Here is a 115343-nt window from a genome sequence, read left to right as displayed (position 1 = left end):
GTCTATGCACAGACCTCACCGCGGCTCGACGGCCCGAGAGAGGTCGCCGTGTCAGCGGGCGGCGGCCACCCGCTCGATGACGGGCCGCCAGGAGTCGAGCGGGTGGCCGGCCAGCCCGACGACCTTGCCCGCGTCGTCCGCGCGGCGCAGCGCGACGGCCGCGGCGAACTCGGGGTCGCGCTCGAAGGCGGCGATCTCGGCCGCGGTCATCGGGCCGCCCTGCGCGACCAAGGTGCGCTGACTGGACTTCGACAAGGCCGCGACGTGCAGCGAATCCGTCGCTGCCAGATACCGTTTCGCCACCACATGCAGCTCGACCAGCCGTGCGACGCGATCACCCAGCAGGCCGCGAACGGCCGCGGCGCCATGCTCCCCGTGACCCCCGTCGTCGCCGGCCACCAGCTTGTGCCCGATGTCGTGCACCAGCCCGGCGACCTGGAGCTCCTCATCGGCGGGAAAGTCGCGGCGCAGCAACTCGGCGCACTGCCGGTCGTGGTCGAGGATGTCGACCGGATCGCCGCTGCGATCGGGCATGTCCCAGGCGTCGTGGCAGTCGGCGAGCAGCGCCATGAGGTCGGCGACGGACACGATCGGGGCGACCGCGGACCGGGCGACGTCGTCGACCTCGGCGGCGGGGACGACCTCGGCAGCCGGGGCGGCGGGCGCGCGGTTCACGCCCGCACCCTATGATGTGCGGACCGCGCTCGCCACCGCGGCGGCCCGGCTGATCACCCGACACCGCGACGCGTGAGCTCACCTGACCCGCGACCCGTGAGCTCACCCGACACTCCGACACAGCCACTCGCCCGACCCCGCGACACTGCCGCCCACCCGACACTCCGACGGAACCGCTCACCCGACTCTCCGACGACAGCGGTCGCCGACACCGCGACACGGGCGTTCCCCACTTCGACGGGAGGCGGCGCAACTGCCCGGGGAAAACCCGTCCCGACCCCGGGGTTGATCTGGTTGACATATCCACAATAGGGATTCGGGTGCGGCTCCGGGCGAATCCGGAACGCATTGGACAATATTCAGCAAACCACCTGTGTGTGACCGGCGAGCGGGTCACCGTGCCTGTGCGCCGGATCCTCTGGAAGGAGCCTCCCATGCACGACCTGTCCGGCAAGACGATCCTGATCACCGGCGCGGCCCGCGGCATCGGCGCCGAGACCGCGCGGCAGGCGGTCGCGGCCGGGGCGAACGTGGTGATCGCGGACGTGCTCGACGACGACGGCAAGGCGCTCGCGGCCGAGCTCGGCGCACAGGCCGTCTACCAGCATCTCGACGTCACCTCCGAGCCCGATTGGGTGGCAGCGCTGGCCGCCGCCCGCGACGCCTTCGACGGGACCGTGAACGGCCTGGTCAACAATGCCGGGATCTCCACCGGCGAGCTGCTGGCGAACGAGTCGGTCGAGCATTTCCGCAAGGTCATCGACATCAATCTGGTCGGCGTCTTCCTCGGCATGCGGACCTGCATCCCGGCGCTGAAGGAGGCCGGCGGCGGGTCGATCGTCAATATCTCCTCCGCGGCCGGGCTCATGGGTCTCGCGCTCACCGGCAGCTACGGCGCGTCCAAGTGGGCGGTGCGCGGCATGTCCAAGGTGGCCGCCATCGAGAACGGCATCGACCGCATTCGGGTCAACTCGGTGCACCCCGGCATGACCTACACGCCGATGACCGCGCAGGTCGGCATCCAGCAGGGCGAGGGCGGCTACCCGAATACCCCGATGGGCCGGGTCGGCGAGGCCGACGAGATCGCGGCGGCCATCGTCTTCCTGCTCTCGGACGCGGCCTCCTACGTCACCGGCGCGGAACTGGCCGTGGACGGCGGCTGGACGACCGGGCCGACCGTGAAATACGTGATGGGCCAATAACTCCGGGGGTCAGCGCTTCTCGATCCGGCCGGCCGGCGGGCCGACGGCGCCGCGGGTCCGGAGGTACGCCTCCAGGGCGTCGAGATCGATGGGCCCGACCAGGGTTTCGGTGCTCTGCGTGAACACCGAGAAGCCGTCGCCGCCGGCGGCGAGGAAGCTGTTGGTCGATATCCGGTAGACCGCCACCGGATTCAACGGCTCCCCCGCCACCCGGACGCTGCCCTCGATCACCTTGTGCCCCTTGGGCGCGCCGTCGGAATACGAGTAGGTGATGCCCGCGACCGACAGCACGCCGGGCTTGCTCACATTGTCCCATTGCTGTTCCAGCAGATTCAGGATCTGCTGCCCGGTCAGCGTCACGGCCACCACCTGATTGCCGAACGGCTGCACCGTATACGCCTGCGCGTAGGTGATGTTCCCGCCAGACAGGCCCGCGCGGACGCCGCCGGGGTTCATGAACGCGGCCACCGCCCGCACCGAGGCCATGGCGTCGAGCATGGAGTCGGCGATGACATCACCGAGCGGTGAGTCCCCGGCGGGCGCGGGCTCGGCGGGCAGGGGCGCGGCGGCCGAGCCGATGACGCGTTCGGCGCGCGGCTTCGATTGCGCGGCGAAGAAATCCACCAGCTTCGCGGTGGCCGGGTCGGGGGCGATGTCGCGGGTGACGGCCCGGTTGACGGCCGAAGCCTGCACCGTGCCGTCGTGGAAGCGCAGCGTCACATCGGTGACGAGGCGGCCGAAGGAGGCGGCCTGGGTGACCACCTTGCCGTCGAGGGTGCAGTTGTAGGCCTGGTGGCTGTGCGCGGTGAGCATCACCGAGACGGCGGCATCGGTCTTGTGCGCCAACGTTTTCACGCCCGCCGAGATGCCGTCGCAGCCGTTGTAGTCCAGGGGTCGGCCCTGGGTCTGCTGGGTCCCGCCGTCGTGCAGCAGCGCCACCATGGTTTCCGCGCCCGCGGCCTTCATGGCGGGGACGTATTTGTTGATGGCGTCGGCCTCGTCGCCGAAGCGGTAGCCGCGGATGCCTTCCGGCATGACGATGTTCGCGGTGTCGGGGGTGACCACGCCGACCACACCGATCTTGTGCCCGCCCAGTTCCAGCATGGTCCACGGCTTCAGGCCCTGCGGCTGTTGCCCGTCGGCGTCGGTGACATTCGCGGCCAGGTACGCGAACTTCGCACCGGTGAACGGCTCGCCCGGGCCGCACCCTTCCGGCGCGCAGCCGCCCTGCTGCAGCCGGCGCAGTTCGACTACGCCGTGATCGAATTCGTGGTTCCCGACCGAGGAGGCCGCGACGCCGACCGAATCGAGGAACTCGATGGTGGGCTCGTCGTGGAACAGCGCCGAGACGAGCGGGCTCGCGCCCACGTCGTCCCCGGACGCGAGGACCGCGCTGTCCGGATAGGCCGCCTTCAACCGGGCCAGATGCGCGGCCAGGTACACCGCTCCCCCGGCCTGATACGCGCCCACCTTGCCATTGGACCCCTCCGGCGGCTGGAGGTTGCCGTGCAGGTCGTTGAGGCCGAACAGGTGCACCTCACCGGGCTTCGCCTGCGGCAGATCCGAGGTCGAGACCAGGGGCGCGGCGCTCGGAGTCGCGGGCGCGGCGTGCTCCGCTCCCCCGCACCCCGCCACCAGGGCCAGGCTCAGCACCGTCGCGCACACACCGAGAACACGCCGACCGCTCATAGTTGTCGACTGTGTCAGACGCCGTCGACGCACGCACGACGACGGGGTGAATTCCGCCGTCACCGCCGACGGCCGCCGCACCTGTGCGGGTGGGCGGCCGTCGGCGGGATCCGCTAGCTGCTGGACGCGCTCGCGAACGGCGTGGCGGCGGGAGCGGCCGGACGCCGGATCGGGTGCCGCCACAGGCCCTTTCGCTCCAGGATGGGCAGCACGCCCTCACCGAACCAGTACGCCTCCTCCAGGTGCGGGTAGCCCGAGAGCACGAAGTGGGAGATGCCCGCCTTCGAGTACTCGACGAGCCGTTCGGCCACTTCTTCGTGCGAGCCGACCAGGGCGGTGCCCGCGCCGCCGCGGACCAGGCCGACGCCCGCCCACAGGTTGGGGGCGATCTCGAGCCGGTCGGTGTTGCCGTTGTGCAGTTCCGACATGCGGCGCTGCCCCTCGGATTCGCTCTGCGCCAGGGCGGCCTGGACGCGTTCGATATCGGCGGGATCGATGCCCGCGAGCAGCTTGTCGGCGACCGCCCACGCCTCCTCGGAGGTGTCGCGGGTGATGACGTGGATGCGCAGCCCGTAGTCGAGCTTGCGGCCCGCGTCGACGGCCAGCCCGCGGATCCAATCCAGTTTGCGGCTCACCGCGAGGACCGGTTCGCCCCAGGTCAGGTAGGTGTCGGCGGAGCGGGCCGCCACCGGTCCGGCCGGGCCCGAGGACCCGCCGAAGAAGATCGGCGGCACCGGGTCCGGCCGATTGCTCAGCAGCGCGTTCTCGACGCGAATGTGCTCGCCGTGGAAGGTGACCGGTTCATGCGAATTCCACAGCGACCGCACCACATCCAGGAACTCGCCGGTTCGCGCGTAGCGGGACTCCTTGTCGGCGAAGTCGCCGTAGGCGGCCTGTTCGCGCGGCTCGCCGCCGGTCACCACATTGATGAACAGCCTTCCGGCCGAATGCCGTTGGAAGGTGCCCGCCATCTGCGCGGCCAGGGTCGGGCTCATCAGGCCGGGCCGCAGCGCGACCAGGAACTTCAGCGTCTCGGTGGTCTCGACCAGCATGGCGGTGGTCAGCCATGCGTCCTCGCACCAGGATCCGGTGGGGGTGAGCACGGCCTCGAATCCGTTGCTCTCGGCGGCGGCGGCGATCTGGTTCAGGTAGTGCAGCGAGGCGGGCCGGTCCCCGGACATGGGGGTGCCGTGCCCGCCGACCACCAGGCCCCGGGAGTCGCCGGAGGTGGGCAGGAACCAATGGAACGACAAGCTCATGCGGGGACTCCTAGGAGGTGAATCGGTCGTTGAAGCGGGTGTCGATGAAGTCGGCGATCCGGACCTTTCCGGGGATCAGCTTGGCGTCGGCGAAGCCGTCGGCCACTTGCTGTTCCGCGGCGATCGTCGCCTCGTCGAGCGGATGATCCTGGTAGTTGGCGCGATTCACGGCCAGCAGGGTGACGTCGTAGGGCACGCCGGTGATGCCCGAGGACCGCTTGGCCCACTCCTCGCGGTGCCCGGTGATCCACACGTGCGCCCGCCGCAGCCGCTCCAGCAGATCCCGCACGGCAGCGGCGTTCGCCTTGTTGTCCAACGTCTTCGAGCCGGTGACGTAGAAGCTGTCAGGCTTCACGTAGCCGGTGCCGTCGACGAGCACGCGCGCCCCGCCGACCTCGGCCTGCGCGGCGTAGGGATCCCACACCGTCCAGGCGTCGACGCGCCCGGTGGACAGGGCGGCGAGCGCGTCGGCGGGCTGCAGGTACTGCGGCTCGATATCACCGAAGGTGAGCCCGTTCTTGGTCAGCACCGACAGCAGGTGGTAGTGCGCGGAACTGCCCTTGGTGACCGCGATCTTCTTGCCGCGCAGGTCCTTCGGGTCCTTGATGGCCGAATCCTTGGGCACGATCACGGCGTTCCCGGCGACGCCGGAGTCGTAGGAGCCCACGATCTTGATCTGGGATTTGGCGGCCGCCGCGAACACCGGCGGCGCGTCACCCACGCCACCGAAGTCGACCGACCCGGAGTTGATGCCCTCCAGCAGCGGCGGACCGGCGGTGAAGGTGGACCATTCGATCTTGTAGGGCAGCTTCTCGATCTCCCCCGACACCTCCAGCTGCGCTTGCAGCGCCAGGCCCTTCTGGTCGCCGACGTGCAGGGTCACCTGGGACAGATCCACCGAACCGTCCGCGTTCACGCCCTTGGTGTCGTCATTGCCCGAGGAGCACGCCGCGCCCGCGAGGGTCGCGGCGACGGCCAGGGCGGCGAACAGGCGCTTGGTCTTCATTCGGTGGTTCCTTCCGGGGTGACGCCCAGCTCGGCGAGCAGAGCCGCCCGCAGAGCCTGGAATTCGGGATGGTCGCGCCGCCGGGGGCGCGGCAGGTCGATGGGCAGCTCGCGGCCGATGCGCCCGCCGTCGAGTACCAGGGCGCGGTCGGCCAGCAGCAGCGCCTCGTCCACGTCGTGGGTGACCAGCAGGACGCCGGGCCGATGCCGGGCCCACAGATCCAGCACCAGGCCGTGAATCGTGATGCGGGTCAGGGCGTCCAGGGCGCTGAAGGGTTCGTCGAGCAGCAGCAGATCCGGTTCCCGGACCAGGGCACGGGCCAGCGAGGCGCGCTGAGCCTCGCCGCCGGAGAGCGTCAGCGGCCAGGCCTCGCCGCGCTCGGCCAGTCCGACCTCGGCCAGCGCGGCCGCGGCCGCCGCTGTGGCGTCGGCGCGGCGCAGGCCCAGGATCACGTTGTCGCGCACCCGCTTCCACGGGACCAGCCGTGGTTCCTGGAAGGCGACCGCGACCTCGCCGGAGACGGTGAGCTCGCCCTCGGTCTCCCGATCGAGGCCCGCCAGCGCCCGCAGCAGGGTGGATTTGCCGGAGCCGCTGCGGCCCAGCAGGGCCACGAACTCGCCGGGGCGGATGTCGAGATCCAGGCCGTGCAGGACGCGGCGTTCGCCGAAGTCCTTGACCAGACCGCGAATTCGCACGACCGGGGTCTCGGCGGTCGCGGGAGCCTCCGCGCGGACGGTCTCCTCGAGTCCGGCCAGGGTCTCCGCGATGACCGAATCGGTCAGTGTGCCAGGAAGCCGCGTCGCCATGACAGCGCTCTCCTCTCGATCGAACGGACGAGTGCGTCGGTGAGCAGCCCGAGCACGCTGTAGACGAGCAGTCCGACCACGATCACGTCGGTGCGCAGGAATTCGCGGGCGTCGTTGATCATGAAGCCCAGGCCCGCATCGGCATTCACCTGTTCGGCCACGATCAGCGCCAGCCAGGCCACGCCCAGCGACTGCCGCAACCCCACCAGGGTCTGGGGCAGCGCGCCCGGCAGCACGATGTGCCGGACCAGTCCCGCGCGGCTGAGCCGCTGCACCTGCGCGAGCTCGGCCAGCTTGCCGTCCACGCTGCGGATGCCCGCGAAGGTGTTGAGGTACAGGGGAATCGCGACGCCGAAGGCGACCAGCACGATCTTGGGCAGCTCCCCGATGCCGAACCACAGGATGAACAGCGGGATCAGACCGTAGAACGGCAGCGTCCGCAGCATCTGCATCAGCGGGTCGACCAGGTACTCCCCCGCGCGGCTCAGCCCGGCCGCCAGCGCCAGTGCGATGCCGGCGGCCGCGCCGAAGGCGAAGCCCAGCGCGGCACGGCTCAGCGATACCGAGACGGCCTTGGTCAGGGTGCCGTCCTCGAGCAGGTCCACGGCCGTCTCGACGACCGTCACCGGGGAGGCGAGCAGTCGCTCGGGCAGCACCCCGGTCGCGCTGGCCAGCTGCCAGGCCACGACCACCAGCAGCGGCGCGACGAAGCGGGCCAGGACGGAAACGTTCGGCAGGCGGGGCCGGCCTACGACGGGCTTGGCCTGCACGGCAATGGAGGACACGAAGCACCCCTCGGGCGAACGGGACGGGGACCGTGGCGGCCGAGGGCCTTCGAGCGCCACCTGTCCGACTGTGCCGTTCCGAGCCCGGCCGGTCACCGGTTGGAATCCCCGTGATTCTGGGGTCCCGAGGGCCTGGGAGAGCTGTGTGTCAGATGCTGCGGATCAGGAGAGGGGTGGTGCCGGGTTCCCTCCGCAGCTGGGAACCCGGCACCAGGTCGGCACCGGTGTGGGCGGTGGCCGACGTCTAGTGGCCGTCGCGGACGATCTCCACGGCGCGGGCGAGAATGCCGAGGCCGTGGGTGATCTCGTCATCGCTGACGGTCAAGGGCGGGAGCAGCTTCACGACCTGCTCGGTGGCTCCGGAGGTCTCGACCAGCAGACCGAGTTCGAAGGCGACCTGGCAGACCTTCTCGGCCTGCGAGGCGTCCTCGAAGACCAGGCCGTGGACCAGACCGCGGCCGCGGGTGGTGATGCCGCCGAAGGATTCGGTGAGGGTGACCAGTTGGTCGTGGATGCGAGCGCCCTTGGCCAGGGTGGACTGATGCAGGAGGTCGTCGGACCAGTACTCGCGCAGCGCCACCTCGGCGGTCACGAAGGCGGCGTTGTTGCCGCGGAAGGTGCCGTTGTGTTCGCCGGGCGCCCACTGGTCCAGTTCGCGGCGCATGAGCACCAGCGCCATCGGCAGGCCGTAGCCGCTGATGGACTTCGACAGGCAGACGATGTCGGGGGTGATGCCGGCGATCTCGAAGGAGAAGAACGGGCCGGTGCGGCCGCAGCCCATCTGCACGTCGTCGACGATGAGCAGAATGCCGCGGGCCGAGCACAATTCGGACAGGGCGCGCAGCCATTCGGCGCGGGCCACATTGACCCCGCCCTCGCCCTGCACGGTCTCGACGATGACGGCGGCGGGCTTGTCGAGTCCCGACGAGGTGTCGTCGAGCGCGCGGCGCATCCACGAGAAGTCCTCGGGCTCATCCAGATAGCCGTCGAAGGGCATCGGGGTGGCGTGCGCCAGGGGGACGCCCGCGGCGGCGCGCTTGGCGGCGTTGCCGGTGACCGACAGCGCGCCCAGCGTCATGCCGTGGAAGGCGTTGGTGAAGTTCAGGACGGTGGTGCGACCGGTGACCTTGCGGGCCAGCTTGAGCGCGGCCTCCACGGCATTGGCTCCGGTCGGGCCGGGGAACTGGATCTTGTAATCGAGGCCGCGCGGGGTGAACACCAGATCGCGCATGGTCTCGAGCAGACGGCGCTTGGCGACGGTGGACATGTCCAGGGCATGGGTGATGCCGTCGGCCATGATGTAGTCGACCAGGGCCTTCTTGAAGACCGGATTGTTGTGACCGTAGTTGAGGGTGCCGGCACCGGCGAAGAAGTCCAGGAACTCCTTGCCGTTCTCGTCGGTCAGCCACGCGCCGCGCGCTGTGTCGAATACGGTCGGCCAGGAACGGCAGTAGCCACGCACATTGGATTCGAGCGCCTCGAAAACGGTCGTCTCTGCAATGGTCATCGTGTGGTTCCTAGCGTCGCAACTAAGTGAAACGCTGTTGTTTCTATCACATGGGCACCGAAGCGAAATCATTTTCTTTCGAATCGGGCTGCCATACCCGCTGCCTATGACCACGTGACGCACACCGCAACAGACCGGCACACAGCATAACTCGTTGCGGGACACCGGCCGCACCCGTAGGGTCACACCCTTGTGCGCAGCGACGTGGGGGTCTACTGGCAGCTGGTCAAAGCAGGGTTTCGCAGACAATCGCACTATCGGCTGGCGATGGCGGCGGGCCTACTCACCAATCTCGTGTTCGGCTTCGTCCGCGCGGCCGTACTGATGACGGCCGTCCAGGAGAACGACGGCTTCGGCGGCTACGACCGCGGCACCATCGGGGCCTACATCTGGCTCTCCCAGGGACTGCTGGGGGCCATCGCCTTCTGGATGCTGCCCGACATCGTGGAACGCATCCGCACCGGCGACGTCGCCATCGACTTCCTGCGACCCGTCGACATCCAGTTCGCGCACCTCGCGGAATACCTGGGACGCGCGGGGTTCTCACTGCTGCCGCGCGGGCTGCCCAGCATCCTGGCCGGGGCGCTCACCTTCGGACTCGCCTTCCCGGCCACACCCGGCCCGTACGCGCTGGGCGCGATCAGCCTGCTGCTGGCCATGATCCTGTCGTTCCTGTCCATGTTCGCGGTCAGCCTGGCCGGGTTCTGGCTCATCGAGACGCGCGGACTGCGGTCCCTGCACATGATCTGCGGGACCTTCCTGGCCGGCCTGTTCGCGCCGGTCCACCTGTTCCCGGACTGGCTGCGCACCGTGGCCTACTCCACCCCGTTCCCGTCCATGCTGCAATGGCCGGTCGATCTGCTGTCCGGCCGCACCACCGGGTGGGACGCGGTGGAAATCCTTGCCGTGCAATGCTTCTGGTTGGTGGTTCTGGTCGCGCTCGGGCAATCGCTGCTGCGGGCCGGACGCCGCAAGCTGGAGGTGCAGGGTGGGTGAGACGATCCCCTCACGTCTGGCGCCCTATCGCGCGGTCCTCGGATCCCGGCTGCGCGCGCAACGCGCGTACCCGCTGTCCTTCGCCACGGATGTGCTGAGCGCCTTCCTGATCGGGCTGATGGAATTCGCCGAGATGTGGGTGGTCTTCCACAATGTGCGGCAACTGGGCGGGCTCGATCTGAACGGGATGCTGCTGCTGTTCGGCATGAGCAATACCTGTTTCGCCGTCGCCGACATGGTGGTCGGGCACGCCGACACACTGCCCACCTACATCCGGATGGGCACCCTCGACGCGTACTACTTACGGCCGCAACCGCTGCTGCTCCAGCTCATGACCAGTGATGTGCAATTGCGACGTGTGGCACGCATCGCGGTGGCCGCCACCGTGCTCGCGTTCGGCCTGACGCGCAACGACATCGACTGGTCCGCGGCGCACCTGGTGCTGTTCGCGGTCACCGTGGCCTCCGGAATCGCCATCTTCGCAGGGCTTTTCGTGTGCGCGGCCGGAGTGCAGTTCTTTCTGATCGACGGTTCGGAGCTGACGAATTCGTTCACCTACGGCGGCTCCTACGCCTCGATGCAACCGACCTCGGTGTTCCCCACACCGATGAAGCTCGTGTTCGGATTTCTCATTCCGGTCGCCTTCACCTCCTATCTGCCCGCCATCGCACTGCTCGGACTGCCCGGGCCCGCGCCACTGCCGGGCTGGCTGGCGTGGGCGGCTCCGGTGGCGGCGGCGTGGGTGTGGGCGGTGGCGCTGTTCCTGTGGCGGCTCGGGACCCGGCACTATCAAGGAGGCGGCGGATGAGCGCGACTCTGACCGGCGAGCGGCCCATCATCGAGATCGAGGGCCTGACAAGGACTTTCACGGTCAGCAAGAAGGAGGGCCGCTGGCGACGGCGGCGCGAGGTGCTGACCGCGGTGGACGACATGAGCTTTCGCGTGGAGCCCGGCGCGGCGGTCGGCTATATCGGCGCGAACGGCGCGGGCAAGTCGACCACCATCAAGATGATCACCGGAATCCTGGTGCCCTCGTCCGGACGGCTGCGGACCTGCGGCCTGGACCCGGTGCGGCAGCGCCGCGAACTGGCCTCACGGATCGGGGTGGTGTTCGGGCAGCGCTCACAGTTGTGGTGGGATCTGCCGCTGCGCGAATCGTTCTCGATCCTGGCTGCCATCCACCGGCTCGAACCGGCCGCCGCGCGGGCCCGCACCGCCGAGCTCATCGCGCAACTGGAGATGGGCGGCACCCTCGACACCCCGGTGCGGCAGTTGTCGCTGGGGCAGCGCATGCGCGCGGAAGTCGCGGCGGCGCTACTGCATTCGCCGGACCTGGTCATTCTCGACGAGCCGACCATCGGCCTGGATGTGTTGTCCAAGCAGCGATTACGCGAATTCCTGCGGCACGAGCGCACCCAGCGCGGCACCACCCTGCTGCTCACCACCCACGACATGGGCGATATCGAGCGGCTGTGCGAGCGGGTGCTGGTGGTCGATCACGGGCGGCTGATCCACGACGGCACCCTGACCGGGCTCGGCGCGACCGTCGGCGCGCAACGCGTGCTCACCGTCGATCTCGCCGAGCCGACAGCGGACCTCGACGACCTGCCCGGGGCGAAACTGCTCGACAGCGCGGGCGCGGGCATGCGGCAGCGGCTGGCCTTCGATACCGAGACCACCACCGCCGCGCAGTTGCTCGGGGCCGTGTCGGCGCGCGCCGAGGTCCGCGACCTGTCCATCGAGGAACCCGATATCGAGGACGTGGTGCGGCGGCTCTACGAGGCCGCGGCGTCGGGCTCCCTCGCACCCTGATCGAGCCGGAACGGCGGATAGACGTCGGTCATGAGCGAGGCGTAGGCGCGCACCCGCAAGGACCAGCGGTTGATGCCCATCAGGAAGTCGTACAGGCCCTGCGGATAGACGCCGGTGAACAGCAGCGCGATCACGGCGACCAGCGCGAGCATCGCCATCGGCGCGAACGAGTTCCGGCCGCCGTACACCAGCGCCGCCACGATCAGATACTGCGGAATTGCGAGCAGCCACCATTTGATCAGGACCAGGCCGCGGCTGAACCGTTCGGGATAGTCGACCTCCAGGTCCGCCGGATATGCCGGGTCAGATTCCAAACTGAACGGTGGGTATTTATCGGTGCCCAGCTGAGAGAGGGCATAGAAACGCACACGCCAACTCCAGCGCAGCACGCCGACATTGAAATCGAACAGCGCTCTCGGATACTGCTCGGTAATGAGAATGGCGAAGAAGGCGACGATACTGACCGCGAGATAGGCGATGCTCAGAAAGAGCAGGACGATCAGGTGTGGAATAGCAAGTATCCACTTCACTATCCACAGCCAGCGGGAGACCGCGGGATCCAGATCCCCCCGTACACGAACCGGATAAACAGGACTTGGCTGCATGGCCATCACTCCTCTCGAGCGGCGGCGCACACCTGGCGACCGCCGCGCGAACAGCGGTGAGCCGTTGTTCACCCCATTGTTTCCCCGGCGACGCGAAGATCACATCTGCTTCTCACACATTGTGACCAGATTCGTAATAGCACGCGCGACGGCGAGTTCCGCACACCACATCGGCATCGTTCGAATTGCGGACAACGGTCGGGTGTGCGACGTTGCTGACTATTCTCTATGTGCTCGGCCCGGGTCGGCACGCCAGCTGATAATCGGGAGACGGAGTGAAGGTGGGTTCGGCGAAAATGTTGCCGCCGGGTAACGTGAAGCTCACGCCGCCACGGGAATTGATCCGGCCGCGCACCATCGCGGCGCGCCTGCGCCGCATCCTGATCTTCTCCGTCGCGCTGGTACTGGCCCTGCTGGCCGTCAGCATCACCCACCAGGTCAACAGTTTCCGCGACACCGGCGAGACCGCGCGGGCGGTGCGCCTGGCCCTGGACGTCCAGGACCTGGTGCACGAGATCCAGCGCGAACGCGGCCTCACCAACGGCATGCTGGGCGGCGACGCCGGGGCCCGGCCCGCCATCGGCAACCAGCGCCTGGCCACCGATACCGCACTGCAGCAACTGAATCAGACCCTCAGCGATCAGCCGCCGGGCGCCGATCAGGTCCGCTCGGGGCTGTCCCAGTTCTCCGGAGTCACCGCCAACCGCTCCGACGTCGACGCCGGACGCATCGACCGCGCCGCGTCGTTCACCTTCTACACCAATGCCATCGCCGCGCTGAACCAGGCGCGGCCCGGCCTCGACCACGCGCCCGACCCGCAACTGTGGCGCGGCCTGCAATCGCTGCACGACCTCGGCGACGTCAAGGAATTCACCGCCCAGGAACGCGGCTTCCTCGCGGGCGTCTTCGCCGCGGGCGAGTTCGGCCCCGGCGAGTACGTGAAGTTCCTCGACATCCGCGCCGCCAAGCAGGCCGCCATCACCGGATTCGAGCGCGACGCCACACCCGCGCAGCGGTCGAAGCTGTACGCCGCCATGCAGACCGACGAGTCCATCCGGGTGAATACCGCCGAGGCCATCGCCATCGCCTCCACCCGCGGACCCCTCACCGAACCGGTGAACCCCGCCGACTGGTGGCGCGAGATGAGCTCGGTCATCGACGGCGAACGCACCGTGCAGCGCAGCATCGGCGGCGAGATCACCGGCCGGGCCGGCGATCTGCGCCGCGACGCCGCCCTGGTGCTCGCGCTGTACCTGCTGGCCGCCGCGCTCGCCATCGCCGCCCAGGTATGGCTGGTGGTGGCCACCGTGCGCGCTATCGTGCGACCGCTCGCCGGCCTCGCCGAAGAAGCCGACGTGGTGGCCGGGCGGCGACTGCCGCAGCTCATCGAGGCCTGGCAGAACTCCGACGACGCCGACCCGGAACCGCCCGAACCGGTCCGCGCCGACGAGAGCGCCGGCGCCGAGATCGCGTCCGTGGCCACCGCGCTGGACCGGGTGCAGACCACCGCCTACGAACTCGCCTCCGCCCAGGCCCGGCTGCGCCGCAACTCCACCGAATCCATGGCCAACCTGGCCCGGCGCAATCAGAACCTGGTACGCCGCCAGCTCGCCCTGATCAGCGAGTTCGAGCGCGAGGAACTCGACCCCAACGCCCTGTCCAACCTCTTCGAACTCGACCACCTGGCCACCCGCATGCGCCGCAATGCCGAGAGCCTGCTGGTACTGGTCGGCGAATCCAGCCCGCGCCGCTGGTCCAAGCCCATCCCGCTGACCGACGTCATCCGGGCCGGACTGTCCGAGGTCGACGACTACCGGCGCGTGGTGCTGCGCCGGGTGGACGACACCGCCATCGTGGGCGCGCACGTCAGCGAGGTCGCGCACATGCTCGCCGAACTCATCGAGAACGGGCTGTCGTTCTCCCCGCCAGACCTCGAGGTGGAGATCTACGGTCGCCGCCTGGGCGCGCGGTACATGATCGCGGTCGTCGACCACGGCGTCGGCATGCCGCCCGACCAGCTCGCCACCGCCAATGCCCGGCTGCGCGGCGAGGCCGACTTCCTGGTCGCGCCCACCCGGTTCCTCGGGCACTACGTGGTGGGCCGGCTGGCGCGGCGGCTCGGCATCGAGGTCGAGCTCACGGTGTCGCCTACCAGCGGTGTGGTGGCCCGCATGCTGCTGCCGGCCGACCTGCTCGGCGACCCCGACGCCGACCGGCCCGCGGCGCCGCAGGACTCGAAACACGCGGCGGGAGCGCAGCTTCCGACCGTGGTGGACACCATGCCGGAGTCCAAGCCCGGCCGCCACAGCTCCACGCCCGCGGTGACACCGGCCGCCCCCGCCGAGACGCCGGTGGACGAGGCGGAGCCCCAGGCCCCCGCCGCCACCGACCCTGTCTACGACACGGCCGCCGCTTTCGCGGCCCTCACCGAGATCATCGGCGACATGGGCTCCGGGGCCCCGAGCGAACCCACCCGCGGCAACGGTTCACCGGTGCGCCCCAGCACGATCAAGCTCGTTCCGCTGCCCGACAAGGATCAGCAGGCCGCGGCGCCGACACCCACGGTCTCGCGGCCCACGCCGACGAGCTCGGCCGGCGATTCCACCGCGCTGCCGCCCGTTGCGGCACAGCCGATCTCGGCATCCGAATCGGCCTTCACGCCCAGCGTTCCGCAGGCAACCGGCGCCGCGGGCGCGACGGCCGCGAATCCTGGCACGGCGTCGGCAGCCGCCGGGAAGCCCGCCGAGGCGGCGGGCGGAGGCACCGCGGCCATCGCGTCCAAGATCACTGCCGTGGAGCAGGTTTCGCCGGGCTCACCGGCGACGGGGCCGGACGTTTCGGGAGCCGTCCCGGAGGTGCAACGTACGCGAAACGGTCTCGTCAAGCGCAACCGGAAGACTCGCGAGCGCACGGGCGTCACTCCGGGTGGCGCTCAACCGGCAGCCGGGCGGCCAACCCCGATGCCGGTCGCGGACCGTTCACCCGACGAGATACGCAGCATATTGGCCGGATTCCGATCCGGACATCAGCGCGGGCAGGGCGGCCAACCGCCCCGACCCGGATCGCGAGCATAGGAGGACACCGGGTGACCACCCATTACACCGATACCGATCCGCATACCTTCAACTGGCTGCTGGCGGATTTCGTGCGCACCACCGACGGCGTCCGCGACGCCGTGGCGGTGTCCTCCGACGGGCTACTCATGGCCATGTCCCAGGGCTTGGACCGCAATGGCGCCGACCGGCTGGCCGCCATCGTCTCCGGTCTCACCAGCCTGGGCCGAAGCGCCTCGCGCAGTTACGATTTCGACGGCCTACGGCTGGTCATGATCGAGATGGGGCGCGGGTTCCTGCTGGTGTCGGCCATGGCCAACGGCAGCTGCATCGGCGTCATCGCCGACCATAACGCCGATGTCGGCCTCGTCGGCTACCAGATGGCGGTGCTGGCCGACCGGGCCGGCGCGCTGCTCACCCCCGCGCTGATCAGTGAACTGCGAGAATCGTTGAGCCGATGAATGATTCGCATAGGCTGCCGGACGCGCGTATGATCGCACCGACCCGCCCCAGCGGCTGGTCCGGTGCGCCCGCGCCCGCGCCCGGCGCCCGCCCGTCCGGCTACATGGACCCCGACGAACCGGTGGTGCGACCTTTCATGATCACCTCCGGGCGCACCACCCCCGTCGTCGACGGACTGCGCATCGAGGCCCTGGTGCGCGCCACCCCGGCAGCGTTGTCCGCACCGCTGCGCTTCGAACTCGAACGGGTGGTCCGGCTGTGCCAGCGCCCGCACTCCATCGCCGAAATCGGTGCGGCCCTGCGGGTGCCGATCGGGGTGGCGCGGGTGCTGGTCAGTGATCTGGTGTCGGCCGGGCACGTGTCGGTGGGCCGCACCGAAGAACTCTCCACCGCTGCTCTGGAAAGGATCCGGGACCTTGTTCGGAACCTCTGAAATATCCGGTGATCCGCTGCCGCTGGCCTCCTCGGTGAAGGTCGTGACCAGCGGCGGATTCGGGGTCGGGAAGACCACCTTCATCGGGGCGATCTCCGAGATCGAACCGCTGTCCACCGAGGCCGCCATGACCGAAGTGTCGGTGGGACTGGATGATCCGGGCCTGGCCACGGGCAAGACCACCACCACGGTCGCGCTCGACTTCGGGCGCATCACCCTCGACGCCAGCCTGGTGCTCTACCTGTTCGGCACGCCCGGCCAGGAGCGCTTCGAATTCCTCTGGGACGATCTGCTCGACGGCGCGATCGGCGGCATCGTGCTGGTCGACACCGGCCGGGTCGAGGACTGCTACCCGGTGCTGGACTTCTTCGAGCAGCGCGGGACGCCGTTCGTGGTGGCGGTCAACCGATTCGAGTCCGGATCGCGCTTCGAGCTGAGCGAGGTCCGCGAGGCGCTGGACCTGTCCCCCGCCATTCACCTCATGGACTGCGACGCCCGCGATCGGGAGTCGGTGAAGCTGGTGCTGGTGGCGTTGCTGGAGCAGATCCTGCAGTCGCGCCGCGCCCCCGCGCTGGCCGGTTGATCCGAACTCGGGACCGGAACAAAAATCGCCCCGGGTGCGGACGCACCCGGGGCGATTGCCCGAAAACCCTTCGCGGAAATGCGAATTAACGGCCGAACGAACCCGTCCACAGCGTGTTCAGCAGACCACCCAGGGCGGCGCTGCCTGTGTCCAGAACGCCGTTCAGAGCAGCGGAACCAGTGTTGATGATAACCGGGATCATTTTTCAGCCTCTCTACTGTTGTCGCCGCCGTCCGGGATTTCCGGCCGGCGACGGGACCCACACTGCCGAGGGAGACTTAGGCGAACCTTGTCTGTCGCTGAGAGGTAGCTGAGACGACCTGTGTCGCCCATCACAGAGAGAGGACCGTCCAGTTTCTACTGTGGCGGTGTGGCTCCCGCCGAGTACAGGCTGATCTCGCCGTCTTCGCCGAGAAACGCGTTGACCAGCATCGTTCCGCTGGAGCGCAATTCGTCGGGCTCCGGCGCGGCGGTCGTGATGGCGACCTGCGGCAGCGCGGACCAGTTCACGACAAACCGATCGGGCGGTCCGTTGTCGTCGGACAGATGCGCGAGCCGGAACACCGATACCGTTCGGCGAACGATCAGGTTCCGGACAACTTCGGCAATTCGCTCCGGATCTTCCAGCGCGAACATGAAACCGAACCGCAGCTCCGGCGAAGAGGCATAGGCGGACATGAATATCGAGGCTAACCGACTTCGGCGCGTCGCACCCCCGGCGCGCCGCAGAGATAGCTATTCATAAGCTTCGGTAACCGAACCGGCCCCGGCAGACCTCACCCCGGCGGCGAAGCACCCTCGAAGCCGTCTCACCCACCGCTCGCGCAGGTGTCGATCGGCCTTCAACCGCAGCGACCATGTGACCGTCTTGTAATGCTGTATAACGATTTTCAGGCAGCTTCGCCGATCACGCGCGGGATGGTTGCGCCCCTCCGACTATCGCGCTTTCCTGAATATGTCCCGCATTATCGGACAGTCTTCTCATCGCATCGTCGCGGATTTCCCGGTTACTTCACCGTGTCGCTGGTGATGGGCTGTTGCGTTCCGGGTGCGGGGCTGCGCCGGAGCCGAGGGGAGCCCCTCCCCGAATCCCCCTCGGCCCTGGCGTATCCACACGCATGCGCCGGCCGAGGGTGGAACTATGGCAATCGACTACACCGAAGCGGGTTTCGGCGCCGAACTCCCCTCGCCGGACACGCTCCTGCGCGCCTTCCGAGAACCGGTTGACACCGCCCGCCGCGACCGCGACGTCCTGGAATCGGCCCACGAGCTGGTGCGATACCACGAACGGCGGCAACGGGCCCTCGACTCCGCCCACGCCGGCGACGCCACCCCCGACGATGTCGCCGCCAGCGCCCACCGCATCGACCGAATCGACACCCGCCGCGCCGAGCTGGTATCCCGCATCGACGACTGGGTCGCGGTGAACATCCCGCACCGCGCCGGGGCCTCCCTGCACACCGAGACCCTCGGCGCCGTCATCGACCGCATGGCAGCGAAATGGGTTGCCGCACAACAGGCCCTGGGCAACGGTGGGCCTCCGGCCCCGGCCAACGGCGTTCCGAAAGCAGCCGACGGACGAGCCCGGCGCCGCGCCAAGGCGCACCGGGTGAGCGAGGACCGGCCCCACCGCGGGGTGGACGCCGAGGCTCACCTGCAGTGGTACCGGCTGGCCGAGCTCGCCGACGGGTATCGGGATCTGATCACGGAGGTCGCCCAGCACCGGCGGCGACTCCCCACGTGGTAGGTCCGACTCTCAGGACTCTCCGGGGCTTCGCCCCCGAACCCCGCGAGATTGTGGGGTCAAGCCCCCAGACCCCGAGGTCAGCGCGGGTCGACGACCTCCGCGTCGATGACGTCCGACTGCGCCACCCGCTCGCTGTGGACCGGATTCGTCGCCGAATCCTCCTGCGCCCGTGGCGGTTCCGGGGTCTCGTCGAGATCGTCGTCGAGGTCGTCGGACAGATCCGCGGCGCGCTGCGCGGCGGCGTCCTTCTCGGCGGCGGCCGCGGCTTCGCGCATCTCGATGGCGTCGGTGATCCAGTCACCGATCTCCCGGGTCACCTCGGCGACCGTGCCGGTGATGATCGATGCGATATTGCCGACGTGCCGTGCTCCCGACGACGTCAATTCCTGGATCAGGTCCTTGTTGCTCTCGAATTTGGAAATCATCTATACGCCCACCTCACTCGCCTGCCCCCGGCGCATCACGATAACACCGGCCTGCCCTGAATTCTTGACCAGGAACGGCGGCAGCGCCAGCTTGAACAGCTTCGCCCACACCGAACCGATCTGCTTGGAGAAGCGGCCGGTGTTGTACGGCAGGCCGTGCTTTTCGCACAGCGCCCGCACCGCGGGCGCTATTTCCGGGTAGCGGTTGGCCGGGATGTCCGGGAACAGATGGTGCTCGATCTGGTGCGACAGATTGCCCGACATCACGTGGAACAGCTTGGAGCCCTTGATATTGGCCGAGCCCAGCATCTGGCGCACGTACCACTCGCCCTGGGTCTCCTCGGCGCACTCCTCCTTGGTGAACGTCTGTACGCCGGTCGGGAAGTGCCCGCAGAAGATGATCGAGAAGGTCCACAGGTTGCGCACGATATTGGCGGTGAAGTTGGCCGCCAGCGTGGACAGGAACAACGGGCCGGTCAGCGCCGGGAACACCAGGTAGTCCTTGAGGACCTGCCGCCCCGCCTTGCGGCCCTGGCCCCCGAGCAGGGCCTTCACGTCCGACCAGCTGCGCTTGCCGGTCAGGATGTTCTCGACCTCGAGGTCGTGCAGCATCACGCCCCACTCGAACAGCACCATGAGCGCGAACGCGTAAGCCGGGTTCCCCAGGTAGTAGGGGTTCCACTTCTGGCCCTCGTCGATCCGCAGGATGCCGTAACCGATGTCGCGGTCCATGTCGTGGATATTGGTGTAGGTGTGGTGCATGTAGTTGTGCGAGTGCCGCCACTGGTCGGCCGGGCACACCGTATCCCATTCGAAGACACGGGAATTCAGGGTCGGCTCACGCATCCAGTCCCACTGGCCGTGCATGACGTTGTGGCCGATCTCCATATTGTCGAGGATCTTCGACACGCTCAGCGCGGCCACGCCCGCCAGCCAGAACGGGGGCAGGAAGCCCAGGTAGAGCAGGCCGCGGCCGGCGATCTCGAAGCCGCGCTGGGCCTTGATCACCTTGTAGATGTAGTCGCGGTCGCGCTCGCCCAGGTCGGCGGTGACGCGGGCGCGCAGCGCGTCGAGTTCGCGGCCGATCTCCTCGACCTGTTCGACGCTGAGGACCAGCGGGCCCTCGGGGGTTTCGGTAAGAATCGCCATGATCTCTCCGTTCACAGAGCGAGGTCGACGTCCCCGACGGGGGCGTTGATGCAGATCTGGATGGGCTGATCCGGGTCGCTGTCGAGCTCCCCGGTGCGCACATTGCGGGTGCAGCCGCTGCGCTTGACGGCGGTGCAGGAGAAGCAGATGCCCATGCGGCACCCGTACTCCGGATTCAGGCCCGCGGCTTCGGCCTGTTCGAGCAGGGTTTCACCGGTGTTCTCGGCGACCACGCCGCTGCCGGAGAAGGTCACCTCGCCCTCGGCGTCGGAGGGGTCGACGACCGCGGTGGTGAGGGTGAACTCCTCGCTGTGCAGGCGAGGGCCGAGCTGTTCGGCCTCGTAGACGGTGCGCACGGCGTTCATCAGGCCCGGCGGGCCGCACAGGTAGGCCTGCGCGGTCGGGAACCAGGGCGCGACCGCCTCCAGCTCGTCATAGCCGAAATGGGCGTGACGCTGGGTCTCCGGGTAGCGGAACTCGACCCGCACATTGCCGTGCTGCATGGCGATCGCCTCCAACTCCTCGCGGTGCGGGACGAATTCCGGAGAACGGTTGTAATGCAGGAACAGGATCCGGCCGCGGTAGCTCTCGTTGGCGAGGGTGCGCAGCATGGACAGCACCGGGGTGATGCCGCTGCCGCCGCTGATCAGTACGACCGCCTCCGGGCGGGTGGCGGGCAGGTGGAACACGCCCGCGGCGGGCTCCAGATCCACCACCATGCCGGGGATCGCGTTGTCGTGCAGGTAGTTCGAGACCAACCCCTGTGGGTGGGCCTTGACGGTGAGTTCGATGTGCCGGTCCCGACGTCCGTCGGCATTGACCGGGGAATAGCAGCGGGTGTGGCGCACGCCGTCGATCACGACGCCGATCTGCACGTATTGCCCCGCCACGTGCCCGGTCCACTGCCGGGCGGGCTTGAGGGTGAGAGTGACCGAACCGACCGCGCTGCGCCGCACGTGGGTGATCTCCGCGCGCATCGAGCGCCGGGTCAGGGTCGGGCGCACCAGCTCGAGGTAGCGATCCAGCGGGTGCGGGGTGGTCATTGTCTTCTGCACCAGGTCGAGTAATCCGACCATGTGAGCCTCCTGTCGCGTCGCCGGGCTCAGCGACGCCTCTCCACGTTCGACGCGCTGTCCGAGCCGGCGCCGGAGTCCACGCTGACTTCGACGCCATTTCGGTGCACATCTGTACACTGAGATAGTGTGCCCGGTGAAGCCACTCCAGTTCAACCGGCAGTTCGTGTGACCCACGCGACATCTCTCGAATGGAACGAATGTGAACGCATGTATGCTCATCGAGATGAGCGAGCAGGCAGCTACCCGAGTCGAGCGCAAGGAACGCACCCGTGTGGCCCTGCTCGACGGCACCCTCGCCTTGGCCGCCGACCGCGGTTTCGCCGCGCTCTCCCTGCGTGAGATCGCCCGCTCCGCCGGCATCGTGCCCACCGCCTTCTACCGGCATTTCGCCTCCCTCGACGAACTCGGCACCACGCTGGTCGAGGAAGGCGTGCGGCAATTGCGGCTGGCGCTGCGGGAAATGCGGCGCACACCCAATCCGACGCTCTCGCAGACCGTGCGATTCGTTTTCGAACAGGTCGACGGCAAGCGAGATCTGTGGGGATTCCTGATTCGCGAACGACACGGCGGCTCGGCGCCCTTGCGCGGGGCCATCTCGGTCGAAATGCAGCTCATCGAACGGGAACTGGTCGTCGACCTGTCCCGGGTGCGGGCCCTCGACGACTGGTCACCCGACGATCTGGAGCTGGCGGCCGACCTCATCGTGTCCACCGTCGCCGACCGGATCGCCGACTACCTGATGGCCGAACCCCGCGAGAGCGCACGCACCGTCGACCGTGCCGTGCTCCAGGTGCGGCTCATCGCGCTCGGCATGGGCGCCTGGCGGCCCTGAGACCGGACCGTTACAGCGAATTCACTTGTCGTGCAGGTCATCCCCGCGTACGGGCAGCAACAACATCAGGCCGACGATCAACACCAGTAACAGGCCGACGATTCCCGCGCGCTCGGCGTCGAACGCCCACACGAAAAATCCGAAAAGGGTTGGGGCGAGGAAGGATACGGCGCGACCCGTGGTCGCGTAGAGACCGAACATCTGGCCCTCGCGCCCCGGCGGGGACACCCGGGCCAGGAATGAACGGGCCGAAGCCTGTGCGGGACCAACGAATACGGTCAGCAGCAGGCCGAAAATCCAGAACATCAGCGGACCCGACAACACCAGCAGGAACGCACCGCACACGATCATGCCCAGCAGCGAGGCGACGATCACCGCCTTCGGGCCGGTACGGTCGTCGAACCGGCCGCCGACCAGCGCGCCCAGCGCCGCAACCACATTCGCGGCGATGCCGAACAGCAGCACGTCGGCATCGGCGATGCCGTACACCTTCACCGCCAGGATCGCGCCGAAGGTGAACACACCCGCCAGGCCATCCCGGAAGACGGCACTCGCCAGCAGGAATCCCACCGTGCGGCGATCGGCGCGCCACAACTCCCGCACATCCCGGAACAACACCCGGTACGAGGTCAGGAACGCCCGGCCGCGCACCGCCGCACCGGGATCCGCGTCGGTGCGCGGCACCTCCGGGACGAACAGGAACAGCGGCACCGCGAAACCGGCGAACCACACCGCCGCCAGCACCGCGACCAAGCGGATGTTCAGTCCGTCCTCGATCGGGACGCCGAGCAGGCCGCGATTGTCGCCCTTGCCCGCGATGAATCCGACATAGCTGATCAGCAGCAGGATGATGCCGCCGAAATAGCCCATGGACCAGCCGAATCCGGACACCCGGCCGACATTCGCGGGCGTGGACACCTGCCGCAGCATGGCGAAATACGGGACATGCGACAGTTCGAACGACGCCGAGCCGACCGCCAGCAGCACCAGACCCACCCACAGGTAGTGGTAGTCGTCCTTCACGAAGAACATGGCCGCCATCAGCAGCACGGTCACCGAGGTCAGAATGCCCAGGGCCAGTTTGCGTCTCGCGGTGGCATCGAACCACTGGCCCGCCACCGGCGCGGTCAACGCCACCACCAGGCCCGCCGCCCCCAGCGCCCACCCCAGCCAAGCGCTCGCCGAAATACCGCCCGGCAGATCCTCACCCACCTTGTCGGTCAGGTACACCGAGAACACGAAGGTCAGGATGACCGCGTTGAACGACGCGCCCGCCCAATCCCAGAATCCCCACGCCAGTACGGTTCCCCGCCCGGTCGCCTGCCCGACGGTGACTTCTCCCGACGCCTCGGTCATCAGCGCAGACTAAGCGACCGAACGCGACTCGCGTGCGACATCCACGCCGGGTGGCGGGTCAGGCCAGGGTGCGGCCGTGCACCTGCTCGACGTGCTCGGCCCACGGGCGGCGACGCTCCTCGGCGGTCAAGGCGAGCAGGGCGTGCAGCTGATCCCAGGCCTGCGGCGTCGACGGCGTCCAGACCTGCATCCACGCGCCCGCGATCGACGGCAAGGACATACTGGTCATATACATCTCCAGCATGCCGACGGCCAGATTGCGGACCACGCGGGTCCGGCCGATCGGGAGCGCGACATCATTGCGGGCCCACAGTTCCGCGAAGTGCGAGCTGTCGGCCACCATGCCGTCGATGAACTCGGACCATTCCGGGTCACCCAGATTGCGGGCGTACGCCGCACGCAGGTAGCCGACCATGCGGGCCAGGTGGTCCGGTTCCGAGTTCGCCGGGTACGGGGTACAGCACTCGTCGGCCAGGAAGACCTTGCGCAGCACATTGCGATGGCCCGTCACGAACAGCGGATACATCGCCGCGTACGCCGCATTGTGCGCCAGCACATCGTATTTGGCGCTGAACAGCGTCGCGGGCAGCGGATGCAGGTGATCCAGGATGGTCTGCACCTCCTCGGGCACCGGCTCCTCGACCACCAGCGCCGGAGCCGTCGGCACATCCGCCAACCGGTACAGATGCGCGTGCTCCGCCCCGTCCAAGCACAACGCCCGGGCGATCGCATCCAGCACCTGCACACTGCAATTGATGTCGCGGCCCTGCTCGAGCCAGGTGTACCAGGTGATCCCCACCCCGGCCAGCTGCGCCACCTCCTCGCGGCGCAAACCGGGCGTCCGCCGCCGCGCACCCACCGGCAGGCCCACATCCTCCGGCCGGATCCGTGCCCGCCGCGACTTCAGGAACGTCGACAGCTCGCCGCGCCGGACCTTGCGCACCGACCGCGGATCACCGGCGCGGGCGACCGCTCCGGCGGTCCGCTCGACGAGGACGTTGTATCCCGCTGCTGACACCATTCCTCCATGGTGGCGGTTTTCGCTAGGGGTATCCAGGTGGTGCCAGTACCCGTATAAGCGGACTCCTGTCAGCGGGATCGGTCGCCGCGCACGCTGAATCCCATGTCTCAGAGCCTCACCCACACCCCACCCCCGGTATCCGTTCCGCCTTCCGCACCGGCTGCGAGCGGGGTTCGCCGTCCGCTCGCGGTGCTCACCGTCATCCTGCTCGGGCAGTTCATGGCGGTCCTGGACGCCTCCATCGTGAACGTCGCCATCCCCTCGATCCGAACCTCGCTGCACGCCACGGGTTCCGGGCTGCAACTGATCGTCTCCGGCTACGTCATCGCCTACGCGGTGCTGCTGGTCACCGGCGCACGACTCGGCGACCGGTTCGGGCAGCGCGGGATGTTCGTCGCGGGACTCACGCTGTTCACCCTCGCCTCCCTCACCTGCGGGCTGGCCTGGAATCCGGCCTCGCTCATCGCCTTCCGCTTCCTGCAGGGCATCGGGGCCGCGGCCATGGTGCCGCAGGTCATGAGCCTGATCCAGATCACCGCCACCGGGAACACCCGGGCGCGGGCGCTCTCGGTGTACGCCGCCGTCATCTCCGGCGGCATGGTCGCGGGCCAGATCCTCGGCGGCATCATCGTGAGCAGCGATATCGCCGGAACCGGCTGGCGCGGAGTGTTTCTCGTGAACGTCCCGATCGGGATCGCCCTGCTCGCGGTCGCGCCACGCGTCCTGCCCGCCGCCACCCCGCGCGCCGAACGCCGGCTCGACCTGCCCGGGCTGGCGGTCCTCACCGCCTCGGTCCTCGCGCTGTCCGTGCCGCTCGTGCTCGGCCACGAACAGCAGTGGCCCGCCTGGACCCGGATCGCGTTGGGCGCGTCCGCCTTCGGCTTCGCCGCCTTCGCCCTGGTGGAACGCTGGGTGCACCGCCGCGGCGGCGAACCCCTCTTCGCCGACCGCGTGGTCCGCGCCCCCGGCCTGCTCGTCGCCGCGGCCACCCTCTTCCTGATCATGTGCACCTTCGGCGGCTGGGTCTTCATCCTCACCATCCATCTCCAGTCGACCCTCGGCTACTCCCCCGTCCACGCCGGACTCCTGTTCGTCCCCAACGGCATCACCTTCGGACTGGTGAGCCTGAACTGGACCCGCGTCCCCGCCCGATTCCACCGCGCGATGATCCCCGGGGGCCTCCTGCTCGCCGCCACGACCACCATCGCCATGGGCCTGTCCCTGCGCGACGGCCACTCCGTCAACCCCCTCGACCTGACCGTCCTCGCCCTCATGGGCATCGGCTACGGCCTCGCCTTCAGCCCCCTCATGGCCCGCGCCACCAGCAAGATCCCCGTCACCCTGGCCGCCGACGCCAGCGGCATCCTCGTCACCTGCGTCCAACTCGGCGTGGTCATCGGCGTCGCCACCTTCGGCACCCTCTTCCTCACCCTGGCCACCGACCCCGTCGCCGCCGCCCGCGCCGTGGGCGTCACCGCCGTCGCGGAAGGAGTCACCCTCGCCGTCGCCGCCACCCTCGCAGTCAAAGCGGCCCGGTGAGGGCCCGGGCCCCGCACAACCAGGCAGATCTACTCAGGACGGCGCGTAGCCGGGCTCATCCCGGCTCGCCCGCCGATCAGCAGGATCGACGTATCGGCTGATTTCGCCTACCCGGAGGTCCTGGTCATGAAACGAGTGCTGCTCGCCACCAGCCAGTTCGCGGTCGTCCTCGCCGCACTGGCAGTGCGACTGTTCGCGCCCGGCTGGTGGGCTGACCATGCCCGACTTCACCGATCAATACGACGATCATCTGGTACCGCTGGCAGCCCTGACGATCGGAGACGGCAACGTATCCGGCAGTGCCGCAAACCTTTTCGAATCGATCTCCGGGTGGTCGGCCATCGCCTACACGGTCGCCGCGCTCGCGGTCATCATCCTCGCGGTGCTCGACTACCGGGGACGGCCGGCCGTCCACTGCAACCAGCGGATCGGGGCGGTGAACTGGCCGGACCCGTATCTGTCCCGCAATGCCGCGGCGGCGATCGCGGTCGCGGACTCGACGTCCAGGGTCGGATGACGTTCGATCTCGCCGCGCAGCGGTGTGCCCTGGCAGAACGCCACCGCACCGGTCTCCGCCGTCTGGCGGCTCGAACCGTCGAGGTACTCACCGGTGATGTGGTCGAACCCGGCCTCCTCGAGTTCGCCGCGGATACGGTCGAAGTCGAAGTAGCCGTGCGGGGTTCGGCGGAGGAACTCGAGCGGCTCGTCCGGCGCGGCGGCACACAGGGCATCGGTGACGACCCGGGTGACCGGACTCGTCTCGATCCGATCCCAGACGGTGAACGCGAACATCCCACCCGGGCGCAACACCCGCAGGGCCTCGGCGTAACCACGCACCTTGTCGGGCAGGAACATGACGCCGAACTGGCACACCACGACATCGAACGAGCAATCGGGAAACGGCAGATCCCCCGCATCCGCCACCCGCCATCGCACCCGCTCGGACGGCAATCGCGCCTCGGCCGCCGCCAACATGGGCTCGTTCAGATCGGTCGCCACGATGCGGTGAGTCCCCAACTGCGCCAGCGCCCTGGTCAGCACGCCGGTCCCCGCGGCGGTTTCGAGCACGTCGACCCCGTCGGCCGCGGCCACCGTCCGCGCAAGCAGCCGAGCCGGCTCCGCGAAGATCATCGGAACCAGCAGCGAGTCGTACACGTCGGGAATCGCCCCGGTGAATCCCGCGTCCCCGCTCCCGGCCGTGGTCACAGCACCGGCCTCGCATCGTCCGACATACCCGCCGATGCTACCGCCGTCGCCCGATCCACCGTGACGGCCACCACATCAATTCGGTGTCGCGGTCGGGCAGCCATCCGGAATTCTCAGTTCAGCCGACGGCGGACTTCGGCGGCGAACGCTGGAACTCCGGACTTCTCCAACACGTCCAGCAGGCCCTGGATGTGTTCGGGCGGCCGTTTGTGCTCGGCGACCTGATTTCCGAGGAGTCGAAGCACCTGCCCCGGAGCTGGATCGAGTGCGTCCAACAGGAATTCGTCGGGATGCAGCAACTCGGGGAAGCCCTCACCGATGGGCCGGACTGCGAAATCCTTCAGGTTGAACGTCAACAGCACATCCGCGTTTCCCTGCAAAGCCGCGGCGAGGACGTGACGGTCCTTGGGATGGTTCTCCATCCTGTCGACGAGGTCCGCGTAGCCCTCCACCATCGCGTCGGGAAAGCAGTTGCGCAAGATGCTGACCAGCCTGTCGGCCTGTAGGGCGACACAGGGGTCATTGCCGTTCCGGGCCGCGAGATTTCGATGGAGTTCGGCCAGAATGTCCGCGGACCAGAGCGGCTGGATGAGGTCGGCCTCCGCGAGGCGGAGAATGGTGTCGCGAAGGTGGGCGAGGTACAGGACGCAGGTATCGAGGAGTATCCGCCGCATCGATTCAGTTCCGTCTCAATGGATTCGGTGGAAGGTCGTCGTAGAGACCCATGTCCTCGGAGACCCTGGTCAGCTCCGAAAGACCGGCCGCACGTTCTGCTCGTCGGTACTCGCGGTACGCGAGCACGTCGGTGAGACGGACGCGTCGATGACGGCCTGGACGGGTGAAAGGGATCGCCCCGGAATCGAGCAACTTCACGAAGGTCGGCCTGCTCATCCCGAGCAGCTCCGCGGCCTCCTGAGTGGTGAGGGTCGTATGGAGGGGGGCGACGGTAACCGCCTTCCCCTCCGACAGCGCGCGCGCCACCAGCCGCAAAGCCTCGACGACCTCAGCGGGCAAGGCGACCACCTCACCGTCCGCGGACCGCAGGATCGCCGCTTCGACGGCGGTCGGCACCGAGTCCAGAAAACGGCGCAACTCGGCGATCTGGTCCGGGTGTTCCGGTAGCAGTGTGCGCCCGTCCAACGTCTCGGTCATTCGCCCTCCTCGGTTGACCCCATTGTGCACCGCTTTCGAATAATTCGAAAGGAGCTTGATCGGGATGGCGTCCCTGTGACCGCCGACACCGCCGCCACGTGTCACGATCCGGTTCTCGGGCGGTGTCTGTGAGATGTCCGGATCCTGCGGGGAGCGAGGAGCATTTGATGAAGGTTCTGATCGTGTGCGTGTCGGTGTCGCACGGAAATACGTGGCGGGTGGCCGACGCGATGGGGGCGGTGCTGGGGGCCCGGGTCGTGGAGCCCGAGGAGGTGACCGCTGCCGAGATCGGGGAGTACGACCTGGTGGGGTTCGGGTCGGGAGTCTTCTCGATGGCGTTTCATCCGCGGCTGCGGGAGTTTGTGCGGGGGCTGCCGGAGGGGCGGCGGGGGCGGGCGTTCGTGTTCGCCACCAGCGGGTTTCCGGTGGTGATGGGGCCTATGACGCGGCTGCTCGGTCGGAAGGGATTCGAGGTGGTGGATACGTTCTCGGTGCGGGGGTTCGATACTTTCGCGCCATTGAAGCTGGTCGGGGGGATCCACAAGGGGCGGCCCGGCGCAGCCGATCTGGCGGCTGCGCGGGCCTTTGCGGCGGGATTGGGCTGACGAGCCACCGTGGTGGTTGCCCAAGGCGATTCGGGCCGGTTACCCGTAACCCTTCTGGAACCAGGCCAGCAGGTCCGACTCGGTGGTGGGCGCGCCCTGGGGAGCTTCTCGGGACCAGGCGCAGAACACGCTCAATATATGCAAGCCGTCATGGACCGAGATCAGACAAGGGCTGTGGTCGTCGGGGTGCAGCGCGTCTCCAGGAGTTGGGACGCAGCTGAACCGGCCGATCGGTTGATTGTCCCGGATCCAGACATTGTCCGGTCCCGGCCGACCATCACAGGCGTGGCCCCCGAACATGCCGATATCTGATTGGTAGTCCGCATTCGCGGCGGCAGTGGTTGGATGACCCGCGAACGATGAGCTGGCGGGATAGTTCACCGGTGAACCGCAGCTGACCACCGCGGTCTGAAGTGGTCCCGCGTGTTCGTGCCGACAGTTCGCATGGGTGAAGTCGCTACCGAGACGCTTCAGCAGGTCGTCATCGGCTGAGGTGAACTGATCCGGGTCCTTGGCCTCGTCAGCCGGCAGAAACTGCCGGTACCCCTGCGCCGCCGCGTAATTACGCAGCTGCTCGGCGACAGGTGACGAAAAATCCTTCGGGTCGAAGAAGTACTGGACGAGTGCGAGGTCGGGTTCATCGGTCACGATCAGAACCGGTACAGCCGGGTAGCCCGTGGGATCCAAGGAGCAGGTCTTGCGGCCCACCGCCTTGCGGAGATTGTCGAAGACGGGACCGTCCAGTCCGGGTGGGTCGCCGGGGCAGCTGCCGGAGTGCAGATTTCGGGCCGTGGATTGATAGAAGCCGGTGAGTTTATCGAGGTTCGCGAAGCGATAGAAATGCGCGAATGCCGCGCCTGCGGCCTTGTTGAAATCGCAGCCGATATGCGCGACCTCGCCTGGAGCAGGGTCCCAGTGCACGCAGTTGCTGCGGCTATAGCCTTTCGCCGCAACCAGTTTCACCAGGTCTATGTCGGGACCACGGAGCGCGGAATTGTTGGCGGTGGCGTGCCCGGCTACGCTGTGCGGCGCGAGATACCAGCCGCCCGCCGCGATGACGCAGGCGATCGTCGCGGCGGAGGCCGCCACAGATATCGCCCACTTCCGTTCGCGGAGCTTGCCTTTGAGCCGGCCACCGAAGCGTTCGACGCCCCCGCGTTCCGGCCGGAGAGGCGATTCGGGTTCGCCGAATAGGGCGGCCGGTTCGGTCGCGCCTTCTTGCTCAGGGGCGGGAGGCGGTGGCGTCTGGTTCTCGGTCGGAGATTCCTGTTGCTGCGCAGCGTCATTGGTGCGCTCCGGCGCCGTTGCCGGGAGGGTCTCACCGTCCGGGTGGGAGTCCGATTTCGGGGCTGGTCCGGCGCCGCCGACCGCAGGCGCCATTGCCATGCCGGTGGGGTGGGTGTCGAGCCAGTCGGCGGCCGCGGCGGCGATGGCGCGGCTGTCGTCGTTCACGAGTTGGGTGACGGCGGCGCGGACGCGGGTGCGGACGATGGCGCCGCCGGTGCGGTAGAGCTGGTCCAGGTCTTCGAGGGCGTTGCGGCGGTCGCGGACGGCTGGGCTGTCGAGGGCGGACCGAATGTGTTGCGGGACCTGCCAATTGCGGTTGCGGGCCAGGACGGTGCGGCCTTCGACGTTGTCCTGTTTCTTGGGGCGCTGGCGGGGGCGTTCGGCGACGACGTGGTCGTGGACGTAGCTGTAGAGCTCGTCGACGGTGATGTCGCCGTCCTGGTCGAGGTCGGCGCCGCCGTCGCGGAGGCCGGCGACCAGGTGGCGGGTGAACACCGACTGGGAGGCCTGGCCGTGCGGAACGTCGCCCTCGAAGGCGTACTGGGTGGCGTCGGAGGCGGTGAGCACGGTGCGGCCGCGGCCGCTGAAGCTCTCCAGGGCGTGGACCTGGTCATCGGCCTTGGCGATGGCGCCGACCGGGAACGCTCCGCTGTAGCAGCAGTCCAGGATGAGGATCTGGTGGTTGGAGTGGCACCCGGTCATGGCGTAGTCGATCTGATCCGCGGCGACCGAGGTGAAAAGCGGGTTCAACGTACGGGTGTCGGTCATCGCGAGATAGAGCTTGCCTGCGTCGTCCTTGAGACCGTGGCCGCTGAAGTACAGCAGGGTCAGATCGTCGCGCCTGCGGTCGCTGAAGAAGTCACCGACCGCCGAACCGACCACGTGGTGCGGCTCGTTGATCAACGTGGTGACCTCGAACCCGCCGATGGCCGGATCGGCCAGCACCTCGGCGAGCGCTTCGGCGTCGTGGGCGGGTGCGGTCAGCTGCCGCAGTCCGGGATCGGAGAAGGTGTAGGTCGCCACTACCAGGGCGAATCGGCCGGCCATGACAACTCACCCCGCCACCGCGCCGTGTCGTCGCAGGAAGGCCTCGACCAGCTCGTGCTGCTCGGCGTCACTGGCGGCATCGATTTCGATGCTCTCGCCCTCGATGGTGACCGCCACCCGGCGGGAGCCCGGATCGCGCCTCAGCCAGTCGTGCACCGTCTCGATCAGGGTGGTGAACACCCCGCCGGAGGCGCTCAAGGCCAGCACGATCGCGCCGAGGGTGACCGGGTCGGCCACCTTCGAACCCGGTGCGGCCCCGGCGGTGTCGCGCGCCAGGACCGCCGATTCGACGCCGTCCATCGCGGCCAGCTCCGCCCGCAGCATGCGGGTCTGCCGGTCCATGTGCTCGTCGTCGATCCCCGCGGCGGACATCGATACTCGAACCGTCACGCCGCTGTGGTCGTTCTGTGTGGTAGCCATCGGAGCCTCTTTCCCGAATCGACACGATCGATTCTCATCGCTCGGATCCGAGGTCTCACGGGTACAGAACTACCCGAACCAGGCAAAACGGCCGATGCGGTGCACGCAGGCCCACCCGGGAGGGGAACTCCGCACCGTGGCGTGCGGGTAGTCGACTACCCGCACGCGGCTACCGCGGAGCAAAGGGGCGGGGCGGGGCTCAGCTGACGGTGAAGCTCAGGGTGCCCGCCGGTTTCTCACCCTTGGCGGCGTCGAAGGAGAGGGCGTACGGGCCGGTGCCCGGCGACGGGACCAGGAAGACGATGGAGTTGCCGGCCTTGTCGATCGTCTGGTTGCGGCTCAGCAGTTCGATGACGGCGCCGCGGAAGTCGGCCACCTCGGTGGACCCGGCCGGAGTCTTGGCGCTGAAGTCGGTATAGGAGATGTTGGTGCCGCCCGCGGCGATGCCCCCGCCGCCGATGAACTTGACGTGCAGCGCCAGCTCCATCTTCCCGGCCTCGTTCTTGCTGTAGCTGGGAGTCAGTGTGGCGCCGGTGATCTCGACCGTCGTCTGATCCTGGGTCAGCTTGCCGGTGATGTTCAGCGTGCGCGGGGCGACGCTCTCGACCTTGGCGTCGGTCTTCAGCGGGAACTTGGTCTGGTTCTCCGCGGCGCTGCCGTAGAGGATGGTGATGGTGTCGAGCAGGTGCTCGGGGGTGTCGTACGACTTCACCGACGCGGTGATATCGCCGGTGGCGGAACCCTTTCCGGGGACCTCGGGGCTGTTCCATCCGGCGCCGCCGTCGATAGCGCCGCCGATCTGGACGGCGGGCACGACGGCGAGTGTCTTGTTGGCGGTGGTGGTGTTCTTGTAGGTGATGTCGACGCGGATCTTCGCGCCGCCGAATCCGTCGGCGGTGACGGTGGCCTGGTCGATGGTGATCTCGAAGCCCTCGTACCAACCGGTCTTGCCGATGCTGCGCAGGAACGCCCGGGTGTCAACGCCGCCGGGCTTGGTGGCGCCCGGCTGCCCGGCGCCCTGCGGCGCGGCGCTGACCGAGGTCACCGGCATCGGAGTGCCCGTCTTGTCATTGCACGCGGTCATCAGAACCGCGGATGTCGCGATGAGGACTGCCGCCCCCACCGTGGCGAATGTCGAACGCATATCGGCTCCCCTGAGGTTCATCCCCGCCCGAGTATCTCCCCCGGGGCGAGTGCTTCGCTCAGAAATCAGCCCCGCTACCGGCCGCGTTAACCGACACGCCGACGCCGGAGCGCCACGCGCGAGCTCTATGCACTGAATTGCATAGTACGTCTCGTAGCAGTTACCCTGACGGCATGGCCCTCGAACACGCGCTCCTGGTATCGCTGACCGAACGCGCCAGTTCGGGCTACGACCTGGCCCAGCGGTTCGACAAATCCATCGGCTTCTTCTGGCACGCCACCCACCAGCAGATCTATCGCGTCCTCAAGCGCATGGACGAACAGGGCTGGGTGGACGCCGAAACCGTGCCGCAGGACGGCCGCCCGGACAAGAAGGTCTACACCGTCTCCGACGCCGGCCGCGCCGAGCTGGTCCGCTGGATCGCCGAAACCGCCGACCTCGAGCCCCTCCGCAGCGACCTCGGCGTCAAGCTGCGCGCCGCCTCCCTCGGGGACCCGGACGTGATCTTCGCCGAAGTGCAGCGCCACCGCGACCAGCACGCCCACCGCCTCGACCTGTACCGCGCCTTCGAGAAGAAGGACTACCCCGCGCCGGCTGACCTCACCGGCCCGAAACTGCACCAGTACCTCGTCCTGCGCGGCGGCATCCGCGTCGAGGAGGGGTTCATCGACTGGTGCGACGAAGTACTCGACGCCCTGAAACGCGACACAGCCCGATCGCAGGCGTCCGACCCGAAAGGCACTCGCCGATGAGCGCGTACCCGCACCTGTTCGAACCCCTGGACCTCGGCTTCACCACCCTGCGGAACCGGGTGGTCATGGGCTCCATGCACACCGGCCTCGAGGATCGCGCCTGGCACACCAACCGGCTGGCCGCCTACTTCGCCGAACGCGCGAAAGGCGGTGTGGGCCTGATCATCACCGGCGGCTACGCCCCCAACCGCACCGGCTGGCTGCTGCCCTTCGGCGCGAAGCTGACCAACAAGACCGAGGCCTACCGGCACCGCGCCATCACCAAGGCGGTGCACGCCGAGGGCGGCAAGATCGCGCTGCAGATCCTGCACGCGGGCCGCTACTCCTACATGCCGACCAGCGTCTCCGCCTCGGCCATCAAGGCCCCGATCAATCCGTTCAAGCCGCGCGCGCTGTCCGGCAAGGGCGTCGAGAGCACCATCGACGATTACGCGCGCACCGCCGCCCTGGCCAAGTTCGCGGGGTACGACGGCGTCGAGATCATGGGCGGTGAAGGCTATTTCATCAACCAGTTCCTCGCCGAACGCACCAACAAGCGCAAGGACAAGTGGGGTGGCTCGCCGGAGAACCGCCGCCGCATCGCCGGGGAGATCGTGCGCCGGGTCCGCAAGGCGGTAGGCCCGGACTTCATCATCGTGTTCCGGCTCTCCATGGCCGATTTCGTGGAGCAGGGCCAGACCTGGGACGAGATCGCCGCCGTCGCCAAGGATGTGGAGGCCGCCGGGGCCACCATCATCAACACCGACATCGGCTGGCACGAGGCCCGGGTGCCCACCATCGTCACCTCGGTGCCGCGCGCCGCGTTCGTGGAGTGGACCGCGAAGGTCAAGGACCTCGTGGACATTCCGGTGTGCGCGTCCAACCGCATCAATATGCCCGAGACCGCCGAGGAGATTCTCACCCGCGGCGACTCCGACCTGATCTCGCTGGCCCGTCCGCTGCTCGCCGACCCCGACTGGGCCCGCAAGGCGCAGGACGCGCGCACCGACGAGATCAACACCTGCATCGCCTGCAACCAGGCCTGCCTGGACCACGCCTTCCAGGCCAAAACCGTATCCTGCCTGCTGAATCCGCGCGCCGGACACGAGACCGAGCTGAAGCTGCTGCCCACCCGCCGCACCCGGAAGTTCGCCGTCGTCGGCGCGGGCCCGGCCGGGCTGTCGGCCGCGGTCAGCCTGGCCGAGCGCGGGCACCATGTGGACCTGTTCGAGGCCGACGACAAGGTCGGCGGCCAGTTCGACATCGCCCGCCGCATCCCGGGCAAGGAAGAGTTCAACGAGACCATCCGCTACTTCACCCGGCAGCTCGAACTCACCGGCGTGCGCGTGCATCTGGAGACCCGCGCCACCGCCGAGCAGCTCATCGCGGGCGGATACGACGAGGTCATCCTGGCCACCGGTGTGAAGCCGCGCATCCCCAATATCCCCGGCATCGACCACCCGAAGGTGCTCACCTACGCCGAACTGGTGCGCGACGGCAAGCCGGTCGGCAAGAAGGTGGCCGTGATCGGCGCGGGCGGCATCGGCTTCGACGTCAGTGAATTCCTCACCGTCGAAGGGCATCCCAGCCTCAAGCTCGACGAGTGGAAGGAGGAATGGGGTGTCTCCGACGACCCGACCGTTCCCGGCTTCGTCACCGCCCCCAAGCCCTCCCCCGCGGCCCGCGAAGTGGTACTGCTGCAGCGCAAGTCGTCCGCGTTCGGCAAGGATCTGGGCAAGACCTCCGGCTGGGTGCACCGGGCCGCGGTCAAGGCCAAGGGCGTCGAGCAGATCGGCGGCGTCAACTACGAGCGCATCGACGACCGCGGCCTGCACGTCAGCTTCGGCGAGAAGCGGCAGCGCCCGCAGATCATCGAATGCGACAACGTGATCCTGTGCGCCGGTCAGGAATCCGTGCGCGACCTGCACGAGCCGCTGCAGACCGCGGGCGTGAAGGTGCACCTCATCGGCGGCGCCGACCTGGCCGCCGAACTCGATGCCAAGCGCGCCATCAACCAGGGCACCCGCCTGGCGGCGAGCCTGTAATGCCGAACCTCACCCGCCTGGGCCTGCCCGGCGACGAGCAGTCCTGGGCGGCACTGGGTTTCACCGTCACCGACAGCCGCTTCCGCGTCGGGCAGGTCGAATGCGTTCTGGGCGAGGCCGCCTGGGGCTTCGACGAAACCCACGCCGACCCCGCCACCCTGGGCGTGCCCTACCTGGAATCGGCGGCGTCCGAGTCCGGTGCGGCGCATCCCAACGGCGTGACGATCGTCGACCACGTCGTCTACTGGGTTCCCGAATTGGACTCCGCCGTCACCGATCTGACCGCAGTCCTCGGGGTCCCACCGCGCCGCCGCTTCTTCCCCCGCGGCCCGGAGGGACCCGAGATGGCCTTCTACCGCGTCGGCGAACCCTTCATCGAAGCCGTCACCTCCGGCCTGCCACCCGCCCTGGTCGGCGTCGCCTTCATGACCGCCGACCTGGACGCCGCCGTCGCCGCCATCCGCGCGGCGGGCGGTCCGATCGGCGACCCCAAACCCGCCGTTCAAGGCGGCCGCATCGCGGGAGTGTGGCGCGGCCACGTGCAGTGGGGCGTGGCCTTCATGGAGCCGAAACCCCGGAATTGACCTATCCGCCAACCGATTCAGATGGTCGGCGGTGTCGTACCTTCCTGACATGATCACGAGGCATGTGCTTCAACGATCTTGGGGGAGAGAAATCTCTATGTCTCTGACTCGCAAGGCCGCCCTCGGCCTGGTGGCTTCTACGACCGCGGCGATGTTCGTCGGCGGTATGGGCACCGCGCACGCCGCGGGCGACCTCTACGGCTCGATGGCAGTCGGCATCGACGGTGACTACTACAGCATCGGCACCACCTGGAACTACGAGGATCAGGGCGGCGCGGACGCCGCCGCCCTGGAACAGTGCGGAGTCCCCAGCTGCTACGTGAAGATCCGCTGGGTCAACGGCTGCGCCGCTCTCGCCAACCGCGACGGCACCCTCTACACCGGCCTCGGCCGCACCAAGGCCATGGCCGAGGCCAATGCCATCGCCGCCAGCGGCCCTGACCCGAGCCCGCTGCTGGTGAGCCTGGGCAGCTCCGAGCCGAGCAGCGTGCACATCGCCGATTCGCAGTGCACCGGGAACGCGGGCTGACCAGGCACCGCCGACGCGAGCCGCTTCCCGCGCGTTCGCGCTGAGCCCGCGGCGCCGGGTATCCACCCCGTACGGATACCCGGCGCTCGCACCGGGCTGCCCGCCGGCCGACTCCATGGGTAGGCTGCCATGTCGTGAGCCTGCCTGCACCCACCGCCGACAATCGTGCCGTCGTGACCGGATCCTCCTCCGGGATCGGGGTCGCCCTCGCCGAAGAGCTTGCCTCGCGGGGCTACTCGCTGATCCTCGTCGCCCGGCGCGGCGATCTGCTGGCCGACCTGGCGCAGCGGCTGACCGAGCGGTACGGCATCACCGCCGAGGTGCGCGCGGTGGATCTGTCCGACCGGGACCAGCGGGCCCCGCTGGCCAAGGAGCTGGCCGCCCGCGATATCGCGATCCTGTGCAACAACGCCGGTGTCGCCACCTTCGGCGCGCTCGCCAAGCTGGATCTGGACTACGAGCGCGACATCATGGAACTGAACGCGGTGGCCGTGCACGACCTCACGCTGGCCGTGCTCCCGGGCATGTTGGAGCGCCGCGCGGGCGGCATCCTGATCACCGGTTCCGCCGCCGGCAATATGCCGATTCCGCACAACACCACCTACTCGGCGAGCAAGGCGTTCACCAACACCTTCTCCGAGTCGCTGCGCGGCGAGCTCAAGGGCTCCGGCGTCAATGTCACCCTGCTGGCCCCCGGCCCGGTCCGCACCGACAACCCGGACCAGGAGGAGATGGGCAGCAAGATCCCCGAGTTCATCTGGGTCACCGCCGCCCACACCGCCAAGATCACCATCGACGCGCTCGCCCGCAACAAGATGCGGGTGGTCCCGGGCCTGATCAGCAAGGGCATGAGCATCGCCGGACAGTTCGGCCCGCGGTCCATCACCTCGGTGGTGGCGGGCGCCGCCTACAAGAAGCTCGGCGGCTGATCAGCGAAACGTCAAGATCGGGCCGGCGCTCGTCAAGAGCCCGTGCCGGACCGGTCCGGACCCCTTGATCAGGCGTAGTCCTGGTGACGGCCCCGCAGAAGAGAAAGCGGGGAGCTCTCACCAGGAGACGCCTTGACGCTGCTCGAGATCTTCCCGTCGCTGCGGGACGGGGGCCTGATCCCCCGTCTCGACCCGGCCATCTGGCCGCGCGACACGCACTACGACGCCGACGGGCGCATCACCGTCGGCGGGGTGGCGCTGGCCGACATCGCCGACCAATACGGCACCCCCACCTACGTCCTCGACGAGACCGAGGTGCGGGACCGCTGCCGCGCCTACCGCACCCGATTCCCGGACGCGGAGATCATCTACGCGGGCAAGGCCCTGCTCACCCGCGCGGTCGCCGAGTGGATCACCGAGGAGGGCCTGTCCCTGGACGTGTGCTCGGCCGGGGAACTGGCGGTCGCGCTGTCCGGCTGGGCCGATCCGGAGCGAATCGTGCTGCACGGCAACGGGAAACCGTTCGCCGAACTGGAGACCGCGGTGGGCTGCGGGGTCGGGCGCGTCGTGGTCGACTCGCTCACCGAGATCACGCTGCTGTCGGCGCTGGCCGTGAAACCGCAACGGGTGCTGGTGCGCGTCACCCCCGATATCGACATCGACGGGCATCCAGCGGTCCGCACCGGGGTCACCGATCAGAAGTTCGGCTTCCCGATCGGCGGCACGGCGGTCAAGGAGGTGGTGGACCGCATTGTGCGGCAACCAAATCTGGAACTCACCGGCCTGCACTGCCACATCGGTTCACAGATCTACAACACCTTCCCCTACGGCGAGGCGGTGCGGCGGATGGTCGCCGAGATGGCCCGCATCCGCGACGAATTCGGCATCACCCTCACCGAATTGGATCTCGGCGGCGGGCACGCGGTCGCCTACCGCGGCGGGGACGCGGAACTGAATCTGGCCGAACTGGCCGACATCATCGAAGACGCGCTGGACGCGGCGTGCGCCCGGCACGGGTTCCCGCGCCCGCGCATCGCCCTGGAACCCGGTCGCGCCATCGTCGCGCGGGCGGGCGTCACGCTGTACCGGGTGCTGTCGATCAAGCACGTCGAGAACGGCCACACCTATGTGACCGTGGACGGCGGCATGAGCGACAACCCGCGCGTCGCCCTCTACGGCGCGCGCTACGACGCCGTGGTCGCCAACCGGCATCCCACCGGCCCCCAGATGACCGCCACCATCGCGGGCCGCCACTGCGAGGCGGGCGACATCCTGGCCCGCGACGTCCGGCTGCCCGTCGATCTGCGGCCTGGCGAGGTGCTGGCGGTGCCGTGCACCGGCGCGTACCACCACAGCCTGGCCTCGTCCTACAACGGCATCGGGCGGCCGCCGATCGTCGCGGTCCGCGACGGCCGGTCCCGGGAACTGGTCCGCCGCGAGACCATCGACGATCTGCTCAGCCGCGATATCGGGCACTGAGCCCGGGGCCGGCCTACCGCCGCCGGGTGCCGAAGATGCTGCGGCTGATCTCGCGCCCGGCCACGGTGGCCGCCGACCGCAGGAAGTTCTTGAACGCCGGATTGTTGACGATCTTCTCCGCCATCGAATCCTCCTCCGGCGCCGGCTTGGACGAGCGCGAGCTCTTGGCCGCCGCTTCCTGATCGGCCTGCTCGGCCGCGGCCTGGATCTTCGCGGTCAGGATCTCGTACGCCGATTCCGCGTCGATGGTCTGGCCGTACTTGCCGTACAGCGTGGACTGCTGTGCGCGGGAACGAATCGCGTCGTCGCCGATGGTGTCCATGAGCGAGCGCGGCGGCTGCATGCGCGCCCACGCGACCGGGGTCGGCGCGCCCTTCTCCGACAGCACCGTCACCACCGCCTCACCGATGCCCAGCGAGGTGAGCGCCTTCTCCAGGTCGTAGGTGGCGGTCTTCGGGTAGGTGCGCACCGTCTTCGTCAGCGCCGCCTGATCCTCGGGCGTGAAGGCGCGCAGCGCGTGCTGGATACGCGCACCCAGCTGGGAGAGCACCGCGTTGGGGATGTCGGTGGGCAGCTGGGTGCAGAAGAAGACGCCGACGCCCTTGGAGCGGATCAGCTTCACCGTCTGCTCAACCTGGTTCAGGAACGCCTTGGACGCGCCGTTGAACAGCAGATGCGCCTCGTCGAAGATGAACACCAGCTTGGGTTTGTCCATGTCGCCGACCTCGGGCAGGGTCTGGAACAGGTCGGCCAGCACCCACATCAGGAACGTCGAGAACATCTGCGGCCGCGCGGCCTGCGCGCCCAGCTCGAACAGGGTGATCACGCCCTGACCGCCCGCGCTGCGCATCAGGTCGGCCGGATTCAGTTCCGGCTCACCGAAGAAGGTGTCGCCGCCGTCGGCCTCCAGGTTCACCAGCGCGCGCAGGATCACGCCCGCGGTCTGCGCGGAGACCCCGCCGATGCCCTTGAGATCCTCCTTGCCCTCCGGGCTGGTGAGGTACTGGATGACCGAGCGCAGGTCCTTGAGGTCCAGCAGCGCCAGGCCCTGCCGGTCCGACCAGTGGAAGATCAGGCCGAGGGTCGACTCCTGAGTCTCGTTGAGCCCCAGCGCCTTACTGAGCAGGATCGGCCCGAACGAGGTGATCGTCGCCCGGATGGGGACCCCGATCCCGCCGGTGCCGAGGGAGACGAATTCACACGGGAACCCCTGCGGCTTCCAGTCCGCGTCGCCGGTCTCCTGGGCTCGCGTCAGCAGCTTCTCATTGGACTGTCCCGGCTGCGCCAGCCCGGACAGGTCGCCCTTGATGTCGGCCACCACGACCGGCACACCCGCCGCCGAGAGCTGCTCGGCGATGCCCTGCACGGTCTTGGTCTTACCAGTGCCGGTGGCCCCCGCGATGAGTCCGTGCCGGTTCATGGTCTTCATCGGGATCCGCACCCGCGCGTCGGGATGCACGGTGCCGCCGACGATCACGGTGCCCAGCTCCAGCGCCACCCCCTCCATGGCGTACCCGGTCGCGATCTCCTGGGCGGCGACCTCGTCCTTGCTCGCCGGATCGGCGTCGGCGGCAGCCACTTTCGCCTTGGCCGCGGTCTTGCCGTCTGTGTCCGCCGCAGGCGCAGCCGTAGCCGCGGCGGCAGCCTGCTCGGCGGCTTCCTGCGCGGCGGCAGCCTGCTCGGCGGCTTCCTGCGCGGCGGCCTCCTGTTCGGCGGCTTCGGCCGCGGCCGCCGCTTCGGCCGCGATCCGCGCCGCCTCCTCGGCGGCCTTCCGGGCCGCCGCTGCCTTCTCCTGCGGGGTGGTCATCGCGCTTCCTCCGTCTGCCGTGCCGACTGCTCAGAAACTGCCCGACCCACACGCCGTCCGCTCGCCGCGCGTGAGATTCGCCCGCAACGATACTGCTCGATCGCACGTCCGAGCGGCCTCGACGCGGGTTGCCGACGGTTAACCAATCGGGTTCGGCGCGGACGGTCCGACGCAAACGGGGTGGAGGTCGCACGAAGAGTTAGTGTTTGGCGGTGACCGACAAGTACGTGGTGTGGATGGACTGCGAGATGACCGGGCTGCGGCTCGACAGCGACAAGCTGATCGAGGTGGCCGCGCTCGTCACCGACAGTGACCTCAATATTCTCGGCGAGGGTGTGGACATCGTGATCCACGCCGACGACGCCGCGCTGGCCGCCATGCCGCCGGTGGTGACCGAGATGCACGCCAAGTCGGGGCTCACCGAGGAGGTGCGGCGGTCGGTCGTCACCCTCGAGGAGGCCGAGCAGCAGGTGCTCGACTACATCAAGCAGTACGTGCCGACGCCGCGGACGGTTCCGCTGGCGGGCAATTCGATCGCCACCGATCGCGGGTTCATCGCGCGCGACATGCCCGCGCTGGACGCGCACCTGCACTACCGCATGATCGATGTCAGCTCGATCAAGGAACTGGCCCGGCGCTGGTACCCGCGGATCTACTTCGGCCAGCCCGAGAAGGGCCTCGCGCACCGCGCGCTGGCCGACATCCAGGAGTCCATCCGTGAGCTCCAGTACTACCGCCGCACCGCGTTCGTTCCGGCCCCCGGCCCCTCCACGGCCGAGATCGCCGCTGTCGCCGCCGAATTGACGACCCCCGCGCAGCCGCCCGTAAACCCCTCCTGAACAGCCGATTAGGTACTCACAGCGGCGACACGTTAAGCTCTAGCGCGCCGGAAGTTACCGGCAATGGTGGCTGTAGTTCAGCTGGTAGAGCACCAGGTTGTGATCCTGGGTGTCGCGGGTTCGAGTCCCGTCAGCCACCCTCATCGGCCCAGGCCAGAGAATATTCTCTCGCCTGGGCCGAACTGCGTTGCGGGGCATGTGACGCCCCTTCGCCAGGTGCGAATCGCTTGCTTGCCAACCAAGTGAAATGCAGTTACTTTGCTTTATCTGTCAGTTGCTGTGGGCTGCATCATAATCGTGCCCCGTTCGGCATGGCTGTGGCTCGATGAGGATTTTGCACTTGACCAGTTCCTGGACAACCGGCCGGGCCGTACTCCTGCCCCGGCTGGCCGTCGCCGTGGGCGTCCTGGCCGCCGCGGCATCGGCGGGCACCGCCGAGGCCGAACCGGCCCCCGCCCCCGGCCGCCCGCTCGTGGTGCTCGGCGACTCCTACAGCGCGAACCCGTCCTGTGACGTGGTGCTGACCAAATGCGAGAACCCGGACAGCACCGGGCTGCGGGCCTGCCTGCACGGCCCCTCCTCGTGGCCCGTCCAGCTGAGCGCCCTGATGGGCGTCGAGGCCGCCGACGTCGTGAACAACTCGTGCTCGAGCGCGTCCATCGACACCGGCCCGGTCACCTCCACCGGTGAGCAGGTGCCCGGCCGCGGCGGCTACACCCTGGCGCAGCTGGCCCTCGACGCCGCGCAGAACGGCGCGTTCGGGCCGCGGACCCGGGTGGTGACCATCCAGCTCGGGTTCAACGACTCCTGGCCCAAGGACGCGACCCTCTCCGCGGATGTGAACAAGGTGTTCACCTGTGTGATCGACCTCGCGCACGGCTGTGACGACGCCGCGGTGGCCGAGGGCCGGTGGCCGGACTACACGGCCATCACCGGGACGGCCTACGCCGACCGCGTCCGCAAGGTCGTCGACTACGTGAAGTACTACGCCCCGAACGCGAAGATCGAACTGATCGGCTATCCCGAGATCGCGCCCGAGGGCGCGACCGAGTGGTGCGCGGACATCCTCGGCGTCGTGCACTGGGTCCAGCCGCGGGCCGGAGCCATGGTCGCGTACTGGAACCGGCTGCAGACCGCGCAGCGCGAGGCCGCCGGAATCCTGGGCGTCGACTTCATCGACCTGAAGCCCGCGACCGCCGGGCATGGCCTGTGCGCCGCCGACCCGTGGTTCAGCAACTTCCTCGATCCCCGGCAGAGCCCGTCCGCCTTGCCTTTCCACCCGTCGCCGCGCGGCGACACGGCCGTGGCCACCACCATCCACAGCCACATCGCGTCGCACTGACCCGGAGAAGCAATGACGCTCACCATCACCCCCGAATCCGAGGCGACGGCCGCGCCACCGCAGTTCGCGTGGCGCGGTGTCCTATTGGTCTCCGGCCTGATCACGCTGGTCTGGTCGATCTCGGCGTTCCGGTTCCAGCTGGCGGGCGACGAGCTGTACTACCTGGCGTGCGGTCGCCGCCTCGCGGTCAGTTACGTCGACAACGGCCCGCTGATCCCGTTGATCGCGCGGCTGGCCGACGTGGTCGCGCCCGGATCGGTGATCGCGCTGCGGATCCCCGGATTGCTGCTGCTGATCGCGGTTTCGGTGCTGACCGCCGCGGTCGCCTACGAATGCGGTGCGCGGGAACGGTTCCAGCTCCTTGCCGCCGCGGGTTACGCCGCCTCACCGTTCATCTTCGCTTACACCGTGCTCGACAGCGTCGCCATCGATGTGGCGTTCCAGGCGTTGATCATCTGGCTGCTGGTCCGGTGGGTGCGCACCCGCCGCGACCGCCTGCTCGTCGCCGCGGGCGTGGCGGCGGCGATCGACGTGCAGGACAAGTGGCTGGTACTGATGCTCGGCGCCTGTGTCGGTGTCGCCATGCTGGTGGCGGGTCCGCGTGAGATCCTGCGCCGCCCGGCCCTGTGGCTGGGCTTGCTGATCATGGCCGCGGCCATGACCCCGGCCCTGCTGTGGCAGGCCTCCCACGATTGGCCGCAGCTGGCCACCAATGCCGCCATCGCGCACGAGACCGCGCAGAGCGACGGCGGCCAGTGGGGCACGGTGATCGCGATCCTGGTGGTCACCGGCTTCCTCGGCGGCGGCCTGGGCGTGCTGGGCCTGTACGGCCTGGCCCGGGATCCGAAGCTGCGGCCGTACCGCTTCGTGCTCGTCGCGGTGCTGCTGATGGTGGTGCTGGTGGTCGCGAGCCACGGCCGGTCCTATTACGTCGCCGGGATCATTCCCGCGATCTTCGGTGCGGGCGCGATGGTCCTGTCGGGTTTGTTCGACACCGCGGGTCCGCGGCCGGCGGCCGTGCTGCGGCGCGTGTTCACCGGATTGACCGTTCTCACCGCCGTTTTGATGGCCGCCCTGGCCACGTTCCCCTACCCGAAGAGCTGGATCGACGTCCCCAACACCAGCAAGCTGGGCTTCCTGCAGCACTACGGCAACGACGACTGGGCGGACCTGGCCGACGCCGTGGAGCGGGTGGCGGCCGGTCTGCCGCCCGAGGAGCGGGCCGCGACCGCGGTGGTCGCGGAGGCCTACAACGAGGCCGGTGCGCTCGACCACTACGGCAAGTTCCAGTCGATTCCGCCGGCGTACAGCCCGAATCGCGGTTTCGCCGTGTGGGGTCCGCCGCCGGACTCCGCCACGACCATCCTGTGGGTCGGCTACAACGACAGCCCGGAACAGCGGGCGTTCCTCGCGAACTTCGGGCAGAAGACCCAAGCGCTGCAGATGATCGACGAGCTCGGCATCGCCGGCCAGAACCATCACGTGAACATCTGGATCCTGCGCGAGCCGCTGGTCCCACTGTCGGTGGCCTGGCCGAAGCTCACCTACATGATCGTCCCTCCGGCCTCGTGAGAACTCTGTCGGCCTGGTGAGAACACTGTCGGTCTCATGAGCAACACTGTCGGTCTAGCGCAACGTATCCGCTGGGGAGGATTTGCATGTTGAGTTTCACGACCAAGGGCGCGTCGCTGCGGCTGGCCGCCGTCGCCGCGGTGCTCGCCGCCGCGGGTTCGGTGGGCGTCGCCGGGGCCGACGAACCGGCCCCCGCGCAGGGTCGCACCCTTGTCGTACTCGGTGATTCGTTCGCCGCGAACCCGGCCTGCGACGGGGTCCTGGTCAAATGCGACGGCAACAACGATGCCGCGTCGCACGAATGCCTGCACCGCGACACCTCCTGGCCGGTCCAGCTGAGCGCGATGATGGGTGTCCCCGCAGCCGATTTCGAGAACGCGACCTGCACCAACGCCTCCATCGACAGCGGCCCGGTCACCTCGACCGGCAAGGAGATCCCCGGCCGTGACGGCTACACCCTGTCGCAGCTGGCGATCAAGGCGAGCAAGAACGGCGCGTTCGGCCCACGCACCCAGGTGGTCGCGATCCAGCTGGGCGCCAACGACTCCTGGCCGCGCGACTCCACCAATGTCGCCGATGCCCCCAGCCAGCTGCGCTGCGCACTGAACATGAGCCAGGGCTGCGACGCCGACGCCGTCGACAAGGAGCACTGGCCCGAGCTCGACACCATCACCGGCGCCGCCTACGCCGACCGCATCCGCAAGGTCGTCGAGTACGTGAAGTACTACGCCCCCAACGCGAAGATCCAGCTCGTCGGCTATCCCGAACTGGCCCCGGCCAATTCGAACACCTGGTGCCTCGACGTCCTCGGCACCTTCCGCTACATCCAGCCCCGGGGCGGCGCCGTCAACGCCTTCTGGAACCGCCTCGACGACGCCGAACGCGATGCGGCCCAAATCCTCTCGATCGACTTCGTCGACGCCCGCGTCCCCACCGCCGGGCACGGACTGTGCGCCCCCGACCCGTGGGTTCTGGCCGCCCTCGACCCGAAGGTGAACCTGGTCGGCCTCCCCTTCCACCCCACACCGCGCGGCGACACCGCCGTGGCCGCCGAGGTCTACAGCCACCTCGGCCGCTGACCCGGTAGCGGATGGTTCAGCCCGCCACGACCGGTCGTGGCGGGACGCCGACGTATTCGCTCAGCGGCCGGATCAGGGCATTGGATTCGCTCTGCTCGATGATGTGGGCGGCCCAGCCGCTGACGCGGCTCATCACGAAGATCGGGGTGAACGCCTCGATGTCGAAGCCCAGCAGGTAGTAGGCGGGACCGGTCGGGAAATCCAGGTTGGGTGCGATTCCGGTGGCCTCGTGCATGGCTCGTTCGAGAACGTCGTACATCCGGATCCATTTGCCGCCGTCGGTCGCGGTGGCGATGTCGAGCAGGGCCTTCCGCATGGTCGGCACCCGGGAGTCGCCGTTCTTGTAGACCCGGTGGCCGAAGCCCATCACCTTTTCCTTGCTCGACAACTTGTTCCGGAGCCAGGCCTCGGCCAGGGCGGGGTCGCCGATCTCGAGCATGTCGTGCATGACCGCCTCGTTCGCCCCGCCGTGCAGGGGACCTTTGAGCGCACCGATGGCGGCGGTGACCGCGCTGTAGATGTCCGACCGGGTGGAGGTGACCACGCGGGCGGCGAAGGTGGAGGCGTTGAAGCTGTGCTCGGCGTAGAGGATCAGCGATATCTCGAAGGCCCGCACCAGTTTCGGCGCGGGCACCGCGCCGAAACACATGGTCAGGAAGTTCTCGGCGAAGCCCAGGTGTGAGTGCGGCGCGATGGGATCCAGGCCGTGCCGGCGGCGGTGGTCGGCGGCGATGATGGTGGGCAGCACGGCCATCATGCGTAATGCCTTGGCGCGGTTGGCCTTCGGCGAGTTGTCGTCCTCGGCCGGATCCTCCGCGCCGAGGTAGCTGATCGCGGTGCGCACCACGTCCATCGGGTGGCAGTTCTCCGGCAGTTTGTGCACCAGCGCCAGCAGCGACCGGTCGGCCCGACGGGCCGCCCGCTCCTGTTGCAGGAACCGCTCCAGCTGGGCGTCGGTGGGCAGTTCGCCGTACCACAACAGGTAGGCGACCTGTTCGAAACCGCAGTGCGCCGCCAGATCCTGGACCGCGTAGCCGCGATAGGTCAGCGAGTTGGTTTCCGGCACCACCTTGGAGATCGCGGTGGTATCGACGACGACGCCGGCGAGACCCCGGTAGATGGTCTGGATCTCCGTCATCACTGGTTCCTTCCCAGGGTGAAATTGAAGATGTCGGAATCGAATTCGTTGTAGCGCTCGTAGTCGAGGAGCTCGTAGAGGCGGCTGCGGTGCTGCATACGGTCCAGCAGTCCGGACTGGGTGCCGGTGGCCGCGATCTCCCGCAGCCCGGTCTCGGCCGCGAACATGGCCAGCCGCAGCGTGGTGACCGGGTAGATGACGGCGTTGTAGCCGATCGATTCCAGCGTGGACGCCGGAATCAGGTCGGACTTGCCGAACTCGGTCATATTGGCCAGCAGGGGAATCGAGACGGCGGCCCGGAACTTCTCGAAGTCGGCCGGGGTGTGCAGCGCCTCGGTGAAGATCAGGTCCGCACCGGCGTCGGCGTAGGCCCGGGCCCGGTCGACGGCGGCGTCGAGGCCCTCGATCCCGGCCGCGTCGGTGCGCGCGCAGATCACGAGATTCGGGTCACGCCGGGCGGATACGGCCGCGCGCAGGCGGCGCGTCATCTCCTCGACCGGAACCACCGCCTTGCCGTCGAGGTGGCCGCAGCGCTTCGGATTGACCTGATCCTCGAGGTGCAGCCCGGCGATCCCGGCGTCCTCCATGACGGTGACGGTGCGGGCGGCGCTCATCGGCTCCCCGAATCCGGTGTCGGCGTCGATGAGGACGGGCAGGTCGGTGACCCGTGCGATCTGCTGCCCGCGCCCGGACACCTCGGTCAGGGTGGTCAGCCCGATATCGGGCAGGCCCAGATCGGCGGACAGCACCGCGCCCGAGACGTAGACCCCTTCGAAGCCGATCTCCTGGATCAGCTTGGCCGTCAAGGGATTGAACGCCCCCGGGAACCGCTGGATCGTGCCCGACGTCAGGCCCGCCCGGAACGCGGCGCGCTTGTCGGCGGCCGCGGTGGCCGCGGCGATCAGGCCGGTCATCGGAACAGGCCCTGCGGCGAGCGGGGCGCGCGGGCGAGCACGTCCGGCGCGACGGTGACCGTGAGTTCCGGCAGCTCACCGGCGGACAGCTCGCCCGCACGCTGGACCACCTCGAGGAAGCGATCCTGCTCGGCGGGTTCCACGACGCCTTCGGCGAGGGTGCGGAACTTCGCGATGTACTGGTCGCGGTCGAAGGGCCGTGCGCCCAGGGGATGTGCGTCGGCGACGGCCAGTTCGTCGACGATGACTTCGCCACTCTTCAACGTGATCTCGGCGCGGGCGCCGAACGCCTTCTCGCTCGGGTCGGTGGAGTGGTAGCGCCGCGTCCACTCCGAATCCTCGGCGGTGGAGATCTTGTTCCACAGCGTGATGGTGTCCGGGCGTCGCGCGCGCCCGGGCGCGTAGGAGCGCTCGTGGTGCCAGGCGCCGTCCTGGAGAGCGACCGCGAAGATGTACATGATCGAGTGGTCGAGGGTTTCGCGAGAAGCCCCGGGGTCGAACTTCTGTGGATCGCCCGACCCGGTGCCGATCACGTAGTGGGTGTGGTGGCTGGTGTGCAGCACGATCGTGGCGATCTGATCCAGGTCGCCGATCCGTTCGCGCATCCGGCACGCGAGGTCGATGGGGGCCTGGCTCTGGTACTCGGCCGAGTGCTCCTTGGTGTAGGTGTCGAGGATGCCGCGCTTGGGTTCGCCGGGTCCGGGCAGCGGCACCGAGTACTCCGCGTCCGGACCGCCCAGCAGCCAGGCGATCACGCCGTCCTCGCCCTCCCAGATCGGCGCCGGCGCACCCTCACCGCGCATCGCGCGATCCACCGCCTCCACGGCCATCTTCCCGGCGAAGGCGGGGGCGTAGGCCTTCCAGCTGGAGATCTCGCCCTTGCGGGACTGCCGGGTGGCGGTCGTGGTGTGCAGGGCCTGGCCGATGGCCTGGTAGATGATCTCGGCATCCAGTCCGAGCAGCGTGCCGATCCCGGCGGCGGCCGACGGACCCAGGTGCGCGACGTGGTCGATCTTGTGCTCGTGCAGGCAGATCGCGCGGACCAGATCGACCTGGATCTCGTAACCCGTTGCCAGACCGCGAATCAGGTCACGGCCGCCGCGCCCGGTGTGCTGGGCGACGGCGAGGATCGGCGGGATGTTGTCGCCCGGGTGCGAGTACTCCGCGGCCAGGAAGGTGTCGTGGAAGTCGAGCTCACGCACCGCGACTCCATTGGCCCAGGCCGCCCATTCCGGCGAGTAGGAGCCGGGCGCGCCGAAAACGGTCGCGCCCGGTGCGTACGGATGCGCCAGGGCCTGGGCGCGGGCATTGGCGACGGGACGACGGGTGATGGAGGCCGCCGCGACCGCCGCGTTGTCGATGAGCCGATTGACGATCATCCGCTCGACCTCGGGGGCGACCTCCACCGGATCGGCGGCGACCTCGGCGATCCGCCAGGCGAGGTGTTCCGCGCGGGGGAAACGCTCCGCGGAGCGGTGGGTGCGGACCAGATGGTTCTTCATATTTCGCACGGTACACAGCAGGCATGAGCCGGAAAATCCCTTGCAGAAGCCTATTTTTGCGGAACAGGAACCCTGATTCGGTGAAAGTTGTGAAAGCTCGGATTGCTAGATTGAGCGCATGCAGAAGATGTACGCGGGCGCGCGCCTGCGCGCCTTGCGGGAGCGCCGGGGCCTGTCGCAGTCCGCACTGGCCAAGACGCTCGAACTCTCGGTCAGCTACATCAATCAGCTCGAGCACGACCAGCGCCCGCTGACCGTGCCGGTACTGCTGCGCCTGAACGCCCGCTTCGACCTGGACATGGGCTTCTTCGCCGCCGACGTCGACGCCCGGCTGATCGCCGACCTGCAGGACGTGTTCGCCGAGGATCCCGAGGGCGCCGACATCACGACCGCCGAGATCGACGACCTGGTGGCCCGGGTCCCGGCGGCCGCGCGGGTGCTGGTCGGCCTGCACCGTCGCCTGCGCGGCGCCACCGAGCAGATGGAACGCGTCTCCGCCGGAATCGACGGCGACGCGGGCGAATCCGCCGCCGCCATGCCCTACGAGGACGTCCGCGACTACTTCTACGACCGGCGCAACCACATCCCCGAGCTCGACACCGCCGCCGAGCAGCTGTTCGACCGCAATGGCCTGAGTCTCGGCGGACTCGACCTGCAGCTGACCCGGTTGCTGCGCGAGCAGCACGGCATCGCGGTCCTCATCCGCACCGACGATCCCAGCGATCCGGGCCCCAAACGGGTTTTCGACCCCGACAGCCGCGTGCTGACCCTGGCGCGGCGGCTCACCGCCGGTCAACGCGCGTTCCAATTGGCCACGCAGCTCGCGTTTCTCACCCAGGCCGAGGTGATCGCCGACCTGATCGACGCGGCCGACACCATGCCCGAGAATTCGCGCGGCCTGCTGCGCACCGGGCTCGCCAACTACTTCGCCGGAGCCCTGATCCTGCCCTACACCCGCTTCTGGGACGCGGCCGAATCCCTGCGCTACGACATCGAACTGCTGGCCGCCACCTTCGAGGTCGGCTTCGAGACCGTCTGCCACCGCCTGTCGACCCTGCAGCGGCCCGGCAAGCGCGGGGTGCCGTTCTTCTTCGTCCGCACCGATCGCGCCGGGAACATCTCGAAACGCCAGTCCGCCACCGCGTTCCACTTCTCCCGGGTGGGCGGCAGCTGCCCGCTGTGGGTGGTGCACGACGCGTTCTCCACACCGGGCAGCATCCGAACCCAGATCGCCCGGATGCCCGACGGCCGCAACTACCTGTGGCTGGCGCGCACCACCGACGAGAAGACGCCCGGATACCTGTCCCCCACCCGGGATTTCGCCATCGGGCTGGGCTGCGACCTGACCTACGCGGACAAGCTGGTGTACTCGCACGGCCTGCCCGTCGACGACCCGCGCACGGCGGTGCCGATCGGCGCGGGCTGCAAGGTCTGCGAGCGCACCGACTGCGCACAGCGCGCGTTCCCGCAGTTGGGACGCCCGATCCGGGTGGACGACAACAGTTCCCGGACCATCCCTTACGCGCCGATCACCTGACCGGACGGCCGGGGCGCACCGCGTTCGTTCGCACGGAACACGGCGCGGCACGCCCCGGTTCTCGGCTACCGCAACGCGTGCGCGGCGGCCACGAGATTGCGCAGTGACTCGGTCACCTCGGCGGTGCCCCGCGTCTTGAGACCGCAGTCGGGGTTGACCCAGAGCCGTTCGGCCGGAACCACTTTCAGTGCCCGGGTCAGCGCCTCCTCGATCTCCCGGACGCCGGGCACGCGCGGCGAGTGGATGTCGTACACGCCCGGCCCCACACCCAGGTCGAAGCCCGCCGCGTTGAGGTCGCCGAGCACCTCCATGTGCGAGCGCGCCGCCTCGATGGAGGTGACATCGGCATCCAATCCCGCTATCGCGCCGATGATCTCACCGAATTCCGAATAGCAGAGGTGGGTGTGGATCTGGGTGCCGTCGGCGACCCCGGAAGTCGCCAGCCGGAACGCCGTCACCGCCCAGTCCAGGTATTCGGGCTGATCGGCGCGGCGCAGCGGCAGCAGCTCCCGCAAGGCCGGTTCGTCCACCTGGATGATGGCGGTCCCGGCGGCCTCCAGGTCCACCGTCTCGTCCCGGATCGCCAGTGCGAGCTGGCGAGCGGTGGCGGCGAGCGGCTGGTCGTCGCGGACGTAGGACCACGCCAGGATGGTGACCGGCCCGGTGAGCATGCCCTTGACCGGTTTGCCGGTCAGCGACTGCGCGTAGGTGATCCAGTCGACGGTCATGGCCGCCGGCCGGGCCACGTCGCCGAACAGGATCGGCGGACGCACGCAGCGAGTGCCGTAGGACTGCACCCATCCGTTCGCGGTGGCCGCGAAGCCCTCCAGCTGCTCGGCGAAGTACTGCACCATGTCATTGCGTTCGGGCTCGCCGTGCACCAGCACATCGAGACCGATCTCCTCTTGCAGCGCAATGACTTCGGCGATCTCGGCGCGCATGCGAGCGTCGTACTCGGTCCGGTCGATCTCGCCCCGGCGCAGGGCGGCGCGCGCCAGCCGGATACGGCCGGTCTGCGGGTAGGAACCGATGGTCGTGGTCGGCAGCGGCGGCAGGTCCAGCCGCTCCCGCTGCGACCGCCGTCGCTCCGCCGCGGGCGCCCGACGCGCGGCTGCCGCGTCCAGTGCGGCCAGCCGGTCACGCACCGCCGTGTCGCGCAGTCGCGCGTCGGATCGCCGGTCCAGCACCGCCGTTCGCGCGATCTCCAGCTGCTCCGCGACCGCGTCCTGCCCCTCATGCAGGACGGTGGCCAGCAGCCGGATCTCGGCGATCTTCTCGGTCCCGAACGCCAGCCAGGACCGCAGGCGCGGCTCCAGCTCCGGCTCGGCGGCGAGGCTGTACGGAACATGCAGCAGCGAGCAGGAACTCGACACCGCCACGGGCGCGCCACCTGCGGCGAGCGCGGCCGGCCCGGTCAGCGCCCGATCGGGATCGGTGCGCCACACGTTGTACCCGTCGACGACGCCCGCGACGAGCAGCGTCCCGGAAAGCCGCCGCGCCGCGGCGATATCCGCGTCACCACCCGACACCAGATCGACGGCGAGGCCCTCGATCCCGGTGTCCGCCAGCGCCGGCAGCGCCGCGCCCAGCCGGCCGAAGTACGAGGCCACCAGCAGATCGGGCCGCGCGGCGACCGAGGCCAGCCGCTGATACGCCGAACGCACCACTGCCAGTTCGGTGTCCGTCAGGTCGGTGACCAGCACCGGCTCGTCGAGCTGCACCCACCGCGCACCCGCGGCCGCCAGCAGGCCCAGCAGCCGTTCGTACAGCGGCAGCAGATCGGGCAGCCGATCCAGCAGCTCGCTGCCGTCCACCGACTTGGCCAGTTTCAGGAAGGTGACCGGTCCGATGATGACCGGCCGGGCCGGAATGCCCAGCGCCAGAGCCTCTTCCAGTTCCGCGAGCGGCTTGTCCGGGTGCAGGGCGAACCGGGTCGAGGCCGAGAGCTCGGGCACCAGATAGTGGTAGTTGGTGTCGAACCACTTGGTCATCTCGAGCGGCGCGATATCGGCGGTGCCGCGCGCGGCCGCGAAGTAGCGGTCCAGGTCGTCGGCGATGCCGTGCACCCGCTCGGGCAGCGCGCCCAGCAGCACCGCGGTGTCGAGCATCTGGTCGTAGTAGGAGAAGGTGCCCACCGGAACCGAGTCCAGTCCGGCGGCGTGCACCGCCAGCAGTTGCGTGGCGCGCAGGCCACCGGCGAGGCCGTGGAGTGCGGCGGCGTCGATCCGCCCCGCCCAATACGCCTCGATCGCGCGTTTCAGTTCCCGGTTCGGTCCGATGCGGGGCAGCCCCAGCACCGTGGCGGTGAAGGTGTTGTCAGGGTTCAACATTGATGAACTCCACGGTCAGCAGTGATGACCGCCGCCCAATATGAGCGCACGCTGACGGAGCCCATGCATCGACCGTGCCCGGATCCGATCGGCGTAGCGCCCAGTCCACGAGGCGACGACCGCCGGATACGGCGTATCCGGCACGACGGGCAGGTCTTCGGACTCATGGGCATCGACCCGATACTCGGGTCGGCCCCGGCACGAGACCGAGGCGGACCTACCGGCCGTCGCTTCCCAGGCATGCGCCCAGTGCTGATGACGGCGTTCGTTCCCATTCACCGCTGCGGGACAGTCCCGGATTCCCACCGGGTTCCCTCTCACCCGGCGGCGCGCGAGCGCGGCGGCGGGCTTCGACGCCGTCGAATGGGTCAGGGGCTCCTCGACTCCACCTCCGGCGAACCAGTTGCGTTGGCGAATATAGCCCAGCGACACCACGATCCCGGCATCTCACCAGGTGGTCGACCCGGGCAGGCGGATTGACCAGCGGCGATGCCCTTTCGTATGGTTGATCGACGATGTCATGAGGAATCCGGTGCAATGCCGGAACGGTCGCGCCACTGTGAGCAGCCCGGTCTCCCCGCGAGACGGATGCGAGTCAGACCCTCACATCGTCGGTTCGATCGGCAACGGGGACGCGGAATCCCCCTGACTCAAAGGAGTCCTTCGTGGCTACCTCTTTCGCTCCTCGCTCCGGTGTCGGCAGCGGCGCGCTCGCGATCCCGTCCACCGCCCTGTGGCTGGTCGGCACCACCCTGCTGGCCCTGCTGGCCATCTACTTCATCGGCATCGATCAGGGTGCGGTGTCGGTGTTCGGCAGCGACATGCACGTGCACGAGTTCGTGCATGACGGCCGCCATTTCCTCGGTTTCCCCTGCCACTAGCACCGGGAATCGAGTAACCACAATGGAAAAGCGAATCATCGGCCGAGGAGTCCTGCTGGGGGCCCTCGGCGGATCGCTGGCGTTCGTCTTCGCCCGGATCCTGTCCGAGCCGATCATCGACCGCGCCATCGCCTACGAGGGGGGCCGCGACGACGCGCAGATGGCGCTCGACAAGGCCGCCGGCAAGCCCATGGACATGGACCACGGGGCCGAGCTGTTCACCCGCGCGCAGCAGCAGAATGTCGGTCTCGGCTTCGGCGTGATCGTGTTCGGCGCGGCACTGGGCGCGCTGTTCGCGGTCGTCTACTTCCTGGCGCTGCGCAAGGCCGGGAAGATCTCACCGCGGAATCTGGCACTGCTGGTGTCGGGCGGCATGTTCCTGGCGCTGTACGCGGTGCCGTTCCTGAAGTACCCGGCCAACCCGCCATCCGTCGGGAATCCGGACACCATCGAGGAGCGCACGGCCCTGTACGTGGGCCTGATCGTGATCACCGCGGTCGCGTTGGTGACCGCGATCTGGCTGGGCCGCAGACTGACCGCGCGCCTGGACAATTGGACCGCGTCGGTCGCCGCCGCGGCGGGTTTCGTGGTGGTGATGGGCGCGCTGCTGGCGCTGCTGCCGTCGTTCTCCGAAGCGCCGGGACCGTTGCAGGACGCGTCCGGCACGATCGTCTTCCCGGGCTTCCCCGCCGACGACCTGTACCACTTCCGGCTGTACGCGTTCGCCGCCCAGCTCATGGTGTGGGCGGTCATCGGGGTCGGCTTCGCCTGGCTGGCGCCGCGCCTGCTCGGCGACCGCGCCCCGGCCGCGCCCGCCGTGGCGGCATGAGCGCGGTCACCCGTCTGACCCTGGTGACGCACGCGATCACCGATGCCGTGCAGTCCGCCCGCTTCCCGGCCGATGAACCGCTCAACCCGCTCGGGTCGCGGTCGGCCGAGCAGGCGGGCGGGCTGCCCGGCCCGGCGCCCGCGACGGTGCTCCACGCACCGGAGCTGCGGGCCGAACAGACCTGTCGGGCCCTGGGATTCACCGGGACCCCGGAGCCCGCGCTGCGCGATCTGGACCATGGCGACTGGGCCGGGAAGACGATGGACGACCTCGCGCCCGAGCAGCTGATGGGCTGGCTCACCGATCCGGGCTTCCGCGATCACGGCGGCGAATCGATCACCGGGTTGATCGACCGCGTCGGCGACTGGCTGCGGGGCCTGGCCGGGCGCGGCGACCGGATCGTCGCGGTGACGCACCCCGCGATCGTCCGGGCCGCCGTGCTGCGCACTCTCAACGCTCCCCCGGAGTCGTTCTGGCGCCTCGACATTCCGCCGCTGAGCGCCACCACCCTGAACCACCGCGCCCCGGCCTGGACGCTGCGCGCGACCGCGCTCGAGTTGGCGTCCTGAATCAGCCCGCGCCGGCGTTCCGAATCGTCAGGCGTGCGGCGGGAACTGGCCGTCCGCCTTCACCTTGGTGCCGTCGAGGGTGAAGGTGACGACGCTGGGACCGCCCTGCGGGCAGCACATGGGATCGCTGTTGTCGAGCCAGCGGTAGGTCAGCTGCAGCGAGTTCCGCGTCTTTCCGGTGACCAGCGTGTACATGTACGGATCGGAGGTGGCGGTGCCCAGATAGGTGCCGCCGGTGAAGAACAACACGTGGGTGTACGGGTGATTGGTGTTGGAGTTCACCGTCATCCACGACAGCACACCGTCGCAGCCGGAGGCCAGCTCCACCTGGCTCGCCTCACCGGTCTGCCAGCCGCCCACCGGCGGCGGAGACAGCAGCGCGATGGCGGCCCGGGCCAGATCGGAGTTGATGTCGAAGCACAGCCCGTGCCCGCTCCCGGCGGGTGCGGTGCCCGGCTGCTGCGGCGCGGACGTCGGCGCGGGACTCCCCGCCGCGGTGGTGGCCGGGCCGCCGGGGACGGTCGCCCCCGGACCGGCGGGGCTGGTCGTCACCGGGCCGGTCGACGACCCCGGATCGCACGCGGTGGTCACCGCCACCACGGCGGCCGCCATCGCGAGCAGAGCCGCTGACCTGGTCTTCACGAGTCCTCCCCGAGTACGCTTCACGCCCTCATCATCGGCCGCGTGAGCAGCGGCGTTATCGAGAACCGCTGTGCGAGAATGCGGCATGAGCATCAAGATCGACGCGCTCGATTCCGCGCTGCTCCGGGAACTGGCGGCCGATCCGCGGGTGCCGATCCTGGAATTGGCGCAACGGCTCGGGATCGCGCGGAACACCGTGCAGGCGCGGATGAAACGGCTGGAGGCGGCCGGGGTGGTCCGGGGGTATCCGCCGGACGTGGATCTCGAGGCCATCGGATTCGCGGTGCACGCCTTCCTCGGCATCGAACTGGACCAGAACAAGATGAACGACATTGTGGAGTCGTTGCGCGCGTTCCCGAACGTGCTCGAGGTGCACGCCACCACCGGGCGCGGCGACCTGCTGGTCCGGGTGGCGGCCCGGTCGCAGCCGGATCTGCTCGGCGTCATCCAGCGGGTGCACGCCATCACCGGCGTCAAGCACACCGAGACCATGCTGGCGCTGGCGACGCCGATCGAATACCGGTCGCTGCCGCTCGTCGAGCATCTGACCAGTCACCCGGCCTCCGACTGACCAGAATGCTGCGCACATCATAGTGTTCCAGATCACTTTTGAGCAGTCTGATCAACTTTTCGCCCGACTGTTGACACAGATCACCCTTCACGGCAGATTTCGCAGCACCGATCGCTTGGTCCCTTCGTTGCAGCTCACAATCTGAGCTGTGGAGAGTGTGGTGACTGTTCATGACCGACGTTGCCTGCGCGCCTGCACCACAGGCCGAACCGGCTACGCCCTACGACCTCGCCGACCGCTACCGGTCGGGTGCGGGTCCGGTCCTCCTCACCGGCGTGCAGGCCATCGCCCGCCTGCTGGTGGAACAGCATGTGCGGGATATGCGCGCCGGTCACCGGGTCGCGACCTTCGTGTCCGGGTATCAGGGCAGCCCGCTGGGCGGCGTCGACAAGATGCTGCTCGGCATGCCGACCGTGCTGACCGAACACGACATCGCCTTCGTGCCCGGCTTCAACGAGGAGCTCGCGGCCACCGCGGTGTGGGGTAGCCAGGCCGACCTGCCCACCGGGACGCCGACCCACGACGGCGTGGTCGGCGTCTGGTACGGCAAGGGCCCCGGCGTGGACCGGGCCACCGACGCCATCCGGCACGCGAACATGTACGGGGTCAATCCGCGCGGCGGCGTGCTGCTGCTGGTCGGCGACGACCCGGCCTCGAAGTCCTCGACCGTGCCCGCGGTGAGCGAACGATCCCTGGCCGCCATGGGTGTGCCGGTGCTGTTCCCGCGCAACGCCCGCGAGATCATCACCATGGGGATGCAGGGCATCGCGCTGTCGCGGGCCTCGGGGTGCATCGTGGCGCTGAAGATCGTGGCCGATGTCGCCGACGGGGCCTGGACGGTGGACGGCTCGGTCGCGAACCTGCCCATCGCGGTGCCCGAAGTGCAGTGGGAGGGCAAGACTTTCGCCTACCGGCAGCGGCCCATGGCGGCTCCCGCCGACAGCGTGCTCGCCGAGGCCGATCTGTACGGGCCGCGCTGGGCCACCGTGCGCGCCTTCGGCGCCGCCAATGACCTCGATGTCATCGAGGTCGATCCGATCCACGCGCGGATCGGGATCGCGGCCACCGGCACCACCTTCGACGCGGTCCGGCAGGGCCTGCACGATCTCGGCGTCGACGAGGCGGCCATGCACCGGGCAGGAATCCGCCTGCTGCGCATCGGCATGCCGTATCCCGTTGGCGCGCAGCGGGTCACGGAGTTCGCGCGTGGACTTGAACAGATCATCGTGGTGGAGGACAAGACCGCCTTCGTCGAGACCCAGATCCGCGAGATCCTGTACGGCGCCGCCGACGCCCCGCGCATCCTCGGCAAGCTGGACGGGAACGGGCTGCCGCTCATGCCGTTCGACGGCGAGCTGACCGCCGGCCGCCTGCTCGGCCCGCTGCGCCGGGTGCTGCGCGAGCACGTCGAGCTGAAGAAGGCGCCGCCCCCGGCGCTTTCGCTGGAGGCGCTGTCCGCCAAGCGCACCCCGTACTTCTGCAGCGGCTGCCCGCACAACCGCTCCACCGCGCTGCCCGAGGGGTCCATCGGCGGCGGCGGCATCGGCTGCCACACCCTGGTCACCCTGTCCGGGCGCGGCGACAGCGCGGTCACCGGCCTCACCCAGATGGGCGGCGAGGGCAGCCAGTGGATCGGGCAGGCCCCGTTCACCGATGTGCCGCACCTGTTCCAGAACATCGGCGACGGCACCTTCTTCCACTCCGGGCAGCTGGCCGTGCAGGCGTGTGTGGCGGCGGGGGTGAACATCACCTACAAGCTGCTCTACAACGAGGTCGTCGCCATGACCGGCGCGCAGGACGTGGAGGGCGGGCTGACGGTCGCCAAACTCACCCACAAGCTGACCATGGAAGGGGTCAGGCAGATCATCATCTGCGCCGACGATCCCAAGCGGCACAACAAGAAGGCGCTCGCCAAGGGCACGCTGCTGTGGCATCGGGACCGGCTCGACGAGGCACAGAAACTGCTGCGCGAGGTCAAGGGCGTGACCGTGCTGATCTACGACCAGCATTGCGCCGCCGACGCGCGACGGCAGCGCAAGCGCGGCACGCTGCCGGTGCGCAATACCCGCGTGGTGATCAACGAGGCGGTGTGTGAGGGCTGCGGCGACTGCGGCACCAAGTCCAACTGCCTGTCGGTGCAGCCGGTGGAGACCGAGTTCGGGCGCAAGACGCGCATCGACCAGACCTCGTGCAATACCGACTACAGCTGCCTGGACGGGGACTGCCCGTCCTTCGTGACGGTGGAGCTGCGGCCGGATGCCAAGGGCGGCAAGGGCTCCCGGCGCGTCCGCGGCCTGCGCCGCAAGCCGGCCGAACCGCCCGTCGTGGCCGATCCTGGGCTCGGCGCCCCGCCGGGCACGCAGAACGTGCTCATCGCGGGTATCGGTGGCACCGGCATCGTGACGGTCAACCAGGTGCTGGCCACGGCCGCGCTGCGCGCCGGGTACGCGGTCGAGAGCCTCGATCAGATCGGGCTGAGCCAGAAGGCCGGGCCGGTGCTGTCGCATCTGCGCTTCTCCACCACGGAATTGGAGCCGTCGAACCGGCTCACCCCCGGCAGCGCCGACTGCATCATGGCCATCGACCTGCTGACCGCCGCCGACCCCAAGAACCTCCAGTACGGCGACCCGAACGGGACCGTGGTCGTCGCCTCGACCAGCAAGACCCCGACCGGCGACATGGTCTACGACAAGTCGGTCGCCTACCCCGAGACCGGGCCGCTGCTGGATCGGCTGGCGGCGGTGTCGGATTCGCAGGTCGACTTCGACGCCCTGGCCGCCGCGCAACACCTGTTCGGCACTACCGCCTCAGCCAACTTCCTGATGGTCGGCGCGGCCTTCCAGACCGGTGGCCTGCGGCTGCCCGCCGCGGCGATCGAGGAGGCGATCGGCATCAACGGTGTCGCGGTGTCGGCCAATATCGCGGCCTTCCGCTGGGGCCGGGTGGCCATCGCCGATCCGGCCGCGTTCGCGGCGGCCACCGATTCCGGTGCGGCACAGCGCGCTCCACGGGTCGCGCCCGCCGAGCTGCTGGCGGGCACCGGCTTCGACGGCGAGGTCCGGCGACTGGTGGAACTGCGCGCCGCCGAGCTGATCGACTACCAGAACGCCAAGGTCGCCCAGCGCTACATCGACACCGTCCAGGCCACGTGGACCGCGGAGCGCGCGGTCACCGAGCGCACCGAGTTCACCGAGGCCGTGGCGCGTGGACTGTTCAAGTTCACCGCCTACAAGGACGAGTACGAGGTCGCGCGACTGCTGGTCGATCCCGCGTTCCTGGACGAGGTCCAGGCGCAGGTCCCCGGCGGCGAGAACCTCACCTACAAGCTGCACCCGCCGGTGCTGCGCGCGCTGGGCCGCAAGAAGAAGATCGGCCTCGCCCCGAAATCCCATGTGGCCCTGAAGCTGCTCGCCAAGGGCAAGGCGCTGCGCGGCACCAAGCTCGACCCCTTCGGTTACGCCCACGTCCGCAAGGTGGAGCGGGAACTGCTGTCCCACTACACCGGCATGGTGCACCGGCTCGCGGCCGGTCTCACCGTCGACGGGTACGCCACCGCCGTCGCGGCGGCGGCGCTGCCCGATCTCGTCCGCGGCTACGAGGATGTCAAGCTCGGCAATGTCGAGCTCTACCGCGCCCGCCTGCGCGAACTCGGCCTCGACGGCTGACACGTCGCTGCCCGAGCCGGACAGCTCGGGCAGCCTCGGGTGGCGAACCCGGCGTCGACCGCGACCAATTCCACACCAGCCCACAGCAATACGGCGACGATCAGCGACCGTCGCCCGCCCTCGGCGATCCCTGACCACCCCATGGCGCGGGATCGCCACGGCCCGCGCCCACCGGACGCGACCGCCGAACACCGGTCACGGCCGAGCGGCATACCCGCCGCCGACCCTGCCCGACCCGCTGCCACCCGCGTGGCAGTTCCCCGGCCGCCCACCACGCGGCCCCACCCGGCCGCCACGAGCGGCGTCCACGAAAGGAATCGACCGTGACCGCAATGCACACCGAAGCAGGGGTTTTCGGCCGCTCGCACGAACTGAGCGCCCGGCGGCACGAGCAGGTGGTGTTCTGCGAGGACGACCGCAGCGGGCTCAAGGCGATCATCGCGATCCACTCGACCGCGCTCGGCCCGGCGCTGGGCGGCACCCGGATGTACCCGTACGCCTCCGAGGCGGCCGCGCTGGACGATGTGCTGCGGCTGTCGTGGGGCATGACCTACAAGGCCGCGGCCGCCGGGGTGGATCTGGGCGGCGGCAAGGCCGTCATCATCGGCGATCCGGCGCTGGACAAGAGCGAGGAGCTGTTCGCCGCCTACGCGCGCTTCGTGGAATCCCTCGGCGGGCGGTACATCACGGCCGGTGACGTGGGCACCAACACCGACGACCTGGACGCGATCGGCCGCTACACCGGCTACGTCACCGGCCGCAGCACCGCGGCGGGCGGGTCCGGCGACAGCGCCCGGCTCACCGCCCTGGGCGTGTTCAACGCGATGCGCGCCGGAGCCGAATCCGTGTGGGGCGCACCGACGCTGGCGGGCCGCACGGTCGGCGTCGAGGGCGTCGGCAAGGTCGGCCGCGAACTGATCCAGCTGCTGCTGGCCGACGGCGCGGAGGTCTGCGCGACCGACGTGAACACGGCTGCGCTGGAACGCCTTTCGACCGACCATCCCTCGGTTCGACTGTTGAGCACCGTGTCCACGGCTCCGGTCGACGTCTACGCCCCCTGCGCCCTCGGCGGCACGCTCACCGTGTCGAGCGCCGAGGCCATCGAGGCGAAACTCGTCTGCGGAGCGGCCAACAACCAGTTGGCCACGCCCGCGGTGGAATACGCCCTGAACGAGCGCGGCATCACCTGGGTCCCGGATTTCGTGGCCAATGCCGGTGGGCTGGTTCAGGTGGCCGGTGAGCTGCGGCACGCGGCGCCGGCCGAGGTCGAAGACGCAGTGAGGGGCATCTTCGACCGTTGCCGCGACATCATCGCGGAATCCCAGGCCGAGGGCATCGGCACCGGTGCGGCGGCGAACAGGTTCGCGGAGCGGCGGCTCGACGCCATTCCGCGAGTTCGCTGATCGCGGCACCGAAACTCTTCGGAAAGGAGACGAACAGTGGCGTTCGCGAGCGGAATGTTCCGCACCAAATCGGTCGAGCAATCGATCCGGGATACCGATGAGCCGGATTCCAAACTGCGCAAGGATCTGACCGCGCGGGATCTGACCATCTTCGGGGTCGCCGTGGTCATCGGGGCGGGCATCTTCACGCTCACCGCCCGGACCGCGGGCCAGGTGGCGGGGCCGTCGGTCTCGCTGGCCTTCGTGTTCGCGGCCATCGCGTGCGGGCTGACGGCGTTGTGCTACGCCGAATTCGCCTCGACCGTGCCGGTGGCGGGCAGCGCGTACACGTTCGCGTACGCCACTTTCGGCGAGGTCATCGCCTGGATCATCGGCTGGGATCTGATCCTGGAGTTCGCGCTGGCGGTGTCGGTGGTCGCCAAGGGGTGGTCGCAGTATCTCGGCGAGGTGCTGCACGGGGTGGTGAGCCCGGTCGCGCACGTCGGGTCCATCACCTTCGACTGGGGCGCGGTGGTGATCATCGCCGTGGTGGGCACGCTGCTGGCGACCGGCACCAAGCTGTCCTCGCGGGTCTCGGCGGTCGCGGTGGCCATCAAGCTGGCCGTGATCGCGCTGGTGCTGGTGGTCGGCGCGACCTACTTCAAGGCCGCCAACCTGACCCCCTACATTCCCCCGGCCCAGCCCTCGGAGCGGTCGGGCGGCGTGCACCAGTCGCTGTTCTCCTTCCTGACCGGTTCCGGCGGAACCAGTTTCGGCTGGTACGGCCTGCTGGCCGCGGCGTCGCTGGTGTTCTTCGCGTTCGTCGGCTTCGACGTGGTGGCCACCACCGCCGAGGAGACCCGCAACCCGCAGCGCGACGTCCCGCGCGGCATCTTCGCCTCGCTGGCCATCGTGACCGTGCTGTACGTGGCGGTCTCGCTGATCCTCACCGGCATGGTCCCCTACACCGAGCTCGCGAGCGGGAACGCCACGCTGGCAACCGCTTTCGCCATCCACGGCGCGACCTGGGTGAAGAACATCATCTCCATCGGCGCGCTGGCGGGCCTGTCCACCGTCGTCATGGTCATGTTCCTTGGCCAGACCCGGGTCCTGTTCGCGATGGCCCGCGACGGCCTGCTCCCCCGCGGCCTGGCCCACACCGGCAAGCACGGCACCCCGGTCCGCCTGACCGTCCTCGTCGGCGTCGTGTGCGCCCTGCTCGCCGGTTTCGTGGACTTCGGCACCCTCGAGGAAATGGTCAACATCGGCACCCTGGTGGCCTTCGTCCTGGTCTCTCTGGGCGTTCCGATCCTGCGCCGCACACGCCCGGATCTGAAGCGTGGCTTCCGCGTCCCCTTGGTTCCCCTCATCCCCATCCTGGCCGCCCTGGCCTGCTTGTGGCTGATGCTGAACCTGTCCATCGAGACCTGGATCCGCTTCGTCATCTGGATGGCCCTGGGCGTCGTCATCTACTTCGCCTACAGCCGTTCGCATTCCGTGCTCGGCAAGCGGAAAGCGCCTGCCCCGGAATCGATCCCCACCCGAGAGCCGGATCCCGTTCCCTAGATCTGCACCCCTTCGGTGAAGAACCGGCTGTTCACGAGGACGAACTGCTCCTGCTCGGGGGGCAGGTCGTCCTCGTAGTGGATCGCCTCGACGGGGCAGACCGGTTCACAGGCCGCGCAGTCGATGCACTCGTCGGGGTTGATGTAGGCCATCCGCTCACCGACCACGATGCAGTCGATCGGGCATTCCTCGATGCATGCCTTGTCCAGAACGTCCACGCAGTCCGCGCCGATCACGAATGTCATGTGCTGATCCTGCGGCCGTTTCCCGTGGTCAGGTAGCGCCCGAATGCCGATCACGTCATAAGCTGTCCTTATGATCCTGCCGCCCGGTACGCCCGACCTGGACGTGCTGGCCCTGCTGGTCTCGGTCGCGGAACTGGGCAGTCTCGGCGCGGCCGCGCGGCGGCACGGCATCAGCCAGCCCGCCGCCAGTATGCGGATCAGCGCTCTGGAGCGGCGGCTCGGGTTGCGGCTGCTGGATCGCGGGCGCACGGGATCGGTGCTCACCGATGCCGGGCAGGCGGTAGTCGAGCTGGGCCGCCCGGTGCTCGCGGCCGCGCTGGCGCTGACCGATGGCATCACCGCCCTGCACCGCGCGGAGCGGCCGAGCCTGCGCCTCGTGGCTTCGACGACCATCGCCGACCACCGGATTCCGCACTGGCTGACCGCGCTGCGCAAGATCCACCCGGAGCTGGCGGTGGTCCTGGATGTGGCCAACTCGCGCCAGGTGACGGCGGCGGTCGGCGACCGCGAGGCCGAGCTCGGGTTCGTCGAAGGACCGCATCCGCCACCGGGATTGGGCAGCCGGGTGCTCGCCGCGGACGAGCTGGTGGTGGTCGTCGCGCCGAGTCACCGGTGGGCCGCCCGCCGCCGACCGCTGACGGCGCGCGAACTCGCCGACACCCCGCTGCTGTGGCGCGAACGCGGCTCGGGCACCCGGGACACGGTGTGGGAGACCCTCGAGATGCACGGGACACCGGCCCCGCCGGCGGCCGAACTCGGTTCCGCGGCCGCGATTCTCGCGACCGCTCGCAGCGGGGCGGCCCCGGCGGTGGTGAGCCGGCTGATCGTGGCGCACGAACTCCGTGCGGGCACGCTGCGCGCCGTTCCACTGGCCGAATCGACGCCGTTGACCAGGAAATTCCGGGCCATCTGGCATCGGCGCACGCCGCCCACCGGTCCGGCCGCCGACCTGGTCCATCTGGCCGCCCGCATCGAAGCGGCTCGGACGCAACGGCATTGAACACGCGCAGGCCCCGCCGCGGAATCAGCCGCGGCGGGGCATCGCCCGGGTCGGACTACATGGAATCGGTGAGGTCCGCGACCGCCGCGCCGGCGGCATTGGTCTGGACCGAGGCGATGCCCTTCTTCGCCGCGTCCTTGCTCGCGTACGCCTGGCTCTGCGCGATAACCTCGCCGTTGCCGGCCTTCAGCCGCCACCGGAACTTGTCGGTCGCATCAGCGAACAGCTCGAACTTGCCTGACATGACTACCTCGTTCCACGCCTGGAAAGTGCATCTGACACGCATCAGGGTATGGGCAGGAATGCCGAACGGTCGGAATGGACATGCGGAGGGTTTGTCGTACACCGTCTAATGGGTCGGACGTGGGCTGATACGTTGACGAGGTGACCCGAATGCAGGATGCGACAGCGGTAGATCAGGCGGCCTCGGAGGACGAGGCCGGGACCAGGGCGTACTTCCTCGCGCTGGAGTCCCAGCGCGACGGATTCGAGCGATACCGGGCCACCGCGTCCACGGTGAGCGTGTGGGCGGCAACCATGCAGCACGGCGCACCGCCCTCGGCACTGCTGGCCCGCGCGGTGGAACGGTGCGCGCCCCGGGAGGGCACCCGGATCGCGCGGCTGACCATGGAGATCCTCGGCCCGATTCCGGTGGGAGAGATCGAGGTTCGGGCCTGGATCGAGCGGCCGGGCAAGCGGGTCGAGCTGGTGGCGGCCGAACTGGTCGCGCCGCAGCCGGACGGCAGCGCCCGCGTGGTGGCCAAGGCCGCGGCCTGGCGGATCGCCACCACGGACACCTCCCCGGTGGCGCACACCGCCGATGCCCCGCTGCCGCCCGTGCCGGAGGAGGGCAGGGTCAGCTGGGGCCTGCCCGCCGGCTGGGACGTCGGCTACGTGAAGTCGGTGGACCTGCGCGGCGTGGCGAGCGACGACATCACCCGGCGGGTGTGGGTCAAGCCCCGCGTCGAGGTGGTCGAGGGCGAGGAGATCTCACCCCTGGTGCGCGTGTTCTCGGTCGCGGACGTCGCCAATGGCGTTGGCGCGCGGCTGGATCCGTTGCGATACACCTTCCTCAATACCGACCTGACCATCGACCTGTTCCGGCTGCCGGTCGGCGAGTGGATCGGCCTGGCCGTGGAGACCTCGATCGGACCCGACGGGGTCGGCCTGTGCTCGACCGTGCTGCACGACCAGCAGGGCCCGATCGGGCGCTGCCTGCAGATCCTCGAGGTGCGCGCCCGGGCCTGACCACCCGGCGATAAGGAAACCTATATCGTCGACGGGATGGACCCGCTGCGTCAGCTGCGCTACTTCATCGCCGTCGCCGAGGAGTTGCACTTCGGCCGCGCGGCCGAGCGGCTGCGGATCGCCCAGCCCGCGCTGAGCCAGCGCATCCGCAAGCTGGAGAGCGAGCTCGGCGCGCGGCTGCTCGACCGCGACAGCCGCCGCGTGGAGCTCACCGAGGCCGGGCAGATCCTGCTGGTCGAGGCGCGCGACCTGATCGCCCGCTGGGAACGCGCGAAATCGCTGGTCGACAAGGCCCACCGCGGCGAGGTCGACGCGCTGCGGGTGGGCGTCCCGCCCGAACTGGCGGGCCGGGTGCTCGCCGCCATGCTGACCGCGTTCGAGAACCGCCAGGTGCGGGTGGACCTGCAGGAGCTGACCACCGCCGAACAGGTCCGCCTGCTCGGCGAGCGGGAACTGGACGCGGGCCTGCTGCAATATCCGGCGGAGACGCCCGGCCTCGAATCCGGCCCGGCCGTGGAGACCCCGCTCGGCGTGGTGCTGCCCCGGGATTCCGTACTGGCCCAGCGGACTTCACTCACCCTGGCCGACCTGAGCGGGCACGGCCTGGTGATCTTCCCGCGCGCCGCCGCCCCCGGCCTCTACGACGCCACCCTGCGCACCTGCTGGGAGCACGGCTTCCACCCCGCCTCGGTGCAGCACGCGGTCAATCCGGAATTCGTGCTCGGCATGGTGCTGTCGGGCCGCGGCGTCGCCTTCGACACCGGCCTGGTGGCGCAGAAGGAGCCGCGGGTGGTGTGGCGGCCGCTGCCGGAGGGCACGCTGAGCTGGCGACTCGCCCTGACCTGGCCCGCCGCCGCCCCGCATCCGCTGGTGCGGGAATTCGCCGAGCTCATCGTGTCGGTGGTGCGGGGCGACGGCGTGGCGCCCCCGGCCCCGCTTCAGGACGCGCCGCAGCGCCGCCCGTGGGATGTGGTCGCGGGCAGGCAGTGATCGATGCGCTCGATGGCCGTCAGCGCGGCGGTCCCGATCGCCCGGTCCACCCCGGGCTGCCGTCCCGCCAGATTGTGTGACACCGTGAAAACCGCTACGGCGTAACGGCTTCCGTCCGGATACTCGACGACTCCGATCTCGTTGCGGATGCCCGGCAGCGTCCCGGTCTTGGACCAGATGTCGGTCCCGGGCGGGAACGCCGACGGCAGCCGATGCCCGTACACCTGCTGGCGCATGAGATCGCGCACGAACCGGCACGCCTCGGGCGGGCCCGCCAGGTCGCGGCCGATGAGCGTCAGCAGGCGTGTCATGTCCCGGGCGGTCCCGGCGGTGGTGCGCAGCGGATCCACCGCCCGGCTGCCGAACACCTCCTCGGGACTGGATTCGGGATAGCGCCGGGCGAATTCGAGCAGGTCGCGCGCGCCGATGTCCTCGGCCATCAGGTACAGGATGTCGCGGATCGAGCCCATCACCCGGGTGTCGGCGAGCCCGAGTTCGCGGACCAGGGAGCGGACGTTGTCGAGGCCGACGCGGTCGAACAGCAGGTCCGCGGCGGTGTTGTCGCTGACCGTGAGCGCGAAATAGGCGGCGTCGCGCAGGCTGTATTCGACATCGTCGTGGCAGCCCGCCGACCCCACCCCGCCCAGCCGGTCCGCGGCCGTGGCGCGCACCCGGTCCGCGGGATCGAGCTGCCCCGCCGCGACCTGCCGCGCGAACTCCAGCACCAGCGGCACCTTCACCACCGAGGACAGCACCACCGGTTCGTCGGCGGCCCAGCCGAATTCGCCGTCGCAGTCGAGACAGCGGGCGTGCACGCGGCCTTCGACACCGGCCGCCCCGAAGATCGCTTCCACTCCCCCAGCATTCCCGGCGATCGGATCGGGCCGTCAACCGCCCGCGACTTCGCGATCCCGTGGGCCTTGCGCTGCGACGATAAGGAAACGCTTATCGGTTCTCACCCGTGTTGGTCTTGGACACCGGGTGGTGATCCGTGTTGGGGTGGCAGTCATGGCAGCTTTCAGCAGGAGGGCAAGCACCGGTATCTGTGTCGCGGCCGTACTGGTGGCGGCGACCGGGTGCTCGGGATCGGATCCCACGTCCGGATTGTCCAAGACCGTCGACGCCTTCGCCGACGCGCTGACCCGCGACGACGTCCCGGCCGCCGCGACCGCGACCAGCGATCCCGCCACCGCCTCGACCACCCTGGGAACGCTGTACGACAACCTCGGCAAACAGGTGCGTTTCGAGGCGAGCAAGGTCGAGAAGACCGACGACGGCGGCACCTTCACCCTCGCCGCCACCTGGAAGCTGGGCAAGGACGGCAAGAACGAGTGGACCTACACCACCGCGGGCCGCGCCGAACGCTCCAGCGGTGACTGGAAGATCCGCTGGGACCCGGCCACCATCGCGCCCGGCCTGAACATCGGCCCGCTGTCCTACGCCGTCGCCTACCCCGACCCGGCCAAGATCCTGGACAGCACCGGCGGCCCGCTGCTCACCCAGCAGGTGGTGACACTGGTGAACGTCGCGCCCGGCGCGGACCCCGCGGCCGTCGCGGCGGCGCTGCGACCGGTTGCGCCCGATATCACGGCCGCGAGCCTGCAGGCGGATCTGGCCGCGGCGCCGGGGAAGCCGGTCACCGCGGTCACCCTCCGCGAATCCGATTACGCCACTGTCCAATCCGCGCTCACCACGCTGGCGAACGTGACGACCGTGCAGCAGACGCGACTATTGGCCGTCGACAAGGCGCTGGCCTCACCGACCTTCGCGGGTCTGTCGGATCTGTGGCAGCAGCGGGCCGACGCCGCCGCCGGATGGGCGGTCCGCGCCCAGGGCAGCGACGGCACGCAGCGGGTCGGCGGCCCGGATCCCCAGCCGGTCACCGATATTCGCACCACCCTCGACGTCGGCCTGCAACGGGCCGCCGAGGCGGCGCTGGCCCCGATCACCACCCCGGCGGCCATCGTGGCGCTGCGACCCTCCACCGGTGACGTGCTGGCCATGGCGCAGAACGCGCCCGCCGACGCGCAGGGCCCGATCGGGTTGACCGGGCTGTATCCGCCGGGCTCCACCTTCAAGACCGTCACCGTGTCGGCCGCCCTCCAGGCCGGTCAGGTCACCCCGGACACCACCGTCGCCTGCCCCGGCAAGGAGAACATCGAGGGCCGGGAGATCCCCAACGACAACAACTTCGACCTCGGCCAGGTGCCGCTGCACACCGCGTTCGCGCGGTCCTGCAACACCACCATGGGCCGGCTGGCCGTGCAGCTGCCGCCGGACGGGCTGACCGATGCCGCCGCCCAGCTCGGACTCGGCATCGACTACGTGACACCGGGATTGACCACCGTGACCGGCAAGGTGCCCACCGCCGACACGCCCGCCCTGCGGGTGGAGGAGGGCATCGGGCAGGGCAAGGTGACCGCGTCGCCGTTCGGCATGGCACTGCTGGCCGCGTCCCTCGCCCAGGGGTCGGTCAAGCCGCCGACGATCGTGCAGGGTCAGCCCGGCAAGCCCGACCGGCAGCCGCCGGCCCTGCCGCCCGGCATCGCCGATCAGGTGAAATCCATGATGCGCGAGACCATCACCGGCGGCACCGCCACCGCCCTGCGCGACATCCCCGGCCTGCTCGGCAAGACCGGCACCGCCGAATACATCGACGACAAGCACGCGCACGGCTGGTTCGTCGGCATCGACGGCGATCTCGCCTTCGCCGTCTTCATCAGCGACGCGGGCAGTTCCGACCCGGCCGTGCAGGCCGCGGGCCGCATGCTGCGCGCCCCGCGCTGACCAGCCGCAACACTCCACACCGCTCGAAACCGATTGAGAGGCTTGTTTTGCCGACCCTGAAATACCGCGCCCTGGCATCACTACTCGTGCTCACGCCGCTGTTCGCGGCGTGCGGCACCGACTCGAAAAGCGAGGCCACCCACGACGAGCCGTCGACCACGGCCGCGCCGAGCGACGCCGCCCTGCGGGCGCTCGAGGAGCAGCACGGCGCGCGGGCGGGCGTCTTCGTGATCGACACCGGCACCGGCAAGACCGTCGGCTACCGGCAGGACGAGCGCTTCACCTTCAACTCCACGTTCAAGGGCCTGGCCTGCGGCGCGCTGCTGAAGCTGCATCCCCTCGCCAGCGGATTCTTCGACCAGGTCATCCATTTCGGCGCGGACAAGGTGGTGACGGGTTCACCGGTCACCAGCACCCGGGTGGACACGGGGATGTCGGTGAGCGAACTCTGTGACGCCGCCATCACCCGCAGCGACAACACCGCGGGCAATCAGCTGCTCGAATTGCTCGGCGGCCCACAGGGATTGACCCAGTTCCTGCGGTTGCTCGGCGACGACAAGACGCGCAGCGACCGCTGGGAACCGGAGCTCAACACCGATATCCCGGGCGACGAGCGGGACACCACGACCCCGGCCGCCCTGGCCGGCGACTATCGGAAGCTGGTCGTCGGCAATACCCTCGCCGATCCGGAACGCAAGCAGCTGACCGCGTGGCTGCTCGCCAACACCACCGGCGACGCCCGCATCCGCGCCGGACTGCCCGCGGACTGGAAGACCGGCGACAAGACCGGTTCCGGCGACTACGGCACCGCCAACGACGCCGCCGTCAGCTGGCCCGCCGACGGGTCCGCGCCGCTGGTGATCGTGGTGCTCACCGCCAAACCGGACAAGGACGCGGCCTACGACAATCCGCTGGTGGCGGCGCTCACCAAGGAGGCCGTGCACGCCGTGCGCTGAAATGACCTGTCACGCAGTCATTTCGGTCCGCTCACCGCCTCGGTGACGTCGATCTCGCCCGCCATCGCGCCCAGCAGGATGCGCCGGAAGCTCGGGCATTCGGCGTGACTCGGGGCCGGACAGGCGGCGGCATGCCGGAGGCCGTCCCGCACCGTGGTCATTTGCGTGATGGTGCGGTCCAATTCGTCGGCCTTGCCGGTGAGCAGGGCCCGATCCACCCGGAGTTCGCCCTGCGGGCCGAAGACCAGCACGATGTCGTCGAGGGAGAATCCGGCGGTGCGGCCCAGCGAGATGAGGGCCAGCTGTTCGAGCACCGAACTGTCGAACTGGCGGCGCAGGCCGCGCCGGCCGGTGGACGCGATCAGGCCGCGTTCCTCGTAGTAGCGCAGGGTCGAGGCGGGGACGCCGGTGCGGCGCACCACCTCGGCGATATCCAGGCTGGTCATCGGGGTTACCTCGAACTTGACCTCAAGTCGGCTTGAATTGAGACAGTGTAGTTCTCCGTCCGTTCCCCGATGAAGGACAGCGATCATGACGACACCGCTCGACAAGGATCAATCCGACCGCTGGGCCACCTCCGGCACTGCCTGGGTCGACTTCCAGGACCTGATCGGCCGGGTGCTGCGGCCACTCGAGGACCTGCTGGTCGAGACCGCCCGCACCGACGGCGCCCGGCGGGTGCTGGATGTCGGCTGCGGCACCGGCGGCACCACCCTGGCCGTGGCCCGCGCGACGGGCGCGCGCTGCACCGGCGTCGACATCGCCGAGCCGATGCTCGAGGCGGCCCGCGCCAATGCCGAACAGGCGGGCCTCCCGGTGGATTTCGTGTGCGCCGACGCCCAGACCCACACCTTCGACCCCGCGGTCTACGACCTCGTCATGTCCCGCTTCGGGGTGATGTTCTTCGCCGACCCGGTGGCCGCGTTCGCCAATCTGCGCCACGCCACCCGGTCCGGCGGACGGCTGGCCTGTGTCGTGTGGCGAGCCGCCGCCGACAACCCGTTCTTCACCACCGCGGAAGACGCGGCCGCCCCGCTGCTGCCCGATCTCGGGCCCCGAATCCCGGACGCCCCAGGGCAATTCGGGTTCGCCGACCGCGATCGGGTGGCCGGGATCCTCGCCGACGCCGGCTGGACCGAGATCGACATCACCCCGATCGACGCCGACTGCGCGATGCCCGAATCCGAGCTCACCGGCTACGTCTCCCGCTTGGGACCGGTCGGCTTGGCACTGCTCGAGGCCGACGAGACGACCCGCGCGAAGGTCGTCGAGGTCGTCCGCGCCGCCTTCGAACCCTTCGTCCGCGACGGCGCGGCCCATTTCACCGCCGCCTGCTGGCTGCTGCGGGCCACCGCGCCGGAGCACGACTGACATGCGCATCCTCGATCTCTCGGTGCCGATCCGATCCGGAATGCCCGTCTACCCGGGCGATCCCGAGGTGACCGTGCGGCCCGCGCTGACCGTGGCCGTCGACGGCGTCAATGTGCTGCACCTGGACATGGGTTCGCAGACGGGCACGCACGTGGACGCGCCCCGGCACATCGACGACGCCCTGCCCGCCCTCGACGAGCTGCCGCTGGAACGGTTCACCGGACCGGCCGTGGTGGTGGACGCGCGGGCCGCGGGCGCGGGCGGGTCGATCGGGCGCGAGTACTTCGAGGGGCGGGTGGCGGCGGGCGTGATCGTGCTGGTGGCGACCGGATGGTCGGAGCACTGGGGCACGCACGAGTACCTGAACCATCCGCATCTGACCGTGGCGGCCGCCGAGTACCTGATCGCGTCGGGGGTGCGGACCGTCGGCATCGACGCGCTCAGTGTCGACCCGACCCCGGTCGAGGAGATTCCGGTGCATCGGATCCTGTGCGGGGCGCACGCGGTGATCGCGGAGAATCTGACCGGTCTGGCGGCGGTACTGGCGGCGCAGGAGGCCGGTCAGCCGGTGGAAGTGTCACTGTTGCCCTTGCGGCTGCCCGGGGCGGACGGGGCTCCGGTGCGGGCGGTGGCGCGCGTCGGAATGTGAGAGAAACGTCAGTGTGTCGCATTTTGCGGCGCAGGTCACGCGATCTTCGTAGACTGCTCAGGACCATCTGGGGAGTCGGGGCCCCGACCACGCTCGATCCGAAGGATTTTCGCACGTGAACCGTTACGCCGTAACCACTTTGCTAGCCGTTGCGGCACTGCTGCCCGCCGCGCCCGCCGCCATGGCGGAGATCGCCCTCATCGACACCACGACGACGACTCCGTCGACCACGTCGCCGACCACGACGACGCCGACCACAACGACGCCGGGCACCACCACTCCAGACACCACGCCCGGCTGCACCGTCACCGCGGGCCCCGCGACGGCCACGACCACCACCCCGTGCCCGACCAGCAAGGACCCCGCGCCGAAGAGCCCGATCGAGGCCTTGGTCACCGGTTCCTCCGGCTTCAAGCTGGGCGGTGCGGTCGGTTCGTCGAACACCAACTCCGCCGAACCCGGCACGTGCACCGTCATGGGCACCGCCTCGGCGCTGTCCGGCCTCGCCGCCCTCGGCTGCGGCCCCAACGGTCCGGGCACCATCGGCTGATTCTCAGCCTCCCGTCGAGCATGGTCGAAGGGGCATCAGCGCAATGCTGATGCCCCTTCTGCCGTGTCTCCGACGCCGTAGTTCAGGCGCGGTCGGCGTTGCCCGCCTTCCACTGCTCCCAGGGGATGTTCCAGTCGCCCAGCCCGTCCACGCCGGACAGGGTGCCGCCGACGGTGTTCTTCACGATGGTGATGTCACCGCGTTTGACGTTCTCGTAGACCCATTTGGCGTCGGACGGGCTCAGGTTCAGGCAGCCGTGGCTGGTGTTCGAATAGCCCTGCGCACCCACCGACCACGGGGCCGAGTGGAAGAAGATGCCCGAGTACGAGATTCGGGTCGCCCAGTCCACGGGCGTCTTGTAGCCGTTGGGCGAGTTCACCGCGACGCCGTAGGTGGAGGAGTCCATGATGATGCGGTCGAACTTGTCGCCGACGATGTAGACGCCGTTGTCGGTGGGGGTGGAGTCCTTGCCCATGGAGGTGGGCATGGTCTTGATCACCTCGCCGTTGCGCTCCACGGTGACGATCTTGGTGTTGTCGTCGGAGGTGAAGACGGTGGCATCGCCGATGGTGAAGCTGGAGTGGATGTCGCTGTCGCCGACCAGGCCACCGCCCAGGTCGTGGCCGTAGGCGTTGACCGCGATGTCGACCTTGGTGCCCGGGGTCCAGAAGTTCTGCGGCCGCCAGCGCACCTCACGATTGTTGACCCAGTAGAACGCGCCCTCGACCGCGGGGGTCGTGGTGATCTTGATCGCGTTCTGCGCGGCCTTACGGTCCGGAATGTTCTCGTCGAACTGCACCGCCACCGGCTGACCGATGCCGACCACGTCGTTCTCGGCGGGCAGCAGATACGGGTGCGTGCGGTTGTTCGGGGAGATCGTGGTGAAACTCATCACCGAGGTGGTCGCCCCGCCCAGGCCGATGGCCTCGACCGCCAGCTTGTAGGTGCGCCCGAATCCCAGCTGCTCGGCCAACTTCCACGAGCGGCCGTCGGCGGCGAGCTCACCCGGCACCTGCTTGCCGTCCGGACTGCTCAGCGCGACAGCGGTGAACCTGCCGTCCTCCACCTTCAGGTTCAGCTCGCCGGGCGCCACGCCCTTGTCGCCGTCCTTCACCGGGGAGATCAGCTTCGGCTTCATCAGTTCGCTGATCGGGTTGGAATCGATTGCCACCGAGGACGACTGACCCTTGCCACCGGAGGAGCAGCCGACCAACGCCAATGCCACCACGGACAGCACCACCCCGGCCCCCAGTAGCTTTCCGGACCGCCGTCCGCCTCGCCACTCACCCATCGCAACCCCACTTCACGTCTCGGCGGGCAGCTCGGCCACCCTCCAAAGGCTTCCCCCACAACATCCGAGATCGCCCCCGCCGTGTTAACAACCCTCAACAACTCGAAGAACCACCAGCTCAGAGGGGCGATTTCACTTTCCGCAACCATCCCTGTTAATGTTCTATCCGCACCGCAGAGAGCCCGGAGCGCAAGACCGAGGCCCCCGGCGGAGTAACACGCGCCATTAGCTCAATTGGCAGAGCAGCTGACTCTTAATCAGCGGGTTCGGGGTTCGAGTCCCTGATGGCGCACAATACGAAGCCCCTGACCAGGCAATCCGGTCAGGGGCTTCGTTCGTTTTCGGCTACTTCCCGTGCTCGGCAACAGCTTTGACGATGTCTTCCGGGGTGGGGAAACCCTGGCGCGTCTTGGTGGCCACGGTCTGGCCGTCCACCGTGACGCGGTACACACCGCCTGAGCCCGGGACCAGTTCCGGTGCGATACCGAGCTCGGTGTCGAGGGCGTCGGCGGCGGCGCGGGCGCGCTTCAGGTAGCCGCAGGGCTTGCAGTAGGTGATGACGACGGCGGGCATGGTCGGACTCCTCACGGTGCGGGTGTCGGATCGGGTTGGGGTTCAGTCGTTCTCGTCGCCGGGGAGGGTCCAGGCGCGGGTGGTCGCGCCCAGCCGGGTCCAGGTGTTGATGATCGCGATGTGCCAGACCAGTTCGGCGAGTTCCGATTCGGAGAATCGGGCCGCGGCCTCCTGCCAGACGGCGTCGTCGACTTCGCTGTCGGCGATTCGGGTCATGGCCTCGGCGAGGTCGAAGGCGGCACGCTCGCGCGGGGTGAAGAAGGGGGCCTCGCGCCACACCGCGACCAGATTCACCCGGCGCGCGGTGTCCCCGGCGGCCATGGCGTCGCGGGAGTGCATGTCGACGCAGTAGACGCAGCCATTGATCTGGGCGACGCGCAGTTTCACCAGTTCGCGCAGCGGCTTCTCCAGGGACGACCGTTGCGCGGCACGCTCGAGGCCGTTCATGGCCTTGGCGATCTCGGGGGTCAGGTCGTCGATGGCGAGGCGGGTGGTCGGCTGGACGTATGCGCTGGTTTTCGTTGTCATGCTTCGACGGTAGGCCGATAATGGACCAATGTTAGGAGCCAATCCGATGGCAAATTCCTGGTCCAATTCTGGTGTGGATCTGCATCTGCTCGTCGAGCCGGGGGCGGGACGGCGGGTCGGCGTGGAGCAGGCGTTGCGCGAGGCGATCCGGGACGGCCGGCTCGCCGCCGGGGAGCGCCTGCCGCCCAGCCGAACCCTGGCCGTCGAACTCGGACTCTCGCGCGGGACGGTCAGCGCGGCGTACGACCAGCTGATCGCGGAGGGGCTGTTGACCGCGCGGCAAGGCTCGGGCACGCGCGTCGCCGATGCTGTCGCCACCCCTGGCCCGGTCACCCCGCCTATCGTCGGCAGCCCGAAAACCGCGGCGCCACGCCACAATCTGCGCGCGGGCAGTCCCGACATCAGCCGCTTTCCCACCACCGCCTGGCTCGGCGCGGCCCGGAAGGCCCTCGGCGCGGCACCGGCGGACGCGTTCGGGTACGGCGATCCGTGCGGGCGGATCGAACTGCGATCCGCGCTGGCCGACTATCTGGGCCGCACCCGCGGCGTGCTGGCCACACCGGACCGGATCATCGTCACCACCGGCGTCCAGCAGGCGTTGGCACTGATCGGCACAGTGCTGACCGCATCCGGCACGACCGCCATCGCCATGGAGGACCCCTACATTCCGTCGTTCCGCGACACGGTGCGAGCCGCCGGACCCGTCGTGCGGCCGCTGCCGGTCGACGGCGACGGCGCGCGCGTGAACCTGCTCGGCACGACCGAATTCGACGGTGTCACGGCCGCGGTCGTCACGCCGAGTCACCAGTTCCCGATCGGTTCGACGCTGAGCCCGGCGCGACGGCAACACCTCGCCGACTGGGCCCGGGGCGGACGGCTGGTCATCGAGGACGACTACGACGGCGAATTCCGCTACGACCGGCAACCGGTCGGCGCGATCCAGGGCATCGCGCCGGACCACGTCGTCTACCTCGGCACGGCGTCCAAGACGCTCGGCCCGGGACTGCGCCTGGCCTGGATGGTGCTCCCGCCGCACCTGGTCGGCCCGGTCGCCGAGGCCAAACGCCTGGCCGACCACCACTCGGAGACGCTCGGGCAGCTGACGCTGGCCGAGCTGATCACCTCACACGCCTACGACCGGCACATCCGCGCCTCTCGGCTGCGCTATCGCCGCCGCCGCGATCTGCTCGCCGATCGTCTGAAACCCCGGGCGGGGCGACCGCTGACGGGTTTCGCCCTGTCCGGGATCGCCGCCGGACTGCACGCGCTGATCCGGCTCGAGCCCGCCGGCCTGACCGAGGCCGAAGTCCTGTCCCGCGCACGCGAGTACGGCCTGGCGCTCGAGGGCCTGTCCGGAATGTGGCTCTCCCACGAGGGGCGTCCCGACCGGCCGCAGGGCCTCGTCGTGGGATTCGCGGCGCCGTCCGAGAGCGCCTACCCGGCCGCGCTCGACGCCCTGGTGCGCGCGCTGTCGTGGAGTTCGAACCCGCGATGACCGCGGGGCCGTATGGCCTCACGACGCCGGTTCGGGAGCACGACTCCGGTTCAGGCGATGTCCCGGTCACGGCGGGCCAGGGTGTCGGCGGCATGCCGCGCGATGCTGGCGGCCTGGCGGGCCTGGGCTTCAGGGTGCGCGGTGTGCTGGTTCAGCGCCACGCGGATCCGTTCGAAGGATGCGGCGGCGCTGTCGACCGCGTGGCGTAGGGCGGCGAGTTGGGCGATCAGGTCCACCACCTCGTGGGTGGTGAGGGTAAGGGTCGGGTGTTCCTCGCCGGTCAGGATGGCCTCCGCCGCGGATTCCGCCCATCGCGAGTGCAGTACGTCGAGGATGTCGGACACTCGGATCGCCTCCCACAGTCACGGCCTCAGATGACGCTTTGCCCACGATACGTACGAGTAACCCCCTACCGCGGTGGTATCGAGAGCAGCAGACGTGCACACTACCGGTGACCGGCAGTCCAAACGCTGCCCGACCGGGCCTTCGCAACATAAAGGAGCTGACGGGTGTTCAGCCGTATTGCCATTGTGAACCGCGGTGAAGCCGCGGTACGCCTCATTCACGCTGTGCGGGATCTGGCGGCCGAGACCGGCCTGCAGATCCAGACGATCGCGCTGCACACCGATGTGGATCGCAACGCGACCTTCGTCCGTGAGGCCGATATCGCCTACGACCTCGGGCCCGCCGCGGCGCGCCCGTACCTGGATCTGAAGGCGCTCGAGCAGGCGCTCAAGGCGACCAACGCCGATTCGGCGTGGGTCGGTTGGGGTTTCGTGGCCGAGGATCCGGCCTTCGCCGAACTCTGCGAGCAGATCGGGGTGACCTTCATCGGTCCCAGCCCCGACGCCATGCGCAAGCTCGGTGACAAGATCGGCGCGAAACTGATCGCCGAGGAGGTCGGCGTACCCGTCGCGCCGTGGAGCCGCGGCGGCGTCGAGACCGTCGAGGCCGCGCTGGCCGCGGCCGAGGACATCGGCTATCCGCTGATGTTGAAGGCCACCGCCGGTGGTGGTGGTCGCGGTATCCGCATGATCACCAATGCCGACGAGCTGGTCGACGCCTACGAGCGGACCCGGCAGGAGGCCGCGCGCGCCTTCGGCAGCGGCGTGGTGTTCCTGGAGCGTCTGGTCACCGGCGCCCGCCACGTCGAGGTGCAGGTGATCGCCGACGGTCAGGGCACCGCGTGGGCGCTGGGCGTGCGCGACTGCTCGGTGCAGCGGCGCAACCAGAAGGTCATCGAGGAGTCGGCCTCGCCGGTGCTGCGTCCCGAGCAAGCCGCCGAACTGAAGGCCTCGGCCGAGCGGCTGGCGATCGCGGTGGGTTACCGCGGCGCGGCGACGGTCGAGTTCCTGTATCACCCGGGCGACGAGCTGTTCGCCTTCCTCGAGGTCAATACCCGTCTGCAGGTCGAGCACCCGATCACCGAGTCCACCACCGGATTCGACCTGGTGCGCGCGCAGCTGCACGTGGCCTCCGGCGGCAAGCTCGAGGGTCAGCCGCCCGCCGAGCGCGGCCACGCCATCGAGGCCCGGCTCAATGCCGAGGACCCCGACCGTGACTTCGCGCCCGCCCCGGGCCGGATCGCCCGTCTGGATCTGCCCGCCGGACCAGGCATTCGCGTGGATACCGGTGTCAGCGAGGGCGATACGATCCCCGCCGACTTCGACTCCATGATCGCCAAGATCATCGCCTACGGCCGCGACCGCGACGAGGCGCTGGGCCGCCTGCGCCGCGCCATGTCGCAGACCCGTGTGGTCATCGAAGGCGGTTCCACCAACAAGAGTTTCGTGCTCGACCTGCTCGAGCAGCCCGAGGTGATCGACGGCAGCGCCGACACCGGCTGGATCGACCGCGTCCGCGCGCAGGGCCGCCTGGTCTCGCACCGGCACTCGGCGATCGCCGTGGCCGTGGCCGCGATCGACGCCTACGAGGAGGAAGAGCGGGCCGAGCGTGTGCGCCTGCTGTCCACGGCGGCCGGTGGCCGTCCGCAGGTGCAGCACGAGAGCGGCCGCCCGCACGACCTGAAGCTGCGCGGCGCCGCTTACCGGGTGCGGGTCGCGCGTATCGGCGCGCACCGCTTCCGGATCGGGATCGAAGCCGGCGGCGATATGCGTTCGGCCGATGTGGATCTGGAGCGTTTCGACCGGCACACCGGCCAGATCGTGGTGAACGGCAGCCGTTTCCGGGTCGTCACCGGCACTCACGGACCGGTCACCCTGGTCGACATCGAGGGCGTGACGCACCGGATCAGCCGCGACGAGGGCGGCGTGGTCCGCTCCCCCGCTCCCGCGCTGGTGGTCGCCACCCCGCTGACTGTCGGCGACGAGGTCGAGGCGGGCGCGCCCGTGCTGGTGCTGGAGTCCATGAAGATGGAAACCGTGCTGCGCGCGCCGTTCCGGGCCCGGCTCAAGGAGAGCGCGGTCGCGGTCGGTTCCCAGGTGGAGACCGGCGCGCCGCTGCTGCGGCTGGAGCCGATCGCCGATGACACCGAGACCGAGAACGCCGCTCCGGCCGCCACGGTCGAGCTGGATCTGCCGGGCGCGCCCGCGCCGGTCCTGCCGCACGAGGGCCTGACCCGCAGTCTGCAGGATCTGCGCAGCCTGCTGCTCGGCTTCGACGTGGACCCGCACGACGAGCAGCGGGTGCTCGACGACTACCTGGCCGTGCGCCGGGCGGCCGTCGCCGACAACCGCCGTCCGCTGTCCGAGGAAATCGAGCTGGTACAGGTCTTCGCGGATCTGGCCGAGCTGAGCCACAACCGGTCCTGGGAGGACAACGGCTCGCAGGGCCACGTGCACAGCGCCCGCGAGTTCTTCCACACCTACATGCAGAGCCTCGATGTGGAGCGGGCCGGGCTGCCCGAGTCGTATCGGGCGGATCTGAGCGCGGCGTTCGCGCACTACGGTGTCGCCGAGCTGGATCGCTCGTCGGACCTGGAGGCGGCGGTCTTCCGCATCTTCCTGGCCCAGCAGCGGCCGGCCGGAACGGTCACCGTCATCACCGCGCTGCTGCGCGAGTGGCTGAGCGAGCCGGTGCCGGACCGCGCGCTGCGCGAGCCCGCCGGTCTGGCGCTGGAACGCCTGGTGACCGCGACGCAGTTCCGGTTCCCGGGTCTGGCCGACCTCGCGCGTGGTGTGGCGTACGCCTGGTACGCCCACCCGCTGCTGCGCCGCAACCGCGCCCGGGTGTACACCACCGTGCGCAAGCACCTGAGTTTCCTGGACGCCCAGCCGGATACGGCCGAGCGCACCGACCGCATCGCGGACATGGTGCGGGCGACCGAGCCGCTGGTGCGTCTGCTGGGTCAGCGTCTGGTCCGCGGCAGCACCGACAACACCGCCATGCTGGAGGTGCTGACGCGGCGCTACTACGGCAACAAGGACCTCACCGAGGTGCGGACCGAGGAGTCGAACGGGCAGCGTTTCGTCATCGCCGAGCGCCGGGGCGTGAACCTGGTGTCGGCGGCGGTGAGCTTCGACGCGCTCGACACCGTGCTGCGCGGACTGGCCGAGGTGGCGCGTGATTCCTCGTCCGTCGAGGCCGACATCTACCTCAGCTGGGAGAAGCAGCCGGAGGACTTCGAGGCGATGGCGGTGGCGCTGCAGGAAGCGCTTGCCGGGCAGCCGCTTCCGGGTCAGGTGCACCGGATCACCTGCACGGTGGCGGGCAGCGGTGGCGCGGTCATGCACCACCACTTCACCTTCCGGCCGGCGACCACGGGGATGTCGGAGGAGCGGCTGATCCGCGGTCTGCACCCGTATATCGCCCAGCGCATGCAGATGCGCCGGCTGCGCAAGTTCGACCTCACCCGCCTGCCGTCCTCGGACGACGAAGAGGTGTACCTGTTCCGTGCGGTGGCCAAGGAGAATCCGGCCGACGACCGTCTGATCGCGTTCGCGCAGGTGCGCGACCTGGCCGCGCTGCGCGAGCACGACGGCCGCCTGCTGGTGCTGCCCACCGCGGAGAGCACCATCGCCACCTGCCTCGACTCCATCCGCCGCGCCCAGGCGCAGCGGCCGTCGAACAAGCGGTTCAACACCAACCGGATCGTCATGTACATCTGGCCGGTGGTCGATGTGACCCGCAGCGAGCTGGAGACGGTGATCGCCGGGCACGTGCTGCCGATGACGGCGGGCGCGGGCCTCGAGGAGATTCTGCTCATCGCCCGGCAACGGGATCCGCAGACCGGTCAGCTGGAGAAGATCGCGGTGCGCGTCTCCTTCGACGCGACCGGCGGTGTCCAGGTGAGCGTCGGTGAGCGCACCGACGACGCGGTCGAGCCGCTCGACGAGTACCGGCAGAAGGTGCTGCGCGCGGGTAGCCGCAACACCGTCTACCCGTACGAATTGACCGGTCTGCTGGGTGAATTCAGCGAGTACGACCTCGACGCCTCGAACACCCTGGTGCCGGTGGACCGGCCCAAGGGCCGCAACAGCGCGGCGCTGGTGGCCGGTGTGGTCATCACCCCGACCCCGCAGCATCCGGCCGGTGTCATGCGTGTCGCCCTGCTGGGCGATCCGACGAAGTCGCTGGGCGCGTTGTCGGAGCCGGAGTGCCGCCGGGTGATCGCGGCCATCGATCTGGCCGAGTCGCTGCGGGTGCCGCTGGAGTGGTACGCGCTGTCCTCGGGCGCCCGCATCTCGATGAAGTCGGGCACCGAGAACATGGACTGGGTGGCGGCCGCGCTCAAGCGGATCGTCGAGTTCACCCAGATCGGCGGCGAGATCAATATCGTGGTCAACGGCATCAATGTCGGTGCGCAGCCGTACTGGAACGCCGAGGCGACCATGCTCATGCACACCAAGGGCATCCTGGTGATGACGCCGGAGTCGGCGATGGTGCTGACCGGCAAGCAGGCGCTGGACTTCTCCGGCGCGGTCTCGGCCGAGGACAACTTCGGCATCGGCGGCTACGACCGTGTGATGGGCCCCAACGGCCAGGCCCAGTACTGGGCGCCGAATCTGCTTGCCGCGCGGGACATCCTGATGGCGCACTACGACTTCTCGTACGTGGTTCCCGGCGAGGACGGTCCGCGCCGCGGCAAGACCGCCGACCCGGTCGACCGCGATGTCTCCGACTTCCCGCACGTGCTGGAGGGCAGCGACTTCGCGACCGTCGGGGATATCTTCTCCACCGCCGCGAACCCGGATCGCAAGAAGCCGTTCGACATTCGCACCGTGATGCGGGCGCTGGCCGACCAGGACCACGAGGTGCTGGAGCGGTGGGCGGGCATGGCCGACGCCGAGACCTCCGTCGTCTTCGACGCGCGTCTGGGCGGAATCCCGGTGTGCCTGTTGGGTATCGAGTCCAAGAGCGTGGGGCGGCGCGGCTTCCCCGCCACCGACGGACCCGACACCTACACGGCGGGAACGCTTTTCCCGCAGTCGTCGAAGAAGGCGGCGCGAGCGATCAACGCGGCCAGCGGCAACCGCCCGCTGGTGGTGCTGGCCAACCTGTCCGGCTTCGACGGTTCGCCGGAGTCGATGCGCAAGGTGCAGCTGGAGTACGGCGCCGAGATCGGCCGGGCCATCGTCAATTTCGACGGCCCGATCGTGTTCTGCGTGATCTCCCGCTACCACGGCGGCGCCTTCGTGGTGTTCTCGAAGACCCTGAACCCGAGCATGACCGTGCTGGCGCTGGAGGGCTCGTTCGCCTCCGTGCTGGGCGGCGCCCCCGCCGCGGCGGTCGTGTTCTCGGGCGAGGTCAGCGCGCGCACCGAGGCCGACCCGCGGGTGCGCGACTTCGAGCTGCGCGCGACGAACGCCTCCGGCACCGACCGCGCCACCCTGACCGCGGAGCGCGACGAACTGCGCTTCTCGGTGCGGGCGGAGAAGCTGGGTGAGGTGGCCGCGGAGTTCGACCGCGTGCACAACATCCAGCGCGCCGTCGAGGTGGGTTCGGTGGACGCCATCATCAGCACCGTCGAGATGCGCCCGCGCATCATCGCCGCCATCGAGGCCGGGCTCGCCCGCCACTGATCGACAGCACACGAAACGCCCCGGCAGTCGTCCGACTGCCGGGGCGTTCTCGTTCGATGAGGAGGCTCAGAAACCGCGCAGGCGGTCCGGGGTGATGCGGACCGGGACGGAGTAGTCGGCGAAGAACTCTTCGCGGGTCATGCCGATCTCGACCAGGCCCTTGGCGTACTTCTCGACGTAGGCGTCGAGTTCGGCGGGGGTCGGCTCGGTGGTGTCGACGCGGGCGGGGCCGTTGAAGACCACGACCTGGCCGCCGCTGGCGGTGCTGTTGAGGTTCAGCGACACCCGCGGGTCGGCGGCGATATTGCGGAGCTTGGGCGTGCCGGGCTGGGTGAAGATCAGGAACTCACCGTTGGCCCACTGGAACCAGACCGGGTTGGGTTGCGGCGTACCGCTGGGGCTCACGGTGGTCAGCCAGACAATGCCATCCTCCGCCAGACGTTTGGTGACCAGAGCACCGAATTCGGTGTCGGTGTCGATGAGCGGCGAGGAAGCGGACATGCGGTCTCCTTGCGAGGTGTGGGTCGGTTCGATCCATGACGGTCAACGCCCCACTGTCCGTGGGCATTCCGCGTTTCACACGATCTTTTCGGGCCACAGTCCGGTGCCGTCGCTGAGCAGCATGGCCTCGGCGACCGCCTCGTCGATGACGTGCCGGGTCTGCTGGTCGGTGGTGATGCGGGCGAACTCGGCCACCGAGACGCTCTGGCCGGTATCGGTGATGGCGCCCTCGCGGTCGAATTCGGCGGCGAACCGTTCGGGGCCGAGCGCGGTGCGGGCCCGGGCGGTGATGCGGTCGACGTCCATGCGCTCGCCGCTGGCCAGGGGCGCGCCGGTGGAGGCCCGCGCCTTGGTCGCCGCGCCGAGCAGGCGGGCGGCCCGCTCATAGTCCTCGGTCATCACCGCGGCCCCGGCCAGCCCTTCGACGGCCAGCGCGACGGCACGGATGTCACCGGCGACGGAGGCGGCCGACAGGCTCTCGGTGTGCAGGGTGCGGGCGGCGTCGGCGTCGCCGCGCAGCTCGGCGATGAAGCCGAGTTCGGCCAGCACCAGCGCGACCCCGTTGTGCGCCTCGATGGCGGCGAGCCAGCCCAGCCACCGGTTGAGGTGCTTCTCGGCGTCCTCCAGCCGGCCCTGCCGCCGCGCGCTCAGGCCCAGCCCGATCTCGGCGAACCCCTCCCCCAGCCGGTTGGCGTGGCTCACCGCGAGCCGCATGGCCCGGTGATGGAGTTCGTCGGCGGTCCGGAATTCGCCGCGCAGCAAGGCGATCCGGCCGAGCAGCGCGAGTTTGTGGGAGGTCTCGGTCCAGAGCCCGAGTTCCTCCACGATCTGCAGTCCCTCGTAGTGCAGGTCGTTGGCCTCGTCGTAGCGGCCCTCGAATTCGGCGAGCACCGCCAGCGCCTCGATGGCCTTGAGCCGGCCCCAGCGGTCGCCGACCTCGTCGAAGATGGCGGCGCTCAGCTGCGCGTGGTCGCGGACGGTGGCGAGGTCGCTGCGGGCGGTGTTCTGGGCGGCGCGCAGGCTCAGCGAGGCCGCGATGCCCCAGTTGTCGTCGAGGGTCCGGAAGGCGGCCAGGGCCCGGCCGACGCGGTCCTGGCTCTCGGGCAGCGCGCCCGAATACCACTGGGCGTAGCCGAGAAACCATTCGCTGCGCGCGAGCGCTCGCAGTTCGGTGTCGGTCTCGTCGCCGTCGAGGGCGGGCGAGGGGCTGACCAGCTGCCCGGCCTCCCCGATGAGCAGGGCCATGCCCGCCCGCCAGCGCAGGATGGTCGCGCGTTCGACCGGCCGCAGCTGCCCGGCCATGGCGCTGACCGCGGACAGGTAGCGGTGCGCCTCGATGAGCCGTCCGCGCAGGAAGCCGAACCAGATCAGCGAGTTGACCAGTCGCATGGCGAGCCGGGCGTTGCGGCACACGATGGCGAAGTCGGCGGCCTTGCGGATATTGGGCGACTCCACGTCGAGCTGTTCCAGCCAGCGGCGCTGGTCGGGCCCGTGCAGTTCGGCGCTGGCGTGCTCGCCGCGGTCGGCGTAGTGCATGGCGTGCCGCAGCCGCAGTTCCAGCAGGGTGCCGGTGGCCTCGAGGTATTCGACGCAGTAGGCCGCGATCGATTCCAGCAGCCGGTAGCGCGGGCCGTGCCGCGATTCCTGCATGACCACCAGGGACTGGTCGACCAGCCGGGTGAGCACGGCGAGGATCTCACCGTCCTCGCCCGGATCGCGGATGAGGGCGCGGGTGGCCGCCAGCGAGCAGTCCTCGGCGTGAACGGCCAGCCAGCACAGCACATTTCGTTCGACACGCGAGAGCGGCGCCCAGCTCCAGTCGATGGCGGCGCGCAGGGTGCGGTGCCGATCCGGGGAGTCCCGGAAGCCGCCTTCGAGGACCTGGAAGCGCCGGTCGAGCTGGACCAGCAGTTCGTGGACGCCGAGCACCCGCACCTTGGTCGCGGCGAGTTCGATGGCGAGCGGGATGCCGTCGAGGCGACGGCAGATGGCGATGATGTCGTGGATATTGGATGCGTCGACCCGCAGGCCGGGCGCCCGCGCGGCGAAGAGCTGGACCGCGCTGGCGGTGGCGAGCGATTCGGGTCCGGTGGTGTCGGCGGGCGGCAGGTCCAGGGGTTCGACGGCGCTGATCCGCTCCCCGCGGACGGCCAGGGGCGCGCGGCTGGTCGCCAGGATCCGGCAGTTCGCCGATTCGGCGAGGATCGCTTCCACCAGGTGGGCCGCCGCCTCGACGACGTGCTCGCAGTTGTCGAGCACCAGCAGGGCGCGGCGCGCCCGCAGGAACGCCACCACCCGGTCCACCGAGTTGAGGCCCGGCGACAGGGACTTGCCGCCGGATCCGGGTGGCGCGTTGACGTCTACGGTCAGCACCGAGAGCACCGCGTCCGCCAGCACTTCCGGCCCGTGCGAGCGGTCCAGGGCGTCGAATTCGACCAGCCAGATGCCGTCCACGAAGCTGTCGACCAGGCTGTGCGCGACCGCCAGGGCGAGCCGGGATTTCCCGACGCCGCCGGGTCCCACCAGGGTGACGAGCCGATCCGAGGCGGTGTCGGCCCGCACCTCGTGTACGGCCGCGTCCCGACCGATCAGCGCGTTGGGCGGGGAGGGCAGGTTGTGCCCGAAGGTGCGGCCCGCCACCAGGACCGGTTCGGGTTGCAGGTCGGCGCGCTGTTCGAGGATGGCGCGGTGCAGATCGACGAGTTCGCGGCTGGGGTCGGCGCCACGGGTCTCGGCGAGCAGGGCGCGTAGTTCGTTGAAGCTGTCGAGGGCGTCGGCGGCGCGGCCGGAGCGGTAGAGCGCGCGCATCTGGATGGACCGCAGGCGTTCCCGCAGCGGGTGTTCGCGGACCAGTTCGTTGATCTCGGCGATGAGCGTGCGGTGCTCGCCGAGTTCGAGGCGGGCTTCGACGAGTTCGCTGCGGGCGGCGATACGGGTCTCGTTCAGCGAGGCGGAGCTCTCCTCACCGAAGGGCAGGTCGATGAAGTCGGCGAAGGCGGGTCCGCGCCACAGCGCCAGCGCCTCGCGCAGCAGGTCGGCCCGCGCCCGCAGGTCGGTCGAATGCTGGGCGCGCGCAACGAGGTCCAGGAATCGGGTGGAGTCCAGCCGGTGCGGCTCGACCCGGAACAGGTAGCCGGCGGGGGTGGTGACGATGTGTTCTCGGCCACCCGGCTCGGCCTGTTCGAGGGCCCGGCGGAGCTGAGAAACCTTGGTGTGCAACGATCGGGTCGGATTGGTGGGCGGGGATTCGGGCCACAGATCCTCGATCAGCCGGTCGGTGGAGACCGGGACCCCCACATGGGCGATGAGATCGGCGAGCAGCGCCCGCACCAGCGACTCCGGTATCGACACCGGGTCGCCCAGATCCGTAGCGACCTCCAACGACCCCAATACCGCGAACTGCACGATCCGATCCTATCTAATTCACTTTTCAATCAGGTGATCGGAAACCCTCACGGCCCCTGCGGAAGTGGGCCCGAAGCGAACCCGAAGGACCTTCCGACAGAATGGTCCCGAACGATCGAACAAGGCCACGACGACGAGGGAAGGGATCGCCGCCAGGGCCCCGATTGTTCATGTCGCGCGTGTCACGATCGGCGTTAATGCGCGCCGGTCAGGTCTGGCCGATCGGGCCTGGGGAGGACTCCGGGGCCGAGATCGACACCGCACCAGCGCCTCCATTGCCGTAGGCGCTCGGACAACAGGGTTCCGCCAGTGTCCCAGGACCCCTGCCGTTCCGCCGCGCACCCCGCCGACCGACGAAATTCGTTGGCGCCGTGCGCGTCCGGAAACCGGACGTCCGTGATTCAGCACCGTCAGGGACCAAAGTACCAGGGGATATCGTGTTGTTCAGCCTTCTCGGACCGCTCGAGGTCCGGCACCAGAACCAGCCATTGCGACTCGGTGGCGTGAAACAGCGGGCAACCCTCGCGTACCTACTTCTGCATCCCAATACCGTCGTCCCGGCCAGCCGACTGCTCGACGCCCTGTGGCCCACCGAAACCATGCCCACCTCGGCCCGAAAGATCCTGCACAACGCGGTGTGGTCGCTGCGAAATCTGTTCCCGGAGGACAACAGTGGACCGGTCGCGCTGATCCGGCGCCCGCCGGGGTATGTGCTCGAGGTCGACACCGACCTCATCGACCTGCATCGTTTCTATCGCCTGGCCGACAGCGGCCGCGCCGCGGCCGTGGCCGAGGACCTGGACACCGCCGCCGCTCGCCTGACCGAATCGCTGTCGCTGTGGCGCGGTTCACCGCTGTCCGATCTCACCGAGCACGGGGTCGACTGGCCCGAACTCGCGGCCGCCGCGGACGCCCGGATGTCGGTGTCGGAGGACCTGTTCGAGATCGAGCTGGCGCGCGGCAACCACGCCCGGGTGGTGGACGCGCTCAGCGCGCTGGCCGATTCCGGGCAATTGCGGGAACGGTCCTGCGGACAGCTCATGCTGGCGCTCTACCGCGGCCGCCGCCCGTCGGACGCGCTGGCCGTCTACACCGCCTGGCGCAATGCCCTGATCGAGAACTACGGGCTGGAACCGGGTTCGGAGCTGCAGACGTTGCAGCAGGCCATCCTGAATCAGAGCCCGTCGCTGCTGTTGCCGGACGTCGAACCCGTGCGGCCCGAGCCGGTGGTGGTGGTCGCTCCGGCCGACCGGGTGACCCGCTCCACCGTGCTGTCGGTCCGGATCGAGGCGAGTGGGGCGGACGCGTCCGAGGACAACCCGACCATGGGCGAACGCTACCTTCCGGCGATCCGGGCGGCCGCGGAGTCGTTGGGCGGCACGGTGGTCGGCGTCATCGGCTCCACGGTGATGACGGCGTTCCCGGAGCCGTGCGAGGTGGCCGAGGTGGTGGCCGCCGCGATCCGGCCGCACGAGTGGATCACCGGGGCGCGCACCGAATTCGGGGCGCGCGTGGAGCCGCGGTTCCGGGCCGCGGTGGTGACCGGTGACGCCGAAGGCCGTGTCCCCCGGGCGTATTCCGACCTGCGCACCTCGAACCGCTACGCCGACCTGTTCGACGAATGCGACCGGCTGCTGCACGACGCGCCCACCGGCTCGGTGACCGTCTGCGATCGCACCCGTCGCGAGTCGGAGACCGTGATCCGCTATCGGCAGCGCCCGACCGGACACTGGTACGCGGCGGGCCTGGAGGTCGCGAACGATTCCGACGCCGAGACCGATCCGGATGTGCGGATGCTGCTGGGTCTGCGCGAGCGGGTCCAGCATCGGGCGGCCTCGCATCTGGTGGCGGTGGTGGCTCCGGCCGCGACCAGCGCCCGGCGGGTGGCACGCGCGTTCCGCTCCACCGTGCGCGCGCTGAGCGATGCCGAGCTGATCCTGTGCGCCCGTTTCGGTGACGGGGATCGGCTCGACACCCATCGCGCCATGCTGGCCGCCGCGTGCGGTTTCCAGGTGGGTGACGCGCCCGCGAGTATCGCGGCGCGGCTGGCCGAGGCGGCGGATCATCCGCTGCGTCCGCCGGTGGCGGCGCGCAAGCTGGCCGAGGCGCTGTACCCGCTGGCCACCGGAACCCAGTCCGACGATCCGGCGCGGGTTCGGCAGATGCTCACCGCCTGGACCGAATTGCTGTGCGCCAAAGCGGGTCTGGGTCCGATGACCCTGATCTTCGAGGACGCCCATCTGGCCGACCACGCCAATCTGGACTTCCTCGAGACCCTGCTCGACAGTGCCGAGTGCGCACCGCTGCTGGTGGTGCTCACCGGCGAGGGTTCGCTCGCGCACGGCCGCTTCGCGCGCATCGCGGGCACCCGGGAGTCCACGCTCATCACCTCCGATCTGCGGCCTGGCCGCCGGCCCGCCCAGCGGCGGCGTCCGGCCGCGCTGCTGACCGCCACCGCCGACCGGCATCCGGCGGCCTTCGCCGCCAGCTGATCCGACCTGCCCTCCGCGGCAACCACACTCGACGAGGAAGTGACCTGATGACCGAATCGCTGTTGATCCGCCCGGACGACGCGCGCTATCGCGGGCTGATCTCCGGTTCCAATACCCGATGGGTGGGCACACCCGACTACATCCGCCTGGCCCTGAACACCGAGCAGGTCGTCGAGGCCCTGCAGCAGGCGGTCGACGACGAGCTGCGCGTGGTGGTGCGCAGCGGCGGCCACTGCGACGAGGACTTCACCGCCAATGGCAAGGTGCGGGCCGTCATCGACGTATCCGCCTTGGACGCCGTGTATTTCGACGCGCAGATGGGCGCGTTCTCGGTCGGCGCAGGCGCGACCCTGGGCCGGGTCTATTCGACGCTCTACAAGCGCTGGGGCGTCACGCTGCCCGGCGGCACCTGTCCGACGGTCGGCGCGGGCGGGCATGTGGCCGGCGGTGGCTACGGCGCGCTGTCGCGGCTGCACGGGCTGATCGTCGATCACCTGTACGCCGTCGAGGTGGTGGTGGTCGACTCCGACGGCCGGGTGCGTCCGGTCGTCGCGACCCGTGAGACCGACGACCCGAACCGCGACCTGTGGTGGGCGCACACCGGTGCGGGCGGCGGCAATTTCGGCATCGTGACCCGGTATTGGTTCCGCTCCCCCGAGGCCGCGGGCGACGACCCGGCGCGCCTGCTGCCCGCCCCGCCCGCCGAGCTCATCGTCTCCGACGTCTCGTGGTCCTGGGACGAGCTGGACGAGGCCGGATTCGCGCGCCTGGTCAGCAATTTCGGGGCCTGGCACGAACGCCACTCGGGTCCGGAGTCCGCGCACCTGAGCCTGTACAGCCAGCTCAAACTCCAGCACCGGTCGGCGGGTTCGTTCCGGATGAGCACCCAGATCGACGCCGACGAGCCCGACGCCGAGCAGACCATGGACGCGTTCCTGGCCGCGATGGCCGAGGGCACGGGCGCGACCTACACGGTCAACGACCGCAGCCGGGTGCCCTGGTTCTACGCGGTGAAGGAGTGGTTCGGCTTCGTGGAGGCCGCGGTGGCACGCTGGAAGGTGAAGTCCACCTATATGCGTCGGTCGCTGCCCGAGCCGCAGTTGGACGCGCTGTACCGGCAGCTGACCCGCGAGGACTACCCGCACCCGTACGCCATGGTTGCCCTGGTCAGCTACGGCGGCCGGATCAACGCGGTGGAGTCGGACGCGACCGCGGCGGCGCAACGGGATTCGATCATCAAGATGCTGTACGTGACCCTGTGGACGGATCCGTCCGAGGACGAGCGGCACGATCGCTGGATCCGGGAATGCTATGCCGACGTGTACGCGGCGACCGGTGGCGTGCCGGTGCCGGGTGAGGTGACCGACGGCTGCTTCATCAACTACGCCGACGCCGATCTGGCCGACCCGGCGCTGAACGACTCGGGCGTGCCGTGGCACCGCCTGTACTTCAAGGACAACTACCCGGCATTGCGGGCCGCGAAGGCGAAATGGGATCCGCGCGAGGTGTTCTCGCACGGTCTGTCCATCCGGGCATGAGAAAGGTCCCGATGGGCGGCCACGCTGCCGCTCATCGGGACCTCCGGGTCAGCGGGACTGACCCCGATGCCGCCACGAGATGGGCGGCTGCTGTGCGGGCGCGGGCAGGGTCCAGGCCGCCGCCCGGACCGCCGCCGTCCGCCGCGCCGGTCGGGTGACGGCGCTCAGCGCCAGGACCAGGGCGACGAGTTCGTCGTCGCCGGGTCGGCCCGATTCCACCGCCAGTGCCCCGGTCTCGCCCGCGAGTACCCCCGTCTCGCCGCTCATGCGGGCGGGTTCCCGTGCTTGCGGGCCGGGATGGGCGCGTGTTTGGCGGCGAGCATGGCCAGGCTGTCGATGAGTACGGCCCGGGTGTCGGCGGGGTCGATGACATCGTCGACCAGGCCGCGTTCGGCGGCGTAGTAGGGATGCATCAGCTCCTGCTGGTATTCCTTGATCCGTTGCGCCCGAACCAGATCCGGGTCGGGCGCGGAACCGATCTCACGCCGGAAGATCACCTGCGCGGCCCCCTCCGCACCCATCACGGCGACCTCGTTGGAGGGCCAGGCGAAGGACAGGTCCGCGCCGATGGATCGGGAGTCCATGACGATGTACGCGCCGCCGAAAGCCTTGCGCAGGATCACCTGCACCCGCGGGACGGTGGCGTTGCAGTAGGCGTAGAGCAGTTTCGCGCCGTGCCGGATGATGCCCGCGTGTTCCTGGCCGGTGCCGGGCAGGAAGCCGGGCACGTCGACCAGGGTGACGATGGGGATGTTGAACGCGTCGCAGGTCTGCACGAAACGCGCGGCCTTCTCGGAGGCTTCGATGTCGAGCACGCCGGCCAGCACGCAGGGCTGGTTGGCCACGATGCCCACCACCTCGCCGCCGAGGCGGGCGAAGACGCAGAGGATATTGCGGGCCCAGTGTGCGTGCACCTCGAAATACTCGCCGTCGTCGACGATCTCCTCGATGACGGCCCGCATGTCGTAGGCCTGGGTGGAGTCGGCGGGCACCAGGTCGGCGAGCGCGTCGTTGCGCCGGTCGGGTGCGTCCGCGGTCTCCACGGCGGGCGGGCGTTCGCGATTGTTGGCGGGCAGCAGCGAGATCAGGTAGCGCACTTCCTCGAGGCACTCCTCCTCGGTGTCGTACACGAATCCCGCGACGCCCGAACCGGAGCCGTGCACGTCCGCGCCGCCGAGTTCGTCGTGGGACACCTGCTCGCCGGTGACGGTGCGCACCACATCCGGTCCGGTCACGTACATCTGGGAGATGCCGCGCACCATGAACACGAAGTCGGTGAGGGCGGGCGAGTAGGCCGCGCCGCCCGCGCACGGGCCCAGCATCACGCTGATCTGCGGGATGACGCCGGAGGCGCGGACGTGGCGGCGGAAGATGCCGCCGTATCCGGCCAGCGCGGTCACGCCCTCGTGGATGCGCGCGCCCGCGCCGTCGTTCAGGCCGACCAGCGGCGCGCCCGCGGCCTCGGCCAGGTCCATGAGCTTGTGGATCTTCTCCGCGTGCGCCTCGCCGAGCGAGCCGCCGAAGATCCGGAAGTCGTGGCCGTAGGCGAAGACGGTGCGGCCGTGCACCTTTCCCCAGCCGGTGACCACGCCGTCGGTGTGCGGTTTGCGGTCGGCCATGCCGAAGGCGGTGGCCCGGTGCCGGCGCAGCTGGTCGACCTCCCGGAAGGTGCCCGGATCGAACAGCAGCTCCAGCCGCTCACGCACGGTGAGCTTCCCGATCGAGTGCTGCCGTTCCGTGGCGCTCGAGGGGATACCGTGCACGGCTTCGTGTTTGACGCCGTGCATTTCCTCGACCCGGGATCGCAGCCGCGCGGGCGCGATGGTGACGGGCCGTTCGACGAGTTCGGTCATCAGTGCTCACTCCGTTCCGGCGCCGGGAAATGGCCCGACTCGATGAAGAATTGGACGTAGGTGCGGAAGAGGTCGCCCGACACCGGCGGGCACACGATGCCGGTGCCGGTCAGCATGGCCTCGGTCGCGGACACGTCGATGGCCGGGTAGAAGGCCGCGGTGTCGCCGATCATGGCCTCGAAGGCGTCGAGCAGCGGGACCAGGGCGTTGTCGGTGGTGGCGCCGATCTCGGCGAGCCAGTCGGCCCGGTCACGGTCCTCGATCGGATAGCCCATGGCCCGCAGCCGCTCGACCAGTTCGGGCAGCGCGACCCGAAGCGGGTTGTGCAGGTGGAAGGTTCGCTCGGCGGCGTCCGGGTTCGCGGCCAAAGCGACGATGGCGGCGCTGACGTAGTCGACCGGGGCCAAGTGGAAGTAGCCGTCGCCGACGGGCGGCACGGCCCGCGCCTGAATGATGCCCTTGAGGGTGAGCCAGACGAAGTCGCGGGTCTGGCAGGCGCCGTGGCGCTGGTCGCCGGAGATCACGTCGACGCGGTACACCGAGACCGGCAGGCCCCGGTCGCGGGCCAGTCCGATGTTCTGCTCGGCCACCCATTTGGTGCGCAGGTAGCCGCTGGGCAGCACCTCGGGCGGACCGGTCGGGTCGTCCACGGCCAGCGGCGCGCCGTCCGCGGGTGCGCCCGGGAAGACGCCGACGGTGGAGACGTAGTGCACCGGAACCGTCCGGTGGCGGGCGGCCAGGCGCAGGATCTCCTCGGTGCCACCGACATTGGCGTCACGCAGCAACGGGTAGGGCTGGAGCCAGTGCACGGTCGCCCCCGCGTGGAACACCACGTCGACCAGCTTCGCGAGATCGTCGAAGTCGGTCTCGGACAGCCCGAGTCGCGGGGCCGCGAGATCGCCGACGATGACGCGAACCCGGTTCAGGTCCACTTCGCCCGACACCCGGTAGAACTCCAGGTTGGCGATCAGCCGCTCGGTCGCGGCGGCCTGGTCCGCGCCGCGGATCACACAGTGCACCACGGCCTCGGTGGTCGTCATGAGGTCGCGCAGCATGAACGCGCCGAGGAATCCCGAAGCGCCGGTGAGCAATACGTGATCGGGGTCGGTGGCGACGCGGACGACGGTGTCCGCGGGGCGGATGTCGTCGGCCAGGCGCACTTCGGCGGCGAAGTCGATGGCCCCGGTCGCGCCGTCGCCGGATTCGGCGAGGATGAACCCCGCCAGCGCCTCGGGGGTCGGGTGATCGTAGGCGACGGTGGCGGGCAGCCGGGTCCCGAACGCGGCCTGCAGCCGATTGCGGAATTCGACGGTGGCCAGCGAGTCGAAGCCCGCTTCGCTGAATTCTCGTGTGCTGTCGAGGGCTTCGGCGCCCTGGTGGCCGAGGACGGCGGCGGCTTCGCGCAGCACCAGGTCGAGTACCAGGGCGTGCTGTTCGGCCGGGGCGCGGCCGCGCAGCAGTTCGGTGATCGAGATGGCGGCCTCGGCATTGCCCGCCACCGCGCGCTGGGTGGGCAGCAGGCCCGAGAGCAGCCGGGTCGGCCGGGATCGGATGGCGGACAGTTCCAGCGGGGTGGCCACGACCAGGGTCCGTTCCGATCCGGCGGCCGCGTCGAGCAGGGCCAGACCGGATTCGGCGGGCAGGGCTGGGAAGCCGCCGCGCGCGATGCGCTGTTTGTCGGCGTCGTCGAGGTGGCCGCTGATGCCGCCCTCCTGTTCCCACAGGCCCCACGCGATGGAGGTGGCCGGCAGGCCGAGTCCGGCGCGGTGGGCGGCGAGCGCGTCGAGGAAGACATTGGCCGCGGCGTAGTTGCCCTGGCCCGGCCCGCCGATGATCCCGGCCACCGAGGAGAACAGCACGAACGCGGTGAGTTCCCGGTCGAGGGTGAGTTCGTGCAGCAGCCAGGCGGCGTCGGCCTTGGGCCGCAGGACCGCGGCCAGCCGGTCCGGGTCGAGGTCGCGCAGCAGGCCGTCGTCGGTGGCGCCCGCGGTGTGGACGATCGCGGTCACGGGGTGCGCGGCGAGCACGGCGGCCAGGGCGTCGCGGTCGGCGGCATCGCACGCGACGATGTCGACCTGTGCGCCGGAAGCCGTCAGTTCGGCCCGAAGCGCTTCCGCCCCCGGGCTTTCCAGGCCGCGACGGCTGAGCAGCACCAGGCGCTCGACCCCGCGCTCGGTGACCAGGTGGCGGGCCAGCATGGCGCCCAGAGAGCCGGTACCACCGGTGATCAGCACGCACTCCCCCACCCAGCGGGCCGGGGCGGGCAGGGCGACGCGCTGCAGTCGCGGCACGAAGACGCGGCCTTCGCGAATAACGACCTGGGGTTCCCCTGCCGTGACGACCGCGGACAGGGCGGCGGTCGAGGCCGGATCGTCGTCGATGTCGGCCAGCACGATGCGGCCGGGCAGCTCCGACTGGGCCGAGCGCAGCAGACCCCACACACTCGCGGCGGCGACGTCGGTGGCTCCGGAGCCCATGGCCCGCTCGGTCACCACGACCAGCGGTGCGGCGGTGCGGTCCTCGACGGCGATCCAGCGCTGCACGAGAGTCAGTGCACGCCGGGAGAGTTCGTGCGCGCCGAGTACCGGGTCGACGGTCGGCGCGGCGCCGATCGGGGCCAGGATGGCGTCGACCGGCTTGTCCGCGGTGGCGGCCTCGGCCAGGTCCGCGAACAGTGTGGTCTCCCCGACCTCGGGCAACTGCTCGGTGCCGGAGACCGCGCCCCAGCGGATGGCGCGACCGCTGACGGCGGCGGGCATCCAGTCGACGGTGAACGCCATCTCGTCGATATCCGGCCGCGCCGCAATCGATGCCACTGGCGCGGTCACCGCGCGCAGGGTGGCGACGGCCACGCCCGCCCGGTCGGCGAGCTGCAGCGTGGTCGAGCCGTCGCCGCCGGTGCGGGCCAGTACCCGCAGGGCCGTCGCACCGGTGGAGAACAGCCGGACGTCCCGCAGTTCCCGCACCGTTCCGGGGGCGACAGCGGCCAGCGCGGCGTGCAGCAGCACCGGGTGCACGCCGAAACCCGCTGCCTCGGGCGCGAATTCGTCCGGCAGCGCGACCTCGGCGTGAGTCTCGTCGTCGGTCGCCGTCGGCGGCCACTCGGTGAGTTCGAAATCCGGTGCGCCGATGCGCAATCGGACGCTGCCATGGGCGTGCGGGATCCACGGTCCCGAGGATCCCGAGGGCCGGGAGTGGATCGACACCGTGCGGTCGCCGTTGTCCAGCAGGCCGCCGACCCGGGCCTGGATGTGCAGGTCGGCCCCGGCGGGCATGGTCAGCGGAGTGCGAACGGTCAAGGCGGACAGTTCGGTGCAGCCGAGTTCGTCCGCTGCGCGGGTGGCCAGTTCCACCAGGACGGCGGCGGGGACGGGCGCGCCCGGTTCGATCCAGCGCTGCCGGCGGGACAGGCGGCCGGTGGCGACCACACCGTCGGCGGTGCGGTCGGCCAGGTCGACCGCCACCTCGAGGACGGGGTGGCCGAGAGCCGATCCGGTGCCCGCGGCCCCGATGACGGTGTCGCCCGCCCAGTGCCGCGAGCGCTGGAACGCATAGGTGGGCAGGCTGATTCGGCGTGCGCCCGTGCCCGCGAACACCTGCTCCCAGTCGACCCGCACGCCGTTGGCGTGCATCGTGGCGACGGCGGCGAGGGCGGTCTCGTCGTCTTCTGCGGTGCGGCGCAGCACGGGGATGGAGATGTGCGGGCGGTCCTGGAGGGTTTCGTCGACCAGGGCGCTGAGGATGGCGTCGGGCCCGATCTCCACGAACTTGGTCACCCCGGCCGCGGCCAGGGCGGCGACGCCCTCGGAGAACCGGACGGTGCCGCGAATGTGGCGCGGCCAGTACGCGGGATCGGCGTGGTCGCCGGGGGCGGCGAGCGCGCCGGTCACATTGGACACGATGGGCATGCGGGCGGGCCGGAAGGTGAGTCCGCGGGCCACCGCCTCGAACTCGTCGAGGATCGGGTCCATGTGGTGGGAGTGGAAGGCGTGGCTGACGGCCAGGCGGCGGGAGCGGATCCCGCGCTGTCCCAGGGTTTCCGCGATGGCCTCCAGGTCCTCGGCCGAGCCGGCGAGCACCACCGAGGCGGGTCCGTTGACGCCGGCGAGGCTCACCCGGTCGGAGAGCTGGTCGCGCACGGCGTCCTCGCCCGCACGCACCGCGAGCATCGCCCCGCGCGGCAACGCGTTCATGAGGCGGGCCCGCGCGGCGACCAGAGTGGCGGCGTCGGCCAGCGACAGCACGCCCGCCTGCTGGGCGGCGACGAGTTCGCCGACCGAGTGGCCGGTGAGGTAGTCGGCGCGAATGCCCCAGGACGCCACCAGCTTCGCCAGCGCGTATTCGACGGCGAAGAGGGCGGGCTGGGTGACGGCGGTTTCGTCGAGCCGCTCGCCGGAGGTGATCTCGTCGCGCAGCGGTCGATCCAGCAGCGGGTCCAGGTGGCCGCAGACCTCGTCGAACGCGGCGGCGAAGGCCGGAAAGGCATCGTGGAGGCGCAGACCCATGCCGGGGCGCTGGGCGCCCTGACCGGTGAAGACGAAGGCGGTCTTGCCGGTCCGGGTGGAGGTCGGGTCGGTGGTCAGACCGGCGAGCAGTTCGGCCCGGTCGCGGCCGACGGCGACGGTCCGGTACTCCAGCTGGGTGCGGGTGGTCGCGAGCGAGTACGCGATGTCCAGGTCCCGAGCGTCGGTGCCGGCGGCGAATTCCGCCAGCGCGGCCGCCTGCGCGCGGGCCGCGGCCGCGGACTTGCCGGACACCGGCCAGAGCAGTGATGGAAGCCGAACCGGCTGCGGCGCTGCGGCTTCCGGCGAATCCACTGAATCCGGCCGCGGTTCCGGCGCGTCCGGCGCGGGAGCCTGTTCGATGACGATGTGGGCGTTGGTGCCGCTGACGCCGAACGAGGACACCGCGGCCCGGCGCGGAGCCCCGGTCTCGGGCCAGGGCTGGGCTTCGTTCAGCAGGCGCACCGTGCCCGACGACCAATCCACATCCGGGTTGGGCGTCTCCGAGTGCAGGGTCTTGGGCAGCACGCCGTGGCGGATGGCCTCGATCATCTTGATGACGCCGCCGACGCCCGCCGCCGCGACCGTGTGGCCGATATTGGATTTCATCGATCCCAGCCACAGCGGCCGCGCCGAGGTGCGTTCCCGGCCATAGGTAGCCAGCAGCGCCTGGGCCTCGATCGGGTCGCCCAGCCGGGTGCCGGTGCCGTGGCCTTCCACGGCGTCCACCTCGGCGGCGGAGAGTCCGGCGTCGGCCAGGGCCGCGCGGATCACGCGTTCCTGGGAGGGGCCGTTGGGCGCGGTGAGCCCGTTGGACGCGCCGTCCTGGTTGACCGCGGAGCCGCGCAGGACGGCGAGCACCTCGCGACCGGAGGCGACGGCGTCCGAGAGGCGTTGCAGTGCGAGCAGACCCACGCCCTCCGACCAGCCGGTGCCGTCCGCACCCGCGCCGTAGGACTTGCAGCGGCCGTCGGCGGACAGACCGCGCTGCCGCGAGAATTCGATGTAGCCGCCGGGGTGTCCATAGACGGTGACGCCACCGGCCACCGCGAGGTCGCATTCGCCGCGCCGCAGCGCCTGCGCCGCGAGGTGCACGGCGACCAGCGAGGACGAGCACGCGGTGTCGACGGTGAGGGCGGGGCCCTCGAACCCGAAGGTGTAGGCGAGCCGTCCCGAGACCACGCTGCCCAGTCGCCCGGTCATGGCGTAGCCCTCGAGGTCCGGCGGCGCGGCCAGGTCGAGGTAGCTCTGCTCGCCGGCGCCGACGAACACGCCGGTGCCGCTGCCGCGCAGCGACATCGGGTCGATGCCCGCGGATTCGAACAGTTCCCAGGCGGTTTCGAGCACGACCCGCTGCTGGGGGTCCATGCCGAGGGCCTCGCGCGGGGAGATGCCGAACAGTCCGGCGTCGAAATCGGTGGCGTGGTCGATGAATCCGCCGTGGCGGGTGGTCGAGGTGCCGACGTGCTCGGGGTCGGGATCGTAGAGGGCCGCGACGTCCCAGCCGCGGTCGGCGGGCCATTCGGTGATGGCGTCGGTGCCGGTGTCGACCAGGTCCCACAGCTGGGCGGCGGAGTTCACGCCGCCCGGGTAGCGGCAGGCCTGCGCCACGACCGCGATGGGTTCGGCCGACGCCGATTCGAGTTCGGTGATGCGGCCCTTGGCCTTGGTGAGTTCGGCTGTGGCCCAGCGCAGGTACTCGACCAGTTTCTTGTCTTCAGGCATTGCCGGTGTCCTCTTTTCAGCCCAGCTCGTGGTCGGAAATGCGGCCGAGTTCGCCGTCGATGAAGCTCAGGAGTTCCTCGGCCGAGGCGGTGGCGAGGTGTGCGTCGACGGCCTCGGTCGCGGGGTTCTCGGTGACCGGGCTCGCAGCCCAGCGGCCGGCCAGTTCGCGCAGCCGCTCGGCGATCCGGTCGCGGTCGGCCTCGCCCAGGTCGTCGGCGACGCGTTCCCAGCGGTCCAGTTCCGCCCACAGCACGTCGGCGGGGGCGGGCGGCCGGAGAGCGTCGAGGACGAACGCGGCCAGGTCGGCCGGGGTGGGCCGGTCGAAGACGGCGGTGGCGGGCAACGTGGTTCCGGTCGCCAGGGAGAGCCGGTTACGCAGCTGCACCGCGGTCATGGAGTCCATGCCGAGTTCCTGGAACGGGCGGTCGGCCTCGATGCTCAGGGGGTCCGCGATGCCGAGCACCGCGGCCAGCTGAGCACGAACCGTGTCCACCACGGCGTCGAGCTGCTGGGTCTCGTCGAGATCGGCGAGCCGGGCCCGCAGGACCTCGGCGGTGTCGGCCGTGACGGCCGCCGGGCGAATCGGCGCGGATCGCCCTGTGTCGCCCGGGGTTTCGCTGTCGATGCCGAGTTCGAGGGTCCGGAACTCGACGGCTTCGGCGCTGAACACCGGGTTCCCGGCCGGATCGGTCAGATACGCGGTGACCGCGTCCCCGTCCACCGGTCGCACGTGGGCCCGGACGGCGTCCGCGCCCGTGGCGTACAGGCGCACGTTCCGCCAGATGACCGGTGCCAGCACCGAATCCGCGCCGAGGGTGCTCGGCAGAGCCGCGTCCAGCAGTTCCGGGTGCAGGGCGAATCCGGTGGCCTGGATGGCCGATTCGGCGGGCAGGTGGTGCTCGGCGGGCTGGTCGGCCGCCACGGGGGTGCCCGGATCGCCGCCGCGGGCGAGGGCGCCGGTGGCGATGGCGGTCCAGGCGCCGCCCGCGGACCTGGCCCGGATTCCGGCGGTGCGGCGGCCGGTGTCGTCGGCCGCGCCGATGACCACGTGCAGCTGGGCCTCCTGGCCCGCGGGGACGGTGAGCGGCCGGGTCAGTTCCAGCTGCTCGATGTGGTCCGCGCCGACTTCGTCGCCGGCCCGCAGCAGGAGGTCGACGAGGACGGCGGGCGGGACCAGGGTGGTCGCGGGTGTGGTGTGGGCGGCCAGCCAGGGCAGCGCGTTCGGGTTCAGGCCGCCGGTGAGCAGCACGCTGTCGGCGTCGGGCAGGTGCAGCACGCCGGTCAGCACGGGGTGCTCGATCGGGTCGAAACCCGAGGTGGCGGTGGAGGCGGTCGGGTGCAGCCAGTACCGGTCGCGCTGGAACGCGTAGGTGGGCAGGGCGACCCGGCGCGCGCCGGTCCCGGCGAAGAACGCCGCCCAGTCGACGGTCGCGCCGAGGGAGTGCAGTTGCGCCACACCGGCGATGAGGGCGCGGGCCTCCTCGGTGTCGCGGCGTTGCAGGGCGATGGCGGCGGTGTCGGTGACCTGGTCGGCCAGCGGTGTGAGCACCGCGTCGGGTCCGACCTCGGCCAGCACGGTGACGTCGAGGGCGGCCAGAGTGGTTGCGGCATCCGCGAACCGGACCGGCCGGCGAATCTGGTCGACCCAGTACCGCGCGGTGGTGGGCTCGGCGATCCGACCGGTGACGGTCGAGACGAACGGGATGGCCGGTGTGGAGTAGGTGACCGATTCCGCGACGGCGCGGAATTCGTCGAGCATGGGGTCCATCAGGGCCGAGTGGAAGGCGTGGCTCACGGTCAACCGCTTGTGGCGGCAGTCCAGCTGAGCGACGACCGCCAGGACGGCCTCCTCCGGGCCCGACAGGACCACCGACTCCGGACCGTTCACCGCCGCGATCGACACCAGATCGCCCAGCAGCGGCAGCACCGTCGCCTCGGACACCGAGACCGCGACCATCGTGCCACCCGTCGGCAGCGCCTGCATCAACGCGCCACGGGCCGCCACCAGACGGGCCGCGTCGGCCAGCGACAGCACACCGGCCACGTGCGCCGCCGCGAACTCACCCACCGAATGCCCGGCGACGTAGTCGCAGCGAATCCCCCAGTGCGCCAGCAGTCGCGCCAAGGCGACCTCGACGGCGAACAGTGCGGGCTGGGCCGTCCCGGTGCCGTCGAGACCATCACCGGTGGTGATCAGCTCGCGCAGCGACCGGCCCAGCAGCAGGTCGAGGTGCGCGGCGGCCTCGTCGAACGCGGCGGCGAAGACCGGGAAGCGTTCGTACAGGTCCATTCCCATCCCGAGGCGCTGTGCACCCTGGCCGGTGAAGACGAAGGCGGTGCCGCCCGATCGCGCGGTGACCGGCAGCGCGTCGGCGAGCGCGGCGACCAGTTCCCCGGTGTCGCCGCCGACCACGGCGGCCCGGTGCTCGAAGGGGGTGCGCGCGGTGGCGAGTGAGTACGCGATATCCAGTTCCCGCACGGTCGAATTCGCGAGGAACTCCCGCAGCCGGGCCGCCTGGGCGTCGACCGCGGCCGGCGTGCGACCGGAGATCACCCACGGCACCACCGGCAGTTCCAGCGAGACCGCCTGCGGCTCGGCCGCTTCCGGCTCCGGAGCCTGTTCGACGATGACGTGTGCGTTGGTGCCGCCGAACCCGAACGACGACACACCGGCCCGGCGCGGCTGCCCGGTCGCGGGCCAGTCCCGGACCTCGTTCAGCAGTTCCACGGACCCGGCGGACCAATCCACCTCGGGCGACGGGGTTTCCGCGTGCAGGGTGCGCGGCAGCACGCCCCGGCGCATGGCCTGGATCATCTTGATCACGCCGCCCACGCCCGCGGCCGCCTGCGAGTGCCCGAAGTTGGACTTCAGCGAGCCCAGCAGCAGGGGCCGGTCCCCCGCCCGGTCGCTGCCGTAGGTGGCGAGCAGGGCCTGGGCCTCGATGGGGTCGCCGAGGCGGGTGCCGGTGCCGTGGCCCTCGACCGCGTCGACCTCGGAGGCGAGCAGGGCGGCGTCGGCGAGCGCGTCGCGGATGACGCGTTCCTGGGACGGGCCGTTGGGCGCGGTCAGCCCGTTGGACGCGCCGTCCTGGTTGACCGCGGAGCCGCGCAGCACGGCCAGCACCTCGCGGCCCTCGCGGCGCGCGTCGGAGAGTCGTTGCAGCGCGAGCAGTCCCGCGCCTTCGGCCCAGCCGGTACCGTCGGCGCCCGCGCCGAAGGATCGGCACCGGCCGTCCACCGACAGGCCGCGCAGGCGGGAGAACTCCACGAACGCCTGCGGCGTGGACATGACGGTCACGCCGCCGGCCAAGGCCAGGTCGCATTCGCCGCGACGCAGGGATTGCGCGGCCAGGTGCAGCGCCACCAGGGACGACGAGCAGGCCGTGTCGACCGAGATCGCGGGTCCTTCGAGGCCCAGCGAGTAGGCCAGGCGGCCCACCGCGATACTGCCCGCACTGCCGGCGAACAGGTAGCCCTCGTGTTCGCCGCCGACGCCGGGGCGCGCGCCGTAGTCGGAGTACATCACCCCCGCGAACACGCCGGTCCGTGAGCCGCGCAGGCTGCGGGGCACGATGCCCGCGGATTCCAGGGCTTCCCAGCCGGTTTCGAGCAGCATGCGCTGCTGCGGGTCCACGGCCAGGGCCTCACGCGGGGACAGTCCGAAGAAGCCCGCGTCGAACAGGTCCGCGTCCATCAGGAATCCGCCGCCGCGGCTGTAGGACCGGCCGGCCTGTTCGGCATCGCTGTCGAACAGCGAGCCCAGGTCCCAGCCGCGATTGGTCGGGAATTCCGAGACCGCGTCGACGCCGCGGAACACGAGGTCCCACAACTGGTCCGGATCGGTGACGCCGCCGGGGTAGCGGCAGCCGACGCCGACGATGGCGATCGGTTCGTCGTCCCGGGCGGTCACCGTGGCCGTCGCCACGGCTTGCGGCTTCGCGCCGACCAGCTCACCGGACAGCCGCTCCGACAGGGTCGCGGGCGTCGGGTAGTCGAAGACCAGGGTGGCGGGCAGGCGCACGCCGGTGGCCTCGGCCAGCCGGTTGCGTAGTTCGACCGCGGTCAGCGAATCGAACCCGAGATCCTGGAAGGACCGGTCCGCACCGACCGCGCTGGAGCCCGAATGCCCCAGGACCGCGGCGGCATTGGTGCGGACCAGGTCCAGCAGGGCCGCGGCCCGCTCGGTCTCGGAGAGCTGGGCCAGGCGGGCGGCGAATCCGTCGCGCGGAGACTTGCGGGCGCGGGTCGCGGGGGCCAGGCGGCGGAACATCGCCGGGACGTCGCCGGAGGACCGCAGGGCGGCGGTGTCGAGGCCGGTGACCGCGAGCAGCGGGACGCCGAGGGCCGTGGCCGCATCGAAGGCGTGCAGCCCGGCGGCGGTCGGCAGCGGCAGGACGCCGAGGCGGCGGATGCGCTCGCGGTCGACGGCGCTCATCTCGTCGGTGATGCCGCTGGCCTGCTCCCACAGGCCGTACGCGATGGACACCGCGGGGAGTCCGAGCGAGCGGCGGTGCTCGGCGAGCGCGTCGAGGAAGGTGTTGGCGGCGGCATAGTTCGCCTGGCCCGCCGTGCCGACCAGACCCGCCAGCGACGAGAACAGCACGAACGCACCGAGTTTCAGGTCGCGGGTGGCCTGGTGCAGCGCCCAGGCCGCGTCGACCTTGGGCCGCAGCACGCTGGTGACCTGGTCGGGGGTCAGCGATTCCACGATGCCGTCGGCGAGCACGCCCGCGGTGTGCACGACCGCGTGCACCGGGTGCGCGGCGATGACGGCGGCCAGCCCGGCCGGATCGGTGACGTCGCAGGCGAGGACCGTGACTTCCGCTCCGCGCTCGGTCAATTCGGCCCGCAGGTCGGGCGCGCCGGGCGCGTCGAGACCGCGGCGGCTCAGCAGCAGCAGCGAGCGGGTGCCGTGGGTGTCGATCAGGTGCCGGGCGAGGGCCGCGCCGAGGGTGCCGGTGCCGCCGGTAATCAGCACCGTGCCCTGTGTCCAGGGATCGGTGTCGACGGTGGCGGCGCGGGCGCGGATCAGGCGCGGGACATGCAGGGCCCCACCGCGAATCGCCACTTGCGGCTCACCGCTCGCGATGGCGGCGTCGAGGGCGTCCCACGAACCGGGGTCGGTGTCGACGTCGATGAGCGTGAAGCGCTCCGGGTGTTCGGTCTGGGCCGCGCGGACCAAGCCCCAGGCTCCGCTCTGCGGCAGGTTCGCGGCGGCGGGACCGGCCGCGGACTCGGTGAGGAACACCAGCCGGGAACTCGCGAATCGCTCGTCGACGATGGCGGTGCGCACGACCGCGAGGGCGTGGTGGACGACATCGTGTGCGGCGGAGGGAATCTCCGTGTCCTGCTCGGCGGCGGGCAGCTTGACCACGACCACGGCGGGCGTGCCGGTGACCTCGTCCAGCTCGGCGTACCGGGTCTCCACGCCCGGTACCTCGCCGACCGCCACCCACCCGCCGCGGTCGGATCCCGCGGCGGGAGTGGGGATTTCGCTCCACTCCAGCTCGAACAGCGTCTGGTCCGCACCGGCGGCGGCCTGCGGGCGCAAGGCCAGCGCGTCCACGGCGATGAGGGTCGCGCCGGATCCGTCGGCGATGAGCATGGTGACCGCGTCGCGCCCGGCCGGGGTGATCCGGACCCGCAGCGCCGTCGCCGGGAATTCGGGGATCGCGACCCCGGACCACGAGAACGGCAGCAGCGCGGGCCGATCGGTGTCGGAGATGCCCGGGACCAGCGCGTGCGCCGCGGCGTCGAGCAGGGCGGGGTGCACGGTGAACCGGTCGGCCCCGGCGGCGTACTCGTCGTCGAGGGCGAGTTCGGCGAACAGGTCCTCGCCGCGACGCCACAGCTTGCGCAACCCGTTGAACACCGGGCCGTACTCGTAGCCGTGGTCGGCCGCGCGGTCGTAGGCCCCGGCGAGGTCGACTTCCTGCGCGCCGCGGGGAGGCCACTCGCCGATGACGCCGGGGTCGGTGCTCGCGTCGGCCGCGCCCAGCAGTCCGGTGGCGTGCAGCCGCCAGTCCTGGCCGCCCGCCACGCGGGAGCGGATCTCCACCTGTCGCTTGCCGTTGTCGTCGGCGGCGGCGAGGCTGACCCGGAGCGTCACCGGCTGATCGGTGAGTTCCAGGGGCGCGGCGATGGTAAATTCCTCGACCCGGAAGAGTTCTTCGGCGGCTTCGGCGGCGGCCCGGAAGGCCAGCTCGAGCAGCAGGGTGCCGGGGACGATGGTGGCGCCGTCGATGGTGTGCTGGGTCAGCCAGGGCTGGGTATTGAGGTCGAGCACACCGGTGAGCAGCGCGCCGTCGATGTCGGACAGGTGCAGCACGCCGGTGAGGATCGGGTGGTCGACCGGGTCGAAACCCGAGGCGGCCGAGGCCGTATTGGGGTGCAGCCAGTACCGCTCGCGCTGGAACGCGTAGGTGGGCAGCGCGACCCGGCGGGCGCCGGTGCCGGCGAAGAATGCCTCCCAGTCGATGCCGATGCCGTGCGCGTGCAGGCTCGCGAGACCGCGGACGAGGGTATCGGCTTCGGCGCTGTCGCGGCGCTGCATCGCGATCGCGGGGGTGTCGGTGACGGCTTCCAGCAGCGGGGTGAGGACGGCGTCGGGGCCGATCTCCGCGATGGCACTGACGCCGAGTCCGGCGAGCGTCGTCGCGGCGTCGGCGAAGCGGACGGCGCCGCGCACCTGGTCCACCCAGTAGTCCGCGCCCGCCGGCTCGGTGACCTGGCCGGTGAGGGTGGAGACGAACGGGATGGTGGACGGCGAGTAGGTGATGGTCTCGGCGGCCGCGCGGAACTGCTCGAGCATGGGGTCCATCAGGGCCGAGTGGAAGGCGTGGCTCACGGTCAACCGCTTGTGGCGGCAGTCCAACTGGGCCACGACCGCCAGGACGGCCTCCTCCGGGCCCGACAGGACCACCGACTCCGGACCGTTCACCGCCGCGATCGACACCAGATCGCCCAGCAGCGGCAGCACCGTCGCCTCGGACACCGAGACCGCGACCATCGCGCCACCCGTCGGCAGCGCCTGCATCAACGCGCCACGGGCCGCCACCAGACGGGCCGCGTCGGCCAGCGACAGCACACCGGCCACGTGCGCCGCCGCGAACTCACCCACCGAATGGCCCGCCACCGCACGGACATTCACGCCCCAGGAGCGCAGCAGCCGCCACTGGGCGACCTCGACGGCGAACAGCGCGGGCTGAGCCGTACCGGTGCCGTCGAGTCCCTCGCCGCTGGTGATCAGCTCCCGCAGCGAGCGGCCGAGCAGCGGATCCAGCAGGGCCGCGATCTCGTCCAGGGCCTCGGCGTAGACCGGGAAGCGAGTCGCCAGCTCCGCGCCCATACCGATCCGCTGCGCGCCCTGACCGGTGAACACCACGCCCAGCCCGCCCTCACCGGCGACGATGGGCGCGGTGTCGGCGGCGTCCGTGCCGGGCCACAACACGGTGCGGTGCTCGAAGGCGGTGCGCGCGGTGGCCAGCGAGTAGGCGATATCCAGATCACCGGCGGGCGAATCCGCCACGTACTCACGCAGTCTGGCGGTCTGCGCCGTGACGGCCTCGGGCGTTCGGCCCGAGACGAGCCACGGCACCACGGGCAGTTCCACCGTAACCGGCTGCGGCTCAGCGGTTTCCGGAACCGGAGCCTGTTCGACGATCACGTGGGCGTTGGTGCCGCCGAACCCGAACGACGACACACCGGCCCGGCGCGGCTGCCCGGTCTCGGGCCAGTCCCGGGGCTCCACGAGCAGCTCCACCGCCCCCGAGGACCAATCCACCTCGGGGGTCGGGGTTTCCGCGTGCAGGGTGCGGGGCAGCACGCCGTGCCGCATGGCCTCGATCATCTTGATCACGCCGCCCACGCCCGCGGCCGCCTGCGAATGCCCGAAGTTGGATTTCAGCGAGCCCAGCAGCAGCGGCTGCCGGGCGGCCCGGTCGCTGCCGTAGGTGGCCAGCAGCGCCCGCGCCTCGATCGGGTCGCCGAGCCGGGTGCCGGTGCCGTGGCCCTCGACCGCGTCGACCTCACTCGCGGACAGCCTGCTGTCGGCCAGGGCCGCCCGGATGACCCGCTCCTGCGCGGGGCCGGACGGCGCGGTCAGGCCGTTGGAAGCGCCGTCCTGATTGATCGCGCTGCCCCGGATGACCGCCAGCACTTCCCGGCCCGCGGCCACCGCGTCCGACAAGCGTTGCAGCACCAGCAAACCAGCGCCCTCGGCCCAGCCGGTGCCATCGGCGCCGGCGCCGTAGGAGCGGCAGCGGCCGTCCTCCGACAGACCGCGCAGACGCGAGAACTCCACGAACGCCTGCGGCGTCGACATCACCGTCACGCCACCGGCCAGCGCCAGGTCGCATTCCCCGCGCCGCAGGGACTGCGCCGCGAGGTGCAGCGCCACCAGCGAGGACGAGCACGCGGTGTCGACCGAGATCGCCGGACCCTCCAGGCCCAGCAGGTACGCCAGGCGGCCCACCGCGATACTGCCCGCGCTACCGGCGAACAGATACCCCTCGAACTCCCCGCCCACACCGGGCCGCGCGCCGTAGTCGGAGTACATGAGCCCGGCGAACACGCCGGTCTGGGTGCCGCGCAGCGCACGCGGCACCAGTCCCGCCGATTCCAGTGCCTCCCAGCCGGTTTCGAGCAGCAGCCGCTGCTGCGGGTCCATGGCCAGCGCTTCGCGCGGAGACAGTCCGAAGAAGCCCGCGTCGAACTGGTCCGCGTCGAGCAGGAATCCGCCGCCGCGACTGTAGGACCGGCCGGCCTGCCCGGCGTCGCTGTCGAACAGCGATCCGAGGTCCCAGCCGCGGTTGGCCGGGAATTCCGAGACCGCGTCCGCGCCCCGGGTGACCAGGTCCCACAGTCCCGCCGGGTTCACGACCCCGCCCGGGTAGCGACATCCCAGTCCCACGACGGCGATCGGCTCGCGCATCGATTCCTCGACGGCGGCCAGCTGCTTGCGGGCCTGGTGGGAATCCGCGATCGCACGCTTGAGGTATTCGCGCAGCTTCGCCTGGTCGGACATCGGCCGTCGCCTTTCGGTTGGGGTCGGAAGAGGAAGGGAGGTGGGGGAATTCAGTCGAGCTCGTCGATGAGCGCGTAGAGCTCGTCGTCGGTCGCCGCGTCGAGATCGCCCTCGAAGCCGGTGTCGGCGGTGACCAGGCTCAGCAGTTCCCGCAGCCGGGCCGCGATGGCCGCGGCCTGGCCGGTGTCGGTCAACGCGGCCGTGATGGACGGTCGCAGGCCGTCGATCAGTTCGAGCACGGGCACTTCGGTGGTGCCGGTGTCGAATCCGAGCTGTCCGGCCAGGTGTTCGGCCAGGGCCGCCGGGTTGGCGTGATCGAAGATCAGGGTGGCGGGCAGCGCCAGGCCGAGCGCCTTGCCGAGGTCGTTGCGCAGTTCGACCGCCATGAGCGAGTCGAAGCCGAGCTCCTGGAAGGACCGGTCCCGGGTGACGGCGGAATCGTCGTCGTGGCCCAGGGCCGCGGCGGCGCGGGCCCGGACCAGATCGGCGAGCGCCTGGATGCGCGCGTCGGGGTCGAGTCCGGCCAGCCGGGCCGTCGGATCCGGCGCGGTCGAGGCCAGCGCGGCGGCGCGGCGCGCCTTGGTGCGCACCAGGTCCCGCAGCGGCGCGGGCACCCCGGACTCGTTGGCGCGCAGGGCTTCCTGATCGATCCGGGTGACCGCGAGCACCGGTTCCCCGGTGCGGACGGCGGCATCGAACAAGTCCAGGGCCGCGGCCGGGTCGAGGGGCAGCAGGCCCGAGCGGGCGAGCCGCCGCAGGTCCACGTCCTCGAGGTGGCCGCTGAGTTCGCTGCTCCCGGCCCACAGGCCCCACGCCAGCGAGGTCGCGGGCAGGCCCTGGGCCTGCCGGTGTTCGGCGAGACCGTCCAGGTAGGTGTTGGCGGCCGCATAGTTCGCCTGGCCGGCGGTGCCGAGCAGGCCCGCCACCGAGGAGTACAGGACGAAGGCCGCGGGCCGGTGGGCGAGGGTGAGTTCGTGCAGGTGCCAGGCCGCGTCGAGCTTGGGCCGCAGCACCCGGTCGAGCTGTTCGCGGGTGAGGGCGGTGACGACACCGTCCTCGGTGAGGCCCGCGGTGTGCACGACCGCGCCGATGGTGCGGTCGCCGATAGCGGCAGCGAGCGCGTCGCGGTCGGTCACGTCGGCGGCCACGATGGCGACTCGCGCACCGAATTCGGCCAGCTCCGAGCTCAATTCGGCCGCGCCCGGGGCGGCGGGGCCGCGGCGGCTGAGGAGGAGCAGGTCCCGGGCGCCGTGCTCGGCCACCAGGTGGCGGGCCAGCAGTGCGCCGAGGGTGCCGGTGCCGCCGGTGATCAGGACCGTGCCCCGCGACCAGTCCGGGGTCTCCCCCGCGACCTGCCGCATCCGCTCGAGGCGGGGCGCGAACAGTTCGCCGTCGCGCACCACGACGTGCGGTTCACCTGTGGCGGCGGCCCGGTCCAGGACGTCGCGTGAGCGTTCGGACTCGTCGATCTCGACGACGGTGACCCGGCCCGGGTTCTCCGCCTCCGCCGACCGGACCAGGCCGCGGATGCCCGCGTGGCCGAGTTCGCCCGCGGCGGTGACGATCGCGAGCCGCTCGCCCTCGGACTGCGCGAGCCAGTCGCGGACGGTCTCCAGGGTGGCGTGCAGCACGGCCTTGGGCGAGCCGGTGGGCGCTTCGATGATCTGCACCCCGACGCCGTCGCCCTCGGTCCGCACGGGCCGCAGCCGAGGCACGAGCAGCCCGTCCACCTCGATGGCGGCGGTGACGGCCGTGCGAGCCCGCAGGACCAGCGAATCGACGGTGGCCACCGGCGCTCCGGCGGGATCGTCGGCGTGCAGCGATACCCGCAGCGCGTCGGTTCCGGCGTCCTCCACGTCGATGCGCACCCGCAGCGCGGTCGCTCCGGTCGCGTGGATCCGCACGCCGCTCCACGCGAAGGGCAGCCACGAGCGGGCCGACTCGCCGGTGACGCCCGGCAGCAGCGCGTGCAGCGCGGCGTCGAGCAGGGCCGGGTGCAGGTCGACGTGGTCGCCGTGCCGCGCCTCCGGGAGTTCGACCGCGACGAACAGGGATTCGTCGGTGCGGCGCACCCGCTTCAACCCCTGGAACGCGGGACCGTACTGGTAGCCGAGGTCGTGCAGCCGCTCGTAGACGCCGGTGAGGTCGAACTCGGAGTCGTCGATCGCACCGACCGTGCCCGCGGCGCGGTCCTCGGTGCGGGCGACCACGAATCCGCCGGCGTGGGCGACCCATTCGCCGTCGTCGGTGCGACGCGAGTGGACCTCGGCGGCGCGGCGGCCCAGTTCGTCGGGCAGCCCGATGCCGACCTGGACGGTGGTGCCGCCCGGCGGCAGCACCAGCGGCGCGCCGATGGTGAGTTCGGCCAGCTCGTCGCAGCCGACCCGGCCCGCGGCGTGCAGGATCATGTCGACCAGCGCGGTGCCCGCCACCACCGGCAGGCCGTCGAGGGCGTGATCGGCCAGCCACGGCGCGGATTCGACGCCCAGGCGCGTGGTGAAACGCACCTCGTCACGATTCGCGATCGGGACGGCCGCGCCCAGCAGCTCGTGGTCGGCGGCCCCCAGGCCCACCCCGGCGAGATTCGGTGTCCGGCCGGCGGGTTCGAGCCAGTACCGCTTGTGCTGGAACGGGTAGGTGGGCGCGGCGACCCGGCGGGCGCCGGTGTACAGGCTGTCCCAGTCCACGCGGTGGCCGCGCATGCCCGCGATCGCCACCGCGGCGGTCAGCGCCTGCCGCTCCGAACGGCCGCGACGCAGCACGGGCGCGGCGAAACCGTCGGTGGCGGTGAGGGTCTGCTGCGCCAGCGCGGAGAGCACCCCGTCGGGCCCGATCTCCACGAAGTCGGTGACGCCGGCGCTCTCGAGGTAGCGGATGCCGTCGAGGAAGCGCACCGCGAGGCGGATGTGGCGGACCCAGTACCCGGGGTCGGTCACCTCCTCCACGGTGGCCAGGGTTCCGGTGACATTGGAGACCAGGGGAATGCTCGGCGGCCGGAAGTCCAGATGCGCGATGGCGCGGTGGAATTCGTCGAGCACGTCGTCCATGTGCGGGGAGTGGAAGGCGTGACTGACCGGCAGCTGCCGCACCTTGCGTCCGCGTTCGCGCCACAGCTCGGCGACCGCGGCGGCCGCGTCGGCATCACCGGAGATGACGGTCGAACGCGGGCCGTTGATCGCGGCGATCACCACGGCGTCGCCGTACCCGGCCAGGTCCGGGGCCAGCTCCGCCTCGGTGGCCTCGACGGCGATCATCGCGCCGTGCGAGCGGGCCGCCTGCATGAGCCGTCCGCGCGCGGAGACCAGCGTCGCGGCGTCGGCCAGGTCGAGCACCCCGGCGGCATGCGCGGCGGCGACCTCGCCGATCGAGTGCCCGGTCAGGTAATCCGGTCGCAGACCGTGACTTTCGACCGTCCGGTACAGGGCCGTCTCGACGGCGAACAGCGCGGCCTGCGCGAAATGCGTCTGGTCGAGCAGCGCCGAGTCCGCGGAGTCCTCCGGAGCGAACAGCACCTCGCGCAGCGGGCGCGCCAAACCGGGGTCCAGCAGCGCGCAGATCTCGTCGAAGACCCCCGCGAAAACCGGTGAGGTCTCGTACAGTTCGCGACCCATCCCGAGCCGCTGACTGCCCTGACCGGTGAACAGCATGCCCAGTTTGCCGCGCGATCCCCGCCGCGCCCGGGCGACGGCGGTGTTCGGCCGGTCCTCGGCGATGTCGTCGAGGGCCCGGGCCAGCTCGGCGGGCTCACCGGTGATGGCGGCGCGCACATCGTGCCGCGCGCGTCCGGTCGCCAGGGTGAGGCCGATATCGGCCGGGCGGGCATCGGTTTCGGCCAGGTGGTCGCGCAGCCGGGCGGCCACCTCCCGCAGTCCGGCGTCGTCCTTGGCGGACAGGATCCACGGCACCGGCTGCTCCGGCGCGACCGCGACGGCGGTCCGCGGGGCGGGCTGCTCCAGGATGACGTGCGCGTTGGTGCCGCTGACACCGAACGACGACACACCGGCCCGGCGCGGCTGCCCGGTCTCCGGCCACGGCCGCGCCTCGGTCAGCAGCCGCACCGCGCCCGACGCCCAGTCCACGTGCGGGCTGGGCGTTTCGGCGTGCAGGGTGCGCGGCAGCACGCCCCGGCGCATGGCCTCGATCATCTTGATCACGCCGCCCACGCCCGAAGCCGCCTGCGAGTGACCGATATTCGACTTCAACGATCCGAGCCACAGCGGCCGGTCGTCCGCGCGGTCGCTGCCGTAGGTGGCGAGCAGCGCCTGCGCCTCGATCGGGTCGCCCAGCCGGGTGCCGGTGCCGTGCGCCTCCACCGCGTCCACCTCGGCGGCGGACAGTCCGGCGTCGGCCAGTGCCGCGCGGATCACCCGCTCCTGCGCCGGGCCCGACGGCGCGGTCAGGCCGTTGGACGCGCCGTCCTGGTTGACGGCGGTGCCGCGCAGCACCGCCAGCACCTCGTGCCCGGCGGCGCGGGCGTCGGAGAGTCGTTGCAGCACCACCAGTCCCACGCCCTCGGACCAGCCGGTGCCGTCGGCGTCGGCGCCGAACGCCTTGCAGCGGCCGTCGGCGGACAGGCCGCGCTGCCGGGAGAACTCGACGAAGGTGTTCGGGGTGGACATCACCGTGACGCCGCCGGCGACGGCGAGATCGCATTCCCCGCTGCGCAGCGACTGCGCGGCCAGGTGCATGGCCACCAGCGAGGACGAGCAGGCGGTGTCGACCGTGATCGCGGGACCCTCGAAACCGAAGGTGTAGGCCAGGCGGCCGGAGATCACGCTGGACAGGTTGCCCGCCAGCAGCAGGCCCTCGAATTCGCCCGCCGCGCCCTGCACCCGGATGGCGTAGTCGTCGTACATGGCGCCGGTGAAGACGCCGGTGCGGCTGCCGCGCAGGGTCGCCGGGTCGATGGCCGCGTATTCCATGGCCTCCCAGGCGGTTTCGAGCAGCAGGCGCTGCTGCGGGTCGGTGGCCGTGGCCTCGCGCGGCGAGATGCCGAAGAAGTCCGCGTCGAACAGGTCGGCGTCGTAGAGGAAGCCGCCGTTCTTGGTCGAGGAGGTGCCCGGCCGTTCGGAGCGCGGATCGTAGAGTTCGTCCACGTTCCAGCCGCGGTTGACCGGAAACTCGCCGATGGCGTCGACACCGTCGGCGACCAGCTGCCACAGGTGGCCGGGCGTGCGGACGTCACCGGGATAGCGGCAGGCCATGCCGACGATCACGATCGGATCGTCCTGGGCAGTCCGGGCTTTCACCGCCACCGTGGCGGCGGCGGGCTGCTTCGGCCGCAGCAGTTCCCCGAGGTGGGTGGCCAGCGCGGTCGGCGACGGGTGGTCGAAGACGACGGTCGCGCCCAGGGTGAAGCCGGTCTCGGCGCCGATCCGGTTGCGCAGTTCGAGCCCGGCCAGCGAGTCGAAGCCCAGTTCCCGGAAGGCGCTGTCGGCGTCGAGGCCGGAGGCCGAATCATGGCCCAGCACGGCGGCGCTCACGCTCAGCACGTACTCCAGCAGCGCGTCGGCACGCCGATCGTCGGCGAGTGCCGTCATGCGGTCGGCCCAGGTGCCGCCCGCGGTCCGGTTCCCCCGGCGCACCGGTGCGCGCAGGATGGCCGGGGCGGCCGCGGCGGGCACGCCGTAGTCGATGGTCGCCGCGACCACGACCGGTTCGGGGCTGCCGAGCGCGGTGTCGAACAGCGCCAGGCCCGTCTCGACCGGCAACGGCGGTGCGCCCAGGCGCTTCCAGCGCTCGATATCGGCCGCGGACAGACCCGTCCCCATGCCGACCGAGGTGTCCCACAGACCCCACGCCAGGGAGCGGGCGGGCAGACCCGAGGCGGCGCGATGGGCGGCGAGGCCGTCGAGGTAGGCGTTGGCCGCGGCGTAATTGCCCTGTCCCGCCGTGCCGATGGTGCCCGACAGCGACGAGAACAGGATGAACGCGTCGAGATCCAGGTCGGCCGTGGCCCGGTGCAACTGCCAGGCGGCGTCGACCTTCGGGCGCAGCACGGTGTGGATCTGCTCGGCGGTCAGCGTGTCGATCATGGCGTCGGCGAGCGTGCCCGCGGCGTGCACCACCGCCCGCAGCGGACGGTCGGCGGGGATCGCGGCGAGCACCCCGGCGACGGCGTTCGGGTCGGCCATATCGGCCGCGAGCACCTCGACGGTCGCACCGGCGGCGCGCAGGTCGGCGGTCAGGTCCTCCGCGCCGGGAGTGGCCGGGCCGCGGCGGCTGACCAGCAGCAGGTGGCGCACACCGTGTTCGGCGACCAGGTGACGGGCGAACAACGCGCCGAGGCCGCCGGTACCACCGGTGATCAGCGCGGTGCCGTCGGTGCGGATCGGCGTGCCGGTGAATTCGGCTGTGCGCGTGGCGACCCGGGGGATGTGCAGCGCACCGTCGCGGACGGCGAGCTGGGCTTCCCCGGAGGCGGCGGCACGGTTCGGCCACTCCCCGATCTCGTCCTGCGCCGGAATGTCGAGCACCAGCACCCGTCCGGGGTGTTCGCCGGCGGCGACGCGGGCGAGACCCCACACCGCGGCGCCGGCGAGATCGTCGACCCGCTCGCCCGCGGCGGTCGCCACCGCGCCACGGGTGACGAGGACGAGCGGCGAGCTTGCCTCGGCCAGGTGGCGCTGGATCGATTCGGTGGCCAGGATGGTGGCCGCGTGCACCTGTTCGGGAGTGTCTCCGGGGCCGAGGACGAGGGTCTCGACTTCGGTTCCGGTGGACTCGGATTCGTGCAGCGGCTGCCAGGCGAGGGCGTACAGCGGCGGCCTGGCGACCAAGCCCTCGACGGCGGTGGGCCGGAAGTCCAGCGCCCCGATGACGGCGACCGGGGTGCCGTCGTCGGTGGTGACGGTGATCTCGGCCGACGTACGGCCGGTGCGGATCAGGCGGGCACGCAGCGAGCTCGTGCCCGGAAGGCTCACGCGTACAGCGGAGAACGCGTACGGCAGCAACATCTCCCGGGGCCCGGCGGCATCGGCCAGGTCCAGCACCAGCGGGTGCAGGACGGCGTCGAGCAGCGCGGGATGGAGGCCGTAGCGACCCGCCTCGTCGATACGGGCGTCGGGCAGCCGCACTTCCGCGAACAGCGCGTCGTCGGTGCGCCACCAGCGGGTCAGGCCGCGGAAGGCGGCGCCGTACTGGTAACCGAGGCCGGCGAGCCGGTCGTAGGCGTGCTCGATCGGCTCCTCGACGGCATCCGGTGCGGGCCACTCGTCGCCGAGGCCGGGGGCGGGCGCGGCGGCGAGGTCGAAGAATCCGGAGGCGTGCCGCGACCAGGGCGCGTCCTCGGCGGTCC

General features: G+C 70.1%; 83 protein-coding genes, 2 tRNA genes, 1 pseudogene and 2 riboswitches (1 of these 88 cut by a window edge). Of the genes and pseudogenes, 44 read left to right on the top strand and 42 right to left on the bottom strand.

The genetic code is table 11. The features are described 5' to 3' along the window. Positions 1 to 51 precede the first annotated feature (51 nt). Positions 52 to 675 (bottom strand): metal-dependent phosphohydrolase, encoded by a 624-nt coding sequence (locus ABZ412_RS25500; protein ID WP_357284543.1) that lies wholly within the window; start codon positions 673 to 675, stop codon positions 52 to 54. A 434-nt stretch (positions 676 to 1109) separates the two neighbouring features. Here ABZ412_RS25500 and ABZ412_RS25495 point away from each other — a divergent pair, with 434 nt between their 5' ends. Continuing rightward, the gene (locus ABZ412_RS25495; RefSeq protein ID WP_357284541.1) at positions 1110 to 1877 is read left to right on the top strand and encodes a glucose 1-dehydrogenase; all 768 of its coding nucleotides are present in this window, start codon (positions 1110 to 1112) and stop codon (positions 1875 to 1877) included. A gap of 9 nt (positions 1878 to 1886) precedes the next feature. Here ABZ412_RS25495 and ABZ412_RS25490 read toward each other — a convergent pair whose 3' ends face one another. The 6 genes from ABZ412_RS25490 to ectB all read right to left on the bottom strand — a co-directional run bounded on the left by ABZ412_RS25490 (position 1887) and on the right by ectB (position 8929). Further along, a complete protein-coding gene (locus ABZ412_RS25490; protein WP_357284539.1) occupies positions 1887 to 3566 on the bottom strand; it encodes a bifunctional metallophosphatase/5'-nucleotidase in 1680 nt (559 codons plus the stop codon). Positions 3567 to 3679: 113 nt separating this feature from the next. Beyond that, the gene (locus ABZ412_RS25485; protein ID WP_357284537.1) at positions 3680 to 4825 is read right to left on the bottom strand and encodes an LLM class flavin-dependent oxidoreductase; all 1146 of its coding nucleotides are present in this window, start codon (positions 4823 to 4825) and stop codon (positions 3680 to 3682) included. 10 nt (positions 4826 to 4835) lie between these two features. Beyond that, positions 4836 to 5831, bottom strand: a complete 996-nt coding sequence (locus tag ABZ412_RS25480) for an ABC transporter substrate-binding protein (protein ID WP_357284534.1) — start codon at positions 5829 to 5831, stop codon at positions 4836 to 4838. Next, positions 5828 to 6637, bottom strand: a complete 810-nt coding sequence (locus ABZ412_RS25475; protein ID WP_357284531.1) for an ABC transporter ATP-binding protein — start codon at positions 6635 to 6637, stop codon at positions 5828 to 5830. The genes ABZ412_RS25480 and ABZ412_RS25475 overlap by 4 nt, the downstream gene beginning before the upstream one ends. Further along, the gene (locus tag ABZ412_RS25470) at positions 6610 to 7422 is read right to left on the bottom strand and encodes an ABC transporter permease (RefSeq protein WP_357284529.1); all 813 of its coding nucleotides are present in this window, start codon (positions 7420 to 7422) and stop codon (positions 6610 to 6612) included. Before ABZ412_RS25470 ends, ABZ412_RS25475 begins: the two co-directional genes overlap by 28 nt. 244 nt (positions 7423 to 7666) lie before the next feature. Next, positions 7667 to 8929: a diaminobutyrate--2-oxoglutarate transaminase gene (gene ectB, locus ABZ412_RS25465; RefSeq protein ID WP_357284527.1), complete on the bottom strand. Its 1263-nt coding sequence runs from the start codon at positions 8927 to 8929 to the stop codon at positions 7667 to 7669. Positions 8930 to 9121: 192 nt separating this feature from the next. On the opposite strand from ectB, the gene ABZ412_RS25460 reads away from it, so the two are divergent. The 3 genes from ABZ412_RS25460 to ABZ412_RS25450 are packed head-to-tail and all read left to right on the top strand — an operon-like array spanning position 9122 to position 11737. Then, the gene (locus ABZ412_RS25460) at positions 9122 to 9925 is read left to right on the top strand and encodes an ABC-2 family transporter protein (protein ID WP_357284525.1); all 804 of its coding nucleotides are present in this window, start codon (positions 9122 to 9124) and stop codon (positions 9923 to 9925) included. Next, positions 9918 to 10733, top strand: a complete 816-nt coding sequence (locus ABZ412_RS25455) for an ABC-2 family transporter protein (RefSeq protein ID WP_357284521.1) — start codon at positions 9918 to 9920, stop codon at positions 10731 to 10733. Before ABZ412_RS25460 ends, ABZ412_RS25455 begins: the two co-directional genes overlap by 8 nt. After that, the gene (locus tag ABZ412_RS25450; protein ID WP_357284518.1) at positions 10730 to 11737 is read left to right on the top strand and encodes an ATP-binding cassette domain-containing protein; all 1008 of its coding nucleotides are present in this window, start codon (positions 10730 to 10732) and stop codon (positions 11735 to 11737) included. Before ABZ412_RS25455 ends, ABZ412_RS25450 begins: the two co-directional genes overlap by 4 nt. Here ABZ412_RS25450 and ABZ412_RS25445 read toward each other — a convergent pair. Beyond that, positions 11701 to 12342: a DUF4389 domain-containing protein gene (locus tag ABZ412_RS25445; RefSeq protein ID WP_357284589.1), complete on the bottom strand. Its 642-nt coding sequence runs from the start codon at positions 12340 to 12342 to the stop codon at positions 11701 to 11703. The genes ABZ412_RS25450 and ABZ412_RS25445 overlap by 37 nt on opposite strands. A 281-nt stretch (positions 12343 to 12623) precedes the next feature. Here ABZ412_RS25445 and ABZ412_RS25440 point away from each other — a divergent pair, with 281 nt between their 5' ends. Genes ABZ412_RS25440 through ABZ412_RS25425 form a run of 4 tightly spaced genes read left to right on the top strand, consistent with a single transcriptional unit; the run spans position 12624 to position 16873 of the window. After that, positions 12624 to 15416 carry a nitrate- and nitrite sensing domain-containing protein gene (locus tag ABZ412_RS25440; RefSeq protein ID WP_357284515.1) on the top strand — a complete coding sequence of 931 codons (2793 nt, stop codon included), beginning with the start codon at positions 12624 to 12626 and terminating at the stop codon, positions 15414 to 15416. Positions 15417 to 15427: 11 nt separating this feature from the next. Next, a complete protein-coding gene (locus ABZ412_RS25435) occupies positions 15428 to 15856 on the top strand; it encodes a roadblock/LC7 domain-containing protein (protein ID WP_357090392.1) in 429 nt (142 codons plus the stop codon). Positions 15857 to 15885: 29 nt separating this feature from the next. Further along, positions 15886 to 16290, top strand: a complete 405-nt coding sequence (locus ABZ412_RS25430) for a DUF742 domain-containing protein (protein WP_357284512.1) — start codon at positions 15886 to 15888, stop codon at positions 16288 to 16290. A 22-nt stretch (positions 16291 to 16312) separates the two neighbouring features. Continuing rightward, positions 16313 to 16873 carry an ATP/GTP-binding protein gene (locus ABZ412_RS25425; protein ID WP_357284587.1) on the top strand — a complete coding sequence of 187 codons (561 nt, stop codon included), beginning with the start codon at positions 16313 to 16315 and terminating at the stop codon, positions 16871 to 16873. Between the two features lie 357 nt (positions 16874 to 17230). Here the strand turns inward: ABZ412_RS25425 and ABZ412_RS25420 are convergent, their stop codons facing one another. Then, complete coding sequence (locus ABZ412_RS25420) at positions 17231 to 17551, bottom strand: hypothetical protein (RefSeq protein WP_357284509.1); 321 nt, start codon at positions 17549 to 17551, stop codon at positions 17231 to 17233. A 463-nt stretch (positions 17552 to 18014) separates the two neighbouring features. Here ABZ412_RS25420 and ABZ412_RS25415 point away from each other — a divergent pair, with 463 nt between their 5' ends. Further along, entirely contained in the window at positions 18015 to 18620 is a 606-nt protein-coding gene (locus ABZ412_RS25415; protein WP_357284506.1) for a DUF4254 domain-containing protein, read from the top strand. Between the two features lie 77 nt (positions 18621 to 18697). On the opposite strand, the gene ABZ412_RS25410 is transcribed toward ABZ412_RS25415, so the two are convergent. Genes ABZ412_RS25410 through ABZ412_RS25400 form a run of 3 tightly spaced genes read right to left on the bottom strand, consistent with a single transcriptional unit; the run spans position 18698 to position 21270 of the window. Continuing rightward, positions 18698 to 19045: a hypothetical protein gene (locus ABZ412_RS25410; protein ID WP_357284503.1), complete on the bottom strand. Its 348-nt coding sequence runs from the start codon at positions 19043 to 19045 to the stop codon at positions 18698 to 18700. Continuing rightward, positions 19046 to 20194 carry an acyl-CoA desaturase gene (locus ABZ412_RS25405; RefSeq protein ID WP_357284500.1) on the bottom strand — a complete coding sequence of 383 codons (1149 nt, stop codon included), beginning with the start codon at positions 20192 to 20194 and terminating at the stop codon, positions 19046 to 19048. 11 nt (positions 20195 to 20205) lie between these two features. Then, positions 20206 to 21270, bottom strand: a complete 1065-nt coding sequence (locus tag ABZ412_RS25400; protein ID WP_357284497.1) for an FAD-binding oxidoreductase — start codon at positions 21268 to 21270, stop codon at positions 20206 to 20208. A 223-nt stretch (positions 21271 to 21493) separates the two neighbouring features. Between ABZ412_RS25400 and ABZ412_RS25395 the strand changes: the two genes are divergently transcribed. Further along, positions 21494 to 22102: a TetR family transcriptional regulator gene (locus ABZ412_RS25395; protein ID WP_357284494.1), complete on the top strand. Its 609-nt coding sequence runs from the start codon at positions 21494 to 21496 to the stop codon at positions 22100 to 22102. 21 nt (positions 22103 to 22123) lie between these two features. Here ABZ412_RS25395 and ABZ412_RS25390 read toward each other — a convergent pair whose 3' ends face one another. Next, positions 22124 to 23458 carry an MFS transporter gene (locus ABZ412_RS25390; RefSeq protein ID WP_357284492.1) on the bottom strand — a complete coding sequence of 445 codons (1335 nt, stop codon included), beginning with the start codon at positions 23456 to 23458 and terminating at the stop codon, positions 22124 to 22126. A 58-nt stretch (positions 23459 to 23516) separates the two neighbouring features. Beyond that, positions 23517 to 24479 (bottom strand): helix-turn-helix transcriptional regulator, encoded by a 963-nt coding sequence (locus ABZ412_RS25385; RefSeq protein WP_357284489.1) that lies wholly within the window; start codon positions 24477 to 24479, stop codon positions 23517 to 23519. 102 nt (positions 24480 to 24581) lie between these two features. On the opposite strand from ABZ412_RS25385, the gene ABZ412_RS25380 reads away from it, so the two are divergent. Further along, positions 24582 to 26018, top strand: a complete 1437-nt coding sequence (locus ABZ412_RS25380; protein ID WP_357284486.1) for an MFS transporter — start codon at positions 24582 to 24584, stop codon at positions 26016 to 26018. 33 nt (positions 26019 to 26051) lie between these two features. Here the strand turns inward: ABZ412_RS25380 and ABZ412_RS25375 are convergent, their stop codons facing one another. From ABZ412_RS25375 to ABZ412_RS25360, 4 genes are all read right to left on the bottom strand, one after another. Beyond that, on the bottom strand, positions 26052 to 26249 hold the full coding sequence (locus ABZ412_RS25375) for a hypothetical protein (RefSeq protein WP_357284483.1): 198 nt from the start codon (positions 26247 to 26249) through the stop codon (positions 26052 to 26054). A gap of 159 nt (positions 26250 to 26408) precedes the next feature. Continuing rightward, positions 26409 to 27224 (bottom strand): class I SAM-dependent methyltransferase, encoded by an 816-nt coding sequence (locus ABZ412_RS25370; protein WP_357284481.1) that lies wholly within the window; start codon positions 27222 to 27224, stop codon positions 26409 to 26411. A 113-nt stretch (positions 27225 to 27337) separates the two neighbouring features. Next, entirely contained in the window at positions 27338 to 27898 is a 561-nt protein-coding gene (locus ABZ412_RS25365; protein WP_357284478.1) for a PIN domain-containing protein, read from the bottom strand. Between the two features lie 4 nt (positions 27899 to 27902). After that, positions 27903 to 28376 (bottom strand): helix-turn-helix domain-containing protein, encoded by a 474-nt coding sequence (locus tag ABZ412_RS25360; RefSeq protein ID WP_357284475.1) that lies wholly within the window; start codon positions 28374 to 28376, stop codon positions 27903 to 27905. A gap of 167 nt (positions 28377 to 28543) precedes the next feature. Here ABZ412_RS25360 and ABZ412_RS25355 point away from each other — a divergent pair, with 167 nt between their 5' ends. Beyond that, positions 28544 to 28981 carry a flavodoxin family protein gene (locus ABZ412_RS25355; RefSeq protein ID WP_357284472.1) on the top strand — a complete coding sequence of 146 codons (438 nt, stop codon included), beginning with the start codon at positions 28544 to 28546 and terminating at the stop codon, positions 28979 to 28981. Positions 28982 to 29020: 39 nt separating this feature from the next. Here ABZ412_RS25355 and ABZ412_RS25350 read toward each other — a convergent pair whose 3' ends face one another. From ABZ412_RS25350 to ABZ412_RS25340, 3 genes are all read right to left on the bottom strand, one after another. Next, positions 29021 to 31315, bottom strand: coding sequence for a caspase family protein (locus ABZ412_RS25350; RefSeq protein ID WP_357284470.1), 2295 nt, complete (start codon positions 31313 to 31315; stop codon positions 29021 to 29023). 6 nt (positions 31316 to 31321) lie between these two features. Then, positions 31322 to 31735, bottom strand: a complete 414-nt coding sequence (locus tag ABZ412_RS25345) for a hypothetical protein (protein WP_357284467.1) — start codon at positions 31733 to 31735, stop codon at positions 31322 to 31324. Positions 31736 to 31934: 199 nt separating this feature from the next. After that, positions 31935 to 32879: a hypothetical protein gene (locus ABZ412_RS25340; protein ID WP_357284464.1), complete on the bottom strand. Its 945-nt coding sequence runs from the start codon at positions 32877 to 32879 to the stop codon at positions 31935 to 31937. A 173-nt stretch (positions 32880 to 33052) separates the two neighbouring features. On the opposite strand from ABZ412_RS25340, the gene ABZ412_RS25335 reads away from it, so the two are divergent. The 6 genes from ABZ412_RS25335 (at position 33053) to lysA (ending at position 39176) form a co-directional block, all read left to right on the top strand. After that, positions 33053 to 33631, top strand: coding sequence for a PadR family transcriptional regulator (locus tag ABZ412_RS25335; RefSeq protein ID WP_357284462.1), 579 nt, complete (start codon positions 33053 to 33055; stop codon positions 33629 to 33631). Continuing rightward, on the top strand, positions 33628 to 35655 hold the full coding sequence (locus ABZ412_RS25330) for an NADPH-dependent 2,4-dienoyl-CoA reductase (RefSeq protein WP_357284459.1): 2028 nt from the start codon (positions 33628 to 33630) through the stop codon (positions 35653 to 35655). Before ABZ412_RS25335 ends, ABZ412_RS25330 begins: the two co-directional genes overlap by 4 nt. Then, a complete protein-coding gene (locus ABZ412_RS25325) occupies positions 35655 to 36239 on the top strand; it encodes a VOC family protein (protein ID WP_357284456.1) in 585 nt (194 codons plus the stop codon). The genes ABZ412_RS25330 and ABZ412_RS25325 overlap by 1 nt, the downstream gene beginning before the upstream one ends. Positions 36240 to 36336: 97 nt before the next feature. Then, positions 36337 to 36768: a DUF4189 domain-containing protein gene (locus tag ABZ412_RS25320; RefSeq protein WP_357284453.1), complete on the top strand. Its 432-nt coding sequence runs from the start codon at positions 36337 to 36339 to the stop codon at positions 36766 to 36768. A gap of 134 nt (positions 36769 to 36902) precedes the next feature. Beyond that, on the top strand, positions 36903 to 37697 hold the full coding sequence (gene cmrA / locus ABZ412_RS25315; RefSeq protein ID WP_357284449.1) for a mycolate reductase: 795 nt from the start codon (positions 36903 to 36905) through the stop codon (positions 37695 to 37697). Positions 37698 to 37829: 132 nt separating this feature from the next. After that, on the top strand, positions 37830 to 39176 hold the full coding sequence (gene lysA / locus ABZ412_RS25310; protein WP_357284446.1) for a diaminopimelate decarboxylase: 1347 nt from the start codon (positions 37830 to 37832) through the stop codon (positions 39174 to 39176). 13 nt (positions 39177 to 39189) lie between these two features. On the opposite strand, the gene ABZ412_RS25305 is transcribed toward lysA, so the two are convergent. After that, the gene (locus ABZ412_RS25305; protein WP_357284443.1) at positions 39190 to 40983 is read right to left on the bottom strand and encodes a helicase HerA-like domain-containing protein; all 1794 of its coding nucleotides are present in this window, start codon (positions 40981 to 40983) and stop codon (positions 39190 to 39192) included. A gap of 212 nt (positions 40984 to 41195) precedes the next feature. Between ABZ412_RS25305 and orn the strand changes: the two genes are divergently transcribed. From orn to ABZ412_RS25280, 5 genes are all read left to right on the top strand, one after another. Then, complete coding sequence (orn, locus tag ABZ412_RS25300; RefSeq protein ID WP_357284440.1) at positions 41196 to 41822, top strand: oligoribonuclease; 627 nt, start codon at positions 41196 to 41198, stop codon at positions 41820 to 41822. Positions 41823 to 41888: 66 nt separating this feature from the next. Continuing rightward, positions 41889 to 41961, top strand: a tRNA-His gene (locus ABZ412_RS25295). Between the two features lie 201 nt (positions 41962 to 42162). Then, positions 42163 to 43164 (top strand): SGNH/GDSL hydrolase family protein, encoded by a 1002-nt coding sequence (locus ABZ412_RS25290; protein WP_357284438.1) that lies wholly within the window; start codon positions 42163 to 42165, stop codon positions 43162 to 43164. A gap of 12 nt (positions 43165 to 43176) precedes the next feature. Further along, positions 43177 to 44736 (top strand): glycosyltransferase family 39 protein, encoded by a 1560-nt coding sequence (locus ABZ412_RS25285; protein WP_357284435.1) that lies wholly within the window; start codon positions 43177 to 43179, stop codon positions 44734 to 44736. Between the two features lie 86 nt (positions 44737 to 44822). After that, positions 44823 to 45815, top strand: a complete 993-nt coding sequence (locus ABZ412_RS25280; RefSeq protein ID WP_357284432.1) for an SGNH/GDSL hydrolase family protein — start codon at positions 44823 to 44825, stop codon at positions 45813 to 45815. Between the two features lie 16 nt (positions 45816 to 45831). Here ABZ412_RS25280 and ABZ412_RS25275 read toward each other — a convergent pair whose 3' ends face one another. Genes ABZ412_RS25275 through prpD form a run of 3 tightly spaced genes read right to left on the bottom strand, consistent with a single transcriptional unit; the run spans position 45832 to position 49369 of the window. Continuing rightward, the gene (locus ABZ412_RS25275; RefSeq protein ID WP_357284429.1) at positions 45832 to 46953 is read right to left on the bottom strand and encodes a bifunctional 2-methylcitrate synthase/citrate synthase; all 1122 of its coding nucleotides are present in this window, start codon (positions 46951 to 46953) and stop codon (positions 45832 to 45834) included. Continuing rightward, complete coding sequence (gene prpB, locus ABZ412_RS25270) at positions 46953 to 47867, bottom strand: methylisocitrate lyase (RefSeq protein WP_357284427.1); 915 nt, start codon at positions 47865 to 47867, stop codon at positions 46953 to 46955. Before prpB ends, ABZ412_RS25275 begins: the two co-directional genes overlap by 1 nt. Continuing rightward, the gene (gene prpD, locus ABZ412_RS25265) at positions 47864 to 49369 is read right to left on the bottom strand and encodes a 2-methylcitrate dehydratase PrpD (protein WP_357284424.1); all 1506 of its coding nucleotides are present in this window, start codon (positions 49367 to 49369) and stop codon (positions 47864 to 47866) included. Before prpD ends, prpB begins: the two co-directional genes overlap by 4 nt. A gap of 118 nt (positions 49370 to 49487) precedes the next feature. Between prpD and ABZ412_RS25260 the strand changes: the two genes are divergently transcribed. Beyond that, positions 49488 to 50906, top strand: coding sequence for a short-chain fatty acyl-CoA regulator family protein (locus tag ABZ412_RS25260; protein ID WP_357284421.1), 1419 nt, complete (start codon positions 49488 to 49490; stop codon positions 50904 to 50906). 65 nt (positions 50907 to 50971) lie between these two features. Here ABZ412_RS25260 and metE read toward each other — a convergent pair whose 3' ends face one another. Then, positions 50972 to 53236, bottom strand: a complete 2265-nt coding sequence (gene metE / locus ABZ412_RS25255; RefSeq protein ID WP_357284418.1) for a 5-methyltetrahydropteroyltriglutamate--homocysteine S-methyltransferase — start codon at positions 53234 to 53236, stop codon at positions 50972 to 50974. A gap of 151 nt (positions 53237 to 53387) precedes the next feature. Beyond that, a riboswitch (cobalamin riboswitch) is annotated at positions 53388 to 53554 on the bottom strand. Positions 53555 to 53708: 154 nt separating this feature from the next. After that, positions 53709 to 53862: riboswitch (cobalamin riboswitch) on the top strand. A gap of 39 nt (positions 53863 to 53901) precedes the next feature. Between metE and ABZ412_RS25250 the strand changes: the two genes are divergently transcribed. Genes ABZ412_RS25250 through ABZ412_RS25240 form a run of 3 tightly spaced genes read left to right on the top strand, consistent with a single transcriptional unit; the run spans position 53902 to position 55515 of the window. Then, positions 53902 to 54117 carry a CbtB-domain containing protein gene (locus ABZ412_RS25250; RefSeq protein WP_357284416.1) on the top strand — a complete coding sequence of 72 codons (216 nt, stop codon included), beginning with the start codon at positions 53902 to 53904 and terminating at the stop codon, positions 54115 to 54117. Between the two features lie 22 nt (positions 54118 to 54139). Beyond that, positions 54140 to 54946: a CbtA family protein gene (locus ABZ412_RS25245; RefSeq protein WP_357284413.1), complete on the top strand. Its 807-nt coding sequence runs from the start codon at positions 54140 to 54142 to the stop codon at positions 54944 to 54946. Next, positions 54943 to 55515, top strand: coding sequence for a histidine phosphatase family protein (locus ABZ412_RS25240; RefSeq protein WP_357284410.1), 573 nt, complete (start codon positions 54943 to 54945; stop codon positions 55513 to 55515). The genes ABZ412_RS25245 and ABZ412_RS25240 overlap by 4 nt, the downstream gene beginning before the upstream one ends. Before the next feature lie 27 nt (positions 55516 to 55542). On the opposite strand, the gene ABZ412_RS25235 is transcribed toward ABZ412_RS25240, so the two are convergent. Then, a complete protein-coding gene (locus ABZ412_RS25235; protein WP_357284408.1) occupies positions 55543 to 56157 on the bottom strand; it encodes an LppP/LprE family lipoprotein in 615 nt (204 codons plus the stop codon). An 85-nt stretch (positions 56158 to 56242) separates the two neighbouring features. Between ABZ412_RS25235 and ABZ412_RS25230 the strand changes: the two genes are divergently transcribed. The 4 genes from ABZ412_RS25230 to ABZ412_RS25215 all read left to right on the top strand — a co-directional run bounded on the left by ABZ412_RS25230 (position 56243) and on the right by ABZ412_RS25215 (position 63341). Next, positions 56243 to 56728 carry an Lrp/AsnC family transcriptional regulator gene (locus ABZ412_RS25230; protein ID WP_357284405.1) on the top strand — a complete coding sequence of 162 codons (486 nt, stop codon included), beginning with the start codon at positions 56243 to 56245 and terminating at the stop codon, positions 56726 to 56728. Positions 56729 to 56898: 170 nt separating this feature from the next. Further along, positions 56899 to 60393: an indolepyruvate ferredoxin oxidoreductase family protein gene (locus tag ABZ412_RS25225; protein WP_357284402.1), complete on the top strand. Its 3495-nt coding sequence runs from the start codon at positions 56899 to 56901 to the stop codon at positions 60391 to 60393. Positions 60394 to 60725: 332 nt separating this feature from the next. Further along, the gene (locus ABZ412_RS25220; protein WP_357284585.1) at positions 60726 to 61796 is read left to right on the top strand and encodes a Glu/Leu/Phe/Val dehydrogenase dimerization domain-containing protein; all 1071 of its coding nucleotides are present in this window, start codon (positions 60726 to 60728) and stop codon (positions 61794 to 61796) included. A 54-nt stretch (positions 61797 to 61850) separates the two neighbouring features. Continuing rightward, on the top strand, positions 61851 to 63341 hold the full coding sequence (locus ABZ412_RS25215) for an amino acid permease (RefSeq protein ID WP_357284583.1): 1491 nt from the start codon (positions 61851 to 61853) through the stop codon (positions 63339 to 63341). Positions 63342 to 63352: 11 nt separating this feature from the next. On the opposite strand, the pseudogene ABZ412_RS25210 reads toward ABZ412_RS25215, so the two are convergent. Continuing rightward, positions 63353 to 63586: pseudogene (locus tag ABZ412_RS25210) on the bottom strand (ferredoxin family protein); the annotation flags it as partial. 70 nt (positions 63587 to 63656) lie between these two features. On the opposite strand from ABZ412_RS25210, the gene ABZ412_RS25205 reads away from it, so the two are divergent. Continuing rightward, positions 63657 to 64586, top strand: coding sequence for a LysR family transcriptional regulator (locus ABZ412_RS25205; protein WP_357284400.1), 930 nt, complete (start codon positions 63657 to 63659; stop codon positions 64584 to 64586). 55 nt (positions 64587 to 64641) lie between these two features. On the opposite strand, the gene ABZ412_RS25200 is transcribed toward ABZ412_RS25205, so the two are convergent. After that, positions 64642 to 64830 carry a DUF1508 domain-containing protein gene (locus ABZ412_RS25200; RefSeq protein WP_357284397.1) on the bottom strand — a complete coding sequence of 63 codons (189 nt, stop codon included), beginning with the start codon at positions 64828 to 64830 and terminating at the stop codon, positions 64642 to 64644. Positions 64831 to 64979: 149 nt separating this feature from the next. On the opposite strand from ABZ412_RS25200, the gene ABZ412_RS25195 reads away from it, so the two are divergent. After that, entirely contained in the window at positions 64980 to 65834 is an 855-nt protein-coding gene (locus ABZ412_RS25195; RefSeq protein ID WP_357284394.1) for a thioesterase family protein, read from the top strand. Between the two features lie 36 nt (positions 65835 to 65870). Then, complete coding sequence (locus tag ABZ412_RS25190) at positions 65871 to 66824, top strand: LysR substrate-binding domain-containing protein (protein ID WP_357284392.1); 954 nt, start codon at positions 65871 to 65873, stop codon at positions 66822 to 66824. Here the strand turns inward: ABZ412_RS25190 and ABZ412_RS25185 are convergent. Beyond that, positions 66773 to 67678 carry a serine hydrolase gene (locus ABZ412_RS25185; RefSeq protein ID WP_357284389.1) on the bottom strand — a complete coding sequence of 302 codons (906 nt, stop codon included), beginning with the start codon at positions 67676 to 67678 and terminating at the stop codon, positions 66773 to 66775. The two genes, ABZ412_RS25190 and ABZ412_RS25185, sit on opposite strands and share 52 nt — an antisense overlap. A 154-nt stretch (positions 67679 to 67832) precedes the next feature. Between ABZ412_RS25185 and ABZ412_RS25180 the strand changes: the two genes are divergently transcribed. Next, on the top strand, positions 67833 to 69611 hold the full coding sequence (locus ABZ412_RS25180) for a penicillin-binding transpeptidase domain-containing protein (protein ID WP_357284386.1): 1779 nt from the start codon (positions 67833 to 67835) through the stop codon (positions 69609 to 69611). A 47-nt stretch (positions 69612 to 69658) separates the two neighbouring features. Continuing rightward, positions 69659 to 70567 (top strand): class A beta-lactamase, encoded by a 909-nt coding sequence (gene bla, locus ABZ412_RS25175; RefSeq protein WP_357284383.1) that lies wholly within the window; start codon positions 69659 to 69661, stop codon positions 70565 to 70567. A 17-nt stretch (positions 70568 to 70584) separates the two neighbouring features. Here bla and ABZ412_RS25170 read toward each other — a convergent pair whose 3' ends face one another. Further along, positions 70585 to 71013: a helix-turn-helix domain-containing protein gene (locus ABZ412_RS25170; RefSeq protein WP_357284381.1), complete on the bottom strand. Its 429-nt coding sequence runs from the start codon at positions 71011 to 71013 to the stop codon at positions 70585 to 70587. A gap of 85 nt (positions 71014 to 71098) precedes the next feature. Here ABZ412_RS25170 and ABZ412_RS25165 point away from each other — a divergent pair, with 85 nt between their 5' ends. The 3 genes from ABZ412_RS25165 (at position 71099) to ABZ412_RS25155 (ending at position 73137) form a co-directional block, all read left to right on the top strand. Then, positions 71099 to 71938, top strand: a complete 840-nt coding sequence (locus tag ABZ412_RS25165; protein WP_357284378.1) for a class I SAM-dependent methyltransferase — start codon at positions 71099 to 71101, stop codon at positions 71936 to 71938. A 1-nt stretch (position 71939) separates the two neighbouring features. Next, complete coding sequence (locus tag ABZ412_RS25160; RefSeq protein ID WP_357284375.1) at positions 71940 to 72587, top strand: cyclase family protein; 648 nt, start codon at positions 71940 to 71942, stop codon at positions 72585 to 72587. Between the two features lie 115 nt (positions 72588 to 72702). Continuing rightward, positions 72703 to 73137, top strand: coding sequence for a hypothetical protein (locus ABZ412_RS25155; RefSeq protein ID WP_357284372.1), 435 nt, complete (start codon positions 72703 to 72705; stop codon positions 73135 to 73137). 82 nt (positions 73138 to 73219) lie between these two features. Here ABZ412_RS25155 and ABZ412_RS25150 read toward each other — a convergent pair whose 3' ends face one another. Beyond that, positions 73220 to 74428, bottom strand: a complete 1209-nt coding sequence (locus ABZ412_RS25150) for an Ig-like domain-containing protein (RefSeq protein ID WP_357284370.1) — start codon at positions 74426 to 74428, stop codon at positions 73220 to 73222. 219 nt (positions 74429 to 74647) lie between these two features. Between ABZ412_RS25150 and ABZ412_RS25145 the strand changes: the two genes are divergently transcribed. Then, a tRNA-Lys gene (locus ABZ412_RS25145) sits at positions 74648 to 74720 on the top strand. Between the two features lie 53 nt (positions 74721 to 74773). Here ABZ412_RS25145 and ABZ412_RS25140 read toward each other — a convergent pair. Together ABZ412_RS25140 and ABZ412_RS25135 are read right to left on the bottom strand one after the other, a co-directional pair. Continuing rightward, entirely contained in the window at positions 74774 to 75001 is a 228-nt protein-coding gene (locus tag ABZ412_RS25140; protein WP_357284367.1) for a SelT/SelW/SelH family protein, read from the bottom strand. A gap of 42 nt (positions 75002 to 75043) precedes the next feature. Further along, positions 75044 to 75529, bottom strand: coding sequence for a carboxymuconolactone decarboxylase family protein (locus ABZ412_RS25135; RefSeq protein WP_357284364.1), 486 nt, complete (start codon positions 75527 to 75529; stop codon positions 75044 to 75046). Between the two features lie 46 nt (positions 75530 to 75575). Between ABZ412_RS25135 and ABZ412_RS25130 the strand changes: the two genes are divergently transcribed. Further along, the gene (locus tag ABZ412_RS25130; protein ID WP_357284361.1) at positions 75576 to 77024 is read left to right on the top strand and encodes a PLP-dependent aminotransferase family protein; all 1449 of its coding nucleotides are present in this window, start codon (positions 75576 to 75578) and stop codon (positions 77022 to 77024) included. 50 nt (positions 77025 to 77074) lie between these two features. On the opposite strand, the gene ABZ412_RS25125 is transcribed toward ABZ412_RS25130, so the two are convergent. After that, a complete protein-coding gene (locus ABZ412_RS25125) occupies positions 77075 to 77368 on the bottom strand; it encodes a hypothetical protein (RefSeq protein ID WP_357284359.1) in 294 nt (97 codons plus the stop codon). Positions 77369 to 77533: 165 nt separating this feature from the next. Here ABZ412_RS25125 and ABZ412_RS25120 point away from each other — a divergent pair, with 165 nt between their 5' ends. Continuing rightward, entirely contained in the window at positions 77534 to 83005 is a 5472-nt protein-coding gene (locus tag ABZ412_RS25120; protein ID WP_357284356.1) for a carboxyl transferase domain-containing protein, read from the top strand. Positions 83006 to 83071: 66 nt separating this feature from the next. On the opposite strand, the gene ABZ412_RS25115 is transcribed toward ABZ412_RS25120, so the two are convergent. Together ABZ412_RS25115 and ABZ412_RS25110 are read right to left on the bottom strand one after the other, a co-directional pair. Further along, positions 83072 to 83506: a TIGR03667 family PPOX class F420-dependent oxidoreductase gene (locus ABZ412_RS25115; protein WP_357284353.1), complete on the bottom strand. Its 435-nt coding sequence runs from the start codon at positions 83504 to 83506 to the stop codon at positions 83072 to 83074. A 75-nt stretch (positions 83507 to 83581) separates the two neighbouring features. Then, the gene (locus tag ABZ412_RS25110; protein WP_357284351.1) at positions 83582 to 86911 is read right to left on the bottom strand and encodes a BTAD domain-containing putative transcriptional regulator; all 3330 of its coding nucleotides are present in this window, start codon (positions 86909 to 86911) and stop codon (positions 83582 to 83584) included. A gap of 503 nt (positions 86912 to 87414) precedes the next feature. Between ABZ412_RS25110 and ABZ412_RS25105 the strand changes: the two genes are divergently transcribed. Beyond that, a complete protein-coding gene (locus ABZ412_RS25105; RefSeq protein ID WP_357284348.1) occupies positions 87415 to 89403 on the top strand; it encodes an AfsR/SARP family transcriptional regulator in 1989 nt (662 codons plus the stop codon). A gap of 47 nt (positions 89404 to 89450) precedes the next feature. Next, positions 89451 to 90941 carry an FAD-binding protein gene (locus ABZ412_RS25100; RefSeq protein WP_357284346.1) on the top strand — a complete coding sequence of 497 codons (1491 nt, stop codon included), beginning with the start codon at positions 89451 to 89453 and terminating at the stop codon, positions 90939 to 90941. Between the two features lie 48 nt (positions 90942 to 90989). Here the strand turns inward: ABZ412_RS25100 and ABZ412_RS25095 are convergent, their stop codons facing one another. The 5 genes in view from ABZ412_RS25095 to ABZ412_RS25075 are tightly spaced (at most 50 nt apart) and all read right to left on the bottom strand, a layout consistent with a single transcriptional unit that may run on beyond the window. Further along, positions 90990 to 91208, bottom strand: a complete 219-nt coding sequence (locus tag ABZ412_RS25095; RefSeq protein WP_357284343.1) for a hypothetical protein — start codon at positions 91206 to 91208, stop codon at positions 90990 to 90992. Then, entirely contained in the window at positions 91205 to 92794 is a 1590-nt protein-coding gene (locus ABZ412_RS25090; protein ID WP_357284341.1) for an acyl-CoA carboxylase subunit beta, read from the bottom strand. The genes ABZ412_RS25095 and ABZ412_RS25090 overlap by 4 nt, the downstream gene beginning before the upstream one ends. After that, a complete protein-coding gene (locus ABZ412_RS25085) occupies positions 92794 to 99021 on the bottom strand; it encodes a thioester reductase domain-containing protein (RefSeq protein WP_357284338.1) in 6228 nt (2075 codons plus the stop codon). The genes ABZ412_RS25090 and ABZ412_RS25085 overlap by 1 nt, the downstream gene beginning before the upstream one ends. 16 nt (positions 99022 to 99037) lie before the next feature. After that, on the bottom strand, positions 99038 to 108046 hold the full coding sequence (locus ABZ412_RS25080) for an SDR family NAD(P)-dependent oxidoreductase (protein ID WP_357284334.1): 9009 nt from the start codon (positions 108044 to 108046) through the stop codon (positions 99038 to 99040). Positions 108047 to 108096: 50 nt separating this feature from the next. After that, on the bottom strand, positions 108097 to 115343 hold the 3' portion of the coding sequence (locus ABZ412_RS25075; protein WP_357284332.1) for a type I polyketide synthase. 6034 nt of this gene lie beyond the right edge of the window; 7247 of the gene's 13281 nt are visible here — the last part of the coding sequence; the start codon falls outside the window, past its right edge — the gene reads right to left on this strand; it ends in the stop codon at positions 108097 to 108099.

It is taken from the genome of Nocardia sp. NPDC005746 (genome assembly GCF_040630785.1).
Classification (GTDB): Bacteria; Actinomycetota; Actinomycetes; order Mycobacteriales; family Mycobacteriaceae; genus Nocardia.
The sequence above is the reverse complement of the archived record's forward strand: the minus strand, read 5'-3'. Positions and strand labels throughout refer to the sequence as shown.

Excerpts from the sequence above, each read along its gene's own strand:
- ABZ412_RS25495 (WP_357284541.1), top strand. The coding sequence starts at position 1,110 with ATGCACGACCTGTCCGGCAAGACGATCCTGATCACCGGCGCGGCCCGC.
- ABZ412_RS25490 (WP_357284539.1), bottom strand. The coding sequence starts at position 3,566 with ATGAGCGGTCGGCGTGTTCTCGGTGTGTGCGCGACGGTGCTGAGCCTG.
- ABZ412_RS25485 (WP_357284537.1), bottom strand. The coding sequence starts at position 4,825 with ATGAGCTTGTCGTTCCATTGGTTCCTGCCCACCTCCGGCGACTCCCGG.
- ABZ412_RS25480 (WP_357284534.1), bottom strand. The coding sequence starts at position 5,831 with ATGAAGACCAAGCGCCTGTTCGCCGCCCTGGCCGTCGCCGCGACCCTC.
- ABZ412_RS25475 (WP_357284531.1), bottom strand. The coding sequence starts at position 6,637 with ATGGCGACGCGGCTTCCTGGCACACTGACCGATTCGGTCATCGCGGAG.
- ectB (WP_357284527.1), bottom strand. The coding sequence starts at position 8,929 with ATGACCATTGCAGAGACGACCGTTTTCGAGGCGCTCGAATCCAATGTG.
- ABZ412_RS25450 (WP_357284518.1), top strand. The coding sequence starts at position 10,730 with ATGAGCGCGACTCTGACCGGCGAGCGGCCCATCATCGAGATCGAGGGC.
- ABZ412_RS25445 (WP_357284589.1), bottom strand. The coding sequence starts at position 12,342 with ATGCAGCCAAGTCCTGTTTATCCGGTTCGTGTACGGGGGGATCTGGAT.
- ABZ412_RS25430 (WP_357284512.1), top strand. The coding sequence starts at position 15,886 with ATGATCGCACCGACCCGCCCCAGCGGCTGGTCCGGTGCGCCCGCGCCC.
- ABZ412_RS25420 (WP_357284509.1), bottom strand. The coding sequence starts at position 17,551 with ATGTCCGCCTATGCCTCTTCGCCGGAGCTGCGGTTCGGTTTCATGTTC.
- ABZ412_RS25415 (WP_357284506.1), top strand. The coding sequence starts at position 18,015 with ATGGCAATCGACTACACCGAAGCGGGTTTCGGCGCCGAACTCCCCTCG.
- ABZ412_RS25410 (WP_357284503.1), bottom strand. The coding sequence starts at position 19,045 with ATGATTTCCAAATTCGAGAGCAACAAGGACCTGATCCAGGAATTGACG.
- ABZ412_RS25405 (WP_357284500.1), bottom strand. The coding sequence starts at position 20,194 with ATGGCGATTCTTACCGAAACCCCCGAGGGCCCGCTGGTCCTCAGCGTC.
- ABZ412_RS25400 (WP_357284497.1), bottom strand. The coding sequence starts at position 21,270 with ATGGTCGGATTACTCGACCTGGTGCAGAAGACAATGACCACCCCGCAC.
- ABZ412_RS25395 (WP_357284494.1), top strand. The coding sequence starts at position 21,494 with ATGAGCGAGCAGGCAGCTACCCGAGTCGAGCGCAAGGAACGCACCCGT.
- ABZ412_RS25390 (WP_357284492.1), bottom strand. The coding sequence starts at position 23,458 with ATGACCGAGGCGTCGGGAGAAGTCACCGTCGGGCAGGCGACCGGGCGG.
- ABZ412_RS25385 (WP_357284489.1), bottom strand. The coding sequence starts at position 24,479 with ATGGTGTCAGCAGCGGGATACAACGTCCTCGTCGAGCGGACCGCCGGA.
- ABZ412_RS25380 (WP_357284486.1), top strand. The coding sequence starts at position 24,582 with ATGTCTCAGAGCCTCACCCACACCCCACCCCCGGTATCCGTTCCGCCT.
- ABZ412_RS25365 (WP_357284478.1), bottom strand. The coding sequence starts at position 27,898 with ATGCGGCGGATACTCCTCGATACCTGCGTCCTGTACCTCGCCCACCTT.
- ABZ412_RS25360 (WP_357284475.1), bottom strand. The coding sequence starts at position 28,376 with ATGACCGAGACGTTGGACGGGCGCACACTGCTACCGGAACACCCGGAC.
- ABZ412_RS25355 (WP_357284472.1), top strand. The coding sequence starts at position 28,544 with ATGAAGGTTCTGATCGTGTGCGTGTCGGTGTCGCACGGAAATACGTGG.
- ABZ412_RS25350 (WP_357284470.1), bottom strand. The coding sequence starts at position 31,315 with ATGGCCGGCCGATTCGCCCTGGTAGTGGCGACCTACACCTTCTCCGAT.
- ABZ412_RS25345 (WP_357284467.1), bottom strand. The coding sequence starts at position 31,735 with ATGGCTACCACACAGAACGACCACAGCGGCGTGACGGTTCGAGTATCG.
- ABZ412_RS25340 (WP_357284464.1), bottom strand. The coding sequence starts at position 32,879 with ATGCGTTCGACATTCGCCACGGTGGGGGCGGCAGTCCTCATCGCGACA.
- ABZ412_RS25335 (WP_357284462.1), top strand. The coding sequence starts at position 33,053 with ATGGCCCTCGAACACGCGCTCCTGGTATCGCTGACCGAACGCGCCAGT.
- ABZ412_RS25330 (WP_357284459.1), top strand. The coding sequence starts at position 33,628 with ATGAGCGCGTACCCGCACCTGTTCGAACCCCTGGACCTCGGCTTCACC.
- ABZ412_RS25325 (WP_357284456.1), top strand. The coding sequence starts at position 35,655 with ATGCCGAACCTCACCCGCCTGGGCCTGCCCGGCGACGAGCAGTCCTGG.
- ABZ412_RS25320 (WP_357284453.1), top strand. The coding sequence starts at position 36,337 with ATGTCTCTGACTCGCAAGGCCGCCCTCGGCCTGGTGGCTTCTACGACC.
- ABZ412_RS25305 (WP_357284443.1), bottom strand. The coding sequence starts at position 40,983 with ATGACCACCCCGCAGGAGAAGGCAGCGGCGGCCCGGAAGGCCGCCGAG.
- ABZ412_RS25285 (WP_357284435.1), top strand. The coding sequence starts at position 43,177 with ATGACGCTCACCATCACCCCCGAATCCGAGGCGACGGCCGCGCCACCG.
- ABZ412_RS25280 (WP_357284432.1), top strand. The coding sequence starts at position 44,823 with ATGTTGAGTTTCACGACCAAGGGCGCGTCGCTGCGGCTGGCCGCCGTC.
- ABZ412_RS25275 (WP_357284429.1), bottom strand. The coding sequence starts at position 46,953 with ATGACGGAGATCCAGACCATCTACCGGGGTCTCGCCGGCGTCGTCGTC.
- prpB (WP_357284427.1), bottom strand. The coding sequence starts at position 47,867 with ATGACCGGCCTGATCGCCGCGGCCACCGCGGCCGCCGACAAGCGCGCC.
- prpD (WP_357284424.1), bottom strand. The coding sequence starts at position 49,369 with ATGAAGAACCATCTGGTCCGCACCCACCGCTCCGCGGAGCGTTTCCCC.
- ABZ412_RS25260 (WP_357284421.1), top strand. The coding sequence starts at position 49,488 with ATGCAGAAGATGTACGCGGGCGCGCGCCTGCGCGCCTTGCGGGAGCGC.
- metE (WP_357284418.1), bottom strand. The coding sequence starts at position 53,236 with ATGTTGAACCCTGACAACACCTTCACCGCCACGGTGCTGGGGCTGCCC.
- ABZ412_RS25245 (WP_357284413.1), top strand. The coding sequence starts at position 54,140 with ATGGAAAAGCGAATCATCGGCCGAGGAGTCCTGCTGGGGGCCCTCGGC.
- ABZ412_RS25240 (WP_357284410.1), top strand. The coding sequence starts at position 54,943 with ATGAGCGCGGTCACCCGTCTGACCCTGGTGACGCACGCGATCACCGAT.
- ABZ412_RS25230 (WP_357284405.1), top strand. The coding sequence starts at position 56,243 with ATGAGCATCAAGATCGACGCGCTCGATTCCGCGCTGCTCCGGGAACTG.
- ABZ412_RS25225 (WP_357284402.1), top strand. The coding sequence starts at position 56,899 with ATGACCGACGTTGCCTGCGCGCCTGCACCACAGGCCGAACCGGCTACG.
- ABZ412_RS25220 (WP_357284585.1), top strand. The coding sequence starts at position 60,726 with ATGCACACCGAAGCAGGGGTTTTCGGCCGCTCGCACGAACTGAGCGCC.
- ABZ412_RS25215 (WP_357284583.1), top strand. The coding sequence starts at position 61,851 with ATGTTCCGCACCAAATCGGTCGAGCAATCGATCCGGGATACCGATGAG.
- ABZ412_RS25205 (WP_357284400.1), top strand. The coding sequence starts at position 63,657 with ATGATCCTGCCGCCCGGTACGCCCGACCTGGACGTGCTGGCCCTGCTG.
- ABZ412_RS25200 (WP_357284397.1), bottom strand. The coding sequence starts at position 64,830 with ATGTCAGGCAAGTTCGAGCTGTTCGCTGATGCGACCGACAAGTTCCGG.
- ABZ412_RS25195 (WP_357284394.1), top strand. The coding sequence starts at position 64,980 with ATGCAGGATGCGACAGCGGTAGATCAGGCGGCCTCGGAGGACGAGGCC.
- ABZ412_RS25190 (WP_357284392.1), top strand. The coding sequence starts at position 65,871 with ATGGACCCGCTGCGTCAGCTGCGCTACTTCATCGCCGTCGCCGAGGAG.
- ABZ412_RS25180 (WP_357284386.1), top strand. The coding sequence starts at position 67,833 with ATGGCAGCTTTCAGCAGGAGGGCAAGCACCGGTATCTGTGTCGCGGCC.
- ABZ412_RS25170 (WP_357284381.1), bottom strand. The coding sequence starts at position 71,013 with ATGACCAGCCTGGATATCGCCGAGGTGGTGCGCCGCACCGGCGTCCCC.
- ABZ412_RS25165 (WP_357284378.1), top strand. The coding sequence starts at position 71,099 with ATGACGACACCGCTCGACAAGGATCAATCCGACCGCTGGGCCACCTCC.
- ABZ412_RS25160 (WP_357284375.1), top strand. The coding sequence starts at position 71,940 with ATGCGCATCCTCGATCTCTCGGTGCCGATCCGATCCGGAATGCCCGTC.
- ABZ412_RS25150 (WP_357284370.1), bottom strand. The coding sequence starts at position 74,428 with ATGGGTGAGTGGCGAGGCGGACGGCGGTCCGGAAAGCTACTGGGGGCC.
- ABZ412_RS25140 (WP_357284367.1), bottom strand. The coding sequence starts at position 75,001 with ATGCCCGCCGTCGTCATCACCTACTGCAAGCCCTGCGGCTACCTGAAG.
- ABZ412_RS25135 (WP_357284364.1), bottom strand. The coding sequence starts at position 75,529 with ATGACAACGAAAACCAGCGCATACGTCCAGCCGACCACCCGCCTCGCC.
- ABZ412_RS25130 (WP_357284361.1), top strand. The coding sequence starts at position 75,576 with ATGGCAAATTCCTGGTCCAATTCTGGTGTGGATCTGCATCTGCTCGTC.
- ABZ412_RS25115 (WP_357284353.1), bottom strand. The coding sequence starts at position 83,506 with ATGTCCGCTTCCTCGCCGCTCATCGACACCGACACCGAATTCGGTGCT.
- ABZ412_RS25100 (WP_357284346.1), top strand. The coding sequence starts at position 89,451 with ATGACCGAATCGCTGTTGATCCGCCCGGACGACGCGCGCTATCGCGGG.
- ABZ412_RS25095 (WP_357284343.1), bottom strand. The coding sequence starts at position 91,208 with ATGAGCGGCGAGACGGGGGTACTCGCGGGCGAGACCGGGGCACTGGCG.
- ABZ412_RS25090 (WP_357284341.1), bottom strand. The coding sequence starts at position 92,794 with ATGACCGAACTCGTCGAACGGCCCGTCACCATCGCGCCCGCGCGGCTG.
- ABZ412_RS25085 (WP_357284338.1), bottom strand. The coding sequence starts at position 99,021 with ATGCCTGAAGACAAGAAACTGGTCGAGTACCTGCGCTGGGCCACAGCC.
- ABZ412_RS25080 (WP_357284334.1), bottom strand. The coding sequence starts at position 108,046 with ATGTCCGACCAGGCGAAGCTGCGCGAATACCTCAAGCGTGCGATCGCG.